General features: G+C 64.5%; 75 protein-coding genes and 1 pseudogene. 35 read left to right on the top strand and 41 right to left on the bottom strand.

What is annotated here, in order from left to right; genetic code table 11:
• The first annotated feature begins 147 nt into the window (after positions 1 to 147).
• Entirely contained in the window at positions 148 to 729 is a 582-nt protein-coding gene (locus tag GEV06_07015; protein ID MPZ17645.1) for a dihydrofolate reductase, read from the top strand.
• Between the two features lie 13 nt (positions 730 to 742).
• Here the strand turns inward: GEV06_07015 and GEV06_07010 are convergent, their stop codons facing one another.
• Together GEV06_07010 and GEV06_07005 are read right to left on the bottom strand one after the other, a co-directional pair.
• Positions 743 to 3,133, bottom strand: coding sequence for an FtsX-like permease family protein (locus GEV06_07010; protein ID MPZ17644.1), 2,391 nt, complete (start codon positions 3,131 to 3,133; stop codon positions 743 to 745).
• 331 nt (positions 3,134 to 3,464) lie between these two features.
• The gene (locus GEV06_07005) at positions 3,465 to 3,881 is read right to left on the bottom strand and encodes a hypothetical protein (protein MPZ17643.1); all 417 of its coding nucleotides are present in this window, start codon (positions 3,879 to 3,881) and stop codon (positions 3,465 to 3,467) included.
• Positions 3,882 to 4,310: 429 nt separating this feature from the next.
• Between GEV06_07005 and GEV06_07000 the strand changes: the two genes are divergently transcribed.
• Positions 4,311 to 4,649, top strand: a complete 339-nt coding sequence (locus GEV06_07000) for a DUF4440 domain-containing protein (protein ID MPZ17642.1) — start codon at positions 4,311 to 4,313, stop codon at positions 4,647 to 4,649.
• Between the two features lie 68 nt (positions 4,650 to 4,717).
• The gene (locus tag GEV06_06995) at positions 4,718 to 5,623 is read left to right on the top strand and encodes an SDR family NAD(P)-dependent oxidoreductase (protein MPZ17641.1); all 906 of its coding nucleotides are present in this window, start codon (positions 4,718 to 4,720) and stop codon (positions 5,621 to 5,623) included.
• Positions 5,624 to 6,011: 388 nt separating this feature from the next.
• Here GEV06_06995 and GEV06_06990 read toward each other — a convergent pair whose 3' ends face one another.
• Positions 6,012 to 6,962: a hypothetical protein gene (locus tag GEV06_06990; GenBank protein MPZ17640.1), complete on the bottom strand. Its 951-nt coding sequence runs from the start codon at positions 6,960 to 6,962 to the stop codon at positions 6,012 to 6,014.
• Positions 6,767 to 7,603: a hypothetical protein gene (locus GEV06_06985; protein MPZ17639.1), complete on the bottom strand. Its 837-nt coding sequence runs from the start codon at positions 7,601 to 7,603 to the stop codon at positions 6,767 to 6,769. The genes GEV06_06990 and GEV06_06985 overlap by 196 nt, the downstream gene beginning before the upstream one ends.
• Before the next feature lie 390 nt (positions 7,604 to 7,993).
• Here GEV06_06985 and GEV06_06980 point away from each other — a divergent pair, with 390 nt between their 5' ends.
• Both GEV06_06980 and GEV06_06975 read left to right on the top strand, forming a co-directional pair.
• On the top strand, positions 7,994 to 8,218 hold the full coding sequence (locus tag GEV06_06980) for a hypothetical protein (protein ID MPZ17638.1): 225 nt from the start codon (positions 7,994 to 7,996) through the stop codon (positions 8,216 to 8,218).
• Between the two features lie 77 nt (positions 8,219 to 8,295).
• Entirely contained in the window at positions 8,296 to 8,481 is a 186-nt protein-coding gene (locus GEV06_06975) for a hypothetical protein (GenBank protein MPZ17637.1), read from the top strand.
• A 513-nt stretch (positions 8,482 to 8,994) separates the two neighbouring features.
• Here the strand turns inward: GEV06_06975 and GEV06_06970 are convergent.
• Positions 8,995 to 9,936, bottom strand: a complete 942-nt coding sequence (locus tag GEV06_06970; GenBank protein MPZ17636.1) for a hypothetical protein — start codon at positions 9,934 to 9,936, stop codon at positions 8,995 to 8,997.
• 32 nt (positions 9,937 to 9,968) lie between these two features.
• Positions 9,969 to 11,990 carry a multicopper oxidase domain-containing protein gene (locus GEV06_06965; GenBank protein ID MPZ17635.1) on the bottom strand — a complete coding sequence of 674 codons (2,022 nt, stop codon included), beginning with the start codon at positions 11,988 to 11,990 and terminating at the stop codon, positions 9,969 to 9,971.
• Positions 11,991 to 12,578: 588 nt separating this feature from the next.
• Between GEV06_06965 and GEV06_06960 the strand changes: the two are divergent.
• From GEV06_06960 to GEV06_06940, 5 genes and pseudogenes are all read left to right on the top strand, one after another.
• Positions 12,579 to 13,462: pseudogene (locus GEV06_06960) on the top strand (tyrosine-type recombinase/integrase).
• A 120-nt stretch (positions 13,463 to 13,582) separates the two neighbouring features.
• A complete protein-coding gene (locus GEV06_06955; GenBank protein ID MPZ17634.1) occupies positions 13,583 to 14,497 on the top strand; it encodes a BON domain-containing protein in 915 nt (304 codons plus the stop codon).
• Positions 14,498 to 14,624: 127 nt separating this feature from the next.
• Complete coding sequence (locus GEV06_06950; protein ID MPZ17633.1) at positions 14,625 to 15,413, top strand: ABC transporter permease; 789 nt, start codon at positions 14,625 to 14,627, stop codon at positions 15,411 to 15,413.
• Positions 15,410 to 16,159 carry an ATP-binding cassette domain-containing protein gene (locus GEV06_06945; GenBank protein ID MPZ17632.1) on the top strand — a complete coding sequence of 250 codons (750 nt, stop codon included), beginning with the start codon at positions 15,410 to 15,412 and terminating at the stop codon, positions 16,157 to 16,159. Before GEV06_06950 ends, GEV06_06945 begins: the two co-directional genes overlap by 4 nt.
• Complete coding sequence (locus tag GEV06_06940) at positions 16,062 to 17,549, top strand: MCE family protein (GenBank protein ID MPZ17631.1); 1,488 nt, start codon at positions 16,062 to 16,064, stop codon at positions 17,547 to 17,549. The genes GEV06_06945 and GEV06_06940 overlap by 98 nt, the downstream gene beginning before the upstream one ends.
• 76 nt (positions 17,550 to 17,625) lie before the next feature.
• On the opposite strand, the gene GEV06_06935 is transcribed toward GEV06_06940, so the two are convergent.
• Together GEV06_06935 and GEV06_06930 are read right to left on the bottom strand one after the other, a co-directional pair.
• Entirely contained in the window at positions 17,626 to 18,789 is a 1,164-nt protein-coding gene (locus tag GEV06_06935) for a toxic anion resistance protein (GenBank protein MPZ17630.1), read from the bottom strand.
• Positions 18,786 to 19,664 carry a 5-bromo-4-chloroindolyl phosphate hydrolase gene (locus GEV06_06930; GenBank protein MPZ17629.1) on the bottom strand — a complete coding sequence of 293 codons (879 nt, stop codon included), beginning with the start codon at positions 19,662 to 19,664 and terminating at the stop codon, positions 18,786 to 18,788. The genes GEV06_06935 and GEV06_06930 overlap by 4 nt, the downstream gene beginning before the upstream one ends.
• A 508-nt stretch (positions 19,665 to 20,172) precedes the next feature.
• On the opposite strand from GEV06_06930, the gene GEV06_06925 reads away from it, so the two are divergent.
• Positions 20,173 to 20,709, top strand: coding sequence for a twin-arginine translocation signal domain-containing protein (locus GEV06_06925; protein MPZ17628.1), 537 nt, complete (start codon positions 20,173 to 20,175; stop codon positions 20,707 to 20,709).
• Here the strand turns inward: GEV06_06925 and GEV06_06920 are convergent.
• Both GEV06_06920 and GEV06_06915 read right to left on the bottom strand, forming a co-directional pair.
• Positions 20,630 to 23,170, bottom strand: coding sequence for an FtsX-like permease family protein (locus tag GEV06_06920; GenBank protein ID MPZ17627.1), 2,541 nt, complete (start codon positions 23,168 to 23,170; stop codon positions 20,630 to 20,632). The genes GEV06_06925 and GEV06_06920 overlap by 80 nt on opposite strands.
• A 189-nt stretch (positions 23,171 to 23,359) precedes the next feature.
• Positions 23,360 to 24,274 (bottom strand): TIM barrel protein, encoded by a 915-nt coding sequence (locus tag GEV06_06915; GenBank protein ID MPZ17626.1) that lies wholly within the window; start codon positions 24,272 to 24,274, stop codon positions 23,360 to 23,362.
• A gap of 211 nt (positions 24,275 to 24,485) precedes the next feature.
• Between GEV06_06915 and GEV06_06910 the strand changes: the two genes are divergently transcribed.
• From GEV06_06910 to GEV06_06900, 3 genes are all read left to right on the top strand, one after another.
• A complete protein-coding gene (locus tag GEV06_06910) occupies positions 24,486 to 25,190 on the top strand; it encodes a hypothetical protein (protein ID MPZ17625.1) in 705 nt (234 codons plus the stop codon).
• Between the two features lie 227 nt (positions 25,191 to 25,417).
• On the top strand, positions 25,418 to 27,691 hold the full coding sequence (locus GEV06_06905) for a glycosyltransferase (GenBank protein MPZ17624.1): 2,274 nt from the start codon (positions 25,418 to 25,420) through the stop codon (positions 27,689 to 27,691).
• On the top strand, positions 27,691 to 28,656 hold the full coding sequence (locus GEV06_06900; GenBank protein MPZ17623.1) for a glycosidase: 966 nt from the start codon (positions 27,691 to 27,693) through the stop codon (positions 28,654 to 28,656). Before GEV06_06905 ends, GEV06_06900 begins: the two co-directional genes overlap by 1 nt.
• Before the next feature lie 46 nt (positions 28,657 to 28,702).
• Here GEV06_06900 and GEV06_06895 read toward each other — a convergent pair whose 3' ends face one another.
• Positions 28,703 to 30,235: a radical SAM protein gene (locus tag GEV06_06895; protein ID MPZ17622.1), complete on the bottom strand. Its 1,533-nt coding sequence runs from the start codon at positions 30,233 to 30,235 to the stop codon at positions 28,703 to 28,705.
• Between the two features lie 274 nt (positions 30,236 to 30,509).
• On the opposite strand from GEV06_06895, the gene GEV06_06890 reads away from it, so the two are divergent.
• Positions 30,510 to 31,181, top strand: coding sequence for a cyclic nucleotide-binding domain-containing protein (locus GEV06_06890; protein MPZ17621.1), 672 nt, complete (start codon positions 30,510 to 30,512; stop codon positions 31,179 to 31,181).
• Between the two features lie 133 nt (positions 31,182 to 31,314).
• Here GEV06_06890 and GEV06_06885 read toward each other — a convergent pair whose 3' ends face one another.
• The 6 genes from GEV06_06885 to GEV06_06860 form a co-directional block, all read right to left on the bottom strand.
• Positions 31,315 to 32,196 carry a hypothetical protein gene (locus GEV06_06885; GenBank protein ID MPZ17620.1) on the bottom strand — a complete coding sequence of 294 codons (882 nt, stop codon included), beginning with the start codon at positions 32,194 to 32,196 and terminating at the stop codon, positions 31,315 to 31,317.
• Positions 32,197 to 32,198: 2 nt separating this feature from the next.
• A complete protein-coding gene (locus GEV06_06880; GenBank protein MPZ17619.1) occupies positions 32,199 to 34,916 on the bottom strand; it encodes an ATP-dependent helicase in 2,718 nt (905 codons plus the stop codon).
• 52 nt (positions 34,917 to 34,968) lie between these two features.
• Positions 34,969 to 35,904 carry an NAD(P)H-binding protein gene (locus GEV06_06875; protein ID MPZ17618.1) on the bottom strand — a complete coding sequence of 312 codons (936 nt, stop codon included), beginning with the start codon at positions 35,902 to 35,904 and terminating at the stop codon, positions 34,969 to 34,971.
• A 137-nt stretch (positions 35,905 to 36,041) separates the two neighbouring features.
• Positions 36,042 to 36,326 carry a hypothetical protein gene (locus tag GEV06_06870; protein ID MPZ17617.1) on the bottom strand — a complete coding sequence of 95 codons (285 nt, stop codon included), beginning with the start codon at positions 36,324 to 36,326 and terminating at the stop codon, positions 36,042 to 36,044.
• Between the two features lie 43 nt (positions 36,327 to 36,369).
• Positions 36,370 to 36,534, bottom strand: coding sequence for a DUF4287 domain-containing protein (locus tag GEV06_06865; protein MPZ17616.1), 165 nt, complete (start codon positions 36,532 to 36,534; stop codon positions 36,370 to 36,372).
• Between the two features lie 30 nt (positions 36,535 to 36,564).
• The gene (locus GEV06_06860) at positions 36,565 to 37,950 is read right to left on the bottom strand and encodes an FAD-containing oxidoreductase (GenBank protein ID MPZ17615.1); all 1,386 of its coding nucleotides are present in this window, start codon (positions 37,948 to 37,950) and stop codon (positions 36,565 to 36,567) included.
• A gap of 329 nt (positions 37,951 to 38,279) precedes the next feature.
• Between GEV06_06860 and GEV06_06855 the strand changes: the two genes are divergently transcribed.
• The gene (locus GEV06_06855; GenBank protein ID MPZ17614.1) at positions 38,280 to 38,804 is read left to right on the top strand and encodes a hypothetical protein; all 525 of its coding nucleotides are present in this window, start codon (positions 38,280 to 38,282) and stop codon (positions 38,802 to 38,804) included.
• A gap of 28 nt (positions 38,805 to 38,832) precedes the next feature.
• On the opposite strand, the gene GEV06_06850 is transcribed toward GEV06_06855, so the two are convergent.
• The 5 genes from GEV06_06850 to GEV06_06830 form a co-directional block, all read right to left on the bottom strand.
• A complete protein-coding gene (locus GEV06_06850) occupies positions 38,833 to 39,288 on the bottom strand; it encodes a VOC family protein (protein MPZ17613.1) in 456 nt (151 codons plus the stop codon).
• 88 nt (positions 39,289 to 39,376) lie between these two features.
• Entirely contained in the window at positions 39,377 to 40,156 is a 780-nt protein-coding gene (locus GEV06_06845; GenBank protein ID MPZ17612.1) for a response regulator, read from the bottom strand.
• Positions 40,157 to 40,179: 23 nt separating this feature from the next.
• Positions 40,180 to 41,235, bottom strand: a complete 1,056-nt coding sequence (locus GEV06_06840; GenBank protein ID MPZ17611.1) for a hypothetical protein — start codon at positions 41,233 to 41,235, stop codon at positions 40,180 to 40,182.
• 96 nt (positions 41,236 to 41,331) lie between these two features.
• Positions 41,332 to 42,219 (bottom strand): hypothetical protein, encoded by an 888-nt coding sequence (locus GEV06_06835; protein MPZ17610.1) that lies wholly within the window; start codon positions 42,217 to 42,219, stop codon positions 41,332 to 41,334.
• A 119-nt stretch (positions 42,220 to 42,338) separates the two neighbouring features.
• A complete protein-coding gene (locus GEV06_06830) occupies positions 42,339 to 43,673 on the bottom strand; it encodes a PQQ-binding-like beta-propeller repeat protein (protein ID MPZ17609.1) in 1,335 nt (444 codons plus the stop codon).
• Positions 43,674 to 43,927: 254 nt separating this feature from the next.
• Here GEV06_06830 and GEV06_06825 point away from each other — a divergent pair, with 254 nt between their 5' ends.
• Together GEV06_06825 and GEV06_06820 are read left to right on the top strand one after the other, a co-directional pair.
• Positions 43,928 to 44,224: a DNA mismatch repair protein MutS gene (locus GEV06_06825; protein ID MPZ17608.1), complete on the top strand. Its 297-nt coding sequence runs from the start codon at positions 43,928 to 43,930 to the stop codon at positions 44,222 to 44,224.
• Between the two features lie 122 nt (positions 44,225 to 44,346).
• Positions 44,347 to 45,552, top strand: coding sequence for a serine hydrolase (locus tag GEV06_06820; protein MPZ17607.1), 1,206 nt, complete (start codon positions 44,347 to 44,349; stop codon positions 45,550 to 45,552).
• Positions 45,553 to 45,588: 36 nt separating this feature from the next.
• Here GEV06_06820 and GEV06_06815 read toward each other — a convergent pair whose 3' ends face one another.
• From GEV06_06815 to GEV06_06790, 6 genes are all read right to left on the bottom strand, one after another.
• Positions 45,589 to 47,817 carry a prolyl oligopeptidase family serine peptidase gene (locus GEV06_06815; GenBank protein MPZ17606.1) on the bottom strand — a complete coding sequence of 743 codons (2,229 nt, stop codon included), beginning with the start codon at positions 47,815 to 47,817 and terminating at the stop codon, positions 45,589 to 45,591.
• A 49-nt stretch (positions 47,818 to 47,866) separates the two neighbouring features.
• A complete protein-coding gene (locus GEV06_06810; protein MPZ17605.1) occupies positions 47,867 to 48,400 on the bottom strand; it encodes a DUF4287 domain-containing protein in 534 nt (177 codons plus the stop codon).
• Positions 48,401 to 48,441: 41 nt separating this feature from the next.
• A complete protein-coding gene (locus GEV06_06805) occupies positions 48,442 to 51,225 on the bottom strand; it encodes an FtsX-like permease family protein (GenBank protein ID MPZ17604.1) in 2,784 nt (927 codons plus the stop codon).
• Positions 51,225 to 51,581 (bottom strand): PadR family transcriptional regulator, encoded by a 357-nt coding sequence (locus GEV06_06800; protein ID MPZ17603.1) that lies wholly within the window; start codon positions 51,579 to 51,581, stop codon positions 51,225 to 51,227. The genes GEV06_06805 and GEV06_06800 overlap by 1 nt, the downstream gene beginning before the upstream one ends.
• Before the next feature lie 308 nt (positions 51,582 to 51,889).
• Positions 51,890 to 54,577: an FtsX-like permease family protein gene (locus tag GEV06_06795; protein ID MPZ17602.1), complete on the bottom strand. Its 2,688-nt coding sequence runs from the start codon at positions 54,575 to 54,577 to the stop codon at positions 51,890 to 51,892.
• Positions 54,578 to 54,622: 45 nt separating this feature from the next.
• Entirely contained in the window at positions 54,623 to 54,952 is a 330-nt protein-coding gene (locus tag GEV06_06790) for a PadR family transcriptional regulator (GenBank protein ID MPZ17601.1), read from the bottom strand.
• A gap of 278 nt (positions 54,953 to 55,230) precedes the next feature.
• On the opposite strand from GEV06_06790, the gene GEV06_06785 reads away from it, so the two are divergent.
• Positions 55,231 to 55,629: a hypothetical protein gene (locus tag GEV06_06785; GenBank protein ID MPZ17600.1), complete on the top strand. Its 399-nt coding sequence runs from the start codon at positions 55,231 to 55,233 to the stop codon at positions 55,627 to 55,629.
• 11 nt (positions 55,630 to 55,640) lie between these two features.
• Entirely contained in the window at positions 55,641 to 56,888 is a 1,248-nt protein-coding gene (locus tag GEV06_06780) for an RNA polymerase sigma factor (protein ID MPZ17599.1), read from the top strand.
• A 9-nt stretch (positions 56,889 to 56,897) separates the two neighbouring features.
• On the opposite strand, the gene GEV06_06775 is transcribed toward GEV06_06780, so the two are convergent.
• Positions 56,898 to 58,970, bottom strand: a complete 2,073-nt coding sequence (locus GEV06_06775; protein ID MPZ17598.1) for a phosphodiesterase — start codon at positions 58,968 to 58,970, stop codon at positions 56,898 to 56,900.
• Between the two features lie 416 nt (positions 58,971 to 59,386).
• Between GEV06_06775 and GEV06_06770 the strand changes: the two genes are divergently transcribed.
• Both GEV06_06770 and GEV06_06765 read left to right on the top strand, forming a co-directional pair.
• Positions 59,387 to 59,836, top strand: coding sequence for a septal ring lytic transglycosylase RlpA family protein (locus GEV06_06770; GenBank protein MPZ17597.1), 450 nt, complete (start codon positions 59,387 to 59,389; stop codon positions 59,834 to 59,836).
• A 65-nt stretch (positions 59,837 to 59,901) separates the two neighbouring features.
• Complete coding sequence (locus GEV06_06765; protein ID MPZ17596.1) at positions 59,902 to 60,183, top strand: FtsX-like permease family protein; 282 nt, start codon at positions 59,902 to 59,904, stop codon at positions 60,181 to 60,183.
• Between the two features lie 21 nt (positions 60,184 to 60,204).
• On the opposite strand, the gene GEV06_06760 is transcribed toward GEV06_06765, so the two are convergent.
• The 4 genes from GEV06_06760 to GEV06_06745 all read right to left on the bottom strand — a co-directional run bounded on the left by GEV06_06760 (position 60,205) and on the right by GEV06_06745 (position 66,161).
• Positions 60,205 to 63,240, bottom strand: coding sequence for a TonB-dependent receptor plug domain-containing protein (locus GEV06_06760; GenBank protein ID MPZ17595.1), 3,036 nt, complete (start codon positions 63,238 to 63,240; stop codon positions 60,205 to 60,207).
• A gap of 86 nt (positions 63,241 to 63,326) precedes the next feature.
• Positions 63,327 to 63,758: a DUF4440 domain-containing protein gene (locus GEV06_06755; GenBank protein MPZ17594.1), complete on the bottom strand. Its 432-nt coding sequence runs from the start codon at positions 63,756 to 63,758 to the stop codon at positions 63,327 to 63,329.
• Between the two features lie 128 nt (positions 63,759 to 63,886).
• A complete protein-coding gene (locus GEV06_06750; protein ID MPZ17593.1) occupies positions 63,887 to 65,368 on the bottom strand; it encodes a helix-turn-helix domain-containing protein in 1,482 nt (493 codons plus the stop codon).
• A gap of 55 nt (positions 65,369 to 65,423) precedes the next feature.
• Positions 65,424 to 66,161 (bottom strand): methyltransferase domain-containing protein, encoded by a 738-nt coding sequence (locus GEV06_06745; protein ID MPZ17592.1) that lies wholly within the window; start codon positions 66,159 to 66,161, stop codon positions 65,424 to 65,426.
• 205 nt (positions 66,162 to 66,366) lie between these two features.
• Here GEV06_06745 and GEV06_06740 point away from each other — a divergent pair, with 205 nt between their 5' ends.
• Complete coding sequence (locus GEV06_06740) at positions 66,367 to 67,662, top strand: ankyrin repeat domain-containing protein (protein MPZ17591.1); 1,296 nt, start codon at positions 66,367 to 66,369, stop codon at positions 67,660 to 67,662.
• 8 nt (positions 67,663 to 67,670) lie between these two features.
• A complete protein-coding gene (locus GEV06_06735; protein MPZ17590.1) occupies positions 67,671 to 68,168 on the top strand; it encodes a bacteriocin-protection protein in 498 nt (165 codons plus the stop codon).
• On the opposite strand, the gene GEV06_06730 is transcribed toward GEV06_06735, so the two are convergent.
• Positions 68,087 to 68,488, bottom strand: a complete 402-nt coding sequence (locus GEV06_06730) for a cupin domain-containing protein (protein MPZ17589.1) — start codon at positions 68,486 to 68,488, stop codon at positions 68,087 to 68,089. The genes GEV06_06735 and GEV06_06730 overlap by 82 nt on opposite strands.
• A gap of 373 nt (positions 68,489 to 68,861) precedes the next feature.
• Between GEV06_06730 and GEV06_06725 the strand changes: the two genes are divergently transcribed.
• Together GEV06_06725 and GEV06_06720 are read left to right on the top strand one after the other, a co-directional pair.
• The gene (locus tag GEV06_06725; protein ID MPZ17588.1) at positions 68,862 to 71,738 is read left to right on the top strand and encodes a hypothetical protein; all 2,877 of its coding nucleotides are present in this window, start codon (positions 68,862 to 68,864) and stop codon (positions 71,736 to 71,738) included.
• Between the two features lie 11 nt (positions 71,739 to 71,749).
• Positions 71,750 to 75,076, top strand: a complete 3,327-nt coding sequence (locus GEV06_06720) for a S8 family serine peptidase (protein MPZ17587.1) — start codon at positions 71,750 to 71,752, stop codon at positions 75,074 to 75,076.
• Here GEV06_06720 and GEV06_06715 read toward each other — a convergent pair.
• The 4 genes from GEV06_06715 to GEV06_06700 all read right to left on the bottom strand — a co-directional run bounded on the left by GEV06_06715 (position 75,061) and on the right by GEV06_06700 (position 79,306).
• Positions 75,061 to 76,407, bottom strand: coding sequence for a hypothetical protein (locus GEV06_06715; protein MPZ17586.1), 1,347 nt, complete (start codon positions 76,405 to 76,407; stop codon positions 75,061 to 75,063). The genes GEV06_06720 and GEV06_06715 overlap by 16 nt on opposite strands.
• A 178-nt stretch (positions 76,408 to 76,585) precedes the next feature.
• A complete protein-coding gene (locus GEV06_06710; protein ID MPZ17585.1) occupies positions 76,586 to 78,481 on the bottom strand; it encodes a hypothetical protein in 1,896 nt (631 codons plus the stop codon).
• 19 nt (positions 78,482 to 78,500) lie between these two features.
• Positions 78,501 to 79,037: a lasso peptide biosynthesis B2 protein gene (locus tag GEV06_06705; protein ID MPZ17584.1), complete on the bottom strand. Its 537-nt coding sequence runs from the start codon at positions 79,035 to 79,037 to the stop codon at positions 78,501 to 78,503.
• Complete coding sequence (locus tag GEV06_06700; protein MPZ17583.1) at positions 78,902 to 79,306, bottom strand: PqqD family peptide modification chaperone; 405 nt, start codon at positions 79,304 to 79,306, stop codon at positions 78,902 to 78,904. Before GEV06_06700 ends, GEV06_06705 begins: the two co-directional genes overlap by 136 nt.
• A 335-nt stretch (positions 79,307 to 79,641) precedes the next feature.
• Here GEV06_06700 and GEV06_06695 point away from each other — a divergent pair, with 335 nt between their 5' ends.
• The 4 genes from GEV06_06695 (at position 79,642) to GEV06_06680 (ending at position 83,752) form a co-directional block, all read left to right on the top strand.
• Positions 79,642 to 80,049 carry a hypothetical protein gene (locus GEV06_06695; protein ID MPZ17582.1) on the top strand — a complete coding sequence of 136 codons (408 nt, stop codon included), beginning with the start codon at positions 79,642 to 79,644 and terminating at the stop codon, positions 80,047 to 80,049.
• Between the two features lie 105 nt (positions 80,050 to 80,154).
• On the top strand, positions 80,155 to 81,165 hold the full coding sequence (locus tag GEV06_06690; protein ID MPZ17581.1) for an AAA domain-containing protein: 1,011 nt from the start codon (positions 80,155 to 80,157) through the stop codon (positions 81,163 to 81,165).
• A gap of 279 nt (positions 81,166 to 81,444) precedes the next feature.
• Positions 81,445 to 82,782: a radical SAM protein gene (locus GEV06_06685; protein MPZ17580.1), complete on the top strand. Its 1,338-nt coding sequence runs from the start codon at positions 81,445 to 81,447 to the stop codon at positions 82,780 to 82,782.
• Positions 82,769 to 83,752, top strand: coding sequence for a glycosyltransferase (locus GEV06_06680; protein ID MPZ17579.1), 984 nt, complete (start codon positions 82,769 to 82,771; stop codon positions 83,750 to 83,752). The genes GEV06_06685 and GEV06_06680 overlap by 14 nt, the downstream gene beginning before the upstream one ends.
• Before the next feature lie 10 nt (positions 83,753 to 83,762).
• On the opposite strand, the gene GEV06_06675 is transcribed toward GEV06_06680, so the two are convergent.
• Complete coding sequence (locus GEV06_06675; protein MPZ17578.1) at positions 83,763 to 85,406, bottom strand: glycosyltransferase; 1,644 nt, start codon at positions 85,404 to 85,406, stop codon at positions 83,763 to 83,765.
• A gap of 323 nt (positions 85,407 to 85,729) precedes the next feature.
• Between GEV06_06675 and GEV06_06670 the strand changes: the two genes are divergently transcribed.
• Positions 85,730 to 86,173, top strand: coding sequence for a hypothetical protein (locus GEV06_06670; protein MPZ17577.1), 444 nt, complete (start codon positions 85,730 to 85,732; stop codon positions 86,171 to 86,173).
• A 361-nt stretch (positions 86,174 to 86,534) separates the two neighbouring features.
• Here GEV06_06670 and GEV06_06665 read toward each other — a convergent pair whose 3' ends face one another.
• Positions 86,535 to 87,197, bottom strand: coding sequence for a sigma-70 family RNA polymerase sigma factor (locus GEV06_06665; protein MPZ17576.1), 663 nt, complete (start codon positions 87,195 to 87,197; stop codon positions 86,535 to 86,537).
• A gap of 271 nt (positions 87,198 to 87,468) precedes the next feature.
• Here GEV06_06665 and GEV06_06660 point away from each other — a divergent pair, with 271 nt between their 5' ends.
• Positions 87,469 to 87,831, top strand: coding sequence for a helix-turn-helix domain-containing protein (locus GEV06_06660; protein MPZ17575.1), 363 nt, complete (start codon positions 87,469 to 87,471; stop codon positions 87,829 to 87,831).
• 206 nt (positions 87,832 to 88,037) lie between these two features.
• On the opposite strand, the gene GEV06_06655 is transcribed toward GEV06_06660, so the two are convergent.
• Entirely contained in the window at positions 88,038 to 88,427 is a 390-nt protein-coding gene (locus GEV06_06655) for a helix-turn-helix domain-containing protein (GenBank protein MPZ17574.1), read from the bottom strand.
• Between GEV06_06655 and GEV06_06650 the strand changes: the two genes are divergently transcribed.
• From GEV06_06650 to GEV06_06640, 3 genes are all read left to right on the top strand, one after another.
• Positions 88,406 to 89,149 carry a sigma-70 family RNA polymerase sigma factor gene (locus GEV06_06650; protein ID MPZ17573.1) on the top strand — a complete coding sequence of 248 codons (744 nt, stop codon included), beginning with the start codon at positions 88,406 to 88,408 and terminating at the stop codon, positions 89,147 to 89,149. The two genes, GEV06_06655 and GEV06_06650, sit on opposite strands and share 22 nt — an antisense overlap.
• Positions 89,085 to 91,883, top strand: coding sequence for a protein kinase (locus GEV06_06645; protein ID MPZ17572.1), 2,799 nt, complete (start codon positions 89,085 to 89,087; stop codon positions 91,881 to 91,883). The genes GEV06_06650 and GEV06_06645 overlap by 65 nt, the downstream gene beginning before the upstream one ends.
• 587 nt (positions 91,884 to 92,470) lie before the next feature.
• On the top strand, positions 92,471 to 92,858 hold a 388-nt coding region (locus GEV06_06640), incomplete at its 3' end, for a hypothetical protein (protein MPZ17571.1).

The raw sequence follows: 92,858 nt of genomic DNA, 5'->3' as shown, positions 1-92,858 counted from the left end.
CTCTGAGCCGGCGAGAATCCGCCTGGCCGAGAGTAGTCAAGGGCGTGGACACCGCGCTATCTTATGGAGCGCACGCGCTTTCCGCATCGCGAGCGGTCAAGACGGAAGAAAATTAGCGTCGATTCGATCTGCATCTGAAGGGGTTGTATGCGAAAACTGATTGTCTCTGAATTCATGTCGTTGGACGGTGTCATACAGGCGCCGGGTGGAAAAGACGAGGATCGGGATGGCGGGTTCGAGCACGGCGGCTGGACCATGCCCTACTGGCACGACGCCATCGGCGAGGCCTTCGGTGCGCTGATGCAGGATGCCGACGCATTCCTTCTCGGTCGGCGGACCTACGTGGTTCACGCCGAGGCGTTCGAACCGATGCCGCCAGGTGATCTGTTCGGGGACATGATGAACGCTCCCAAGAAGTACGTCGTGTCGCGGACGCTCGAGAAGCCGATCTGGCGGGATACGACGATCATCCGCGACAACGTGATCGAGCGGGTGCGCGCGCTGAAGGCGGAACCGGGCGGGAACATTCTGACGGACGGCAGCAGTCAACTCGTGCACGCGCTGCTCGCGCACGACCTGGTCGACGAGCTGCACCTGCTGCTGTACCCGCTGACATTGGGAAGCGGCAAGCGAGTGCTGCCAAATGGCGTCCACTCGACGTTTCACTTGACGTCCGCAACGCCCTACCCGAGCGGCGTGGTGGGGCTCCACTACGCACGCCAGCGATAAGGCGTTCAGGCTGTCACATATTCGCTGCTGGTGGTGATCGAGCGGAGCTGTGTGCGTATGCCGGCGCTGCCGCGCCCTGTTGATCGGCAGCATACAGGTCCGAGCGTAAGGCAACGATCGGATCGATGCGACGCACCTGCTCGCGCAGGATGGCCATCACGGGGCGAGGATCGTCCTCCACGCGGGCATAGACATTCACAGCGCTCGTCTGGCTGATACGAGAGTCCATGGCAACGACTACCTGACGCGGGATGCTGCCCCGCACATCCTCGTACCTCGCATTACCAAAGACGCCTATGATCTCTCGATCCGGCGGACTATCGCTGCCTTCGGCCATGAAACGGCCAACCGGACTGGCACCGCCGAAGTACTCATCGACCAGCGCCTCGTTGACCAGGCAAAGCCGTCGTGAGCTGCCCCAATCGTCCCAGGCGAGATCGCGGCCAGCCCTAATGGGAATGCCCAGCGCCTCGAAATATCCGGGCGTGACGGCGTTGAAGTAGCTCCACGTGCCCTCCTTTGTCTCGACGCCGGGAATGGTGATGCTGTTGTCCCAGCGTCCGCCCGTGAGGAGCTGTGCCCTGTTAGCGCCAGCGGCCTTGACTCCTGGCACCGTGCGGAGACCCTCGATCAGGGACTGCAAGACCTGCAGCTTGCGCGCATCGTCGTACACGGTCGCCGGGCGCACGGAGAACGTCACGACGCTCTCGGTATCGAAGCCGAGCTCCACGTTCTGCAGCTTCTGGAGCGTCTGCGTAAACAGGCCCGCACCAATCAAGAGCAGGCACGAGAGGCCGACCTGCACCGCGACGAACAGCTTGCGCAACCGCACGTGACCGTGGCCGCCGGCGACGGCCCCCGCCTCTTCCTTCAAAGTGGCTCCCGGCGAAATACGGGAGCCTCGCAGAGCGGGCACGAGCCCAAACAGCAACGCAGTGAGCAGGGTGATCCCGGCGGAAAACAGCAGGATGCGCGAGTCCGGTGTCGTGGAGAGGGAGAGATTTCCGGGGTCGTATGGGAGGAAATGCACAAGACCCCGAGTCATCCAGATGCTCAGAAGCACCCCCGCTACGCCTCCGCCCAGCGCGAGAAGCAAGCTTTCCACGAAGAACTGCTGGGTGAGCTGCCCCCTGCTTGCCCCGAGCGCGCCTCGAATCGCCACCTCTCTCTGCCGTGCGGCGGCACGCGCGAGCAAGAGACCTGCGACGTTGGCGCACGCGATGAGGAGCACCACCCCAACCAGCCACTGCAGAAGGATCAGCGGCTGCTCAAAGTTAGAGCGGAGGAAAGACTGGCCGCCGCCGGCGGGAACCAGCGTGAAGGTTTGCCGCAGGAAGGGTTCCCGCTCCCCGGGGTTCTGTTGGAAGAACGGCCCCTGGAGCTCCTCCTCCTGGCGCTGCCGATACAGCACGCGCATGGCCGCTTCCGCCCGCTCCATCGTGACGCCCGGCTTGAGACGCCCGAACAGATACAACCAGGCGGACCGTTCGTTATCGAGCTGGTCCCAGGTCGCGCTCCAGTCCGGCGTGATCGTCGGCCTCATCATGACCGGCGCCCACATCTGCGTCGGGACCACGGCATCGGTGCCTTCAAAACCGGGCGCGGTGACGCCGACGACGGTGAACGGCGAGCCGTTCAGCCTGATCGTGGAGCCAACGATGCCACGGTTGCCTGCAAACCGGTTTTGCCAAAGGTTGTATTGCAGAACGACGACAGGATGGCCATTGCGCACCTTGTCGTCCGCGGGGGTCAGAAGCCGTCCCAGACGTGGCTGCACACCGAGCACCTGAAAGAAGTTCCCTGCGACGAGCCCAATGCGGACCTGCTCGTTGCGGTCTTCCCCGAGAAGGCTGGCGCTCTGGAGAACCTGCCCGGTAAGACCCGAGAAGACGGTGTTTTGGTCGCGCAAAGCAAGGTACGTGGGATGAGAAAACGTGTGGAGGCCGTCGCCCTCATTTCCGCCGAAACGCCCGCCCTCGACTCGAAGCTGGACGAGCTCGCGCGGGTTCTTCACCGGCAGCAGCCGCAGCACGATCTGGTCGACCAGCGTGAAGATCGCCGTGTTGGCGCCGATGCCCAAGGCCAGCGACAGGAGCGCCACCGCCGTGAAGCTTCGGCTCTTCAGGAGGGAACGCCCTGCAAAGCGACTGTCCCGCCAAAGCTGCTCGACGACTTGTGTGTGTCTCATATCCCGGCACTCCTCCTTGCGTCGCTCCACGCCGCCAAAGGCGCGCAGCACAACGGTGCGCGCCTGTTCGGGCGTCAGCCCTTTCGCGATCTGCTCGGCAATCTGCTGCTCGATGTGATCCTGGAGCTCCTCGTCCAGCTCGTGATCGAGCTGCCGGCGGCGGAACAGCGCACGAAGTCGGAGCGGCACGGTGTAGATCCAACGCTCCAGACGCATCGCTCAGCTCTCCTGCGGTTCCACTAGCGGGCCTAACGTGTACGTAGAGAGGGGTCTAAAGACCGCGCGCTACGGCCTGCGCTGCGAGTGACATCGGGCGGTTCAATCTCGTGCCTCTATCTCGGTTACCGAGGACACCATACCACTGCTGATCTCGGTAAGCAAGGGAAGGCGACGGCAGGTATTCCTGGACCAGGCTGGAACTGGATTCTCAGCGACCTAAAGACGGTCCTCGAAACCGGCGCCGCGATGGGCGCGTGACGGCCTTGGCGGCGAGTCGTACGCGCACCGCATCGTTTCGGTGACGCGGAATGCTTGCCCAGCTCGAGGCCTAGATTTTGAAAAGCTTCTCGAACTCCGACCGGGCGTCTGACCCGCCGGTCGAACCCGTCTGGCGCTCGACGCGCACACGCGGCTCGAAGAAGGTGCAACTGTTGGGCGCATCCTTGGGTGTGATGCGTGCCGGGATCGGCTGCATGCACTCGAAGCGGCTCCCCGGATCGAAGAACGCACACTGAACACAGGCGTGCAAGCCGCAGCCGCAACTGCACCGTGCATCCTGTGCCACTGGTGGCTCGATCGTCCGCCCACAGCCCGTGCACGTGATCGTCTCCGTGAAGCCTGGGAAGCTCGGCGCCCGCGGCTCGCGTAGATGGCGCGGCACCTGTGGCCGCTCGACCTTCTTCGCTGGCTGCTCCGACCGATCGTCGTCTCTGTAGCCGCGGTGTCGATACTTGCGCTCACTCATGTCCGCGCTTGCCTTTCCTTCTGGTCTTCAAGCTCATCGACAAGCTGGCGTGCGGCAATTCCCTGCCGCTAATCGAGGGCGCTACGGCCTACAATATACGCCCCCTCCTCGAGTGTTGCGAGGGTCGGCGACCGAGGTGCACAACCGTGACCCGCGGACGCTACCGCATGACCATGGCATGCGCGATTCAGGACAGGCGGTGGAAGCTGATCGAGGGATCGGGGTCCGGCGGATTTGCCGATCCACAGGCGGACCCCGCTGGCGGCGGCCGATCCGAAAAGCCGCGAGTCCAACGCGAACGATCCGGACGTCTGGGACCGTCCCGAGGGCCAGCTCTAAGATCAGGTCAAGCAGGCGGCCATTGCGATCTCACCGCAGCTCGGGTACCTCGGCGGTCCAATCGGAGAGCGGGTGACTTAACATGAGACCATGAGCGACGTTGAATCGATGCTCTGGCAGCGCGAGCACGGCTTCTGGATGGGTGACGCCGAATATTACCGCCGTAATCTCTCGGAAGACGTGTTGATGGTATTCCCTGGCATGGTGTTGGACAGGGCCGCCTCGATCGAAGCGATCGCCGCCGCGCCGCGTTGGACGACGGTCATCTTCGAGGATCAACGGTCTGTTGTCCTGTCAGGCGAGGTTGTGGTGCTTCACTACCGCGCAACGGCGCGGCGCGAGGAGTTCCCTTATCACGCGTTGGCCACCAGCGTTTACGTCAAGCGGGATGACACCTGGCGGCTGGCCGTTCACCAACAAACGCCCTGAACGAGCTCCTCACTCCGACCGCAGCAAGAGCGCATGAACGCCGCACGAGCATCCGCAGGGAGCATCCAATGACGTTGAGAGGGAAAGTCGCGCTGGTCGCTGGCGCCACACGCGGCGCCGGGCGCGGCATCGCCGTCGAGCTCGGTGCCGCCGGCGCCACCGTGTACTGCACGGGGCGCACAACACGCACGACTCGATCCGAAATGAACCGGCCGGAGACCATCGAAGAGACGGCCGCGCTCGTTGACGAAGCCGGTGGCCGTGGCATCGCCGTCCGCGTTGATCACCTCGTGCCAGACGAGGTGCGAACGCTGGTGGATCGCATCAGGCGCGAGCAGGGCGCGCTGCACATCCTCGTGAACGACATCTTCGGCACCACGAAGATCGAGTGGAGCACGCCGATCTGGGAAGCGGACCTGGAGCATGGATTGCGCTCGCTGCGATTGGCCGTCGAGACGCATGCAATCACCAGCCACTTTGCACTCCCTCTGCTCATCACACACCCGGGCGGGCTGGTGGTCGAGGTCAACGACGGAACGGCGGAGTACAACGAGCGGACGTATCGGAACTCGTTCTTCTACGACCTGCCGAAGGCAGCGGTCCTCCGGATGGCGTTTGCGCTCGGCCACGAGCTCAAGCCGCGCGGCGCGACGGCGGTCTCGCTCACGCCAGGGTGGCTGCGGTCCGAGGCGATGCTGGACGCGTTCGGCGTCACGGAGGCGAACTGGCGCGACGCCACCAAGTTCCAGCCGCATTTCGCCATCTCGGAGAGTCCGGCCTTCGTCGGCCGCGCGGTCGCGGCGCTCGCGCAGGACCCGGATGTCGCACGCTGGAACGGCAAATCGCTCTCCAGCGGACAGCTCGCGAAGGTCTACGGCTTCACCGACCGCGACGGCAGTCAGCCTGACGCCTGGCGATACATGGTCGACGTCCAGGATCCGGGCAAGCCGGCCGACGTCACGGGATATCGCTAGATGTTGCCTACGATATGCTGCTCGCAGGTCTGGCACGAGGTGGTGGCGCAGCGCCGGTTACCTCCACTGCCAGTGGGCTCCGCCGGTCGCCGGGTTAGAGTGGGAAGATCGGACTATTCTTCCCGCTGACTCACCGAGCCAATAGCGATGGATTGGAGCGCTGGCCCCGTTGATCGAACGTCGTCCTCCCAGACGAAGATCGCCCTCTTCCGATCACTCTTCCGCGGACGCGACGATGTGTACCCGCGCAGATTCGAGAGCCGAAGGACGGGCAGGTCCGGGTATGCGCCAGCTTGCGCGAACGAATGGGTTCGGGGCATCTGCGAGAAGCCGCGCATCAAGTGCGCCGAGTGTCCCCACCAGCGATTCCTTCCTGTAACCGACGAGGTCATCCGTTCGCACCTGTCCGGCTACGACGACACGGGGCAAAGCTTTGTCGCGGGCGTCTATCCGCTGCTCCGGGACGAGACCTGCTTCCTCCTGGCGGTCGACTTCGACAAGGCCGGGTGGCAAGAGGATGCGGCAGCCTTCCTCGAAGCGTGCCGACGCATGAGCCTCCCAGCCGCGCTCGAACGATCACGCTGCCGTTGCCGGCCCACGTGGTGCCGTAGGCCTGCAGGATCTCCTCCTTCGTGTTCATGTAGCGCCCGGTGAAGCGCCAGTTGGCGGTGGGCTGGAAGTCCATGCGGAGCAGGTCCTCGCGCCGCGGTGCCTCGTTGGGGACCTGGCTCGTGTAGTTGAGGCCGTTGCCGCCCGAGAAGTTGGACTCCGGGTAGATGTCGAGGATCGCCAGGCCCGGGTCCCAGACACGGTCCGCTGGAATCCGCCCCAGCACGCCTCCATCGCGAAAACAGCCGCTCGTGTCCGACGGGCTGCACGGGAGCCCCGTCGTGGAATCGCGGATGTAGGGGAACGGGTTGCCGCTGGCGTCGACGCTCTGGGAGAAGTCGCCCTGGCGCTCGAGCGCCGTCGGCACGCGCGCCTGCCGATCATCCACCGGATCCGTCCGGCGCTGGTGCTCCTGGCTGAAGAAGAAGAACAGCTGCCGCTTGTCCGTGTTGAAGGCGCCCGGGATGAAGACAGGGCCGCCGATCGTGTAGCCGCCGTCGTTGCGCGAGGTCTCGGGCTTCTCGATCTCCGGCGTTACGCGCTTGTTCGTCCAGGTGTTCGCGTTCCAGTCAGACCGCCGGCCATACCAGTAGCCGGAGCCGTGGAACTGCTGCGTGCCGCTCTTGGTGACCACCTGGATCTGGCCGCCGATCGCGCGGCCGTACTCGGCCTGATAGGCGTTGGTGAGGACCTTGAACTCCTCGACGGCGTCGATGTTGGTGGTCGCCATGTTGCCGCCGTTGTTGCCGGTGTCGATGTTGGCGATGCCGTCAATCGTGACGTTGTTCGAGTTCGGCCGCGCGCGTTGACCGTGAACCCGTCGGCGGCACCGATCTCATTGCCGCCCATGCCCTGCTGGACCGCACCCGGGACGAGCGTCACGAAGTTGAAGAGGGCGCGCCCGTTGTTCGCAATGTTCTTGAGCGCCTCGCTCTCCAGCGCGAACGACCGCTCGCCGCTCGAGGCCTGAACCTCGGTCACGCGGCTGGTGACCAGGACCTGCTCGGTCATGTCGCCGACATCCAGCGTCAGGATGCCGGTCGAGAACTTGTCGTTTGCATTCACGACGACGTTGGCCCGCTCGAGCGTCTTGAAGCCCTCCAGGCTGGCCTGGAGCGTATAGGTGTCCGGACGCACGACCGGCAACACGAACCGACCTTCGGCGTCGGTCACGGCGGTGAACGTCTGCCCTTGTGTGAGGCTCGTCAGCATCACCGTTGCCCCCGGCAGGACGCCGCCCTGCGAGTCCTGCACAGTGCCGGACACGGAAGCGCTGGTGGTTTGAGCTGTCAGAGATATGGCGTGAGCCGAGAAAACGAGGCCCACAACAGCCAAGGCGATGGCTGAACGGAGCCCACCGTGGAAAGACATGGAGCCCCCCTCCTCGTCAAGCAAATGGTTCGAATGTCGAACTAATAGAGTCCTTATACGCGCGGATCGACTTGCATGTCAACACTCACATTCACCGCATGTTCGGTCCAGAGCCCGCGCGCGGGAACGTTAGTGGGGCTAGGTTCCATGGGAAAACGATCCTGCGCATCCATGATCATTCGACACGAGCCTGTCCAACCCGAACTCGCGAGCGTGCCTGTGGGGGCGTCTCTAACCTTTCGTTAGAGCTTTCGGTGCAAGAGACAAACCAACCGGAGCGTTCGGTCAACCTGCTCGCCGACGTTGCATAAGTCAAACCCAATTACCAGGCCCAATTACCAAGCCGGCAACGGAACGACGAGTGGCACGCTGGCAGGCTGGGAGGTTCATATGCGACGCGCTCTGACCGTAGGGCTCTGCCTGCTTCTCGCGTCGGCGGCGTTCGCCCAGGAAGAAGCGTCCCTTGCCCTCCAAACGATGAAGCGGGCGCGCGTGCCCGGCGGCGTGCTGGAATATGAGATCCGTGGCGATGGAGAGCCCGTGCTGCTGGTTCACGGCAGCCACATCGCGGACGCGTTCCTTCCACTCATGGATCAACCCGCCCTGGCGCGCTAGACAAATGGCAGCTCGCCGCCAATGCCAAGCAGATCTCCCAACCGATCCTTTACGTGCTCGGAAGCGAGAGCCACGCGATGTTCGAAGAAGGCAGGGACCTGGTTCGCTCATGGTTTCCAGAAAGCGAGGACCAGCTCGTACGAGGCGTCACGCATTCCTTGCAGATGCAGAAGCCGGCATCGATCGCGGCGGCGATCGCCGACTTCCTGCGTCGGCACCCGATTGCGGACCGTCGGACGGGGGTCGCGGACCAGCGGCGATAACTTACTCAGGCATCATTTGGGCGCAGCCTTGCATTGCCCGACGCTGAGCCCAGAGCTCACTTGAGTTGTCACTCGCAGCCACGACCGTGGCACTCGAGATGGCAGTGACAATTTATGCCGTGGGAGAAATTCTTTGCCAACATGTTCTACTACTGTGTAACACGTCACCGGACGGCACACAAAAGTGCCGAGGACCGAGCTGGCCTCTCGAGCGCGTCCTCCCTCGCGGCCCAAGCTCACACGCGCGCTGTGCGTGCCCGCTTCGAGAAGGCGTGGGCGCGGGCGGACATCGTGCTGACCTCATCGCGCGTACTGCCTGCGGAGGGCTGGTAATCCCTCCGACGCGTCGACCGCGTGCCGAGAGGGGAGGAGAAGCTTGGCTCTCGAGCTCCGCGGAGATGTGTTGAACGGGTCCGCCATTGCGCAATCGACCCCGGGCAATCGCGCCGGCAACGCGCTGACGCATTGCGCCGAGTTGAGGCGATACGAATGACCATGCCTTCGGCCACGTTTTCAGACATAGGTATATCCCAGAGCCGTGATGTCTCGCGTGTCGACCTCGGTCTCGGTCCACGGATCCATGGTCGCCGCGGCGCCGGCCAGCGTGGGATTCTGGCCGGGATTGGCCGCCTGCCATGCGGCCCAGATGCGATCGATCTCCGCGTGGTGCATCCAGAACACCGGGTCGGCCGGCGCGGTCGGGATGATTCCCATGGACCCGCCCACCCAGACATGCCCCGAGTTGTGCACGCCCTCGACCGCCTGCGCGAACGTGTTGAAGGTGCCATTGGCCATCGCCGCCGCCACGGCCGCCACATTCGGCAGGAGCGCGCCGCCAATATTTCGGCTGACGGTGTGAGGCCCGCCGATCAGGTTCACGGTCGGCGTGAACCCGAGGAGCCATGATGGAAACGCCTGTTCCTCGCTCGATTTCCAGTACGGGATGCACACGGTCGGATCGACCGTCATGAGCAGTTCCTCCATCCGCAGGAGGTAGATCCGGTGCCACGGCAGGAAGCGTGGGTTTGAGTGCATCTGATGGATCGCGTTCGAGTGGATGTCAACGAGCGGACCGAGCGCGCTGATGGCGTTGACCTGCGTGAACGCATTGAGGAACCGACTCTGTTCGTCCGCGGTCAGCCTGCGGTGATCTTTACGCACGCACAGCTCGTCGTCGTGGTCGTCGCAGGTAGTCGGCGGCTTGTAGTCCTCCTTGCGCGGCTTGAAGCACGTGTGCTCGAAGGGATGCGGCACGTAGCGCGGCGGCCTTTTCGACGCGTAGTTCCCGTAGATGCGTGAATCGGGATAGCGAGGGTTGTCCGGAGGCTCGTGTCCGTAGTCGAGCGCGCGCTGGTAATCCGGGTCGTAGTACGGTGGATCGTGCGGCCTGTGGCCGTGGGGCTCGTGGCCCTGGATCCCCTTCGTTTCTTTCTTGCCTCTTTTTTCCTTGGCCATGGGCTCTGCTCCTTCGGCTTTTTCGATCGGCCTTACGGGTTGACCTGGATCGTGCCGGTCATGTTGGTGTGGATGTTGCACTGGTACGTCATCGTGCCAGCAGTATTGAAGGTTATCGGAGCCGACGTGGCTCCTGAAGAGATGTTGCCGGTGTCGAAGTTGGGGCCAGGGCCGCCGGTCTTGCTCGCGGTGTGGGTCGCGCCGTCGTTGTTCTTCCAGGTGACGGTGTCGCCGACATTGATGTTCATGACCTTGGGCACGAAGCCGTCGTTGCCGGCGTTCTCGATGCTGACCTGATGGGTCGTGCCGCCGTTTTCGGGCGGCTCTTCGTGCCCGCCTCCCTCATCATGCCCGCACGGTACGCCTCTGGGCAGAGTGGACGCGAATTCACCGCCCTTGACGATCAGCAGAGACCCCATCATGCCGCTCATCATGTGCGAGAGCACGTGGCAGTGCATGTGCCACTCGCCGACCGGGTCATCAGGCGACGGCCCTCCGGCGCGCATGAAGCTTCCAGACTTGCCGTCGATAGTGAAGACGAACGAGTTGGCCGCGCCGAAGATGCGGGTGTCCTCAAACTGCGTGACGGCCTGTACCTGCGCGCTGCCCTGGATCGCGCCCGGCGTATTTCCCTGCGGCCCCGGCAGGATCCACCGGTGCCCGTGGATGTGAAATGTGTGGACGTCGCTCCCCATACCCACGACGCCGAACCTCATCCGCGTGTCGCGGCCGGCGATCATCGTCGGCGTGTTGCCCATGAACGTGCGGCCGTTGATGATCATTCCCGGCACGCCATCGAGGGTGTGGAAAAGCTGAAGATACAGGCCCTTGGACGGAGGCGTGTCATACCGCCGCAGGCAAAGCCTCGTGAGCACCGCGAGCTCGTCATCGAGCTCGAACAGGAGGTCACCACGCTGGATCAAGCGCTCCAAGACGGGCCTCGTGCCCCCGGTGTCATCCTTGAGTGGCTTCTTCCCGGCCGCGGGCCCGCGTTGGGAAGCGGCAGGCAAGGCTGCGTGCGCGTGGCCAGGAACATCGCCATGGCGTAGACCCAACCCTTCGAGATCGTGCGGGAGGATGTGGAAGTCCCCGGGAAATGGGAAGCATCTCACGTTAACGGGGCTGCCGTTTGGCGATCCGTCGGGCAGGAATGCCGGGTCCAGCTTGCTCGGATCGTTTGGATCACCCGCGCGAATATCAACTTCTTGCTCCGTATCGGCTGGGTTGTGGATGACGATGATGCCAATGGCGCCCAGCTCGACGTTCTCCATGTCGCAGATCGAGTGGTCATGATAGAGCCAGACGTTGGAAGTGGAGGGCCAGCCGATCGTGTTCCAGCGGTAGACAAACGTCCCGCCGGGCGGCACGCGGTCGCCTTTCTTCAAGGTCCCCGAAAACCCCGGCACCTTGGACCAGGCGAGGGATTCATCCACCAGTATTCCAGTGACCGGTTGAGTGCTATCCGGTGGGGAGAGCGGGTAGGCCCCGTCCGAAGTGGCCTTGAAGACAAACCCGTGCGGGTGAAGGCTGTGAACCCGCTTCTCGATGTCGATCGGCTCCTGGGTGGGAACGGGCAAACAGATTTTGCCGATGAAGGGCAAGTCGAAGCAGACTTGTTTCGTCACGAGGTGCGTCCGCATGTCCAGGTTGCGGAAGTGGACGATCACCGAGTCGCCTACGTTGCACTCGATGACGGGACCCGGAATGGTGCCCATCGTGCCGTTGTCCGTGGGGTCCAGCTCGTTCAGGTCCCAGGGGTTTACCTTGCGATCGGCGGGCACGGTCCAGGCATCGCTCTCGTCGGGCTGCGTGGGGGGGTTGTAACGACGGAGAATGAGTGCGTCTTTAACCTTCCCGTCGCTGTCCCGGAGGGGGTTGTACATCTTGCGCGTTGTCGTCACTCCCGTCCCGGGCGACGTGAGGGTCACGTCTACGGGGTCCTTGTCCGTAACCTCCTTCATGTCCTGCCCGGTGATCCGGTCGATGTTGTGGGGCGACGCGTCCCACGGACGATTTTCCAGTTGAATCCAGTACTCGATGGTTGCCATCGCCATCTCCTTTCAGCAAAGCGGTTCTCGGGCACCAGCGGGTTGCGCTGGGGTTGCAGGGGAGGAGACGCGCGGGCGCCATGGATAGAGAACGCCCACCCGTTGGCCTTCGCGGCGGCAGCGATAGCGAGGAGGTTGGTGGATGCATCGTCACCCGCGGTGAACGGGAGCCCCGTTCTTGGACGCAGGCCTTCCCGGGATCTGACTGGCACAACCGGGCACGTCAATCAGGATTCGTTGTCAGCCGGGGCCGGGACCGATGCGTTTCTCATTCCTTACAAGAATCAACGACGAGAACGTGTGCACCGAACTTCGCACTTCCCCTTCGAGGAGGTAGCCCGACTTGTTCTGCGTCGAATTAGAAAGGCGCGACGGGGAGGACAAATACAGCGGACAGCGACCAGGGGCTGGCGTTGTCGACGAACGACGATAGGCGGTATTGGACTAAACCGTGGTCGCGGTAACGAAGACTAGCGCGACGTTCCACGCATCTGGCCCACATCTGGGCTCCCCGTCGATTTGATCTGCGGTCCTCGATACGCTGTCCTGCACGCGCGCCTGGAATGGACCAGGCCGTGTGCAGAGGAGCGTCGTATGACCCCGCTTCGGCAACGCATGCTCGAGGATATGCAGATCCGGAATCTGTCCCCGCATACGCAACGCGCGTATATCGAAAGCATCGCCCGGTTCGCGCGGCACTTCGGTCGGTCCCCGGCCGCGTTGGGACCCGAGGAGATTCGCACCTACCAGGTGTACCTGATCCGCGAGCGCCGGCTCGCGCCCAGTTCCCTCGAGATCGCGGTCTGCGCCCTCCGGTTTCTCTACAAGATCACGCTCAAGCGGCCCTGGTCCTATCACGACGTGATCCCTGCCCCGAAAAGCCGCGGCCCCTCCCGGTCGTGCTCAGCCCCGACGAAGTCGTTCGCTTTCTCGCGTGCGTCACGGCGCCCCAGCACCGCACGATCCTGACCACCTGCTATGCCGCCGGTCTGCGCATCTCGGAAGCCCTCCACCTCCGCCCCACCGATATCGACAGTCGCCGGATGGTGATCCGGGTCGAGCAAGGGAAAGGCCGGCGCGATCGCTACGTGATGCTCTCCCCGACACTGCTCGAGCTGTTGCGGGCGTGGGGGCCGCTGCGCCGCCGGCCGACGCCCTGGCTGTGTCCGAGCCCCCGGCCCGCCCACCCGATCCGGCGCGGCGCCGTGCGGGAGGCCTGCCAGCGCGCGCGCCGGCGGTCGGGGATTCCCAAACCCATCGCGCCCCATGCCCTGAGACATGCCTTCGCCTGCCACCTCCTCGAAGCCGGGACCGACGTCCGGACGATTCAACTCCTGCTCGGGCATCGCCCCCTCGCGACGACCGCCCGCTATTTGTGCATCGCCACCACGAAGGTCTGTGCGACGGCGAGTCCCCTCGACCTGCTGCCGCGTCCCCCCTCCCCGCCGTCGGGGCCCCCCGCGCCCGTGTCTTCCTGACGGGGGCCCCGTGGATCGCCAGCGACTGGAGGTGGCGGACATCTTCCGCTGCTACGGGACGGCGTATCGGGCGCGGCTGGGCGTGGCACTGGTAGGCAGGAGGGGTCCAGCCGGCATAGCATGGTGTCCATGACGGAGGGGTCGGTGCACGTCAGTGTCCGCGCCCTGGCCGGTGTGGCGCTTCTGCTCATGGTGGGCTGCGCCGCGACCATCGCGCCGGCGGTCAACGATACGCATCTCACGCTGCGGGTACAGACAGCCCTCATCAATGATCCCGAGATTGGGACGCTGCCGATTGAGGTGCGTGCTGCGAACGGCCTCGTCGCCCTGACCGGGCGCGTCCGATCGGAGTCGGACCGCGAGCGCGCCGTGCGCGTGGCGCGCGGCGTCGACGGCGTCCGCGATGTGAGGGCGACCCTGAGGATTGCTGACATCCCGCCAGATGAGGTTCCGCGGCCTCCACCGGAGCCACCGGAGCCGCGAGACGAGCCACGCGATGGGCTCTGGCGTCTGATCGGGCTGGGCTTCTCGGTGACCGGCACGCGCCCGGAACCGGCGCGTCTGGGCGATGGACTGAGCGTGGGTCCGCTCCTGCGCTTGCCGAATCGGCGTGGCTTGGGTCCGACGATCGGCTTCAGTTGGACTGAGCTCGAGATCGACGCCGGGCCGGAGGGTCTGCCGGGGCTTGCTCACCTGCGCATGCGGCCGGTCATGATCGGCCTCGAATACGGCCAGCCGGTCGGGCGCCTGGCGCTCTCGGCGTCGCTCGTCGGCGGGTGGTCGTTCAACAGCGTGCGCGTCGATCGCAACGCGGCCGGCCCGTTGCGTGCGATCGAAGCGGAGAGCGGGTTCGCGTGGCGCCCCGGTGCCTCGCTGTGGTACGACGTCACCGCGCGCATGGGGGTCAACCTCTTCGTCGGCGGTCTCTTCGCGAATCCGCGTGTGACGTTTGCCAGCGACGAAGAACTGCGCACCATGCGCCTGCGGACCAACGCCGCAATCGTCAGCGTCGGGCTGGCCTGGTGGCTGTTCTAGGTAGGGCCGCCTCGCCGAAGCGGCCGTGACGGCGCGCTCGGCGAGCGCGCCCTACCATCTCGAGCCCCGAACTTGACACCATGCGTCAAGTCTCGGGTTCTCACAGGTTCTCGCTCGGACACGGTTCATGCCGCAGCGCATCCTCACGGCTATTGTCTCGTTGCTGGCGCAGGTCGGCGAAGGCGTCGTGTTCGCCGTTCGTGCGATTCGGGAATGCGTCCGCCCGCCGTTCGAGCTCGGCGAGATCGGGCGGCAGATCTACGAGCTGGGCTGGCGCTCGGCACCACTCATTGGGGCGTCGGGCCTGGCCGTCGGCACTGTGCTCTCGATGCACACGCGGGCGTCGCTCGAGCGCTTCGGCGCCGAGGCCCTGATGCCCTCGGCGCTCGCGCTGGCGCTCGTGCGCGAGACCGGGCCGTTGACCGCGGGGCTGCTGCTCTCGGGCCGGGTCGGCGCCGGCATCGGCGCCGAGCTGGGCGCCATGAAGGTCACCGAGCAGATCGATGCGCTGGAGGCCACGGCCGTCGACTCGTTCCGCTTTCTGGTCGTGACGCGCGTCATCGCCTGCGTCATTGCGTTCCCCATCCTGACGACCCTGATGAACTTCATGGGTATCCTCGGCGGATTCATTGCGGAGCACTTCGTCAGCGGCATGTCGTTTGTCCTCTATTTCCGAAGCTCGTTCCAATACATCGAGTTCTCCGACTACATCCCCGCGACGGTCAAGACCATGGTCTTCGGCTTCATCGTCGCGACGAGCGCGTCGTACCTCGGGGTCAACACGACGAGCGGCACCGAGGGGGTTGGCCGCGCGGCGACGCGCAGCGTTGTCGTGGCGTCGGTCCTGCTGATCGTCGTCAACGTGCTGCTCGTGCGTCTGATTGAGTTTCTGTTCCCAGGGGGGGCAGGGTTTTGAGCGCCACGGTGCCGGCGGTTCGGCTCGACCGCGTGTCGAAGGCCTTTGGCAGCTTTCGTGTGCTGCAGGAGCTATCGCTGGAGGTGCCGGCGGGCCACTGTGCCGCGATCGTCGGACGCAGCGGCACCGGCAAGAGCGTGACGCTCAAGCACATCGTCGGGCTGATCAAGCCGGACAGCGGCCGGGTCTTCGTCGAAGAGGAGGAGGTCAGCAGGCTGGAGACCCGCGACCTCGCGCGCGCCCGCAAGCGTATCGGCTTCTTGTTCCAGAATGCGGCGCTGTTCGACTCGATCACCGTTGGCGAGAACGTGATGTTCCCGCTGCGCCGGCACACCGACTTGCCCGAGGGGGAAATGCGCACACGCGCGCGGACCAAGCTCGCGCAGGTCGGCCTCGAGCGCGATTTCGACAAGATGCCCGCCGAGCTGTCGGGCGGCATGCGCAAGCGGGCGGGCCTCGCGCGGGCCATGGCCCTCGATCCGCCGATCCTCCTGGTCGACGAGCCGAGCGCCGGTCTGGATCCGATCACGTCCGACGAGATCGACCGGCTCCTGCTCAGCCTCAAGCAGGAGATGGGCACGACCATCGTGCTCGTGACGCATCACATGATGAGCGCGCGCATGCTCGGCGACGAGCTGATCTTCATCGATGGCGGACGCGTCCTCGCGCGCGGCACGGCGGAGGCGCTGGAGCGAAGCGCGCACGCAATGGTTCGGAAGTTCCTGGAGACACAAGGAGGAGGATAGCGCCATGAGTCGGTCGCGGTTGTCGGTCATCGGAGCGTTCGTGGTCGGTGGCGCGCTGCTGTTCGCAGTGGGCCTCTTCATGATCGGCGACCGCCGCCTGCTCTTCACCGACCAGATCCACATCGCCACGGAGTTCTCGCGGGTGCGCGGGGTGGCGGTCGGCACCCAGGTGCGTGTGGCCGGCCTGGACGCGGGCGAGGTCGTCGCGCTCACGGTGCCGCCGGGGCCAGGACAGCGTTTCCGGGTCACGCTGCGCATCCGCGAAGATCTGCAGCATCTGGTCCGGACCGATTCGGTCGTGTCGATCCTGACCGACGGCCTGATCGGCGCCGTCTACCTGGACGTGGGCGGCGGCACGGAGGAGGCGCCTGTCGCTCAACCCGGCAGCGCGATCGCCGGCCGCGACGCGATCGAGTTCGCCGATTTGATCGAGGAGGGCCGCGACACGTTTCGCACCGTGACCACGGAGGTCTTGGACCTCAAAGAGGACCTCTCGGTCGGCGTCAAGACTCTCACCGAGACGACGCGGTCGGCAAACGACCTCATCGAGACCGTCAGCGGCGACGTCAAGCGAATGACGTCGGCGGGCGCCGACACGACGGTCGCCATCGAGGGCTTGACCAACGATGTTCGGCGCGTGGTAGCAAACCTTGAGGCCGGCCGCGGCACGATGGGCAGGCTGCTGACGGATGACACCCTGTACACACGGATCGACCAGATCGCCGCGCATACGCAGGAATCCACCCGGAGCATGCAACGGACCGCCGGAGAGATCGAGCAAGCCGTCCGCAGTTTCCGCGCCGAAGACGGCCCGGCTGATCGCCTGCGCGCTGACACGGAGGAGATTCTCGGGCACGTGAGCGAGACGACGGAGCGGCTCGCCCAGAGCGCGGAGGCGCTCCAGCATCACTGGCTATTTCGCGGCTTCTTCACGCGGCGCGGCTTCTACGACCTGCGCGACGTGTCTGTGGACGAGTACCGCCGCGGCGCGCTCGAAACCGACGACCGGATCGCCCTGCGGCTCTGGATCGACGCGGCCGGCCTCTTTGACGTCGAGAACGGACGCGAGGTGCTCTCCACGGCCGGCCGCCAACGACTGGCCTCGGCCATGGGGTCTCTTCTTCGCTATCCGCGCGACAGCACGCTCATCGTCGAGGGCTACGCGCTCGAAGGGGCGCCCGACGTCCGCTTCCTGCGGTCCGAAACGCGTGCCGAGATCGTGCGGGATTACCTGCAGCGCCGCTACCGCCGTCCCGCTGCCCTGACAGGCCTCATGCCGATGGGTAACGAGGCGGACAACAGCCCGCGCGGCAACGGGCAATGGGACGGCGTGGCGCTCGCGATCTTCGTCCGCGGCAGCGCCGTGGCGGCCTCGCACGACGAGCCATGAGAGACAACCTTTGGGTCAGGATCAAGTCGAAGACTCACTCCCTTCCAAGGTAGGCGGTCACCAAACGACGCCCATATCAGGATGCAGCGCCCTTGTGGGCATCGGCTGGCGACCGCTGGACACGGTTACGTGCCGAGATGAGAGCCTGCTTGAGCTCCGTTTCGCACGTGATGAGCTGCTTCTCCGCTTCCGCGCGCTGGCGCTTCCCCTCATCGGCAATGCGAAGCGTGTCATCGATCGTGGCAATGAGCGCATCGTTGGCCCGCTTCACCGCATCGACGTCCACAACACCGCGCTCGGCCTGCGTGCGGATCGTCTCCGTAGAGCTGCGGAGTGCGTCGGCGTTGGCGGTGAGCAGCTCGTTGGTCAGATCCGTTGCCTTCTTGAGCGTCTCGCCAGCCTCCGTCGACCGGGCGATGGTGAGCGCCATCGCGAGCTGCTGCCGCCAGAGCGGAATGGTGTTGGCCATCGTCGAGGCGATCTTGCCGACAAGGGCCTTGTCGTTCTGCTGCACCAGGCGAATCGAGGGCAGGCTCTGGAGCGTCACCTGCCGCGTGAGCTTCAGATCGTGCACGCGCCGCTCGAGATCGTCGCGCTTGGCGCGCAGGTCGCGAAGCTCTTGCGCCTTCAGCACGTCGCCGCTCGTCTCCGCCTCCTTCGCCAACGCCGGCAGCGTCTCCCGATCGAGTCGCCGCAGCTGCTCCTCACCCGCCGCGATATACACGGCAAGCTTCTCGAAATAGTCGATTGTTCTGTCGTACAGGCGGTCGAGCATCGCAACGTCCTTCATCAGCGCGCTCGTCTCCGCGTCGAGGCGGTTGCTGATTGCATCGACCTGCGTACGCACCTGCCCGTACCGCAGCAGCATTCTCTCGACAGGCTTCGAGCCGCCGAAGAAGCGCGCGAAGAGCCCGCGCTTCTTCTTCGGGTCGAGCTCCTCGATCGGCAGGCCGCGCAGCGTCCTCACCATCTCGTTCAGCGCCTGACCGGCCGGACCGGTGTCCTTGTGGCGAACACCCTCGAGCATCTCGTCCGCCACCGAGGTGACTTCATCCTGCGCCGCGGTGCCGAAGAAGAGGATGGAGTTGCTGTCGCCGAGCTCGAGCTCCCCCATCGCCCGCTCGATCTCTACCCTTCGCTCAGGAGCCGCGGCGTCGTACGGCACCACCTCCGTCGACGGCACAGGTGAGGTCGGCGCCAATGAGGTCGACGACGGTGATGTGGTGTTGGCTTCCGTCATGATAGGTCTCCGGAATGGAGTTGACGCGCAACAACGCGCTCACGTTCAGGCAGCTCCCGCTTGAGGCGCGCGTTCAACACTTCGATCTCCACGTCGAGCGACAGCATGTCATGCTCGAGGAGCTTTCTGTGCTGGCTCGCAAAGGTATTCTCCATGTCGATCAGAAGCTGCCGGAAGCTCTGCTCGAGCGGTCGATTTCGAAGCTGCCGATGGGTGCGCGCGTATTCCTGCGTCACGCGCTGCGCGCTGTCCAGGTAGATATTGAGGAAACGACGCGCTCGGACGGCCTCCCTCGGATCTTGCTCGATCTCGACGAGGATGGTGCGACCGATGGCCGTGATGCGCAACAGTCGGTCGGTGAACTCAGGTACCGCAATCGCCCGGGCCGCCGTCTCGATCCCGCGAAGCCGGCCGTACGCCTTCTTGAGCTGCAGCGTCACTACGGCGCGATCGACGCCCTCAACGACGGCCACTTCAATACGACGGGGCCTGAGATCAGCGCCGTAGAACGCAACGTAGCCGAGCCCTCCGAGCACTGCGAAGACGAGGCTGCCCGGCACACCATGGCCACCAGCGGTAGCGGCGAGGAACGCACCGACCGCCGTGGCCACGGCGCTCACGAGCTTCAGGGGAATGGCCGGCGGATCGGGTCGCTCGCCCAGAAAATAGCGCGCCTCCGCCACGAGCGCCCGCCATGAGAGCGTGCCCGCCCCCCAAAAGCAGGCCAACGCGCCTCCGGTGGAGGCCAACGTCCCCACATCTCCGGCGATGAGGGCTGCCAACACCGCGAACACGAGCGGCAGGGGCAGGAGAAAGAGGGCAGCAGCCTTGCCGACCGGCACCCACGCGCGTGCGCGCTTGATGAGCCCATTCACTGGACTGCTACACCGCTCCTTCGGAGAATTCCGTGCTCATTGTATGGCCCCGCTGCGTGCCAGAGGTCCAGGCTGCCTCTCACGACGAGCGCATCACAGACCGTCACTCTCGACCGCGCTCGAAGGTCGGTACGGGATTCACAGTGTCGACAGGCGGAAACAGCGCCTGACAACCGGGCACGGCAATCGCCAGCGTCAGCAGCAGGAGTCCTAGCAGGCGCAACGGCAGTCTGGCCATAATCACAACGACGTGGCGACAAGGGTTGGGGTTCCAGCCATCGAGCCACTGACATGTTCAGCCAGCCGCGGCAGGCTATCGAACGAACGACGAAGCACTTCCGCCAAACTACCACGGAATGTCCGGCCCGATCCACGGTAGAACTTTGAGAACCGGACCCTTGATGCATTTTGGAGGCAGGTTTCGGAGCTCGCAAAGGAGTCGAAGGGCGTGGGGGCACGGCCCGCAAGAACAGCAAGCTGGTGGAGATCGACGACAGGAGGAGTTGGAATGAAGCTCAGTAGACGATCATTTCTGAAATCGAGCGCCGGCGCGGGGATTGGCTTCGGCTTGTCACTTGGCCCAGAACGAGCAAGTGCCATCGAGCCAAAGAATGCGACGCGCATTCAGTTGATTCGACACGCAACCGCTATCATCCACTACGCTGGCAGAGTCCTCATGGTGGATCCGATGCTTGGTGATCCAGGAGTCATGCCGCCCATTGATCGTTCTCCGAATCCCCGCCCCAACCCCTTGGTTCCACTTCCTCTTGCTGCCGAGAAAGCGTTGACCGGTATCGAAGCCATATTGGTGACGCATACGCACCCGGACCACTGGGATGCGGCCGCGACCGAGCTGGTTCCGAAGGACGCGACTCTTTTCATCCAGCCACCCGACTCAGCGAAGTTTGCAGAATTGGGGTTCTCCGACGCGCAGAAGATAGACGAGTCGGTTTCGTGGAAAGGGATCACAATCTCCCGCACTGGCGGCCAGCATGGCCGCGGCGAAACGGGACGGCGGATGGCGCCAGTTTCCGGCTACGTCTGAGGGCCTCGGCGGGATCAATGCCGGCCGCGCGCCACGCGGGGATCAGGCATGCAACGTAGGCCACCACGACGAGCAGAATGGGCGCCACAGAAAAGGCGATGGCGTCGAGCGGTGCTACGCCGAACAGCACGCTGGCCATCGCGCGCGTCGCGAAGGCGGCGACCGCCGCGCCAACCGCTAGGCCGATCACCGTCACCGTGAGTCCTTCGCGCAGAACCATTTGCACGAGATCGCCGCGCGTGGCGCCGAGCGCCGCACGCACGCCGATCTCGCGGCGTCGCTGTGCGACGTTGTATGAGAGAACACCGTAGAGGCCGGTCGTGGCAAGCGCCAGGGCCAGCAGTGCAAACGCTCCGAGGACGAGCGTCGTGAAGCGTGGCTCAGCAACCGAGGCAGAAATCTTGGAGGCCAGCGGCCCCATCTGATTGAGCGACGCGCTGGGCTCCAGTTGCTGCACGATTCCTCGCAGGAGCGGCACCACCGTCGTGGGATCGCCCTCTGTCTTCACGACGAAGGTCGCGTTACCCATTTTCATCCGTGTACCGTGTGCCGTGTAAATCCGAGACTGTGGTTCCGCATCGAGGTCCGCGGGTAGCACGTCTGCCACGACGCCCACCACCTCGACGATCGTGCCATCGTCATCGAGCAGCCCCGTGAACCGCCGCCCGGTTGGGGGCTTACCGTCGGCGAAGTAGGTCTTGGCGAAGGTTTCGTTCACCAGCATGGAGCGGGTAGCCGAGGTCGTGTCTGCTTCACGAAAGAATCGGCCTTCCTCGAGCCGCATGCCGAGGGCTTCGGCATACCCCGGCGTGATGACGGCATGGTACGCTTGCGCCAACAGCGGACGCCCATCGGGCGTGGTCATCCCAGGCAAGTGGAAGCCGGTGCTATGGATCATGTTGCCAAAGGGCGCCATGCTGCCGGCCCCGGCGGCGCGCACACCAGGGATCGCACGCAGACGGTCTAGGACGGAGACGGCTAACCGAGAGTTTCGCTCCGCGGCTTCCTCCTTCCTGTCGGGAGGGCTCGTCACGATCAAATCTGCGGTCAGCACGTTTGCCGGATCGTAACCGGCATCCACCTGGACGATCTTGACGAAGCTTCGCGCGAGCAGGGTCGCTCCAACGAGCAGTACGACGGCAAGTGCGGCCTCGACGACGAGTAGCGCCCGGCGTGCGCGTGTGTCCGGCGCACTTACGCTCCTGCTGCCGCCGGACTGGATCGCTCCGACAAGATCAATTCGCGAGCTTCTGAAGGCAGGCATGGCGCCGGCAATCACACCGACACAGATGGCCGCCAGCGCCGCGACGACGAGAAACTTCTGGTCTACCCGGATGTCCTCGAGGCGGGGGAAGTCCGACGGCGCCAGGACGGGCACCAGGGCAGTCATGGCCCATCCGACAAACATCCCCAGCCCGCCACCAATGAGCGAGATGACGAGACTCTCGGTCAGGAGTTGCCGCACGAGTCGCCACCGCTCTGCGCCCAATGCCGCGCGCACGGCGAGCTCGCGTGCCCGATCGGTGCTTCGTGAGAGAAACAGGTTGGCGACATTGGCACACGCAATCAACAACACCAGTCCTACACCACCCGCCAGCACGACCAGCGCCGGCCGGATGCCCGTCGTCATCTGATCAACCATCGAGCGGACGTGTACTTCAACTGGTCCACCTCTACCGAAGAGCAGGTCAGCCGCTAAGGGCCGTTCGAGGCTTCGCGCGAGGGACGTGCCCTCGACCTCGACCTGCGTAGTGGTCACACCAGCCCTGAGCCGCCCGATGGCCTCGACGATGTCAAAAGTGTTGGCGGGCCCACGTGGTACCTCCAACGGTGTGTAGAACGCAACCGCGCGGCGGTCCTCTGAAGGGCGCTGCGGTTCGGGTCCAGGGAAGGCAAAACCAGGAAGAGCAATCCCGATGATGCGGTGATCCTCACCATCGATCGTCAGTAGTTTGCCAATGGCTGAATCATCGCCGAAGCGCACGCGCCACGTCGCATGCGTGAGGACGACGACCGGTGCAGCGCCCTTCTCGGCGTCCTCGTCGTTGAAGAAGCGGCCGCTTGCCGGAGCTACCCTGAGCACCCTGAACAGCGATGGCGTGACGCTTGCCCCGCGAAGCCGCTCGGTCGCCCCAGCGTTCGCAACGGTGTAAGTGCTCACGTCGAAGGCGCCGATACTTTGGAGGGTTGCCGATGAACGCGACCACGTGTGGTAGGTCAGATTGCTCAGGAGCGGTAAGTCAACCGGGGCCCGACCTCCGGGATGTACCTCCCACAGCCGCACCAACCGATCAGCTTCCGGGTACGGCAGCGGTCGCAGCAGAACACCGTAAATCACGGAGAAGACCGCCGCGGTGCCGCCGACACCCAAGGCGATCGTGATGAGCACTGCCGCCGCGAAGCCCCGGTGTCCCGACAGCAACCGAAAGGCCTGCCTGATATCCCGAGCGAGCGCACTCATGACTACCCCGTTACACCCCTCAGGCGAGCTGAGCCTCTGTGCGACGTTGCCGACACTCGCGATACCAGCCTTCTCGGTTAACGGCCTGACGCCGGCTCGCCAGGTTCCCTCAATAATCGTTCGGTCTCTGCAATGAGGTCCGGGAGGCGGGCCACGGCTGGTGTTGCTTTCCGATTCGGTACGTGACGGTCAGCCGACCGAAGCGTCCGTCTTGAGCGGGGGCTCTACGATTCCTTCGAGCTGCCGAAGCATGCCGCGGAAGTACTTCAGCACGCGCACACCATCACAGGACGTCTCGCCCAACTCCGCAAGGCAGTAACCGTCGAAGTCGCTCTCCTGGAGCAGCTCGACCAACCGGCGCCAGGGATATTCCTCCAGGTAGAGATCCCGCATGTGGACCTGACCGATCTTGTGCTGCACGAGGCGGAAGTTTGCCTCCAACCCCTCGTCTAGCAGGTCCGTCTGGTTCGAGTTCCAGCAAATCCACACGTTGGGATGATCCCCCGCGTAGTCGAGAATCTTCTTGATGTTCGGCACGCGGGACGTTTCTTCGCCATGCACCTCGACCTGAATGCGAACGCCCTGCTCCCGGGCCGTGTCGCCACAGGTCGCGAGCGCCTTGCCAATCTGCTCGAGTGTCTGCTCTTCCGGAACGTCGGAACGCAAGCCGTTCGGGCGCACCTTGATGCTGGGACAGCCGACATCGTGCGCAAGTGCGAGCCATGCGCGCGTTTCCTCGATGTTCTTTTGGACGATGGCCGCATCCTCGGCGTGATACTCGCACGCCGTGCCGAGGCCGGCCAGCGTCACCGGCGAATCCTCGAAGCGCTTGCGCACCTCGGCGCGCTCGGCAGGAGCGAGCGACAGCTCCACGCCATGTTTGTGCGTGGTTCTCAGCTCGACGCCATCCATGCCGACCTCCGCCAGATTCGTGATGATGGTCGGTAAGTCCCAATCCTTCGCGATGTTGTAGGTGACGGCCCCGACTTTGAGCGCCCGCGTTGGCTTGGCGCCTTGCGCGGCGGCGGCGTGCCGAGGCTCGAGGAGGGCCGTGGCCGGCAGCGCCAGCGCGGTCGTTACAAGGAAGTTGCGCCGAGTCGACATGGCGTCGATGCTAGCACGAGCTCGCTGCCGACCGGATCTGCACGGGGAGCGCCGCGCAGCCTGCCGTCGATCAGCCATCCGAAATCGAGGCCCGAGCGGCTACAATAGCTAAACCCATCGACGCACCCCGCGCCCGAACCCTTTCGTCCGCCGGGGTGGCCGCCTCGGTTCCATGGCCATCACTTCGCGGTTTCTCTGGAGGGAAGACACCATGCGTTTTATGTGCGGTTCCGCATTCGTCGTATTCACTGCCGGCATGCTCATGGCTCCGGACGTCGGCGCGCAGGAGGAGACCGCTCGTGCGGTCGCCGACGGCGGCATCTCCGTGCCCGGATGGACCGGCAAGATCGACGCCAAGGAAGAAGGTTCGGGGCAAACGCTCGACAACGCGAAGCTCGCGCAGGCCGGTGATGCGCTGGAGGTCATGACGGGGCCCGCCGTGACGTACTGGAATCCAGCCAACACGGCGAGCGGCAACTACACGGTGAAGGCGACATTCAACGAGCCGAAGTACATGAGCCTCAACGACCACCCCCATCCGTACGGCATCGTCATTGCCGGTAACGACATGGGAACCGAACAGCAGAGCTATCTGTACTGCGCCGCGTACGGGAACGGCAACTTCATCGTACGCGGATTCGGCCCCGAGCCGTTTCAGATGAATGGCAAGCGGGGTGAATCGAACCCGGTTGTGAACACGGCCGAAGGCCCTGGCTCACCGGTGACACAGGAGATCGCGGTGTCGGTGAACGACGACCGCGTCGAGTGCGCGATCAACGGCACGGTCGTCGCGGGCTACGACAAGGCCGAGCTCGTGACCGAGGGCAAGCTGAAGTCCACTGACGGCCTCTACGGGATCCGGTTCGCGCACAACACCGAAGCCACGGTCACAGGCCTCGAGATAACAGCGAACTAGCGAGTCGCCGTGATTCGGAAGGGATGTCGGGGCGCGGCGGCTGCAATACCGCCTGCCCCGCATCTCCCACGCAGATTGGCCGCACCCTGTTCAAGACTAAACATCCATCATTGATTCGCTCGCCTACAATTGTACGGTTCGAGCAGCCACTTGCGGTTTGACAGACAGCGAGTTCACACGCCGCCTAGCCGACGCCATCACTCGATACCGCAGAGCATCTAGAAGACATGAAACGATTTGCCATCCTCGGCAACCACTTGCCCCGCCAGTGCGGCATCGCCACATTCACGACACACCTGGCGGAGGCGTTGGCGATGGAGCTGCCAGAGGTGGATCGGTTCGTGCTCGCGATGAACGATGCCGGCCGGCGGCACGTCTATCCGTCCCGCGTCCGGTTCGAGATCGCGGAGGGCGACCTCGGCTCGTATCGGCGCGCAGCGGACTTCCTGAACGTCAATCAAGTCGATGTGCTCTCGGTCCAGCACGAGTATGGGATATTCGGGGGCAAGGCGGGCGCGCACCTCGTCGCCATGTTGCGGGAGCTCCGCATGCCGATCGTGACGACGCTCCATACGGTTCTGTCGCAACCGAGCCCGGCGCAGCGCGCAGTGATCGACGAGCTGGCGCGCCTGTCACAGCGCCTCATCGTCATGAGCGAATCCGGCGCGGAGCTGCTCCGGCGGGTCCACGGCATTTCCGATGATCAGATCGATCTGATTCCCCATGGGATTGCGCACGTAACAGCCGACCCCCACAGCAAGGACCGCCTTGGCGTCAACGGCAAAACCGTGATTCTGACCTTCGGGCTGCTCTCCCGCGACAAAGGCATCGAATATGTCGTCGATGCGTTGCCGGCGATCCTCGCGGCCCATCCGGACACGGTCTACATCATTCTCGGCGCCACGCACCCGCACGTCATCGAGCAGGAGGGGGAGGCCTATCGTCTGATGCTCGAGACGCGAGGCCGACAGCTGGGCGTGGCCGCGAGCATGATCTTCCACAACCGGTTCGTGAGCCAGGAGGAGCTGACCGAGTTCCTGTCGGCCACGGACATTTACATCACGCCATACCTTCAGCCGGAGCAGATCACATCGGGCACGTTGGCCTATGCCGTTGGCGCGGGGAAGGCCGTCATCTCAACGCCTTACATCTACGCTCGCGAGCTTCTCGATGAGGGGCGTGGCGTCCTCGTCCCGTGGAGGGATTCACACGCGATCGCGGAGGAAGTCATCGGCCTGGTCAGCGACCATGACCGGCGCCGGACGATGTGCGCGCGAGCGGCTGCACATGGCGTCGGGATGACGTGGCCGGCGGTCGCCGGCCGCTACGTCGAGAGCTTCGCACGGGCGCAAACGGAGCACATGCACCGGCGTCGGACTGCATTCCGCGCGCAGACACTCGCCAGCCGACCTGCTGGCCTGCCCGAGATCAGCCTGAGACACGTGCAGGCGATGACCGACGACACGGGAATGCTCCAGCACGCCACCTTCAACATCCCGCGATACGAGGACGGGTACTGTCTGGACGACAACGCGCGAGCGCTGCTGCTCATGGCACTTCTCGAGGAGGCAGGCAGCGACGACCCCACGGTGGTCCGTGCGCTCGCGTCACGCTACCTCGCCTTCGTCAGCCACGCATTCGACCGGACATCCGGCCGCTTCAGGAACTTTCTCTCGTACGCGCGGCAGTGGCACGAGCCGTACGGATCGCAGGACAGCCATGGGCGAGCTCTATGGGCGCTCGGCACCGTCGTGGGCCGTGCCGGCGATCCGGGCAGACACAGTCTCGCAGGCGATCTGTTCCACCTGGCGATGCCGGCGGTGACCACATTCACGAGCCCACGGGCCTGGGCCTATGCGCTCCTCGGTATCGACGAGTACCTCCGAGCGTTCCAGGGCGACAGCAGCGTCGAAGCGCTGCGTGTCACGCTCGCGGAGCGTCTACTCGACCTGTTTCAACGGACCAGCCGACCGGACTGGCCGTGGTTCGAGGATTCCGTCACGTACTGCAACGGTCGCCTGTCGCAGGCGCTCATCATCTCCGGTGACCGAATGCATCGAGCGGACATGACCGAGGCTGGGATGCGCTCCCTTGACTGGCTGGTGGACGTGCAATCGTCCGCGGACAAGCAGTTTGCCGCGATTGGATCCAACGGATTCTATGAGCGAGGCTCGCCCCCCGCGGCGTTCGACCAGCAGCCCGTCGAGGCGTGCGCGACGGCATCTGCGTGTCTCGACGCTTACCGCGTCAGTAACGACAACCGCTGGGCGGCACACGCGCGGTCGGCGTTCGACTGGTTTCTCGGGGAGAACCATCTGCACCACTGGCTCTTCGATCCATCGACAGGTGGCTGTCGCGATGGGCTGCACGTCGATCGGCCCAATCAGAACCAGGGCGCCGAAGCAACGCTCTCCTTCCTGCTCACATTGCACGAAATGCGGACCGTCGAGGCACTGGACGTGCACGAGGTCGATGTGCGAGACCGTCAGCCAACATCATGATGCCGCCGCAACGCTACGAAACACTCTTCCATCGACACGAGCGGAATCCGATTCTCACGGCGGCCGACTGGCCGTACCCGGCACACACGGTGTTCAACGCCGGGGCGACGCGACTTCGAGACGGCACGACACTTCTCCTCTGCAGGGTGGAGGATCGACGCGGCCACTCGCATCTGTGCGCCGCCCGATCCAGCAACGGCGTCGACGGCTGGACGGTCGATGCCGAGCCCACGCTCTCGGCGGACCCGGACAGGCATCCAGAAGAAGTGTGGGGCATCGAAGACCCCCGCATCACCTTCGTCGAGGAGCTCGGCCGGTACGTCGTGGCGTATACCGCGTTCAGTCAAGGCGGGCCGGGCGTAGCGCTGGCACTCACCGAGGACTTCCGGCACTTCGAGCGTCTTGGTCTCGTCATGCAGCCAGACGACAAGGACGCAGCGCTGCTGCCGCGCCGCATCAACGGCAGCTTCGCCTTGCTCCATCGACCGTTGACCGACACCGGCGCACACGTCTGGATCTCCTTCTCACCGGACCTTCGCAATTGGGGCAGACACACGCTCGTGCTGCCGGCGCGCCGCGGATCCTGGTGGGACGCCAACCGCGTCGGTCTGTCGCCGCCCCTCATCGAGACGTCGCGCGGGTGGCTCCTGCTCTATCACGGCGTCCGACGGACAGGTGCAGGGTGCTTGTATCGCCTCGGGGTTGCGCTGTTGGACCTGGATACTGCGGAGCACTGCCTCCTACGCGGCGATTCCTGGATCTTTGGCCCCGAGGAGCCGTACGAGCGCGAAGGCGACGTTGGCTATGTCACCTTCCCATGCGGCTACACCCTGGGTGCAGATGGCGATGCCATCAACCTGTACTACGGTGCGGCTGACTCGAGCGTGGCCCTGGCAACCGGGAGCGTCGCTCAGCTCCTCCATTGGCTCGATCGACACGGCGCACCGGGTTCTCAAGGATTCTAGCGGCCGCCTCGCCGAACGCGCCGTGTTCGCCAGCCCGAAACTTGACTTATTGTCGGCTATCTCCTGAGCGCGCTACCGATAGCGTTTGTTGATCGGAGAGAGGCGCCGTCACGAACAAGCGGCGGCATGACCTCGCCAGCCATCGTGCCCATCGCGCGGAGCGGATCGTGCGCGCGCTATCGGTTGCGATACCGGTGTTTGCGTACATCTGCCGGTACAGCTTCGAAATCAGCACGAACGCAAGCCTCGACCGAAGCGACCGGAGAAAGCGCGCGCGCCGCCAAATCACGGGAAGGGAGTAGAAGCGGTCCCAGGTCTCCTGCGTGCCCCGACGGATCTCGTCCGCGGACATCCCCGGGTGGGGCAGATACACCTTCGGCCGCTGGTCGGGCGGCACGAGCCAATAGCGCGTCAGCGGCACGCCATCGATCTCCGGCGCTTCTGATCCGAGCTCTTTTTCCCATCTGGCGAAGTCCACCGTGCCCGGGAACGGCGTCAGCATGACGAACTGCGCGAAGCTGAGATCGGCTTGTTGCGCGAGATCCGCCGTGGCTCGAAAGGTCTCAGGTGTGTCGGTCGGCAGCCCGAAGATGAACGAGCCAAGCAGGTGAATGCCGTGCTGGCGAAAGGCCTGCAAGCGGGTCACGAGCGCGTCGCCGGCGTCATTGAAATTCTTGAAGACGGCCTTGAGCCCTTCGGCAGTCACCGATTCGACGCCGACGAGCGCGCCACGGATGTGCGCCTTGCGCATCGCGTCCAGGAACTCCGGATCCTCGGCCGCTTCCATGGTGATCTGAGTATAGAACTTGAGATCGTCCGGCAGCCGGGCGAGCTCGGCCATCAGCTCGAACCGCTCGGCGCGAAGAGCGCTGAGCTCGTCCAAGCGGTGACGGTCGCTGCGCCGTCCCGCCTGTCGCAGATCCTCGAGCGTCACGGGATAGAAGTTGTCGTCGGCGAGTAAAATGAACCGGAACCCAAGTCGGCGCAGCTCCATCACTTCCTGGGCCACTGCGCTCGCCACTCGCTGCCGAGGTTGCTGGCCGTCTGTTCTCCACACCGAGCAGAACGAACAGTGCTTCGGACAGCCGCGCACCGTCTGGACCGACCCCCACATATAGCGATCGCGCGGCAGAAGGTCCCATCGCGCAGCCCGGAACGTCGCGCCGTCGACCCGCCCACCTTCATATACGGGCTTGACCCGGCCTGCGGCGCAATCCTCGAGCACCTCGGCCCAGATCATGTCGCCGTCGCCTCGCACGACACCATGCGCACCACCGCGCTGATGCGCTTCATCGGGAAACAAGGTGGCATGGATCCCGCCAAACACGACGTACGCGCCGCGCTCACGCGCGAGGCGTCCAAGCTCATAGCCGCGGAAGGCGTTGCTCGTGTGAATGCCAATGCCGACCACATCGCCGGGCCGCAGCACAGCCGGGTCGAGCTGTTCCAATGTCTCGTCGATGACGATGGGATCGCCGTGGGCGGAAGGTGTGGCGGCCGCCAGCACATACAGCCAGCGAGGCGTGATCACAGCGGTGCCGAACGACACATCACTCGGGTTGATCAGGTACACAGCCATGTGCAATATTCTGCCGATATCACTGTTACCGTCCCATTACGGATCTCCCATCACTGGCAAATGCAACTTGAATTCCAGCATTGGCGGGCGCCTTGGGTGGGAGCCCTAAAACGCTGACTGCCGCCATTTCAGGCAGTCAAGCAGGTTTTCAGCGCGCCCGCTGTTCTAAACTGCACATCTTGAGGGCCAGCTCTGCACTTCACCTGTACGAGCCGCCGCACGACAGCCGTTCCCTGTGGCTCCTGGCGTTCGGTCGTGGGATGATCTAGTTCAGATGCCGCGAAAACCGCCTCCCGCCAGCGTGACAGCCGCCTTGGTCGATGTGAAGGCGTTCCTCAAGTCGGCCGGCGTGTCCTCCCGCATCGTTCGGTTTGCGACCGGCGCCGGCGTGTTCGTCCAGGGTGCACAGGCGAACACCCTCTTTTACATCCAGGATGGCGGCGTGAAGCTGTCGGTGTTGTCCTCGGCGGGAAAGGAGGCCGTCGTCGCCATGCTCGGGCCCGGCGACTTCTTCGGTGAGGGGTGCCTGGCGGGGCAGCCGCTGCGCATGGGAAGCGCCACGGCCGTCGTGCCGACGGCTGTCCTCCGGATCCATAAACGCGACATGCTTCGGATGCTGCACGACCACTCCGAGTTCTCCGACCGATTCATCGCCCACATGCTGGCGCGCAACATTCGAATCGAAGAGGACCTCGTCGATCAGCTCTTCAACTCGAGCGAGAAGCGGCTCGCCCGCACGCTGCTGCTCCTCGCACGATACGGGAGGGAAGAGACGACCCAGCGGGCGCTGCCCAAGCTGTCACAGGAGACTCTCGCCGAGATGGTGGGAACGACGCGGTCGCGTGTGAACTTCTTCATGAACAAGTTCCGCAAGCTCGGCCTCATCGAGTACAACGGGAAGCTCAAGGTGAACGGCTCCCTACTGAGTATCGTTCTTCACGACTGAGCCAGCATTTCAGCGGCTCGAACGCGCGCCGCATGTGACCCGAGCTGTGCAATAGAAGACAGCGCATCTCACGTGATAGCTCTACACTCGGATCATGCAGCTCGAACCAGCACCACATCAATCTGCCGCCGAGTCATCCCGACCCACGCGATCGTGACGCGCGAAGGGGCGAACGTGTTGCGCGTTTCGGAACCGTCTGCCCAATCGGCTTCGTGGAAGCGCCCACCGCCGGCTTCGCGCCTGCAGCGGCTCCTGCCCGCACCGTCCGTTTCCGGCGAACAGGTGACGCCTCCGCGGGCTCGGATTGAGCTATGTCGATGCCGAAGATCTCTGCTAGATCACCGGCCTCGAGGACCTTCGCCGCCGCTGGTCTCTTGCTGCTGGGTTGCAAGCCGGTGCCCGCCTTGGCGATGAGATCCTGCTGGTCCACACCCCTGAGCAGGAACAGCAGCTCAGGCCGTTCGTCGAGCCGCGCGCCGATGCCGTACAGCACCGCCGCGACGTGCTTGCACATCCGTGCCCAGTCTGGGCAACTGCAACGAAACGAGATCTCTCTCGGCGCCGGGAAGAGCCCCTTCTTCGGCTCACAGATCCGAGCCATGACGCTGGTGGACAACCGTCCCTGGAGCAGCTCGACGACCGAGTCGATGGCGCCCGTGCAGTCGCGGCAGATGCCGCGCCACTGCAGCTTCGGCAGCGCGGCCACGCCTATCCGAACCCGATAGAGGTCGGATCCGCTGACCAGTGAAGTCACATCGCCCGGCGAGATCTGCAGATCGATGACGGAACCGTTGCGGACGTACGTCCGCCCGCGTGGCAGCCGGTTCTGGAAATCACTGTAGCGCTCCAGATTCTCGCACCACGCCTTGCCCCAGAACGTGCTCGTGATCTTTCGGCCATCGATGAGGACCGGTGCGGCCTCGTGCCCCTTCTGTTTGAGCCCCGCCAACACCCGCGCCGCTCGACGGCGGCGCGTGGCGACAGGCACATAGGGTCTCCAGCCGTCGTAGTCCATCGTCATTCCTGCGATGCGGCGTGTAGATCGAGTGTCACGAGCTTCAGCAGCGCCTCGTCATCCATCTCGGTAAGCAGCACGTCGGCGCCGCCCTCGAGCAGATCCTGGGAGAGCTGCCGCTTCGACTCGATCAACTCGTCGATCTTCTCCTCAACCGTTCCGCGGCACAAGAACTTGTGCACGAGCACGTTCTTGGTCTGCCCGATGCGGAACGCGCGGTCGGTTGCCTGGTTCTCGACAGCCGGATTCCACCAGCGGTCGAAGTGAACGACGTGCGACGCCGCCGTGAGATTGAGGCCCGAGCCGCCGGCCTTGAGCGACAAGACGAAGAAGGGCACGCGCTCGTCCTCCTGAAACTGCTGGACGAGCGCCTGGCGCTTCTTCACGCTGGTCTCGCCGTGCAGCACGAGCCCGGGCCGGCCGAATACCGAGCCGAGAAAGGCCGCCAAGGGAGCGGTGACCTCGCGGAACTGGGTGAAGACGAGCACCTTCTCCTGCTTTGCGACGATGACTTCGGCGATCTCACGTAAGCGTGACAGCTTTCCGCTATCAGCCTCTGCCCACCGACCGTCGCCCAACCAGTGCGATGGATGATTGCAGATCTGCTTGAAGCGCATGAGAAACGCGAGCACCACGCCCCTGCGCTTGATTCCGTCGGCCGCGGCGAGCTCCCTGGCCAGCTCTGTCACGCTTCGCTGATACAGGGCGGCCTGCGCGCGGCTGAGCGAGCAGAACGCCTTCACTTCGGTCTTGTCCGGCAGGTCGGCAATGATCGACCTGTCCGTCTTGAGTCGCCGGAGGACGTACGGTCGGACGAGATCACGCAGCGGCCCATAGCTGCTCTGCGACCCTGCGGCAAGGCGTTTGGTGAACCGGCCGAACTCCTTGCTGGTGCCCAGCAAGCCGGGGTTGATGAAGTCGAAGATGGACCAGACGTCCCCGACCCGATTCTCCACGGGCGTGCCCGTGAGCGCGATCCGCGCCCGCGCGTCGAGCTGCTTGACCGTTCGCGTCTGCCTTGCGCCAGGACTTTTGATGGCCTGGGCTTCATCGAGCACGGCCAGCTCCCAAGGGATCTCGAGGAGCGCGGGCGTACGGACGAGTGTGCCGTAGCTCGTGATCACGAGATCGACATCCGCCAGCCGGCCCGAGTCGAGCGTTCGCAGATCGGCGCTCGGTAGCACCGACGGGTGTGCGACGAGCGTCCGCAGGGAGGGCGTGAACCGAGCCGCTTCCGACTCCCAGTTGGCGAGGAGCGACGCCGGCGCGACGATCAGGCTCGCTCGCCGGCGGCGCGCGCCGCGATCCGGCGAGCCGTCCTGACTGCGCAGCACCAACAACAGCGCCAACACCTGCATCGTCTTTCCCAGCCCCATGTCGTCGGCGAGACAGGCGCCGAGGCCGAGCCCCGACAACAGGTGCAGCCAGCGCACGCCGGCCTGTTGATATGGACGCAGCTCGGTCTTCAGCGCGTCTCCCGGGTCGACGCGTGCGAGCCCGTCCGGCCGGCGCAGTCCCTCGAGCGTCGTTGCCAGCCAGGGACCGGCGGCGACACGGGACCAGTCTGGAGCGGCAGCATCCAGCCGCTCGTCGCCGGAGAACCTCGCGCCGGCGACGAGGCGCATCGCTTCCGCAAACCCGAGACCTCTCTCTTCGGCAACCTTTTCGACCGCGCGGAGCTCATCGAGCATGCGGCCAAGCGTGGCGCGATCCACCTGGACCCAGCGGCCGCGGACGAGGTGCAAGCCATCGGAGCCTGCGAGCAGTTGCTCGACCTCCACCGGAGTCAGCGATTCGCCGTCGAGCGTCACCTCCATGCGAAAGTCGAGAAGCGCCTCCGTGCCCAGACCAGAGGGCGGTTTGCTGCCGACGACGGCGCTCACGCGAGGATGGGGAGGGCGATTCGCGCGCCACGTGCTGGGCACGCGCACGATGACGCCTGCTGCCTCGAGACGCGGGAGGTCGGTGAGCAGCTGATAGGCATCGGCAGGTGTCCATCGCAGCGGGTGAAAGATCTCGCCCGCGTCGACCATCGACTTCAGCCAAGCGCACTGCTCTGCCGCCCGTTGCACGGGTAAGAGCAACGAGAGCAACCGAGATCGGTTTGCCGCACCCGCGTACTCGGTGAGCGCGCGGCCGAGCGGGAGGTGTTGTGCTTTCGCGTGCGCCGAGAGCTGCGCGGTGTACGTCGCGAGAAACGCGAACGGCGCCTCCTCGTCGCGGCGGTTCTCGGCGAGATTGAAGTGTACGCGGCCAACCAGGTGCCACGCGGGGCTCTTGCGCCGCAGAAAGTCCTGGAGCGAGGTTTTCGATTCGGCGAGCTCTATCCGGAACGCCGCCCCCAGCTGGTTCCAGAGCGCTTCCAGCACGGGCCCCGTCAGGTATTCCGCGCCCATCATCGGCGGCGCGGCCACGGCCAGCATCTCGAGCTCGTCCTGTGGCGGAGGTGGAATTGGCGTGTGGCTGCGACTCTTCCCGAGATCCTGCTGCCCGCACACGGCGCTCACGTATCGTCCCGCGAGCTCGCACCAGTAGCCGAACAGGCCGGGCAGGGCTGTTCCCACCTCCCCTGCTCCGAGCTGCAGCAGTCCATGGCCGGAACCGCGCGCAAATGCCTCCTGGAGCCGATCCAACACGTCGCCCGGCAGCGGCGGCGCATCGTCTACCGGCTCGAGCAAAAGGTGGCCGAGAGGGGTCAAGATCGGTGCGATCGACGTCATGGAGCCGTCACGCGAGGGAAACGCGCCGAAGCAAATGACTGTTGCGACCGGCTCACATCGCTCCGAGGGTTGCGGTGATGCCAGCCGAATAAGCGGTCTTGTGGACGCCGGGCAGAAGATCCCGTAACCGGTCGTCGTTCATGATGACCGGAGTCTTCAGCAGATAGTTCATCTCGACAAGCTCGCGCATCATGGGGTTGAAAACGCCGGCCACTCGCAGCATCCAGTTGTTTACCACGAAGAGCTTCGGCTGGCGGCCGGCCTGCGCGAAAATCTCCTCGGCGAAGGCACGGATCGTGATCACACCCAAACCGCCGAAGTGCCACACGCTGCCCCAGGCGCGCGGCTCCCGCACGAGCTTCGTCACCACCGGCCCGACATCCGGAACGAAGACGAACTCGTGCGGCGTGTCGATGGGACCCAAGAGCGGGGCACGTCCGCCTTCCTTCGCGGCGCGGAAGGCGCTCCCCATGAGACTCTTGTCGACGTTCGGACCGTAGAAGTCCGGCAACCTGAGCACTGCACCGCGAAGCCTGCCAGCGGCATCCGCGGCCAAGAGCAAATCCTCTTGCTCCTTGCGCATCTTGCCCTTGAACGTGTGCGGCTCACGCGGATGGTCTTCGCGCACCCGCTCCGCACGAGGGCGACCATACGGATAGACGGTCCCAATCAAGAGTATGTGAGCCACGCCCACGGCGATCGCCGCGTCGATCGTCTTCTTCATGAGGATCGGGTGCAGTCGGAATTCCCAGTAAGGTACGCCCACGGCGTAGACGATCGTGTCGATTCCAGCAGCGGCCTCCTTGATGGAGGCCTCATCTTCTGGATTCCAGGTTGCGATCTCCGCCAGAGCATCGGTGCCGAACGCCCCTTCGAGCGCGGACCGTGAGCGTCCCACGACCCTGTACGGCGTTCCGTCCACGCGGAGAGCGTCGACCATGCTTCGTCCAATCGCTCCGGTGGCTCCAAACAGTGCAAGCGTTGCCATGGCCCCTACTTTATCGCGGGTGTTAACGCCGGCACAGATATCGGGGCGTTCTCGCGCATGTATGAGACCGGTTCTCGGACGCGGGATCTCCCTGGGCCACGCCCACCCAGCCACGCCCACACTGATGCCCTAACGCGTTACTTCTTGTTCTTGCCCGCCGCGTAGACGGCGAAGAAGCCGCCCTGCGGATCCTGGCACTGGGCGATCTGGTCCCCGCCGGGGACGTCCATCGGTCCATTGAGGACCTTGCCGCCCTTGCTCTTGACTCGCTCCATTGTCGCGGCGATCTCGTCGACGGTGACGTAATGCAGCCAGTGCGGCGGCATGTTCATCGCTTTGGCCATGTTCGACATGCCGCCCTTGGTGATCTTGTCGGGGTCGTTGAACATGAAGTAGATGCCCATCCCGGCACCCATGTCCATCGAGTCGGTGTGCTGCCAGCCCTGTGCTCACGTTCCTACCCGTTTACAGTGAGCTTCTGGGCCACCACCTGCTGACGTCGTGCTCGCCCATGAGCCAGTCGGCGATCTCTCGGTACTGACGGCCCGCAGCACGCCACGCGTCGAGCAGGGCAAACCACTCGTCCCGATCTCGCCCGGTCGCGCGCCGCACGGCGTCGCTTCTTGCCATGACAACCTCCTCACTGACGAGTCGTGCGTGTCAACGGCGCGCGGGCTCTGGTTGCATGTCGCGAAGCAGCGTCGGAATGAGCTCGGAGACAGTCGGATGAATCGGTACTGCACGCTGAAGCACATCGTACGGCACGCGCGCATTGATGATATCGAGCACGCCGTGGATCGCTTCATCCCCCCCGGTACCGAGGATAGCCGCACCAAGAATGCTCCTGGTCTCTGCGTCGACGACGACCTTCATGAAGCCCTGCGTCTCACCCTTCTCGATGGCCCGGCCGACACGGCTCATCGGCCGCTTGCCGATCAGGAGCGGACGGCCGCTCGCCCGCGCCTGGGCCTCTGTGACCCCGACACGCCCCAGGGGTGGATCGATGTACAGGGCATACGCCGGCACGCGCGCTCGCAGCTCGCGGCGTGCGCCGTCCAGCAAATTGGCGGCGACAATCTCGAAATCGTTGTACGCAGTGTGCGTGAAGGCACCGCGACCGTTGCAGTCGCCGAGCGCCCAGATCCCGGGGACGCTGGTGGCCAAGCTCTCGTCAACGGTGATGTAGCCGCGAGCGTCGGTGGTGACCCCTGCTCTGTCCAGCCCTAGATCGTCGGTGTTCGGAAGGCGGCCGACCGCCAGCAGCACGTGTGTTCCGATCGCTTCGGGCGACCCGTGGGTGCAGTCGACGGAGACCGCGATACCCTGATCGCGCGGCGCAAGGCCGATGCACGTGGCCTCCGTGCGGATCGCGATGCCCTCGGCTTCCAGGATGTCTCCGACTGCCAGGGAGACATCCTCGTCTTCGCGGGCTATCAATCGTGGCGCCTTCTCCACGACGGTCACCTCCGCGCCGAACCGCCTGTACATCTGCGCGAACTCGAGGCCGACGTAGCTGCCTCCGACGACCACCAGGTGCCGAGGCACATGGTCCAACATCAGGATTGAGGTGTTGGTCAGGTATGGCACCTCACCAACGCCTGGCATGTCGGGCACGACGGCACGTCCGCCGACATTGATGAAGATGCGTGGAGCGGTCAGCCGTTGCTCGCCCACACGAACGGTGTTCGGCGACTCGAAGTGCGCATGACCTTCGAGCACCGTGCAGCCAGACATCCCACGCAGCCACTTCTCAACGCCGCCGCGCGCCTTCGCCGACACGGCGTCGGCGCGGGACTTGACCTTGGCCATGTCGATCTGCGGGTCGCCGGACAGGACGACGCCATAGTCTGCGGCTCGTCGGGCGAGATGTGCCGCGTAGGCGCTTGCCACGAGGGTCTTGGTCGGCATGCAGCCGGTGTTGACGCACGTGCCGCCGAAGAGCTTGCGCTCGACGAGTGCGACCGTCATGCCGGCGCCAGTCAGCCGGCCCGCGAGCGGCGGACCGGCCTGGCCCGCACCGATAATGATGGCGTCGAAGCTCGTCACGGCAGCCCCACCATGATCAACAACATAGTTCGCATGAGTGATTCATATCATCGGCCGGCGGGACCGCTCCACTGGTCCGATGCGCCATCTCAGCGGCGGGCCTCGAGACGCCGTGAGCACGAGTCCATCCGCCTGGGGCATTTTACCCTCAGAGTCGAGTAAGGAAACGCCATGCTGCTGCAGATCATGCTGGCGTTCGGCACCGTTCTGATTCTCCCGATCTATCTCATCGTTTCGCTCTGGAACACGACCTTCTAAGTGGTCCGGAGCACAAAGTTCAATCTCAGGCCATCCAAGGAATCGGCGCGGGTCCGTCGCTACAATTGGGTATGGCCGGTCGGGAGTGCTACCACTGCAAGCAGTGGGTCGAGGAAGGCGAGGCGCACGATTGCTGGACGACCACCGAAGCGGCGCTCACGGCGGATCTGTCGGAGGACCTGCAGGATGCCTGGGAGCGGCTGCGCGAGACCGCCGCCTCTTTTGGAGAGCAGCGGATCTACGCCTCGCACAAATCGATCATGTTCTCGCGCAAGTCCTGCTACTTCTTCGTACGCCCGAAGAAAAGCTTCCTCGAGGTCTGCGTGTTCCTGGGCCGTGCGCTGAAGGCTCCGCAAGTCCGGCGCATCGATCGCGCCTCGAAGTCCAAGCTCGTTCACATCATTCGGATCCGCCACCGAGACGAGGTAGAGGCGCCAATCACAGACTGGCTGCAGGAAGCGTACGAGCTGTCGAACGTGCTGGCCACGAATGCCGACACGAAGCGCGCCGCCACGAAGCCGAAGCTTCGCCCGAAGAAAAAGAGAAGCGCGAAGGCCGCGCAGAGACCCACCACGCGAAAGGTAAAGCGGCGGTAACCGCGGAGGCGGCCCGCCGCCCGAGTGATTATGCCTCGTGGTACGCCTGCTGCAACCGCTTCAGATCGAGCTTGTCCATCTGGAGCATGGCGTTCATGACCCGCTGGGATTTCGCCGCATCCTGATCCCCCAGCATCACGCCGAGCTCGTTCGGAATGATCTGCCACGACAGTCCGAACTTGTCCTTCAGCCAGCCGCATCGACTGGGCGCGCCGCCATCGGCGGTGAGCTTCGTCCAGAGCTCGTCTATTTCCTCCTGGGTCTCGCAACCCACGAAGAACGAGATCGCCTCGGTGAACTTGAAGTGCGGACCGGCGTTGAGGGCCATGAACTTCTGGCCCTCGAGCTCGAACTGCACGGACATCACCTTCCCGTCCGCCCGATTGACCGAGATGACCTTCGAGCGCTCGAAAATCGAGGCGTAGAAGCTCATGGCCTCTTCGGCCTTGGTGTCGAACCAGAGAAATGGCGTGATTGTCGGCATCATTCTCTCCTTCGATGTGTTGTGGCGGGGTGTTTCCCCGCGTTTCGTGAGTAAGTCGGAGCCGAGCGCCGATTCTCGACATCTCCGATCAGTCCCGCCCATCGTCCAGCCCCAACGCTCGACGAAGCCGGACACGATAGCTTCGCCCAGACGTCAGCCGGACGCCGGTCTTGAGCCGCAAGACGTACTGTCCCGACGCCAGCGGCTCGATGTCCGCAATCAAGTTCAGCCGCACCATCCGTGATCGATGGATGCGCACGAAGACACGCGGATCCAGTCGGCCTTCGAGGGCGCTCATCGTCTCGCGCACCAGGTATGTCGTACCGCCGACATGCAGCTCCGCGTAGTTCGCCTGCGCCGTGATGAAGTCCACCTCGTTTACCGGCACGAAGCGGATGCGCGGTCCGGCGGGCACCGCCAGGCGGTCGGCGTACGGTCCGGGCAAGGCTTCCTGATGCGGGTGTGCCAGCGCGCCGGACAGCTCCAGCCGGCGCCGCTCGGCGAGCTGCGCGCGTGCACGATCGAGGGAGGCACGGAGGCGCTCCGCGCTGATGGGCTTGAGCAGGTAGTCGAATGCCTGTGCGTCGAACGCACGCACGGCGTGCTCCGAATACGCCGTGACGAGGATCGGGAGGGGACGCAGATCGGACGGCATCCGCTGCAGAACCGAGAAGCCGTCGCCCTCCGGCATCTGGATGTCGAGCAACAAGATATGCGGCGCTTCCCGGCAGATGGCTTGTACCGCCTCCGCGCTCGTGCGGCACTCGCCAACAATCGTCACGTCTGGCTCCGCTTCGAGGAGCCGCTTGAGCCGCGCACGCGCGAGCGGCTCATCGTCCACGATCAGCGTCCGAAGGACGGAATGCAGGGCCGATGATGGGGACATGACAATCATCCAGATAGCGGCAGCGTCACGCGCGCGACGGTGCCGCCGTCCGGCGCCGTCGTGAGCGTCAGACGGTCGCCGGGCCCGTAGAGGCACTCCAGCCGCGCCCGCGTGTTCGTCAGTCCGATGCCGGGAGGGACCGCCACCAGGCCAGAGGCGCGTCCGGCATCCCGCACTTCCAGGATGAGGTGCCCATCCGCCGAAGTCGCCGAGATACGGACCGAGCTCCGCCCGGCGCTCGGCGCCACGGCATGCTTGATTGCGTTCTCGACGATGGGCTGCAGGATCAGATGCGGCACACGGGCATCGAGCGTGGTTTCGTCGATGTCCCAGCGCAGGCGCAGGCGCTCGCCGAGCCGCGCCTGCTCGATCTCCAGATAGTGGCGCAGCACGTCGAGCTCCTCGCGCAAGCTGACATCGGTGCTGTGCGTCGTGTCGAGGCTGTGCCGAAGCACGTCGCTCAGGCGCATCAGCAGTCGATCGGCCGCCTGCGGGTCCTGGTGCACCAGCTCCGCAATCGAATTGAGGGAGTTGAAGAGGAAGTGCGGATTGAGCTGCGCGGCGAGCGCGGCCAAGCGCGCCTGCGCGAGATGTCCGGCCAGCTCCTTCGCTTGGCGCTCGCGCTGCTGTGCGCGGTCGGCAAAGAGGAGCGCGTGCGCGACACCAACGATCATCCAGGTGAAGAGCACGTTGTTCGTGACGCTGGTGGTCAGTAGCTCGCCGAACGGCGGCGTGCCGTCCGGATACCAGCGCACCCAATCGTTCAGCAGGAGGACAGCCAGCGCGCGCACGACGACCACAACCACCACGCCAAGGCCGAGCACCGTCAATGACGACCCGCACCGGCCACGCTCGAACGGGTAGCGATAGACCAGCCAGAGGATGCCCAGCGTGATGGGAATCCACAGCCACGCGCTGGCCAGGCCCATCGTCAACGCATCGTCCCAAGGCAGCACGGCGCCCGCGTGATAACGCATCGTGCGGATCTCGGCCGCCGTGGCGAAACCGCTGAGCGTCCACCAGACCGTTACCGCGAGCCACAGCTGGGAGGAGCGCTTCACGCGCCCACGATAGCGCGGGGCCACGGCGCGCGCAATTGCCGCCGCGGCGTTGGTCCCTGTGTTTCCTTCGTTCGTCCCACCGGCGCATCGGACCGATCAACGCGGCACGCGCAGCGGCGTCACATAGAAGTCGCCAGTAGCACCGACTCGCACGAAGACCAGTTGGCGTCGCTCCCACAAGACCGTCGGGTGGAACTCGCTCGCGGCGGTATTGACGCACGCCCCCAGATTCTCGGCTCGGCCGAATCGGCCGTGGGCCAGCCGACTGACGTAGAGATCGACGTCGCCGAAGCTATCAGCGCGACCAGCGCTCGCGAACAAGAGCATCCGGCCGTCTGGCGAGATCTCCGGGTTGAACTCCCAGAAGTCCGTGTTCACCCCTGGTCCAATCTTCTCGGCGGGCCGGTAGCTGCCGTCGAAGCGGACCGAGCTGCGCCAGATATCCCATTGCCCCTCGCGGTCGCTCCCGAAGTATAGATTGCCCCAGAGATCCGCGCTGGGATAGAGCTCGTTGCCCGGGCTATTGACCGCGGGGCCCAGGTTCACTGGCGGGCTCCAACCGCGATTGGTCCGATGCACGACCCACAGGTCCGTCTCGGTGCGCTGTTCGCCCTCCACTGGACGATTGGATGAGAAGTACAGCCGCCGCCCGTCGAGGGTAATGAAGGGATCGATGTCGGTATGCGCGCCCGAGAACGGTGCCACCGTGGGTGGCGTCCATCCAGACGGGCGCCAGTGCGAGGTCACAATGGTGACCTTGACGTTCGAGCCTGGGGGATAGGATTCATCACTCACCGACCAATAAGCGGTCAGGCGAGAGGGTGAAAACGTCAGCCTCCACTCCCATTGGTGATCGGTCGAGAAGTGTCCTGGACCAAACTTGCGTACTGGGGGGCATTCGTTTGCCACGGCCTCCGGAAGAGGGCCGGAGGTACTCGCCAGCGCTACAACCAGGACGACGAGCATGAGACCTTTGTGTGTCACGGGGCAGCCTCCTTCGCGCGTACCGCGCGGTGCCCCACACGATCATGCTTGTCTTCTGGGTCCCCATATAGTTTGGGATGAATCGGCGAGATCGCGGGACTAACGTCACCTGACCCGTGTCAACCCATCGCCTGGCCGCTCACCGCCACCAGGCTGTCATCGGTTCGAAGGAAGAGCCAGCCGCCGGAGATTGCGGGAGAGGCGAGGAGCCGGCCGTCGATGGGGTTGCGCGCGAGCAGGTCGGGAGTGCGTCCGGCACGCATGACGATCGTTTCTCCCGTCTCGCTCACCAGGTAGATCTTGCCGTCGCCGGCCACGGGCGACGCCGTGAAGATCCCATCGATGCGCTCCTGCCAAACCCTCTCGCCAGTCTTCGCGTCGATGCAGGTGACGACACCGACGTCACCGGCCATGTAGAGGAGCCCATCGTAGTAGACCAGCGACGCGATGTACGGCGCACCCGTTGGGACGTTCCACAAGACGTGCGACGCCGCGATGTCGCCGCGCCCACCCGTTCGTATCGCCGCGTATGGCCCGCTCCGGTATCCACGACTCGCGTAGATGACATCGTCGTGATGGACTGGCGTGGGGATGGGAAAGCGGTTGGGCTCATCCATGTGCCACAACGCCTTCCCCGTGGATGGATCGTACGCCTCGATGCCCTGGCTGCTGTTCAACACCAGCTCGTCTCCGCTGGCGCTCTCAACCAAAAGCGGCGTGCTGTACGAGAGCACTTCGCTCTCCCGCTCGACGCGCCAGCGCGTCTCGCCGGTCCGGCGGTCGAGCGCCAGGAGGTACGAGGCAGGCTCGTGGTAACACGGCAGGATCACCAGATCCTTGTATACGATGGGCGAGCTTCCATGCCCCCAGGAGATCTGAAACGCGCCGTACTCCTCGGCAAGATTGCGCTGCCACGCCCTCTTGCCCGACATGTCGACGGCGACCATCTGGCCCGTGCCGAAGATGGCATACACTCGCTCGCCGTCGGTCACGGGGCTCGCGCTCGCGAGGTTGTGCTTTTCGTGAACACCCGGCAGCTCGCCCTCGGCCGGCAGCTCGAAGGTCCACAGCAGCCCTCCGTCGCCGCGTCTGAAAGCCTCGACGAGAAATAGCACCTTCGCGTCTCGGGTCTCCTCGTCGAGGCCGAGCGCGCGCTCGCCCGCATCCTGCGCCGTGCCGCCTTGGACGAGCGTTGGGTGATTCCCCTCACGAAGCGCGCCAGCGCCAACCTGCGATGTGATGAACACCCTGTCGCCCCACACGACCGGCGTCGAGATGCCTCGGACGCGAAGCGGCGCCGTCCATGCGATGCCGCTGGTCCCGTCCCAGCGCTCCGGGAGGTTGCGCTCCGTCGATACGGCGCTGCCCGATGGCCCTCGCCACTGTGGCCAATTCTCGGCATGAGTCTGCGCGGTTGCCGCGATCACCAGCAAGCAGAGCATGAGCACTCGCATGGGCGAAGCCTCCTTCGTCAAGTGAAGCGATGCGGAAAAGGAACCGGGTACCTTTTCGACGCCGAAAAGATACCCGGTTCCTTTTTCTCAGTTACGCTTCACTCATGCGGAACGTTACGCTCGAATATAGCCACATGTGGCCAGATGCCGCAAGCCAAGACAGGACGTAGTGGGAAGTCAGCGCCTTCCACGCTGGGGAGGTACCTGCTACGATCCGTCCAGCTTCTTTCTATCGAGGAGAAAGACGACGTCACATGGGCGACGACAGGCCTGATGAGATCGTCGAGGTTCCAATCGAGGGCGTTCTCGATCTGCACGCGTTTGCGCCAAGGGACGTGGTCGCCGTCGTCGACGACTATCTCGCAGCCGCGCGGGAGAAGGGGTTGCGCGAGGTACGCCTCATCCACGGTCGTGGCATCGGCGCGCAGCGAGCAGCGGTTCATCGGCTGCTGCGGTCGCTGCCGGCGATCGAGTTCTGGGATGCGCCGGAATCGCACCTGGGCGCGACCATCGTGCGCTTCAGAGATCCCGACGACGTCGGAAGCAGGTAAACCATCGCGCGGAGCGTCCCGTCCAAGGTAGGGCCGCCTCGCCGAGGCGGCCGTGATAGCGCGCTCGGCGAGGCGGTCATGACGGCGCGCTCTGCGAGCGCGCCCTACCATCGGGAGGATCGATGCCCCGACGATTCCGTACGCTCCATCTGCTCCTTGCACTGACCGCGCTCATCCTGCTCGGTTCATTCGGCCCGCAACGCGCCGGCGCACAGGAATCTGCCGAGGCGTTAGTCGCGCGTATCGAGGCGCCACAGTCCCCCAACCGGCAGGGCTTCGATCCGCTGACGCTCACCGAGTTGATGACCCGCTTCAACGTGCCTGGCGTGAGCATCGCTGTCATCAAGGACTTCGAGATTCACTGGGCCAAGGCCTACGGCGTCGCAGACGTGAAGACCAAGGCACCTGTCGACGCGCACACCTTGTTCCAGGCCGCGTCCATCAGCAAGCCGGTCAATGCCATGGCGGTGCTCAAGGCCGTGCAAGATGGCAAGGTGTCGCTCGACGTCGATATCAACACGATCCTGAAATCCTGGAAAGTGCCGTCGAGCGAGCACACACGGAAACAGCCGGTCACGCTGCGTGCGCTGCTCAGCCACACGTCCGGCTCGGGCGATGGCTTCGGCTTCCCGGGCTACCATCCGTCGGCGCGGCGGCCGAGCGTGGCTGAGATCCTGAACGGCGACCCACCATCGAACGTCGGTCCGGTGTTGTTCGAACGACCGCCGTTCACGTACTTCAAGTACTCCGGCGGCGGCATCACGATCGTGCAGTTGGCTCTCACGGAGCTGCTGGGCAAGCCGTACCCCGAGATCATGCAGGCAAGCGTGCTCGGCCCGGTCGGCATGCGCGACTCCACGTTCGAGCAGCCGCTCTCGCCGGAGCGGGATCGCAACGCCACGCGGGCGCACGATGGCGAGGGGCGTGCCATGGACGCCAAGTGGCACGTCTACCCGGAGCTAGCCGCGGCCGGGCTCTGGACGACGGCAACGGACCTCGCGCAATTCGCGATCGAGCTGCAGCGCGCGCTGCAGGGCGACGAGAACCGCGTGCTATCGCGAGCGGTCGCGCGCCAGATGGTCACCCCGGTGGGCGTCGGCCCGTTCGCTGTCGGCTTCAATATCGAGAAGCGCGGCGAAGGCTGGTACTTCTCGCACGGCGGCGGCAACTGGGGCTTCAGGTGCCAACTGATTGCCCATGCGGTCAAGGGCTACGGCGTCGCCATCATGACCAACAGTGACAGCGGCGGCGCGCTCCTTGGCGAGCTCGAAGCGCGCGTCGCCGCCGCATACAATTGGGATTCGCTCGACAAGCCGGTGCCGCGCTAACGCGGTTTCAGGTCACGTTGTGGAGCTATCCGTACGTCAAGGATGGGAACTTTTGACGCGCTGCTCCGGCGAGAGCGCCCTTTCGAAGAAATCCGTCATGCGCTCGTAGAGGTGGCGCTCTGCGGGTCCGCGGAAACCGTGCTTCTGCTTCGGGTAGAACGCCGATTCGAACGGGATGCCCGCGTCGGTCAGCTTCGCGACGAACGCCACGCTGTTGTTTGGATGGACGTTGTCGTCCGCCAGGCCGTGCACAATCAGCAGCCGATCACGGAGCTTGTCCGCCGCAGTCAGTGGTGAGGAATCCCGATAGCCCTCCGCATTGTCTGCCGGGTGATCCATGTAGCGCTCCATCCAGATCGTGTCGTAGAACGTGAGGTCCGCCACCGGCGCGCCCGCGACTGCGGCACGCCAGACACCGGGGGCATGGGTGAGTGAGTACAACGTGTTGAAGCCGCCCCCCGACCAGCCCCAGATGCCAATCCGCTTGGCATCGACAAACGGCAGCGACGAGAGATAGTCCACGCCTGCGCGCTGGGCTGCCAGCTCCACTTCCCCGAAGCGACGATGCAAGCGGTCTTCGCCTCGTTTGCCGAAGAAGGTCGAGCCGAGGTTGTCGACGCTGAAGACGACGTAGCCGCGCTGAGCCATGAGCTTCAGCCACAGGCTGCGCGGCGAGTCCTCCCAACGATCCACGACGACCTGCGATCCCGGACCGCCGTAGTGGTACATGATCACCGGGTATCGCTCGTTTGCCTTCTGGTCTGGAGGTCGGATCATCCGTGCTGGCAGCTTGCTGCCATTCGGCCCTGGGATGGTGAGCAGCTCCCACGCCGGCAGATCCTCCGGAGCAATGGTCGCGGCCTTTGACGGAAGCTCCACCACCACCTTGCCATCAGCGTTGCGGACGACACTCTCGCCCGGGCGATTCGCATCGCTCCAGCCGTGGATCCAGTAGCCGCTGCCGCCGGGCGCCACGTCGGCGACGTTCCAACCATCCGCCGTGGTCAGGGATTCAGCCTCGCCGCCCTCGAGTGAAGTGCGGTAGACCTCTCGCCGTGCCGCGCCCAGGGGAGGAGCGCCGAAGGCGGTGAAGATGATGTCACCGCTCTTTTCGTCAGCGCTTTCGAGGGAAGCAACCGCTCCCGGGACCCGAGTGAGCTGGCGGATGAGCGCGCCATCCGGCGAATAGAGGTAGAGCTGCTTCCAGCCGCTCCGCTCTGACGGCCAGACGATGCGGCCGTCGTCAAGGATCTCGTAGTCATCCGACAGGTTCACCCAAGTCCGCTGCTCCTCGGTGATTAGCGTCTTGCAACGCCCATCCTCAGGGTCGCATTGCAGCAGCTCGAGTCGTGTCTGGTCGCGGTTCAGACGCTGGACGTAGACAGCCGATCCGTCCTCCGCCCAGTCGACCCGGGCGAGGTAGATGTCGGAGCGGGATCCCGTCTGGAGCCAGGTGGTGGCACCGCCCGCCAGGCGCAGCACGCCGACCTGCACAGTTGGATTCTTGGTGCCGGCAGTGGGATAGCGCTGCCAGGTCACGTCTGGGTATGGGGCTACCTGGTTGGCCAGCGGATAACGCCCCACGTCGGAGTCGTCGAATCGGTAGTAGGCAATACTGCCGCCTTCCGGGCTCCACCAGTAGCCCCGACCCTCACGCCCCCAGAGCTCTTCCCAGTAGACCCAGTCGGGTATGCCGTTCCGAATACGATCACCGTCGCCGTCATCGGTCAGCACACGCTCCGTGCCGCTCTCGAGATCGAGCAAGACGAGATCGAAGTCGCGTACGACGGCGACTTGCGTGCCATCCGGCGAGAAGCGGGGGTCGCTCTCGCGCTCGGCCGTCTCGGTGAGACGCCGTGCCGTGCCGGCTGCCACGTCGATCAGGTAGAGGTCGGTCTCGAGCTGCGCCAGGAGCGCCTGCCCGTCCGGTGCCCACTGGTAACCGGCCTCGCTGATCTGGGTAGGATCCGCATCACGCTCGGCCCAGGAGAAATCACCGAGGCCAAAGACCGAGCGGGCTTTGCCGGACTCGACGTCCAGCACCCAGATGGCCGAGCTGTCCCCCTCCTCCCAGACGTACGCCAACTGCGTTCCGTCTGGAGACCAGACCGGCCGTGACGCGCTCGTGGCTGCTGCTGCACCGTCGAAAATCGCGTCGAGGGTGAAGGTTGGTGGAGCGGGCTGTTCTTGCTGACGCGCCGTCCCACGAGGTGTTGCGACAAGAATGACGAATAGACAAACAGTGGCGGTGACGCCTCGAATCATCGGGCCTCCTACTGCCGCAGTAGTCTAACCCGGCACCCGTTGGCCCGCGTCACGACTCGAGGAACGACTTGAGCTCGGACAGTCGCTGCTTCCACAAGGCCTTGGTCGTTTCGGCCTCGTCTACATTGGCGAGCCGCGCATGCGCCATCGCGACCGTCGATTTGGAGCGACCCTTGCCGGCGAAGTCGACGTTCACCCTCGTCGGCCCGCCCTCCCAGTCGAAGCGCGCCGAGCGGTTCAGCTGCGAGGTTCGCAGCGACATTCTCCCCTCGGTGAGCCACTTCTTCCGCAGGCGTGTATCGACGAATGCGTCGAAGAGCCGCTCGACCGGCACCGCGACCGTCTTGCTGGTGCTGACCTCGAACGTGCCGTTGGGGCGCACGCCGTGAGGGCGGACCCCGCGCGCCTCCTGGTACTCGACAATGAGCTTCTGCGCCCACCACCGGCTGACGTCGTGCTTGCCCGTGAGCCAGTCGGCGGTCTCTCGGTACGGACGGCGCGCGGCAGGCCACTCGTCGAGCAGTGCGAACCACTCGTCCCGCCCTCGCCCGGTTGCGCGCCGGACCGCGTCGCTCCTTGCCACGACACCCTCCTCATGCGGAAGCAGGGCTTCCCGCGCCGAGCTCATTCGTGCCGCAACGCGCGGATGGGATTGATGCGCGCCGCGCGCAGCGCGGGAATCAGACCCGCCGCGGCGGCGACGACGGTCAGCCCCAGCACCGCGACGCCGATCGCCATCGGATCCGTTGGCGCGACGCCGTACAACTCGCTCTGCACGTACCGACTCAGCCACCAGACCGCCGGCAGCGCAACGCCCACGCCAATCGCAACCAGCATCATCGCTTCGCGCATGATCAGCCAAGCGGCGCGCGTCGCTCGTGCGCCGCGCGCCATGCGGATCCCAATCTCCCGAGTGCGTCGCGTTACACTGTATGCCATCACGCCGTACAACCCCACCACGGCGAGCAGCGTCGCCGACAGGCCGAAGACAGTCGACAGCCCTGTCACCAGCCGCTGGTTCACCAACGAGCGCTTGAGGTCATTGTCCACGGTGCGCATGGCCAGCGGTGGCACGTTCGGATCGATTTCCTGCATCACGCGGCGCATCGCCGCGAGCATCGATCCCGGATCCTGCGCCGTGCGTACGTAGAACCAGGCGGTGCGTGGGTGACGGCTCTCGAGGAATGGAAAGTACAGTTGCCCCTGCCGCTCTTCGGCTGGGCTCGCGTACGTGGAGTCCTTGACGACGCCGACGATTTCAATCGGCGTCGGCGTACCAGGATCTGCGCCGAACCCGATGTGGCGGCCAATCGGATTGCCCTGAATGTATTGCTTGACGAACGACTCGCTGGCAATGACGACGCGGTACTCCTCTTGCTCGGCCGTCTCGCCAGCGGGCTCGGCGACACGAAAGTCCCCTTCGTTGAAGTCTCGGCCCATGAGCAGCGGGATGCCCATGGCCTCGAAATATCCGGGGCTGACGGCGTTGCAGCGGGAGCCGATGCCTTGGTCCTCCGTGGCTTGGTAGCCTTCCACGGCAATGCTGCTGCCCCACCAGCCGTTTCGGAGGAGCGCGACTTGCGCGAAACCGGCGGCGCTCACACCCGGGGTGGCGCGCACCTTCGCGAGCAGCTCTATCGCATAATGTTTGACGCGCGTGTCCTCATAGCCGGCCAGTCTCGGGTTGGCGCCAAACGTCAAGAGCCGACCCGTCTCGAATCCGAGGTCGAGCGTCATCAGCCCGTTCAAGCTGCGAATGAAGAGCCCCGCGCCGATGAGCAACAAGAGAGACAACGCGACCTGTGAGGCAACGAGAGCTTTCCGCAAGCGGACGTGTCCCCCACCCAGCACGCTGCCTGCCTGATCCTTCAGCGTCGGCGCGAGCGCCGGCGTCGTGGCTTGGAACGCCGGAACGAGACCGAAGAGCAGGCCGGTCAGCACCGTCACCGTGCCTGTGAAGCTCAGGACGCGCAGGTCTGGGCTCGCCTTGATGAGCGTGACGCTCTCCGGATTCACGAAGAATCCAATCGCCAGCTGCACGCCGACAGTCGCCAGCAACAGACCGGCCAACCCACCCGCGATGGCGAGCATCAGGCTCTCGACGAGCAACTGGCGGACAATGCACCCACGCGTCGCGCCCAGCGAGAGGCGAATGGCGACTTCGCGCTGCCGCGAGGCGCCGCGCGCGAGCAGCAAGTTGGCAACGTTGGCGCAGGCGATCAGCAGCACGCCACACACGATAGCCATCAGAATCCAGAGCGGCCGCTGCATCTCGCGGCGCACGGGCGTATGGCCTCCCGGCGACAAGGTCACCGCGATGTGGTTGTCGTTCACGAACCGCCGCTTGGTCGTATCCGTTGCCCGCGCGAACCGCTCGTCGTTCACCTCGGTCTGGAGAATGGAACGATAGAACGGCGCGAGGCTGGCCCTCGCCTGCTCCGGCGTCACGCCACGCTTCAGCCGCGCAAAGACGTTCAACCAGCGCAGCCCGCGATCCTCGAGACGAGACGGCCCAACGTCTGCAAACATCTCGGCCGTCATCGTCACCGGAACGAACACTTGCGTCCCGGCGGCGATGTTCATGCCATTGAAGCCCGGCTCGACCACGCCGATGATCGTCATCGGGTGGTTGCTGATGGTGAGCGTGCGCCCGACGATATACGGGTCGGCGCCGAAGCGTCGCTGCCAATAGGCATGGCTGATGACGACGACGGCGTGGCCGCCGGGCACGCGGTCGTCATCGGGACCAATCACTCGTCCGCGGATCGCTCCGACGCCGAGCGTCGAGAAGTAGGTGCCGGTAACCAGCTCACCCGGCGTCATCTCCGCCCGCTCGCCGGCGCTCACTGCCGCATTAAACGGACACAGACCGAAGATGCCGGAGAACACCTGGTTGTGATTCCGAAAGTCGAGGTACAGAGGATAGGAGAGCTCGCGCCCGCTGCCCATCGTGCTGCCGTAGTAGTACCCCTCGCCGTGGACACGAACGATCCGGTCGGGGGCGTCCACCGGCAGCTTTCGCAGCAGCACCTGGTCGAGCAGCGTGAACACGGCGGTGTTCGCGCCAATGCCCAGCGCGATCGAGAGCACGGCCACCGCCGTGACGATAGGTGCCTTGCGCAGCGTACGCACCGCATACTGGAGGTCGCGACCCCATCCTGTCCAGGCGTGGCGCCGTTCGATGGTCCGCTCGCGCGACTGCCCCAACGCCTGACACAGGCGCCCCATTTCTGCCACCTCGCCGAACTGGCGCAGCGCCTCGGCGCGCGCCGCTTCTGGAGTCAGACCGCTGTCGATGAGGTCTCGGGTCTTTTCGTCGAGATGGAACCGCAGCTCTTCGTCGACGTCGCTCGCCACGTCGGCACCAAAGAAGCGCGCGTACCGTCGCCATGCGGGCTTCTCCCCCATCACACCCTCCTCAGCCCAGGGCCGGTCGTGGCCGACAGGATGCGGGAGACCGCGAGCGTATAGCGCTTCCAGGTGGCCGACTCCTGCCTGAGATGACGCCGGCCTTCCGCCGTGAGCGTGTAATACTTCGCGCGCCGGTTGTTCTCGCTCACGCGCCACTCGGCTCGGACCCAGCCCTTCGCCTCCATCCGGTAGAGCGCCGGATAGAGCGCACCCTCCTCGACGAGGAGCTCCTCCCTGGTCTGATCGCGAATCCACTGCGACACGGCATAGCCATGTTGGGGTCCCCACGACAAGGCTCTGAGGATCAGCACGTCGAGTGTGCCGCGGACAACGTCGAGACTGGATTTCTTCATTGATTCTTACCTTAAGGTTCTTAAGGTAAGAATATCACACGCCCTGTCTGTCAGGAGACATCGGCGCTCATGTCACATCCCACAACTGGTAGAGCGATAATCCCTTCGATGGCAACAGCATCTTTCCTGCGACCGATGCTCGCGCGGTCGCCGGCACCCGTGAAGCCGTGCCTCGAGCGGACGGGCGCAGTGCTGACGAGTGTGGTCGAAGGCGCGTTCGACTCGGCCTCCCGGATGCGCGGTTTCCTGGATGAGCAGGGGGGTACGCCCTGCGCCGCTTGACGATCGCATCGCTTCGATAAGCGCGGCTAATCGCGCCGGAGCGCCACGACGGGATCGATTCGTGCGGCACGCCGAGCGGGGAGATAACAGGCCATCGCTGCGGTCAAGATCAGCGCGGCGGAGACGGTGCCAAGCGCGACAGGATCCAGCGGGGCGACCCCGAACAGGAAGCTTCGAATCGCCGTGGCCGCGGTCCACGCGAGCACCAGGCCGACCAGGAGACCGGCAACAACAGGGCGGAGACCTTGCGCCAGGACCGACCTCAAGAGATCTGATCGCTGCGCTCCCAAGGCGAGACGCACACCGATCTCCTGGGTTTGACGCGCGACCGCGTAGCTCGTGACACCGTACACACCAACCAGCGCGAGACCGAGCGCAAGCAGGGCGAAGAGTAGCACCAGAGCCGTCTGGAACCGGCGCGGCGCCACCGACTCGGACACGATCTCACGCATGGTCCTCATCGTCTCGACCGGGATGCTGTTATCGCGCTTCCATATCTGCGCGCGGACGGCGGCCGCGAGTGTTTCCGGTTCTTGGGTGGTGCGAATCACCACTGTCATTGCAGCCATCCGAGCACGCGTATACGGCACGTAGAGCGCTGGTACGGGATCGCGATCGAGGGCAGCCGCTCGAACGTCGCCAACGACGCCGACGATCGTGGTGGGATCGTCGGTGACCTCACCTATCTTGATGCGACGGCCGACGACGCTCGAGAGCTGAGTGTCCGGCCAGAGATGCGTTGCGAGCCTCTCGCTCACGACGACATTAGACGCCGGCTCCTCCGCTTCGAGAAATCGGCCGGCCGCGAGCGGAATGCCCATCGCCGCGAAGTATCCCGGCGTTACGGCGCGGTATGGCGCAACCGGCCGATCGAGCCGGACTTTGGTGTCAGCTTCCAAGAAGATCGGTGTGGTATTGCCTTCGGACTCCGACGTCAATGGCAGGATGCTGATCGCCCCTGCCGACGCCACGCCGGGCAGCCCCCGTACGTTGTCGAGCAGATCTCGATAGAAGGCAACGCGCTGACTCCCTTGGTATCGCTCCCCTGATAGCGCGAGATCGACCGAGAGCACGCGCTCGACCTCGAATCCCTTGTCCACACGCATGAGATTCACGAAGCCGCGAAGCAGCAGCCCTGCGACCACGAGGAGCGCCGTGCACAGTGCAACCTCGGACGTGACGAGCGCTCGCCGGACGTCGCCGGATCCTTTGCCCGTCGTCATGCCGCGACCGCCATCCTTCAGGTTGCCGTGGAGATGACCACGAGCTATCTCGGTCGCAGGCACGAGACCAACGGCCAGCCCCGCTCCAAGAACGATGGTCATGGCGAAGAGGAACACGGGACCGTTGAGCCACATGGCTTGGCCAGCCGGAAAATCGGATGGGCCAAGCGCGATCAGCACGCGCGTGCCCCAGGCCGCAACGGGAATGCCGGCTGCACCGCCCAGCACTGCCACAACCACGCTTTCAGTGATCAACTGTCGAACGAGCCGGCTCCGAGGCGCCCCCAACGCCGCGCGCGTCGCCAATTCTCGTGAGCGGCTGTTCAGACGGGCGAGGAGCAGGTTCACGAGATTGACGCAGCCGATGACGAGCAGCAATCCAACGGCGCCCATCAGCATCACGAGGCTCTGATGCACGCTGCCAAAATAGACGTCGCGCAGCGGTGTGATCAGCGTGCGAAGCTCCACCTCGTCAAAGGCCGACAACTTTGCGCGCATTCGCTCCACGATGCTCTGCGCAATCACATCGAGATTCGCCTGAGCAACCTGAGGTGGCGTTCCAGGCTTCAGGCGCCCCACCACTCCCCAACTGAAATTGTTCAACTCCTCCAGGCTCAGCTCATACTGATTGAACGCCGCGGGCTTCCACACATCGATGCGCGGGCCGAGCTCGACGTGGCTGTGAAGCTGCTTCCCGGTCGGAAATAGGAATCCAGCCGGCATAACGCCGATGACGATGTGTGGCTGTCCGTCGAGCGAGAGCGTGCGGTTGATGATGCTCGGATCCGCTCCAAAGCGCCTGCGCCAGAGATCGTGGCTGATGACGACGACCCGCTCGTGCCCCTCCACATCCTCCTCGCGCAGAAACGTACGTCCGAGCTGCGGCTGCACCCCGAGCAGTGGAAACAGGTTCGCCGAGACGCGCGCGCCGTACAATCGCTCCGGCTCGCCTCGACCTGTCAGGGTGAAGTTTCGCTCGCGAATTGCCGCCATGTCGGCGAAAACGCGATTCGACCGGCGGAATTCTTCGAAGTCCACAGGGCGGATGGCCAGGCTCGGGAACCTCGATTGGAGCTGCGGGACGTACACCGAGATCGCAACGAGCTCGTCGGGATTCGTATACGGCAGCGGCTTGAAAAGCGCCGCGTAGACGACACTGAAGATTGCCGTGTTCGCGCCAATGCCCAAGGCCAGCGTGCAAACCGCCGCGAACGCAAAGCTCGGGCTCTTGCGCAGGCCGCGAAGCGCGAACCGGACGTCCTGCGCGAGCGAATCGAGCCACGGGAGCAGCTTGATATCGCGGCTCTCCTCGCGCAGGCGCAGCGGGCGGCCGAGCTGCCGGAGCGCGAGTGCCTCCGCCGCCTTCCGCGGCAGGCCGTCGCGCATGAGCGCTTCGGTCCGCTCCTCGACGTGAAACTGAAGCTCCTCGTCCAGCTCGGGATCCACCCGCGATGTCCGAAACACGTTGACGACCCGCGAGATCCAGGACATGGCGAACCTCTTTCAACGCATGCCGAACGTCAGATGGCAGGACTCCTACGCATGCTTCAGGATGTGGCCCACGGCGCTGGTGACGGCTTGCCAGCGGACTTCTTCCGCTGCGAGCTGCCGGCGCCCGCGCGGTGTAATCTCATAAAGGCGCGCGCGGCGGTTCCGCTCGGTGACGCGCCATCGGGCCTTGACCCATCCCGCCTCTTCCATGCGGTGGAGCGCCGGGTACAGCGAACCCTCCTCCACGCGTAGGACATCAGAAGACATGCCTTCGACGTGCGTCGTGATCGCATAGCCGTGCAGCGGCCCGCGCCGAGCGAGAATCTTCAGCACCAGCAGAGGGAGCGTGCCATGGAGCGAGTCGTATCGAGGCATATGTAGATAACTTAGTGAACGACTCAATCATATCCACAAGGTGGGTCATGTCAACCCTGGACGATATCCCGCGCTGCACGCCCGACCTAAAGGTCGGGCGTGCGCGGCAGAGCAAATGTAGAATTGTCCGGCCATGGGCATTCGGGATGTCGAGAACACGCGGCGTGCTCCGACTTACCCATGAAGCCCGCCGAAGCGGGGGCAGCCGCGAAGACGGGCGTGTCTCGCCGAAGCGGCGCAGCCGCGGAGGCGGACGAACATTGAGAGGAGCAAACGACATGAAGTTCATGCTGATGATGCACGCCCCGCGTGGCGAGGGAGACTGGGCCGTTTCCAAGTGGCCCGCCGAGGATCTCGAGGCCCACATTGCCTTCATGCGGCGCTTGAACAAGGAGCTCACGGATGCGGGCGAGCTCGCGGGCGCCGAAGGGCTGGCCGGGCCGGCGCAGGCCAAGATTGTGCGCGCCGGCAAAGGAGGTGCGCCCGAAGTGACCGATGGCCCCTTCCCGGAAGCCAAAGAGTTCCTAGCCGGCTACTGGATCGTCGACTGCGAGAGCGAGGAGCGTGCCTACCACATCGCGGCTCGTGCGTCGGCGGCGCCAGGACCAGGCGGTACGCCATTGAAGATCCCAATCGAGGTGCGCGAGGTGATGAGCGCACCGGCTGCTGAAATGTGACGGCCGCTTCCTTGAACTTGACCGGCGAGAACCTGCTGCGCGAGCTTGCGCCGCAGGTTCTCGGCGCCGTGATCAGGCGCTTCGGCGACTTCTCCGCCGCGGAGGACGCTGTTCAGGAGGCGCTCCTCGCGGCGGCCATGCAATGGCCCGAGGAGGGGGTGCCCGACAACCCGCGCGGCTGGCTGATCCATGTCGCCGCCCGGCGTATGACCGATCACATCCGCGCCGAGCTCGCCCGCCGGCGCCGCGAAACCATCGTCATGATGCAGGCGCCGCCCGATCAGCAGGTGTCGCCCGCACCAGACAGTGGAGTAGCAACGGACCAAGACGACACGCTCATCCTGTTATTCATGTGCTGCCACCCGGCGCTCACGCGTCCTTCGGCAATTGCGCTCACGCTGCGGGCAGCCGGCGGTCTCACGACCGCAGAGATCGGCAACGCGTTTCTGGTGCCAGAGGCCACGATGGCGCAGCGGATCAGCCGTGCCAAGCAGCGCATCAAGTCCTCCGGCGTGCCGTTTCGCATGCCCAGCGACCGAGAGCGCGCGGAACGGCTCAGCGCCGTGCTGCACGTCCTCTACTTGATCTTCAACGAAGGCTACGCGAGCAGCATCGGCCCGAATCTGCAGCGCAGCGACCTCGCCAACGAAGCCATTCGCCTCACGCGAGCCGTTCACAACCTCCTGCCAGACGAAGGGGAGGTGGCAGGACTGCTGGCGCTGATGCTGCTCACCGATGCCAGGCGCGCGGCGCGGACCGATCCGGACGGCGCCTTGATCCCGCTGGACCAACAGGATCGAACGCTGTGGGATCGGAACGCGATCTCGGAAGGCATTGAGCTCATCAGCGCCACGCTCTCCAAGGGATCGATTGGCGCGTATCAGCTCCAGGCTGCGATTGCGGCCGTCCACGATGAAGCGGCGCGAGCCGAGGACACCGACTGGCCGCAGATCCTTGCGTTGTATGGCTTGCTCAAACGCATGTCCGACAACCCGATGGTGGCGCTCAATCACGCTATCGCCGCGGCCATGGTGCACGGCCCGCCGGCTGGCTTGGAGCTGTTGAAGGCGCTCGACACCGATGGTCGCTTGGCCGGCCACTATCGCCTCGACGCCGTTCGGGCCCATCTGCTCGAGATGGCTGGAGACCGCGAGGCGGCCATTGCGCATTACCGGGGGGCGGCGCAAGAGACGAAGAGCATTCCGGAGCGCGACTATCTCATGACGAAAGCCGCCCGACTCGCCGCTAGCCCCCCTTGACCCCTACGCCTAGACTGCCAGCCCCGGATCGCCCTCGACGACGCGCTGCTCGAGGCGAGGCCGTTCTCCGCTTCGCCAAAGCGCGACGCGGTGTGCCACGCGATAACGGACCGGCCCGCCGTCCACGCCGGAGCTGCGCTCCAACGGCCGTGGGATGCACACGAACTCGCATTCCATCGAGTCAGCGGCGAGCCGCACGTCCGCGTACCCGTGACCGCCCATGTCGACAAACGCCACGTGCGGTGACAGGTCGGCGTTCGACGCGCGACGTGCGCGCTCGAGGTCCCCGGTCCGCTGATACTCGAGGCATGCGCCGACGCCGTGGTGCAGCAGGAGGTTCACGGCAGGCTGCACCTTCCCGTCAACCTCTGCTAGGTACAGTGGCCGCAGCGGATGGTCCTTTGGAAAGCGGTGCTCGAAGGCTTCCACGAGGCCGGCCGCTGAGACCGAACCGGTGATGAACGCTACCCCGACCGGCTCGAACGCCGAGGGCGGGAGTCCTGCGGCGGCCAGGCCCGCCCAGAAGCTGTGCCGGTCGCCCGAGACCGTGACGAAGCCTGTGATATCCGCGTCGCGCACGGCGTCGTAGATCTCGGCACGCTCCGTGTAGGCGGTGCCCCAATCGCCCCCGCCACCGAAGCAGGCGTACCCAGCGCCCGGCCACGGGGCGGCCAGCCCCACAGGTAGGTTCTGCGGGTCGGCGCGCCAATCGAGTGTGCCGAGCGAGTTGCCCCACACCTTCCAGGTGGCGCCCGATGCGCGCAGGCGCTGCAGGAACCACGCCTTCTGCTTCGCGCCCAGGATCGTTTGTGGCGACTCATCCTTCCGGAAGTTGGGCACCTCCTGGCCGTTGTCGCGAATGGTGTCCGGTGGGCGGCCCCCTGCATACGTCCGTCCGGCGTCGAGGATCTCCAGAACTTCCTGGGGATACAACTCCGGGAAGTCGTCGTTGGAGAGCGGCGGCGCTTCCGGCCGGCTGCTGGGCTCCTGCCCGCGATAGCTGTGCTGATCGGTGAGGAGCAGCTCGAGGTGCCGCCCCCAGCGCACCGTACGAGAGGCGGTAAGGCTCCCAATCGCGGCAAGGTTGTTGGGCTCCCGCCCCAGGCCTTCATCATCGAAGCTCTCGATCGGCGCGTCCTCGACCGGCGGCGGATCGAAGCGCTCGAGCGACGGCCCGCCCGCATGCCTCACACGCGCGGGCTGATACTCGAACCACGCTTGGTTGGCAGCCACCTTGCGCGTCTGCGCCGGGCGCACCTTGTCGTCGAAGCGTTGGAACGACTGCCATCCGAGCCAGGAGAATTCGTGGTTGTCCCAGATGGCAACGAACGGCCAGCGCGCCCGCGCGTCCTGCAGATCCGGATCCTGGAGATACGCGCGATAGAGGGCACGGTAGTCGGCCAACGTCGCAGGAATCCGAAAGGTCAATATCTGCTCGCCGTCCGGGAAGCGAACGACATCGCGCAATCGCCGATCATAGCGGCGTGCCTCCGGTTGATCTTCTGGGTACTGCACGACCTCGTAGATGAAATCGCCTAGATGCAGCACGAACCCCAGTTGGTCCTCCGGCGCGGCGCGCTCGTCCTCGAAGATCATCCGCCGGTAGGCGTTCTGCGCGCCCTCGCAGACGTTCTGACAACTCACAAAGGCGAAGCGCACGGGACGCGAGTCATCGTCGGCCGCCGCGGTCCGCGTCCGCCCGATTCGGCTACCGTTCCCCTCCTCGTCCGAGAATCGATACCAGTATGTGCGGCCGGGATGCAGGCCACCGACCAGCACGCGGCAGGTATGATCGGCAACGGCAAGGGCACGGGTTGCTGCTGTCGTGATGACGCGGTCGAAGGCAGGATCCTCGGCAACCTGCACTGTCAGCGAGACGGCTGGCGTGGATCCGGCCGCGGATACGCGCGTCCACAGCAGCGCGCTCGTCGTGCCAGGATCGCCAGAGGCGACGCCCTGTGCGAACAACTCACGTCGCTCGACCCACCGCGCACGCGAGCAGCCGGGCGGGCCTGCCCAGGCGATTGTCGCTCCCATGGCTGCCGCAGCCCGGATGAATTCCCTTCGCGTCTGATGAGCCATGCATTTATCTCCCGTCCGCACCGGTAGGGCGCGTTCGCCGAACGCGCCGTCACGAACGCCTCGGCGAGGCGTCCCTACCCCGCCTGCGCGCGCCATCGCGACACGTTCCGTATCCACAATGGTAGGGCGCGCTCGCCGAGCGCGCCGTCACGGACTCTCGGCGGGGCGTCCCTACCCAGGAATTCTGTGCTATTCCAGCCCGTCCGTGCGGCCGCGCCCAATCAACGTTTCGATTCATGGATTCGTCCAAGCTCGGTGACGCATGTCATATCGTCATGGCTCAGCTCACCTTGGGTCGGCTTGGAGCTTTCACAAAAAGATGACTCTTTGGCACAAGCTTTGCCCGATAGAGGTCGAAGCCTGCCGACTGCCCCCAATTGGGAACACCCGGGGGCTTGATGGACGAGGACGGAGCCATGCGATCCAGCCCATTCATTGCCGTGCGGTCGGTCGTCATCGTCATCTTGGTTGCCGCAGCGTGCGTCCTCGCGGCCTGCGCGACACGCACTGCGAAGGTCGGTCCGGCGGGCCCCGCCGTTGAGCGACAAAGCGGTATCGCCTCGTTCTACGCCAAGGATTTCCATGGCCGAACGACAGCAAGTGGCGCGCGATTCAACATGCATGCGATGACGGCGGCACATCCTGCGTACGCATTCGGGACGAAGTTGCGCGTCACGAATCTCACGAACGGCCGGAGCACTGTCGTAACAGTCAACGATCGCGGGCCGGCGGCCTGGACCAGATCTCGCGGTGTGATTATCGATCTCTCCTATGGAGCTGCGAAGAAGCTCGGCTTTGTGCGTAAGGGTCTTCAACGCGTGGCGCTGGAGGTGATCTCTTGGGGCGACGGAGGCCGGCGGCAGTAAGCACTTGACCGGCGTTGGGATCTCCGTCGTCGTCGCGTACACCGTGACACAGCGCACGAAGGAGATTGGCATCCCGCATCGCGCTCGGCGCCACTGGCGGAAACGTCTTGCGTCTCGTCATGCGGGAAGGCGTCCTGCTCACAGTCGCGGGCCTGGCGCTGGGGCTTGTCGGTGCAACGATGCTCACCGGCGTCCTGCGACATCTGCTGGTTGCGATCAGCCCCTTGGATCCGGTGAGCTTCGCAGGCGCCTTCCTGGTTCTGGCGGCGGTTGCGCTTGGCGCCTCGGCCGCCCCTGCCTGGCGCGCAGCACGGGTCGATCCCCTCATCGCGCTGCGCCGCGAGTAGCCGCCGTCGGCGCCGGCCCCTTCAGAACAGCAGCTTCACCGCAACGCGAATCGATCGCGGTGCTTCGAACGCGCCGTCCATGAGGAACCGCGCGTCGCGCACCAGTTGTTGATCTTCGATCAATTGCTGCGTGTTGACGCCGTTGTAGAAGTCAATCTCGCTGACACCAACGGCTTGGCCGGATGCGAGCTCGGTTGGGAAGCGGTTGGTCGCCGTCTTCTCATCGAAGAGGTTCTGCACGTCCATCATCAATTGCAGGCGGTTCCGCGCACCCAGCCGCAGCTCGTGCTGGAGCAACAGATTGGTCTGCGTGAACATTGGCGTCCTCCCGTCACTGTTCCTCCCGCGATAGGGCACAGGGTAGAAGCTGCTGCCGATGAAGGCAGCCTCCCTCGTGGTCGGAATACCGCTCGCAACGTATTGGTTGACCCCGACGCCAGTGCCAAACGGGAACGTGTAGATGAACTGCGTCTTGAACTGGTGCGGCCGGTCCGTGGCGAGGACGCCGAGCACCGGCTGGCCGTCCTCACCAAAGCTCATGATTGGATAGTCGAACAGGCGGCCCACATTCGGGCTCAGGCGGCCATCCTCGTCCGACTGCGAGAGCCCCGAGTAGTTGCCGTACAGCCGGCTCCACAGATAGCTGACCCTCACGCCCCAGTTGTTCGCCAGCCGACGGTTCAACGCGAGCTCGACGCTGTCATAGTCGCGCACGGCTTTCGGAAGCTGCTTGCGGAGATCGGTCCCAGCAACGAAGAAATACCGGCCCTGGCCGACGCCAGGGTTGCCGATCGTGTAGATCTCATTCGAGCTGGCGTCGAGCGTGCCGATGTCTTCCACCGCCACGTCGATCTGTTTGTGCACATAGCGCACCGTTGCCGACACGCCGGAGAACAGCTCGTGCTCGAGGCCCGCTACGGCCTCCTGCATCTTCATCGGCTTCAAGTCGGCATCGACGGTCTGGTCGGCCGGATCGTTCGACGGATGCCGGCGATCGATGGGGCCCTTGAGCAGCGTGCCCGGGCAATTCGGGATGCACCCATCACCAATCAGGTCCGGCCAGTTCGGCATGTCGAGTGTGAAGACGTAGTCGAGCCAGTGCTCGCCGCCGAAGCTGCCGCGCGGCAGCTCGTACTTCATGATGTCGTAGAAGATCCCCCAACTTCCGTAGACCTTCGTGCGGCCGTCACCGCGGAGGTCCCACGCAAAGCCGGCGCGCGGCGCGATCTTCTCGCCGAAGCCGAAGCTGATCCCGGAGAACTCGTTGAACGACGGTAGATCCTCCTTCTCGGTGCGCAGGCCGAGGTTGAGCGTGAGGCGGTTGTTGATCGTCCAGGCATCCTGGACGAAGAGGCCGATGCTGTTGCTCTCGACGTTCCCAGCGCGCAGGAAGCCGAGGTTGGGGTCGACACCGTTGCTCCGCACGCCGTAGTAGCCGAACTCGCCGCGCTGCGCGAATCCGTTGCCCTGGTACGCCTGATCCCAGAACAGGCTCACGCGGTTGCCGGTCTCGCCGAAGAACACGTCGTTGCCGATGCGGTTCACTTGAGCTCCACCCTTGAAGGCATGCTCCCCGGCGAGGTTCGCGTACCAGGTAGCATCAGCCTGGAAGTCCAGGCGATTCAAGTTGTCTCGCGTGGTCTCGGTGTTGGTCGGCAGGCTCCGGAACCCAGCGGGCCGCTGCAGGTCCGTCGCGACGCCCGCCATCCCGAGGTTGGTGGTCGATCCGAAGAGATACAGCGGCCCCTGCGGAATGTTCTCGTCCGTCCGATCTTCGAAGAAATACCCGACGCGAGCCGAGAGCAGGAGCCGAGGGCTGGCCACGTAGTCGGCGCTGCCGGAGTAGGCGTAGTTGGGAAACGTCGACTTGATGTCGTAGAGCGTGCCGGTTGGATCCGTGCCGTCGATGGCCGGAAGCAGGCCGTCACGGACGGCGCTGCTCGAGTTGAAGGACCCGCGCAGCCGAAGCTGGCTGGCAATCTGCGCGGTTACGTTGCCGCTTGCATGGTGATCGCGGATACGCCTGGCGCGCGTGACGTCTGATTGGTCCGCCGCGAGCGTCACGGTGCGATCGATCGTCAGCAGGGAGGGCTGATACCCACCGAAGAACCAGAGGCTGTCCTTGGCGAGTGGGCCGCCAATGGTGAAGCCCGGCTCCCATCGCGACGAGGTGTCCGCGGGGTAGTTGATATGCTCCGCGTTCGACGTGTCGCTCGGGTTCAGACGCAGTGTCGTGGTGCGCACGGCAGAGACGTTCCCGGTGGGATCGGTCGCGCCCGCAGTGCTTCCCGGAAAGTACGAGCCGGTGGTGAGACCCGATCCGCTGTAGTAGAAGCCCGCATCCCCGTGGAACTGGTTCGTCCCGCTCTTCGTGATCACATTGACGACACCGCCGGTAGCGCCGCCGTATTCGGCCTGGTATCCAGACGACTTCACCTGAACTTCGTCGATGAAGTCAACAACCAGCATCTTGCCCGAGGTGCCGTTGCGTACGTTGGTCGTCTCCGTGCCGTCGATGACGTAGCGATTCTCCCCCGCGCTCGCGCCGTCGATCGACAGGCCACCGAGCTTCATCTCGTCGTTGGCACCGGGAGCCTGTGTCACGAGCGTGGTGAAGTCTCGCCCTTTCGGCAAGCGCTCGATGTACTCATCACGGATGTTCGCCGACCGGGCGCTCTGACGCACGTCGATGAGCGGCACCTCGCTGGTCACCTGCACCTGCTCGGTCACGCCTTGCAGCACGAGGGCAAGGTCGGCGCGCAGAATCTGGCCCAGCGACAGGTTGATGCCAGAGACTCTCTGCGGGGCGAACCCATCGAGCGTCGCCGTCACGTCATAGGCGCCAGGACGCAGTACTGGGAAGCGATAGACGCCTGAGTCATTGGTCACGGTCGAGACCACGACGCCCGCGGCGCTCCGGGCCTCGACGGTCGCACCTGGTAGCACCGCACCCGAGGTATCGGTGACCGTTCCCTCGATGGATGCCCGTTGCTCTTGGGCAAACGCCGGAACAGCGAAGGTGAGCGTCATCAGCAAGACAACAGCACTTCTGCGCATCGGAACACCCCTCCCTCCAATGACAAGGCGCCGGTCCCTCCGCCGGCCACCCGCAACATTCAGCCGCTAGCCCGTGCTGGCCGCGCTCACTTGGTGGCGGCCACGCGCGTGATCTGTGCCGAGACCGCGAGCCAGCGGCCATCGCGTCGTGCCCAGACGTCCGTGTAGCGGGACTCTCCCGGCTCGCCATCCTCGGTCGTGTACGAGGTCCGCGCGTGAACGATCGCGACGTCGCCCATGAGGCGCACGTTGACGTCGTGGACCTCGAGATTCGAAGCCTTCATCGGCTTGGCGATCTCTTCCAGGAAATGCCTTCGATCGATCTGCGATCCGTCGCCCAGTGTGCAGAGAAAGTCGTCTGCCAGGATCTCCTCGAACCGCTTCACGTCAGAGCTCCGGACGGCCTGCACATAGTCTTCATTGAGCGTCGTCAGCGCGGCGATGTCGGATGCCTCGTCAGGGCGCGGCTGTGTCTGGTCACCCACCTGCCCGGCGTCACTGTAAGAGACGCCGGGCATTGACAGGACGCCGAACAAGAGCGTTGAGACCACGACCAGGTTGATGACTTCACGACGAGCGGTGCGATCCTGCATGCGGATGACACTACGCTCGTCGCGTGGGCTGTACTCGCCGCTTTCGGACGTGATCACCTCCGCGCATGCGGACCGGGATGGTCGGCTGCGCGCCAGAGATGCAGCGCCGCGTAACCGCGCCAGGGCCGCCACGCCTCGGCACGTGCTTCGAGTCCGCGGGTGGTCAGCGGCATGCCATTGGGAGCGGCCCTGCGACGAAGCAGGGGATCTGCAGACGGAAACGCGTCTGGCTCGCCGAGTGCGCGGAGCGCGACATACTGCGCCATCGAGGCATCGAACCCGCACAGCGATCGCAGCGCGGCACCCACCCCCTCGACGGGGCCGTCGAGGTCGAGCGCGCCTTCAGAGACGACGCGCGCGAGCACGCGCAGGGTGTTGATCCGTGTGGCCGAGAGACCAAGCCCTTCGAGGTCGGCGGCGGCGAGGGCACCCGTTGATGGGAACAGGTGCGTCAACCCGTCGCATCCATCTGCAATCGGGCGCCCGCAGCGCGCCACCACGCGCGCTGCCCGTGTCCGCGCTGCCGCAACGCTCTGGTGCTCGCCGAGCGCAGCACGCACCGCGCATTCGAAGGGATCCCAGGCACCGGGAATACGGAGCCCTGGGCTGCGCTCGACCAGCGAAGCAAGCAGTGGATCCGGAGCCAGGGCGTTGGCAATCCGCGCCGAGTCGGCGGCAAGGTCGAACGCGCGACGCACGGCCGAGGAAAGCTGGAACAGCGCCGCCGGCACGGCGCCCCTGACGCGGAGCTCCAGCGCATCCTCGTTGTCTAGAGCCCGCACGCACACGACGGCGTGTCCAGCCTCCGAAGCGACCGTGCGGGCGTAGCCGCGTGAGTCGACGCGCTCGACTCCGGGCACCGCGCGCGCGGCGAGATAGTCGCGCACCTGAATCCAGTCGTACGGCGGGCGGAACGCCAGCCTCAGAACCACTTCGTCTCGGTCGTCGGTGGCGAGCCCGCCGCGCCGGCCTCCCCGGAGCTCGCGCGGTGCGCGCCCGTAGGTCCCCTGAAAGGCGGCGTTGAAGCGCCGCAGGCTTCGGAAGCCTGCCGCCAGCGCAATCTCCGTGATCGGCAGATCGGTCTCGTCGAGGAGGCGCTTGGCGAAGTGGAGCCGGCGCGTCTGCGCAAATGTGATGGGCGACGCGCCCACGTGCTGCAAGAACAGACGATGGAGGTGACGCGACCCGATCCCCACGCGCGCCGCGAGCTCGTCCACCGAGTCGTGATCCAAGGCGCCATCGTCGATCAGCCGCAGCGCTCGGCGCACAACGGCTGATGTGCCGAGCCACGCCGGCGTGCCGGGCGCGGCTTCGGGACGACAGCGTAGGCAGGGACGAAAACCGGCGGCGGCTGCCGCGGCGGCTGTGGCGTAATAGCGTATGTGTGCCGGCTTCGGACTTCGAACGGGACAGATTGGCCTGCAGTAGATGCCGGTCGAGGTCACCGCGATGAAGAACTTCCCGTCGAAGCGCGGGTCGCGGCTCAGGCGCGCGCGGTCCAGGGACGCGCGGTCGAAGCCTGGGAGGTCGTGCATCGGGGAGACGATACGCCCTGAGCTGGCTCCCTGACTAGCCGCTTTCAGACATGGATCAGCGGCCCGGCTTCTTCGCCACGAACACTTCGTGTGAGCCAGGCTCCAGGTCCGAATGCTCGAACGGCACGGCGCGCGGCTCGAACCCCGCCGCCGACAGCAGGCGGAGCCAGTCTGCTCGGGCGAACAGACCTTCGACGTGCCGGTCGTGCTCGACGCGCATCTCGCCGTTCGGCGTGCGCAGCAGGTAAGCGTAGTCGACAACGTACGTGGTGTCGGCTGGGTCCGGATCCCACGTCCATTCGAGGTACCGAAGGCCACCTGTCTGGCTGTCGTGACCGCCGTGGTCGGTCGAAGAGCGAAAGTTCTCCCGGATGAAGTCGGGTGCAAACAGCGCAGCACCTCCTGGCCTGCAGTGGAGAAACGTCGTCTCGATTGCCATCCGCAGGTCGGATTCCTTCGTCATGTAGCAGACGGCGTCGTGGACGAAGACGGCATCGAACTGACGGCCCAGCCTCGCCGTCCGCATGTCGCCGTCGACGTGCTCGCACTCCGGGTTCAGCCCGCGGCTGACCGCCCGCATCCCGGCTGACGGCTCGACGAGCACCAGCTCGAAGCGCGTCTTCAGATGCGAGGCATTGTTGCCGCCACCACTGCCCAGCTCGAGAACGGTCTTGGGCGGCCGCTCGCACGCCGCCGCGAGCGCGTCGCCGTAGAACGTCGCTTCCTCTGCGTACTCGTCCGGCGAGGAAAGAAGCGGCCACCACGAGGCGAGCTCGTCGTACATCTTTGGCATTTCCGCATGGACGCTCGGATGGCGCAAAAGGTTCCTGTTTCCCATTCGACTCGTCTGACGGCCCACCTTCGGCGAGCCGTCAGCCTCGCTCATGGCAAGCCGCAGACGAGTCGAATGCCCTGAGCGAGCGAAGCGAGTCGAAGGGCCGTCTCCGTTTCCCTTCCCCTAGAAGCGTACCATCTGGTATCGTGGCGGTGAGCGAGATATGGGCGCGACCGGACCCGAGTTCACGAAGGTCGTCGACGAAGCGAAGAAGGCATTCGAAGCGGATGACGCAGATCGTGTCCGCGCGATTGTCGAGCGCCATCCCGATCTCAAGGCACTCATCAACGAGCCCATCGGGCCATTCGATTCGCCTGCGATTACCAACGTCCGCAGCCGCGAGATGTTAGACGTGCTGCTGGATGCGGGCGCTGACATCAACGCCAGGACCCGTTGGTGGGCGGGCGGCTTTGGGCTCCTCGACTGCGCAGATCCCGAGCTCGCAGCGTATGCCATCGAGCGTGGCGCGGCAGTGGATCCGCACGCGGCCGCGCGGCTCGGCATGATGGACAGACTACGGGAGCTCATCGCGCAAGATCCCGGCTCGGTCCATGCGCGCGGCGGGGATGGCCAGACGCCGCTGCACTTCGTCAGCAGGGTCGACATTGCAGAATACCTGCTCGATCACGGTGCCGAGATCGATGCGCGCGACGTGGATCATGAATCGACGCCCGCGCAGTATATGGTCGGCGATCGGCAAGACGTGGCTCGCTATCTGGTCTCGCGCGGCTGCAAGACCGACATCCTCATGGGAGTCGCGCTCGGCGATCTGGATCTCGTGCGGCGGCATCTCGATGCCGATCCGGATGGCATCCGGATGCGGGTGAGCGACGAGTGCTTCCCGATGGTCGACAAGAAGGCTGGCGGCACCATCTACCAGTGGACGCTTGGCTTCCATGTCTCGGTGCACGGCGTCGCCAGGAAGTTCGGTCACCAGGACATTCTGCAAGTCCTGCTCGACCACAGCCCGGCAGATGTTCGGCTCATCGACGCCTGCTGGCGTGGCGATGAAGCGGCGGTGCACGCGATCCGAGCCGAGCAGCCCGACATCATCGGTCGTCTATCCGAAGCGGACCACCGCCAGGTGGCGCACGCCGCGCGCAACAACGAGATTTCGGTCGTCCGGCTCATGCTGGAGTGTGGCTGGCCGCCGGACGCCAGAGGTCAGCACCAGGCGACGCCGCTCCACTGGGCCGCGTTTCACGGCAACCCGGACATGGCGCGTGACGTTCTGCGCTTCGATCCACCGCTGGAGCTGACCGACGCCGACTTCAGCGGAACGCCGCTGCGCTGGGCCATCTACGGTTCCGAGAACGGCTGGTACGCGAAGACGGGCGACTACGGCGCAACGGTCGATGCGCTGATTCGAGCCGGCGCGACGCTCCCTGGGGCCATTGAAGGCAGCGACGCCGTTCGAGACGCGCTTCGCCGCCACGGGTTGAGTGAGCGCTCGAGCTGACACCATCGATGAAGCCCAGGTTCTTTCGACGACAGTCCGATTTCCGGCGCTGGCTCGAGGCCAATCACGAGAAGGCGCGGGAGCTCTGGGTGGGCTACTACAAGACCGGCTCGGGCAAGCCAAGCCTTACCTGGCCCCAGTCGGTCGACGAGGCACTCTGCTTCGGCTGGATCGACGCCGTCCGCAAGAGCATCGACGAGGTCAGCTATACGATCCGCTTCACGCCGCGCAAGCCCGCGAGTGTCTGGAGCGCGATCAATATCAAACGAGCCGAGGAGCTTGGCGGACAGGGGCTCATGCAGCCGGCTGGTTTGCGGGCGTTCGAGGCGCGCAAAGAGAACAGATCCGGGATCTACTCGTACGAGAACAGACCTCGCACCATGGCGGCCTGTTTGGGACGACACCGCCGGCGCCGCCGACGTGGCTACTTAATCTCCACCTCGATCACACGGACCGGGTTGCTGCCTGTATTGATGGGCTCGTGCGTCACATTGGCTTCGCGATAACCGACGCCGCCGGCTTCGAGCTCCACGGTCTCGGTCTCCTCATTCGGCGACCGGAACATGAGCGTCCCGCCCTCGATGATGACACCGACGTGCGGCAAGTCGTGGGTGTGCATGCCGGGGTTCTCGTCGCCAGGATAAAAAGTCGCGTCCTTCACGCGCACGCGGTCGTTCTCCAGCACGATGCGGCTGGTGTTCTTCTGGCCGGTCGTGCCGGCTTGGGCGCGCACCTCATTGGGCAGCGCCTGAACGGCGAGCCACGCGCCGCAGGTCAGCGCCGTGCCCGTTAGGATTCCTGCACAAAAGCTCACACGTCGATTCATCTGATTCACTCCGGGTGAAAATGGTTACCTGTCGGCTGCGACCAAGGCCGACACAATCATAACCACCTCGTCCTGATTCACTCAAACCGCATGACAGTTCACCAGGCGTGCCACCGGCTGCGGCAAGACGTCCTACCCGCGACCTGTGCCGCCAGCGGCGCCCGCGTTCTGGGTACATGCAGGCCTCGGCGAGTGCATCGTCGAGTAAGCAACATCACCTATAAGTGATGTTGCTACGACTCTGTGATGTACGTGTGGCACAGGCACTTTGGAAGCCTGGTCACGTTCTGCTTCGGCTTTGAACGTCACCGCGCATTCTGACCTATCCCCTGCGTAGCATCTTTGTCTCGACCCGGAAGAGGAGTACCTACAGATGTACCGCATTTCCAGCCTGTTGTTCCTTGCGCTTCTCTCCGCGTCGTCCGTGCATGCTCAGACGACGGCGAACGGGAGCGTTCGAGGTGTCGTGGCGGATGAACAGGGTGCGGTGCTCCCCGGTGTCTCCATCGTTGCAACGAGCGAGACTGTTCCTGGCATCCACGCGGCGACAACGCATAGTGACGGCTCATACCGCCTCCTGGACCTTCCACCAGGCGACTACGTCATTGTCGCAACGCTCCCGAGCTTCGAGTCGCCTGAATCTCGCGTCACCGTGCGGGCCGGCGGCAATCGAGACCTCAATATCGTGATGACGATCGGTTCCATCGACGAGACGGTCGAGGTCACGCAAGAGACTCCCCTCCTCGAAACACAGAACGCAGGGCAGTCGGTTCAGATCAGCGGGAGGCTGCTTCGCTCGATGCCACTGTCAGAACGCCGGGAGTGGTTTGGCGCGCTAACCTTGGCGCCCGGCGTGACGACCGCCGAATGGGCGAACAACGAGAAGTTCTTCTACGTTCATGGCGCCGCCGCCAACACCAACGTCATACAGATCGATGGCGCAGACGTGGCTCCAGCCCTTCTCTCCGGCGTCGGCTACATAGGATTGAATACGGACCTGATCGACGACATTCAAGTCAAGACTGCCGGCGTGGATGCGTCGTCTCCCTTGGGCGTGGGCGGTGTCATCAACATTGCGACGGCCAGCGGCACGAACGAGCTCCGCGGCACGACAAGCGCGTTTCTCCAGCCACGCGCCTGGAACGCCTCCAACACGCCCGGGGGCACGAGCAGCACGGTAGATCAGCGCCACGTGGACTTGTCGCTCGGCGGACCGGTTGTGAGAGATCGCCTGTGGGCGTTCGGGGCTTATCGCTACGTCGACGTCGAGAATGGGATCAGCCGCACCTCAACGGAGCTCGAGGCGCTGCGCGCGTTGGTTCCCGGGTTTGCGCCGTTCGACGGCACAAACGAGGCGCATTTCTGGTTCACCAAGCTCAATGGCCAATTATCCAACGCGCATCGACTGGAGGGGTTCTATCAACGAGACGTCAATCCGGTCACGTCCGCGACCGCCGTGGTCGAGCACCCAACTACTGAGGCGGCGGGCGGCAATGGAGCCTCCGTCCGGTTGTCATCGATCTGGTCAGACCGGCTGACGACCCGCTTTGGCGCGAGCTACAACGACAAGCGCAACGACGACAGAGACCCTGGAATTGACGAACCGTTGCGACGCGTCTTTCAGGACACGATTCCGTCGGGTGGCCGCCTCGTCGGCAATGGCCGGCTCGCCAATTTGGACTCGCCCGTGACGGCCTGGAACGAACAACCCAATTCCAAGCTCACCTTGTCGTTCGATGCCACCCTCTTCGCCAGTCATCTACTCGGATCTCACGAGCTCCAGGTCGGCGCTTACGCGCAGCCGCGTATCGAGGTCGGTCTTCGTACCTTCTATGTCAACGACGGGTTCGTCTTCGAAGAAGCCGTGCTTCGCGAGCCGAGCGTCCTGGACGGCACGGTTCAACCATTTCATCGCCAGATTGTCGATGGCACCGAGCTGACCAACTCTCGGCGGGAAGGTGAAGACCTCGCCGTCTACGTCCAGGACGCCTGGCGCCCCATCGTCAACCTCACGATCAACGCTGGCATCCGAATCGATCGCATCGCGTGGACAGATCGTCTCTTCGATGTCACGACGCAGCGCACGACCGAGATTGGCCCCCGTCTTGGCGTCAACTACGCGCTGACCAGGAACGGGCGCAACGTGGTCCGGGCGCATTGGGTACGAGTTCACGACCACCCTTCCCAAACGCGCATATCCGCTGGGACGTCGGCATTGGGCCGGCGCGACCTGTACGACCTCGATCTCGATGGGACGTTCGAAACCGTCTATGAGACGCCAGCCACCCTCGCTGTACGCCCGGACAGGACGATCGATCGGAATCTCCACCAACCGTTCATTCACGAATGGGGAACGGGTTATGAGACGCAACTTGGTGGCAACGTCACGGCCCGAGTGGACGTCGTGCGCCGCCGGTTCCGCGATCGGCTCACCTTCGTGGAGACGAATGCTCAGTACCGGGACAACAGCTTTGTCGGATACGAGGACGAAGCGTTCAACGAGCTCTACCTGGCAACGAACAACCAATGGAACTCGCCTGTTTACAGCTCGTTCGAGGTCGCGCTGACAAAGCGCACGGCCCGCCTCGAAGGGATCGCGAGCTACGTCCGGCAGTGGCGGCACATAGCCGGCACCTGGCAGCCGAACGACCCCGCTGCGTTCATCCAGCCACAGGCGTTTGCCAACGACAAGGGCATCGGCAGCCCAACCGGCTCCACCGGCACGCCATCGACCGACGCGAACAGCCTCTCCGATGGGCACATGAGCCAGCGCGGCACCGGCAGCGCGCAGTGGCAGAACCACATCGTGAGGGTCGGCGTTACCTACACTGGACCGTGGCAGCTTCTCCTTGCCAGTACCTATGCGTTCCAGTCAGGCGCGTGGTCCGGACCCATCATCTCGAGCCTCGACTCACCGGACCCCGCATTCGGGCCGGAGACCGTCACGCTTTCGAATGGCCGCGTCGTCGCCAATCCGCTTGCGACAACGCTCCGCTTTGCGTTTCCGACGCGGGGCGAGGGCCAGTTGCGGACACCGACACTCCACACGTGGAACGTGCGCATCGGTCGCCGATTCTTGTGGCGTGCGCTCACGCTCGATGCGGGCCTGGACGTCTTCAACGTCACCAATAACGGCGCCGACTTGAGCTTCGAGAGTGGGGCGACCGAGACGTTCAATCCGCTCTTTGGCTCGACGACGTTCAGGCAACTCCCACGCTCGGCCCAGCTCGTCCTCCGGCTCTCATACTGAAGCGATCACATATGTCTCTACGCATCAGGCGGTCTTCAATCAATAACACACAGCGACACCGGGTCGCAGAGGCCGCGCGCAGTCTCGCGGCTCGGGCCACGCGCCACCAGCCTATCGTGTGCGCGGCAACTGTATCTTGCCTCTTGGTGGGGCTTACGGTCGTGTCCGTGATTGCCCTGATTGCACCCACCGAGGCGGAAACACAACGGATGTCTTTTCACAACCGCTTACTGCTGAACCGCGCTGCGGTCAGCGGACTCCGGGCATTGGAGGTCATGCTTCTCGTCACGGACAACGGGCTCACAGCAACATCCGCGCGAGTGGAGCGCCTTGGCGGACGAGTACAACGCGCGGATGAGGACATCCGTTACGTGCGCGCGGAGGTGCCTATCGAGAAGCTCACCGACCTGGTCGCGGACGACCGCATAGAAGCGTACCAAATATCCTCGATGTCCAAGGCGAGTTGGTATCGCGACGGACCGCCGCAAGAAAACGCCGAGCTATTTCGCGAATACGAAAGAGTTATACCGAACGTGCGGCGGAAGCCGGTTGAGGGCCGCGAGTTACCCTTCCTTTCAGCGACGCGAGCGCGTGAGAGCGGCTATACGGCCGACGAGGATGTCGGCTTGACGGAGTGGTTCCAGAAGCACCCGACATACGATGGCCGCGGGGTCACGATTGCAATCCTCGAAAGCGCTCTCCCGGAGTTTCGCCATCCAACGCTCCACAGCGCCAAGACGCTCGATGGACGTGAGATCCCAAAGCTCGCCGGTATTCTCAGTGCGATCGGCCCAGACCAAGGGGATACCACGCGCGTCGAGCTCTCCACAGAGGTCCACGCCACACACGCGTGGCAGAAAATAGGAGACCGGACGTACGCCGTGCCTCGACCCGGCCGCTACAGGTTTGGTCTCTTCCGCCTGCCGGCTGCGGTCAATCTCATTCATGAGTATGGCGTCCTTCGGGAGGAGGCCAGCGGTGATATCTGGGTTGACGCGAACGGAAACGCAGATTTTAGAGACGAGACGCCGGTCACGGACGCCAACGAGGAGCTCGATGTCCGCGCCCTGAAGCTGACGCACCCCGAACCAGTTGATCTGAGCTTCGTCGTGGCGGCAGGGCGCGCACCTCACACGGTGCACATCTATACGTCACGGGGTGGCCATCAGGCCATGACGCTCAGCGTCGCCGCCGGCAGCAAGACCGAGGATGGCTTGGCGTATGGCGTCGCGCCAGGCGCGCGAGTGTTGCTGGTCCGGAGGTCCTCCACGTTCTCTGGGCTGCACACGCTCCTGGAAAGCTACCTGGACACCATCAAACGACCGGACGTCGACCTCATTGGCACGGCAGCGGGCATCGTCATGGTGCCGGACACGGCGGCCGACTTCACGGGCCTCTTCTTTCGACGGATGGTTGCCGTCCATGGAAAGCCGATTTTCAACAGTGCTGGTAACATGCAGCTCTGGCTCAACAGCGTGGCGTCACTTGGTGACGTCTTCTCAGTTGGCGGCTCGATCGGGCCGCAGACGTTCGCGGCTCTCTATGGGGGCGGTACTCTGGGTGGTCTTATGCTCCATCCGGTCGGCGCGTCTGGGCCGTCACTCGATGGCGCTCTCAAGCCGGATTTCCTCGCGCCCGTACACCGCATCGCCGCGGATGTGTGGAACGACAGCGTGGCCCTTCAGATCCCGAAGAACGCACCAACAGCGAAGTTCCCGCCAGGTTACCAGATCAGTTGCTGCACGTCTGCCAGCGGTCCCTACGCCGCCGGAGTGGCGGCGCTCCTCCTGAGCGCGGCCAAACAGGAGCATGTCAGTTACACGGTTCCGACCCTCGGCCGTGCGTTGCGCGTCGGCGCACGGTTTCTCGCTGGATGGCCGTCACATCAGCAAGGTAACGGCGTTCTCGACGTGAACGCCGCCTGGCGGGAGCTCAAGCGTCCCATCGAGATACCACGGATTCAAGCCACTGCAAAGATTGTGCATCCCTTGGCACCGTACGCGGCGCATGGACACAAAGGCGTAGGCATCTTCGAGCGTGAGGGTTGGAGCGCCGGCATGAGAGGTCGGCGCACCATTCACTTTCAACGTCAATCAGGCGCTGACAGCGCGGTCACGTATCGCTTGAGTTGGACCGGCAATGATGGCACGTTTTCGACACAACGCTCCCTCACGCTGCCGCTGAACCAGACGACCTCTCTGCCGGTGGCCATCGCCCTCGCGTCCACAGGCGCCCACAGCGCGATTCTCAATCTGCACGATCCGGCCACCGATGCCATCGTTTTCAGGACGCAAGCCACGCTAGTAGCAACCGAGCGCTTCGACGCGCCTGACGCCACGCTCCGCTTGAGCGGGTCGGCCCCGTTGATGCGCACGAACACACACTATCTGACAGTACCGGAAGGTGTGGCCACGCTGAGCATCGAGCTGAAAGTGGTCAGTGGCTCCGTCCGGGCAAGCATCGTGCCGAGCCACGGTTTGTATCCCAACTACTATGGTCACGCGTACCCACTGGGCGGACGCACGTTCCCGAAAGGCACGTATCACCTTGCCATGCCCAACCCTGCGGCTGGCACCTGGACGATCAGTGTGAGCAATACCAGTGCGCGGACCGAAGACAATCCAGAGCTCGTGTCGACGGACGAGGCAGAGTACGCCCTCACCGCGCGGCTCCTGAGAACATCGCTCAGGCCAGCCTCCGCCGGTCATGGCGTGCTCGAGATCGACGTCGAGAACCGCGGTGGCCAGCTCACAGAGCCAGTCCTCGAAACGTCGGTCGGTACGCTCAAGCGTCACCATGGGGAGCTTCTTCCGGCGGGGCTACCGAACCAGTTCGAGATCGACGTTCCGGAAGGTGCTGCAACCCTCGCCCTGCATCTCCGCGGCGTGGATACCGAACCGGACCCTCTGGAGCTGTATTTGTACGACTGCTCGTCCGGAGAGTGTTTTTCTGACAATTTCACGCTGCCAGCCGCGAAGGAGCAGAGACTCGTGGTCAGACGGCCCCGGGCGGGACGCTGGATCGCTGCTGTCAATACGGCGCCGTTTCCAACGAAGACCGGTAAATTTGTGTTGGACGAGATCATCACGACGAAGGCGCAGCGCCACGCGTCCTCGCGAAGCGGCCCACGCCAGCCAGGCGCGAAGTGGACCGAAACCGTAAAGCTCCCTTCGGCGCCGTCGGCCGAGCCGGGGCATGTGCGCGTGCTGCTCTGTGAGCTGATCGACGGTGCCATGGAGCGTGATGAGGCACGACACCCGTGGGAGAATCGAAAGCGCATTCCCAAGCTGAGGGACCGCCCGTCGGCGGTTGGAACGATGGTCTATCGCTTCGATTGATCCCAGCGTTCAGAGTGCTCGGCACTGAACGTCTCCACGAGTCGCTGCGCTGTTCGCTCTTTGGCAAGATCGAGCACGCCGTAGATTTCGCCACGTTCCGTCTTTCTCACGACGCGGGTCCATCCCAGATATGCCTCGAGAAGAGCCGAGACGGCCTCGAAGGCTGGCCAGCGACCAGCCATCTGACACGGGGACGACCAGGCGCGCTCATACACGGAATAGAGCGCATTGCGCAACATAGAGTGAGCGGAGCGACTTCGCTGCGCTCGTGCCAGTCGCCGCACCAAGATCGATACCGCGAGCGGCGACGGGCCGATGTGCGCCTCGTCCAGGTCGATGAATCGGACGGCGTCATCGGTCACGACAATGTTGCTCGGATGTAGATCGGCCGGGACGAGGCTGTGCACGACGTTGGCCGCTCCCACCTCCTCGCAGGCGCGCGTGATCGCAGTGAAATGGGTACCTATAGCTTCTTCCTGATATGAATGACGTAGGATTTCCCTTCCCCAAGCAGAAAGCCTACCAAGATCGACGTTAGGCATCGCCAGACCGTTTTCGCGGCTCAAATAGTCGGCGAGCCGCTGTTGCAAGTGTGCACAGGCTGCGCCAGAACGTGCCGCACGGTCTCGCGTAACGCTTCGCGCGAGCGAAGGGCCAGGGCACTCCTCGGTGACCCACCACACCGACCCATTGCTTCTCTGTTCCAGTGCCAGCGTACGGGGGAACGCGCCCGGTGCGAGCTCCGACAGAGCTCGCGTAATGCTTGCTTCCGACGCCCGATCCGAAGAGAAGCCCTTAAAGTACACTCGACCGCGCGGCGTCGAAACGCCCAGCACGACCTCGTACGGCGTGGCTCGGTATGACACCACATGCGATGCGTCAGACGCGCCCACGGCGCTGCAAGTCCAGGTCTTCACCTCCTCGAACCAGGTTGGCTTTCCGAACGGGCCAGGCACGCAGGGGAGCTCCCCGCTGCACATCGCCTGCGAAACCGCCCACCGCTGGTATTCGAGCAGGGAGTCTGGAGACCTCAGCGACTCAATCGGTGTCCAGGACATTGCCGGGGCCACGGCTCGCAGTGCGGACACGTGTGCAACGGCCAGCCAATCGACGGCATCCGCCTCAAGCGACAGGCGTCCGAGCCATTGCCCGATCAGCACGCCGGCCAGGCCACGATCCGCCAGCCACTGAGACACCAGCGGCCCGGATCGCGCCCACTCCGAGCAGCAGGCGATTGGCAACGCCCATCGCGCCTTGTGCCACGACGCGAGCGCGGCACGACGGTCGGGATCGATAGCGAGCAGGTGCAGCATCTGTCGCATGCGTTGCAAGGGCCCTCGCCCTCGGCTGCGCACACCGAAGGCGAGGGTAGGTCGAGAGAACACTCAGTCGTCGAGACCGAGTGCGATGCCAGGCTCTGGCCGAGAGACCTGGGAGCTGCCGTTGTCGTCCTCTCCGGGCTCGCGGGTCCCCAGCACCACGAGTGGTGCCGGACCGAGCATGATGAGCTCAGGCGCTTCGTATCGCATTGGTTATCACCTCCTTTCGTTTTGGCATTGCGGCGGGCCCCCGCCGATCTCGTGATGTCAGCCACTGTTCCAAGCGCAACACCCGTCGTACGTCCACCCCTGTGCGGCCGCCGCCGTGAACGAGCATGTGAATCATCGCCTCGAGCTTCTGAGGGTCAATCCAACCGCGCCGAACCACTTCGAGGCGCTCGACCGGCAACATCGAGGCGGCAAGCGGGCGAGCGGCGCGCGTGGCTGCTGGGGCGTAGTGGCCCTTCGACGTGCGCCGCAGGATCCTCTCTGGGACCAAGCCTTCGAACGCACGACGCATGAGGGACCGCGTCTCGCCAGGCGCGCTCAGCTCTTCACCGGGAATGGCCAGGATGTACTCGACAAGCGGCCGATGGACGAATGGGTATGTGTGGATCACGCCTGGCGGAAGGATGGGAATGTTCAAGCGCCCCGTCAACGAATACGCGAGCACCGACGAAGCAAGGCGGCACTTGGACGGCGTCACTCTCGAGAATGCGCTGGCAACCGACGTATCTCCCCGTACCAGAAGCTGGAATCGCGGCGTGACGAGGTCGAGACCTGCCTGCTGCGACTCATTCAGATGCCCCTGAGTGGTTTTCGTGAGCCCCGCGTGCCAATACGCAACGGCGAGACCCCAGGCGATCTCAACGAACGGCTTCTGGGTCGCGCGACACCACCGCCGCATCTTGGCCAGCGCGGTAATCACGCTGCCCTGCTCGAAGTCGTCCAGCACGGCCAGGCTGTTATCTGGCAGACAACCCATGACCGTGTCGCCCACACGTCCAGAGAGGATTGCTCGCCCTCCTCGTCGAGTCACATGCCGCACCATTGCCAGCCCCACGCCGCGGGCGGCAAAGGGCGACACCCAGTCCCATTCGGAGTCAACCAGATCCTGATGGTCCTCCACGCCAATGACTTCACTAGGAACGCCGACGCGAGCTTCCACCTCCGCGATGAACCGTCTCTCGTCGCCTTCCGGTGACTTCAGCGTGACATGCGACAGCGGTTGAATGGCACTCGCCGTCACGCGCCCGGCTTTGATGAGCGCGTCCGCGATGCAGACCACAGACGACGAATCCAGGCCGCCGCTCAGCTCCGCCCATACCGTGCCTTCAGCCCGCAGGCGCGACCCGACGGCCTCGATCCATAGCGCCCGAAGATGCTCTTCGTACTGCCCCTTGTCGCGGTAGCGGGTGAGGCCTGGCTGCAGGTGCCAGAAGCGCTGCCTTGTCTCCGCACCTTCCGGCGAGAACGACACGCAGGTTGCCGTCGGCACTCCGCGAATGCCTTGGTAAGGGGTCACGTCGGTCGAGAACTGAAGGGCCATGAATCGTGCGACGAAGGCTTCGTCCAGCGCGTCCGCTCGATCGGCACGTATCGCCAGCTCGCCGAGGCTGCTGGACCACATGATCGCCTGGGAATCGGCGAGGTAATAGAGCGGCCTGACTCCCATGTAGTCGCGCGCCAAATGAAGCGTCCGCTGCCTGCTGTCCCATATCACGAGGCTCCAATCGCCAATGAGCAAGCGCAAACCTTCCACGCCCCACCGTTCGAATGTCGACAGCGCAATCGCGTCGTCACTTGCATCGTTCCCGAGCCTTCCGCTGAGCCGCAGCAGCAGATCGTCGCGGTTGTCGAGCCGGCCGTCCCAGGTCATGACGAGCCCGGACGATGAGCGTGCAGGTTGTTGCGCCGACCGCTCGCCCGCCCAGACGTCGAATGCGCCATGCACCATCACCAGGCCCGGCTCGGCATGCACCGAGACACCATCGGGCGTCATCGGCTGGAGCGCAGCAACCAGCGATGAGCATTCGTTCTCGGTTGGGCGCCGATCGAAGAAGAGAGATCCCGCCAACGCTGCCATGACTCACCGCTTCCAGGAATCAGAGACGTTCCAACACCGCAAAGAACTTCTTGTATTGCGGCCGGTCGTTGACGACCAGGCCATCTACTTCCACCCAGGCGTGCGACTCGAATGGAATCGGCCGATATCCGATGACCAGCTCCGCGGCAAAGCCATGCCGCCGGAGCAGCCAGGTCGCAACTGCCGAGCGCTGTAAGCAGGCCGCACGCTTCACGTACCAGACGCAGGCTTCATCGATCGCCCAAACCAGGTCGTCGATGCCAGGACCATCACCCTCGCGGCGGCGCGCCCGATAGCGACGCAGCGACTCGTGTAGGCGAGCGAACCCAGCCAGCCGCGCAACGTCGAACGCGACGAGACCGAGCCATGCGTGGCCGGTCAGTATGGCGAGCCGGTGGGCCTGGCGCACGGCGCGCCGCGTCACCTCGTCACCTCCTCGGTCGCCAGACCCAGCTTCACGAGCGCCGAGACGAATGCTGTCACGTCGTGATGCACGCGCTCGAGAGGAACGTCGCATTCCTCGACCAGTTGGTGCGCGATCTCGAGAGGCGTCCATTGCTGTTCGAGCAGCCGCCAGATCCGTGCGCCAACCGGATTCGACGTCAAGAGGAGACCACCATGCACGTCCAGGAGCACAAGGCCATCTCCGGAAATCGACGCTCGCACGGCCGGCGATACGGATACGCGATCCTCGTTCATGCCAGTCACTCCCGCTGGCAGGAGGCAACACGCGTGCCATCGCTCGGTGCCGAGTCCGACCAATGAATTCGAGATCAGGAAGCGCTGGACAGCACCCGCACTCGGTGCGCGCGCATGCGCGCGCATGCGCGCACCATGACCAGGCCCATCATGGTAGGGCCGCCTCGCCGAGGCGGCCGTTATCGCGCCGAGGAAGCGAGGATATCAAAAGTTGGCACGACCTTTTCCCTTGTCTTCGCCCCTGGCGCGCGCTACGCTCTCGTCGTCCGCTGTTCCTTCTACTCGCCGCGATCGCCGCCCGTCCGGCATCTTCGTGCTCAGACCGCCGGGGGCAAACACGACAGGCGCTCGGCGACCCACTGGCCCAACAGCGGGCATCCGTACAAAAAGAACGGCCCGGCCGCGCGGGCGATACGCACGACCAGGCCTCACCCGTCAACCAATGAGGGTCAGGGGGTCGCATGCGTCATCGTCTTTCACGTTCCCGCGCCCTGGCGGACTGGCATCCGACGCTGCACCGGGTCGTTCGCGCCGCCGAGCTCGAGTGTCCTCGCGGCCACGCGGAGGCGCTGTCCGAGCTCATCGCGCTCGCCATGCGCCAAGTGCCCTCACGCGGCATCTTCGATCCGGGTGCGCGCAGCGAGCCCGAGCTCTTCGCGGCCATCGAGTCTGTTGCACGTGCGCATCTCGAGTTCGGCGATGCGCGCGCCGCGTGGCGCAAGGCCTTGAAGGCGGCCGGCTTGACCTTGGAGCAACGAGACGACATCGAGACCGCGGCCGGACAGGTGCAGGCCGCCTCCGACACCGCGTACTACTACGCCGGTCTCTCCTTCGGTCTCGTGTTCGTGTACCTGAGCCGCGGGCCGTAGGTCTCACGAGGCGGTGGCCCGGGCGATCTGTGGTGCCGAAGAAGAAAATCACATCGCCAGCTGAACCGTAGTGTGCGTTTTCGGCGGATCCGGCGTTCTGCACTCATGGCCGGGGGGTGCCCCTCGGCGGAGATGCACATGCCGGACGATCCCTTTCCGGAAGTGGATGGTGGCTCGGCGGAGATCTGCGCGCTGAAGCAACACATGCAGCGTGTTGCGCGCGATGCGGACGTCACCGTCCTGATTGTCGGCGAGTCAGGCACGGGAAAGGAGCGCGTCGCACACGGCATTCATCGCGCTTCGCCGCGCCACCGAGCTCGCTTCGTGGTGGTCAACTGCGCCGGCCTCTCCCCGACCTTGGTCGAGGATGAGCTCTTTGGCCATGTGCGAGGTGCGTTCACCGGTGCGCTCGACGACCAGCCCGGACCGTTCGAGCGGGCCAACGGTGGGACCGTGTTCCTGGACGAGGTCGGCGACTTGATACCCGACCTTCAGATGAAGCTCCTGCGGGCACTCCAGCAGCGCACGGTGCAGCGAGTGGGCGGCCGACACGAGATCCCCTTCGACGTTCGCGTGATTGCGGCGACACACGTCGACCTCACGCGGGCGAAGGCGCGTGGGCGGTTCCGGGAGGATCTGTACTACCGGCTCAAGGTGTATGAGCTGCGCGTGCCGCCCCTGCGCCGGCGCGGCGCGAGTGATCTGTGGAAGTTGGTTGAAGCGATTCTCAAGCGCTTTGCTGAGCGCAAGAGCCGTTCGGTTCCGGCGCTCGAGCCGGGAGTCTTCGAGCTCTTCGTCCGCTACCACTGGCCAGGCAACGTCCGGGAGTTGGAGAACACGCTCGAGCGCATGATCGTCGCTGCCGGAGGCGAGGTGCTGCTGGCGCGCGAGCACCTCCCGGAGGACTTCGGCGCGACAGGGGGCGCGCCGCATCGGCTGCCCGGGCATTCCACCACGGTCCTCGACCGCCCCCCTTCCTCTGCTGAAGTTCAAGCGGCTCTGGAACGGAACGGCTTCAGACGGGGAGCTGCCGCTGCCGAGCTCGGTCTCTCTCGACATCAGCTCTATCGCCTTCTCAAACGCCGCGACACCGGCGCGATCCTCGTGCGCCGATAGGTGCGACCGCTAGTGGCGTGTCAGCAAGGGCATCACCGATCGCAGCACATCAATCAGCCGGACACAATCACACACTTGTGCCAAGACGTGCACGGCAGGTGCCATTGAGTATGCGCCACGCCTGATCATCGGTACACGACGCACCTCTATTGCGGCATCACCTCTTCGAGAGTTGTCACCGCGCGAACGTAGAGACGTCCGCTGAACCGGCCCGTCGCGCGAATCCGCACTTCGAACCGGCGCGTGGGAATCGTGTCTCACTGTCGCCAGGGCGTTCCGATGCTTCCAGCCAGCAATCTCCTCCTCTTGAGTTGCCGAAGCCCATTTCTCGACGATGCGAAAGTGTATCCGCCGCTGGCAAACTTCTACCTGAAGAGTTATGTGGAGCGCTATCTGCCAGACACACGGGTCATCGTCGGCGATGACGATTACGACGTCGAACACCTCGCGTGGGTGCGCGATTACGACGCGGTGGGTATCAGCATCATGACGCCCCAGCGACACGAGGCACTTCGACTGGCGGCAGCCATCAAAGCGGCGTCGCCTAGAACCACCGTCATTGCGGGCGGCCCGCACGTGAAGCACTACTGGCAGGATCTGGCAAGAGAGCCGGTCTTCGACTTTCTGGTTCCGCTCGATGGCGAGAAGGCGCTCGTGGCCATTCTCGCCGGCCAAGCCAGCAGCCGCACCCTCTCGAGCGTGCTCACGCGAGAGGAGATCGCCACTCAACCGAGACCTGATCGAACCAGCGACAACGCCATCCAGATCCTGCGGCGTTATCGGTATCTGCTCTGCGGGCGCCCGGCGACCACGCTCATGACGGCGCGCGGCTGCCCCGAGCGATGCACCTTCTGCGAGGAGGCGCTGACGGCGGTCAGATGGTCGAGCCTGGACAGCATTGGGCACCAGTTGGACGATATTCGTGCCGCCGGCTGGCGTGCGGTCTACATCTTCGACGATCTCTTCGCCATCTCGCTCCCGAAGATCCAGCCCATTTGCCAGCAGCTCTCGAAGCGCGAGCTCTGGTATCGCTGCAACGCCCAGGCGCGATACTTCACCAAGTGGGGCGAGGACATGGCGCAGCTCCTTGCCAACACGGGCTGCGTGGAGGTCGCCTTCGGCGCCGAGTCTGGCAGTCAACGCATCCTCGACAACGTGCAGAAGCGTTGCACGGTTGAGCAGAACTACCAGACGGTGCGGTATGCAAAGAAATATGGCATCCAGGTCAAGGCTTTCATCCTGCTGGGCCTTCCAGGCGAGAATGCGGGCACGCTTGCCGAAACGGAAGCCTTCATCAGGGACTCTGGCATCGACGATTTCCAGTGTGCCGTCTACATGCCGTTCCGGGGAACCGCCATCCGCCAGGCGCTCGATCATGGAACTGCGATCGACTTGCAGCTCCGTCCGGCCGGCTCCGATGGTGAGATCACCGGCGCCTATGGGATAAAGGGTGGCCAGACCGCGTACGAAGTGAGAACGTGCGCGCTATCGGCCGAAGATCTGCGGCAGCACAGAGACCATCTCGTTTCCCGCTATCGCCCACGCAGCCATCGATCGAGCTGGCAAAACGAGGACTGCTTCTTCGACGAGGCCATCTCTCCCTATGCCGACGTGTAAGGTATTCTGCCATTGCTACAGCCATCAGCATCAGGTTGGGGGTCAGAAGGATACCTACAAGCATGTCGATGCGCTGAACGACCTCGGATACGAGGCGTACATCGTTCATGATCGGCCAGGGTTCAGGCTCACCTGGTTCGACAATGCTACGCGTGTCATCGACTGGCGAACGGCCGCGCGCCTGATGAATTGTGAGCGCGATTATGTCGTGTTGCCCGAGGATCTCGGCGCGCGGATCCTAGAGTACCGAGGGCGAAAGATCATCTTCAACAAGAGCCTCTGGCGCGGGTTTTCAAGCCTCGAGAACTGCCAGGACAGAGATCCATACAGGCACCCGGACGTTCTGGCCGTTCTCGCGATGTCCGAACACAATGCACGGCACCTGCGATTGGCGTACCCCCAGGTCGCTGTGATCAGAGTTGTCCCACATATTGACACGGCCGTCTTCGGCTTCAAGCCATGGGTGGGGCGTCGACGACAGATTGCTTTCGTTCCGAAGTGTCGCCAGTCAGTTGAAGCCCTGCGCCGTATCGTCGCGTCCCGTGCCGCGGTAGGTCTCAATGAAGCATCGGATGTGAGCTGGCTGCCGCTCACGAACATGGGCGAAGGAGCGCTGGCACAGACGCTTCAGGAATCGCTCGTCGTGGTCTTCTTCAGCGCCGAGGAGGGCCTGGGACGTGTTGCGCTAGAAGCCATGGCGTGTGGGTGCGTTGTGGTCGGCTTTCGCAACGGCAGCCTTCAGGAGATTCTTCCGTCTGCGGCGCTTTTCGAGTGGGGAGACCTGGCCGGGGTTACCCAGCTGATCGAGGATGCCGTGAGCAGGCGTCCGGAAGCACCACGGCGCTTCGAAGAGCTGGCTCGGCTGGGACAGGAGCGGGCCAGGCCATATGCGCCGCACGCACATCGGGCGAGCGTTGAAGCTGCCTGGAGAGCCATCCTTCGCTTGGAGACCTTGGCCGCACGTCCCTAGCGGACGGTCGTTACGGCCGTGCCGTCGTTGATGCGTAAGGCGACCGGGTCGAACATGCTCGAGGACCGCCATTTCGCAGGGCGCCGTACTTGAGTAGGCGCATCACCGCCATTCGCAGCTCGTCCCGCGCCTTGCCTGTTGTTCGCTCCAGCTCCACGATGCTGAGGCCCGGCCGCCTGCAGACATGCGACAGGACCTCCAGTAGTCCAGCGTGTGCGGTGTCTCTCCATCGACGTGCCAGCGCGACGCGGCTCGGGATGAGGTCGTCTCCCGGGCAGTACAGCGGCGAGGCATCGTCCAGCATCGCGCTCGCGTAGTGTTCGAAGACGTCATGAAATCGCAAGCTTGGGCGCAGGCGATCGCCACACCGCAGCCGTTTCGCGCCGGCCTCCAGCTCCGTCCAGAGCGCCTCATAGGCACCAATGACGCCTCGCCAGCTGAACTCGGCGAGCACGCGTCGTCGTCCCTCACGGCCCATCCGCGACCGAAGCTCCGCATCGTCCACGAGCTGCGTAACGTAATGCTTCCACGAATCGAAGTCCACGTAGGTGACCGCGGCCATCTCGGCGTTCCGCTGCCATGATCCTGCGATATCGATACCCTCGTCTCCTCGATCCGCCCGTCCGATCATGGTGGGTACGAGAAAGCCTGTCCTGCCATGTACGACAATGTCTCGGTAGCCGCTCCAGTCTGACGCAACCACCGGAAGCCCCGCCAGCATGGCCTCCAGAAGGCTGAGGCCAAACGTCTCTTGTACGTTGTCGACGGGGGATACAAAGATGTCGGCGTGGCGTAGCAGCTTCCACTTTTTCTCGTGGTTCGCGTTTGGCACGACCGTGAGCACTTCGGACAGCCCCAGTTCAGCACCGATCGCACGGAGCACAGGGGCGCACTGCCGCGCTCGGTCGTCGCCAGCTATCGTCAGTCGAACAGACCTCTGCCGAGCCACATCCCCCAACGCCAGCAACATCGGCACGAGGTCCGCTTTGTTCGTATCGGACAGGCGGCCCACGTAGAGCAGCGAGATCGGCCGCGCTTCTTGATCTCCACTGGCTCTTCCAGGTTCTTCGCACAACCGAGGCTCGATACCGAGAGGGATGATTGGAGTACGAAATGGGATGCGCTCCGCACCGCGAAGCGCCGTGGGAAGCGCCTCGACAATCTTCTCCACGGCTGACCGGCCTGCCACGCTCGTACAGACCAACGCATCCGCTTCATGGAGCAGTTGCATCATCCGGCTGCTGAGCCAGCTTGCAAGTTTGATCGGTTGAATGGCGTGAATTACGCCGGTGATCGGTGACGCATGGGCGTCCACCTGCGCGCGGACACAGGCGAGCGTCCACAGATACGGATCGGGCGCCATCAACACAAGCTGCCGACGCCGCAGCACATCTCGCAATTCGTCACCGTCGATCCATCGCAGCCGTTTGGCGTGTGGCCTTGCCCAGGCTGGGATGTGGGCGACAGGATCCGTCGAGCCGGACAATCGTGGAAGATACAGCTCCTCACGATTGCTGTGCTCGATCACCGCGCGCAGAAAGCTCGCGTTAAAGACGCTCGCGCCGTCGATGCACAGGAGCGACGTTGGATCTCTGGCGAGCTCCTCTTCGACATCCAGCAGCCGGCCATGGAAGAACAGCGCTCTTGGCGGCATTCACCCTCGCTCCTGCTCGTTGTAGCCCTCGATGCGAACGTTACTCGCGACTGACTCTTCACGCATTACTGATCACTCCGATCACTCTGTCGGGCTAGTGTGGCACACACGCGCGCCGGTGCGTCTGGATCGCTGCTAACGCTGGAGCACACGCGTGCCAGACACGGCACGAATACCACCGATACGTGAGACTCACGAATCTGGGTACAACTCGCGCCTCCGTGCGGCATTCCATCTTAAGAGCCGCTCACTGGCGTGAGCAGCCGCACACCCTGCCAGTGCGACAGGGATGGTATGTCGTTTCAAACTCTGGAGGTAGCGCAATGAGAAAATCGTCAGACTTTGCGTTCGATGAGTGTGTCACGGAGTTGAGAGCCGCGTGTCGGTTGCCGATCGACGAAAGCGCTCTCGAAACGGTGCTCGGCTCGCTTCGGTACAACTTCGAGCGACATCTAGACCATCCCACGGGTGGGAAGCGATGGGCTGACCACGGCCAGCGTGTTCGCGACAGCGCTCGTCATCTGGGTGCCTTTGCGAACTTCTTCGCCAACCATGTGGGCGCAACGGTCGTGGGCCTGGACGAATTGACCAGTGCATTCAAGGTCATCCGCGCGGACTGCACGATTCAATCAAGCGCTAGTCCGCTCGCCTCTGAGTTTTGCTGTTCACCTCCCGAGAGTTGTAACGAGGCACCACTCGACACTGGACCGGCAGAAGACTTCCTCGCGGCTCTGGCACCGAGACCACGCCTCGCTCGCGTTGGGTGAAGGTGGCCGACAGTAGGCCGCCATTCCGCCTTTGCTGGATATGGAACACACTGACGGCCGTAGCGTGCGGAACGCCGTGCTAGGCTCCGGCCCGCGCGCTACGGCTGGCACGATCCGCGCCGCGGGGATGTCATCGAAGATCGCCCCTGTTTCGGGTATTCTCGTTGGTGATCGCGTGTACGCCCCCCGACGTTTGCATCGTGTTCGTGCCAGCCAGCCGCCCGCTCTCGCCCCGGTCGCATCAGGGTAATTAGACAAGAGCGTGGGCTCTTAGCACATCGAGCGTTCCCGTACTCATGCTCGCGGCCGCCCGGCATCCGGCAGTGAGGCACGTGCCGGACCACCCGCTTCGATCCCCTGCTCAAATACCACGACGCCTGCGTGGCAATCCTCCGCGCGAAACGGCAACCGTCACCCGACTTCCCCGCCGGCTCCTGACCGCCCGCTCCTCCCTATCCGGCAGCGCCGCTACCACCGCCCATGCTCGCAAACGCGCCAGCCCGCGATAGTAATAGTGGCGCGCGCACCCCAACGATACACGCAGCCGCTCCGCGACATCACGCAGGCTCAGCTCCTCCAGACACGCGAGCTCCAGCGTCGCTCGCTGCCGCTCGGGCAACTGGGCCAGGCCTGCCCGAATCACCCATCGACGTTCCTGTCGAGTCAGGTCGAGTGGACGCCGTTGTGTCAGCGCCTCCACCTCATCGAGCGGCTGACTCCCATACGCCGCGCGTCGTCGAAGGGCCTCCTTGCGTCGCAAGCCTCGATGATAGGCGTACTGAAGGAGCCACCCTTTCAGGGATCCCCGTGACGGATCGTACAAGTGTGACCGTCGATAAACCTCGAGGAACACTTCTTGGGTTACATCCTCTGCCTCTCCGGCATCCCGCAGAATATCGAACGTCACCCGCTGGACCATGCGACCATAGCGACGAAATAGTGCTGCAAGCGCATCGCCGTTCGTCGAATGCATGGTAGCCATCAGCTCGGCGTCCGATCTGGTGCCGGCTGCGTTCCTGCTCATGATGAGAACCTCTAATCGTTAGTAATGGCTATCGTGATTATTACAGCCTCTAATACCTTCGATGGTAGGTTTCCGCCCACACTGGTGATGCGGTACACAACCGCGTGTGCCAAGACGGAAATCATCTAGTCAGCAGAAGCCGAGACCAGGACCGGACTCGACGGTCCCGCAGCAATCCACTACCGGGCGGCGATCAACCGGTGCTCGGAAGGCGGCTGCTGCGAAGAAATCACCGGCGGCAAAGAAGTCGCGTGCGAAGAAACGCCGTCCGCTGCCTGCGCTCATCCGGCCGCTCGGACCGCAGGCGCGTCGCCTACGCCTCGAGCGCAAGCTGTCGCAGGAAGGTCTCGCCGCGCGCGCGGACCTGAACTACAAGTACATCGGGCGCGTCGAGCTCTCGAAGGCCGAGCCCGGCGCTGAAGTGCTGGTGCGTCTGGCGCGCGGCCTCGGAGTGTCCGTTGGCGAGCTGTTCGACACGATCACGCCAATGGACTCGATGGCTTATCGCTTGTCCCCTGCCGACGTTGAAGCGATCGCGGCGGCGCTGAAGACTCTGACCGGCATCTTCGATCGGATCCTTGCGCATCAGCCGCCTCCCCTTCCACGCCGCGCTCCACGACGATCGCGCCGCTGAGTCGAAGACAATGCAGATCGTTGCTCCAGACGATGACTTCTATGAATGGTGACGATGACATCGATAGATGGTATTGTCAAGGCGTTGGGCAGTCTATCGACGGTCAGGCACATGGCGGATGCAAAACGCACGTCGCGCTCGTCACCGATCGACAATACTGACGGATGATGTTGCGCTGCGCTCGCTCTAGGACAAGCGGGGCGGGTTTACTTGGTGGGTCGCGTGACGCTCACTCTTCGGCCGATGGTGGGCCGATCCTGTGTCTCCCGCATGCGTCGACCTCCTCCGCGCTTGATGCGCCGGACGACTTGCATGATGTCCTCTAAGTCGTGCTGTGTGGCGATGTGGGTGTGCTCGCCCGGCGCCAGGCCCGGCGCCGGTACGACCAGCTCCGCGACATCTACCGAGAGCTTGTCCGCGATCATCGTCAGGATATCGATGGTCACGTTGGCCTTACCGCGCTCGACCAGCCCCATGTGCACGGGCGTGTTCCCCACTTGTTCGGCAAGTTGCTCCTGGCTCAGACCGCGAAAGTTGCGCAACTGCCTTATTCTCTCGCCAACGCGCAACCGAACTGCTCGCAGCTTCTCTTGCATTCCTGCCCGAACTATTGGGCAAGAGGTGCGCGGGCACCACAATCTATATTTATAGTGTTAGCTCATACAACAAACTATATTTAGTGGCCCTCTGCCCTGCCGTTGGGGACACTGAGCATACTCTCGTGGTGCTCCAGAGGTCCTCGACAGCCGACGCCGCCGCACAGCCCGTCAGTGAAGAGTCTTGGCGCCTGTCCACACGCGCCTGTCTCGGCGACTCGAGTGCCTTCGGCCGCCTTCTGACTCGTTGTGTCCCGCGACTACGCCTGTGGGCACATGGACGGCTGCCGCGATGGGCGCGGACTCTGGCGGATACGTCGGATCTCATCCAGGATGTTCTTCTCCGCACCATTCGTCGGCGCGGAGCATTCCAGCTTCGGGGTCAGCGCGCCCTCGGAGCGTACCTGCTCAGGGCTGTCCAGAACCGCATCCGCGACGAGCATCGTCTCTTTGCGAGGCGTGGCACGCATGAGGTGTCCCGTGAGCTTGCAGATCCCGTCCCCTCGCCCGTCGAACAGACGATGGCGAACGAGCGGTGGGTATGTTATCGCAGAGCTCTGGCGCGCCTGGCGCCGAGGGACCGTGAGCTAATCGTCGCCCACGTGGAGCTCGGCTACAGCCACGCGCAGCTCGGTTGCATGATCGGTCGGTCCCGAAATGCCGCGAGAATGGCTCTTCAACGCGCGGTTCGCCGGTTGGCGGAGCAGATGGGCGAACGCTGAGCCGCGCCGACTCCTGGTGCAGGCCACCGAGGCCTTCATCGATAGAGCACTCATCGATTGGGCCACTCTGCTCGGACGCGCCCGCGGCGACCGGGACCGCGCGATTGTTCAGAACCTCTGTTTCCTCGACAGCATTCGCGAAGCAGCGGGCCGCGCTCGCAGCACCAATGCTCGGCAGGCGTCGGGCCGGCGTGAGGCAAGGCCGGCACCCGAGCGCCGGTCACCAACGTCGCTGCTCGTTCGTCTGGTCGTGGTGCTCGCAACGACTCAGGTAATCTGCAGCTTGGTCGTTCTGGCGACGGCGCTCGCGAGCGGTGAGTCGATCTCGAACCGGGCGCCCCAGGTCGTCCTGACGCTGGGCTTCGCAGCAGCGAGTCTATTCCTCGGGACGGTCACGTCGCGGGACCCGCGCAGCCTCTACTTACTCGCGTTCTTCGTATGCGCCGCAAGCGCGTTCGCTCGCGGCGCGTTGACGGGCCTCCGCGAGGGCTGGGCCGAGTCGATCGATCCGGTAACCCAAGGGCTCTTTCCCGAAACCTTCATACCCGGCTGCATGTGGCTCTTCGCCCTGGACTTTCCCCGGGTGCGGCGATTCACTGTGTTCGACATGCTCACCCGCCATGGTGCAGCCGCTACGTGTTTCCTCGGTAGCTTGGTCTTTGGAATCAATGTGGTTGCTGCGTATCACCCTGTCGACCAGGGTCTGCTCGTCTACCTCTTGCGCGACCACCCCAGTAACGCGTTCTGGCATCTGTTAGCGGCAACGCTTGTTCCCGCCGTGGCTGTGGTTCTGGTGCGCTCCCATCGCGCTCCTCCATCGGAGCGCCGCAAGGTGGCGCGCTTTGCCTGTGCGATCACTGCGGGCACGACGCCATTCCTTCTATTTGGCGTCGCGCCAATCGTGTGGCCAGGCGTTGGTGCGTGGCTGCTAGTCGTGAGCCCTTTTCAGCGCATCTGGCTCGTTCGTCTAGTCATTACCGCACTCGCGGTCACACCAATCCTGGCCACTGCCGCGGTAATCGTCGATCGCCCCCTCGAGCTTCAATCAATCCTCCGCCGCGCGTGGCGCTATGCGCTGGCACGGAGCGCATTGACAGCGCTCGTCGCTGCGCCGTTCGTCGTGCTCTTCCTGGCGCTGTATGGGCTGCGAGATGTCGTGATCGCCGATCTCTTCGCCGACTCACGGGCCTGGCTGCTGCTCTCGTGCGCCGCTGTCGGCTGCCTCCTCCTCTTCGCGCGCTCGACGCTGCTCGAGACCGTCGATCGGCGCTTCTCCCGCCGTGCCGCAGACCATCGTGAGCTGCTCGCCCGAAGCCTGGAACGCGTGCGCAACGCACGCGGCCAGCGGGAGATTATGGTGACCGTGAAGAGAGAGCTGTGCAAGAGCATCGGCGCAGCCGCGGTCCACCTACTCGTGCCCAAAGGCGGCGACGCCTTCGCCGAACCTTTCGGCGGGAACACACAGCTACCTCGCGACGCCGCTATAGTCGCCATGCTCCAGAAGTCGACGACGCCGCTCGATCTCTCGGGCGGTGGCCCACTTTTCGCGCTGCTCCCGAAAGAGGAACGTGATTGGGTGGCGGCCAACGACGTTGAGCTCGCCGCTGCTCTCACCCGCCGCGATGGCACCGTGGCTGCAATTGCGTTGGTCGGTCACAGGGTGGGCGGCCTTCCATTCGATGAGCGTGATCGTTGGTTCGTGACCACCCTCACGACCGCAGCCGCCGCGGTGTGGGATTCAGCTCGCAGCACCAGTCGCGCGGGCGAGGCCGCGGGCCATGCCAGCGGCCGGGGTGAGGCAGCCCTCGAGTGCCCGCGCTGTGGGGTGGTCGTTGACACCGGACCGCTGCCGTGCTCTTGCCGAGTCGACGCGAGTCTTGCCTCCCTGCCTCGCCGTCTCCGCGGGAAGTTCATCGTCCAGCGACGGCTCGGCGCAGGCGGCATGGGCGTCGTCTACCTGGCGCGGGACACGACCCTCGATCGCGAAGTGGCGCTGAAAACTCTGCCAGAGCTCGGCGAGGGCGGTGTGTCGCACCTCCGTGAGGAAGCGCGCGCGATGGCCACCCTCAACCACGCCTCGCTCGCAACAATCTATGATTTGGAGATCTGGCGGCACACGCCAGTGCTCGTGGTCGAGTATCTGCCCAACGGAACGCTGGCCCATAGGCTGACAGGTGGTCCGCTGTCACCGGCCAGCGCCGTCCGCGTCGGCCTCACCTTGACGCGGGCTCTGACGTACGTTCATTCCAAAGGTCTGCTTCATCGCGATCTCAAGCCAAGCAATATCGGGTTCGCAGCGACCGGCGCGCCCAAGCTCCTCGACTTCGGCCTCGCTACCCTGATTCCGCCCTCGACGGACGTGGATCGCCAACGTGGCGCCAGCGCCCCGATCGCGGCCAGGGCCCCGTTTGCTGGCACACCCGCGTATCTGCCTCCAGAGGCGTACGAAGGGGCACCTCCGACGACCGCATTCGATCTCTGGGCCCTCTCAGTGGTCATGCTCGAAGCAATGACTGGCGTGAATCCCTTTGCGACTGCCGATCGAGTCCGGCTGTCCCATCGCGGCAGAAACAGTCATTCTGCCGATCTCTCCGCATACCTGAGTGACCTGCCCCCCGCCCTGGGTCCCTTCTTCGAGCGCGCCCTCGCCCGCCGGCCAGAGTCGCGCTTTCACACAAGCTCGGAGATGCACTCCGCGCTCGAAGCTGCCGCCAGCTCTCCGTCATTCAGCTAGGTCGCCTGGACAGCTCATGCCTCTCCGTCGACGCACATTACTCGTACGCCCAGATGCTCACCTCCTTCCGCGCCCTTCGCCGCCATCTCACCCGGCGCCTGCGTTGATTGATCCTGGTGTCGATGGAATATATCTGGTTACTCCAGAGTCTACGTTTAGATCTGTCGACGCTGACAACAGTCATCGTCTAGTTATGACCGATCCATGAACTTAATGAAATAAACGTGTCGCCGCACAAGTCTATAGAGAGATCACACAGGATCGAGAGTTACAAGTGCACCGCGACGACTACTGGGGCACGGCCAGTGCGAACCACGGATTTCGCGTCGCCCTGCCATCGTTTTGCCACATTTCGACTCTTGGCGTGCGAGACACGGCAGTTAGTGTCCAACATCGAGAATCTCTCGAACCGAGATCGTCCTCCGCCGAAGGCGACTCTATCTCCGTGAGGAGACACCTGGCGCTCATACCCACCAAGCAAGCCGCTAGGCCGCTGCACCGGCACAGGCACGTCTCTTGCTGCATGCAACGCCCAAGCAAGACGTCGTCACGAACGACGATGATCGTCCGATCGGTTAGCTGTTCTCATGTGTCGGTTCCTCGAGCTTCAGGCCAGCCTCTCTTCTGTCGTGGCAATAGTGCTTCTCGTCGGCTCCACGGCGCACGGTCAAACCGTCGCCAGAGCTGAAGGCACCGTCACAATTTGCGGTCAAGAGGTGAAGCCGCCGGCCAACCTGCCGCCGCCAGGCTCACCGCCGGTCTTCTGGTTGATCGTCCCCTGCTTCGAGGCGCAAGGGGGGCAGCCGGTAGTCGAGGCGCAGACCTACGTGTACTACATCCAGAGCCTCGCGAAGATCAGCCGGCCCTCGCAGAACCAGTGGACGCCCTGGAGTGAACAGCTCGAGCAGAGCCTCATTGCCGACTTCCAGCGTCTCTGGGGAACCAACTTTCTCGACAACCTGGCAGTCGACGTCC

Origin of the sequence: Luteitalea sp., from assembly GCA_009377605.1 — a bacterium.
Classification (GTDB): domain Bacteria; phylum Acidobacteriota; class Vicinamibacteria; order Vicinamibacterales; family Vicinamibacteraceae; genus WHTT01.
Note: the sequence above shows the minus strand (reverse complement) of the source record. Positions and strands in the feature narration are given on the sequence as shown.

What these genes read in the sequence shown, in the direction of transcription:
- GEV06_07015 (MPZ17645.1), top strand. Translation starts at nt 148, where the DNA reads ATGCGAAAACTGATTGTCTCTGAATTCATGTCGTTGGACGGTGTCATA.
- GEV06_07010 (MPZ17644.1), bottom strand. Translation starts at nt 3,133, where the DNA reads ATGCGTCTGGAGCGTTGGATCTACACCGTGCCGCTCCGACTTCGTGCG.
- GEV06_07005 (MPZ17643.1), bottom strand. Translation starts at nt 3,881, where the DNA reads ATGAGTGAGCGCAAGTATCGACACCGCGGCTACAGAGACGACGATCGG.
- GEV06_07000 (MPZ17642.1), top strand. Translation starts at nt 4,311, where the DNA reads ATGAGCGACGTTGAATCGATGCTCTGGCAGCGCGAGCACGGCTTCTGG.
- GEV06_06995 (MPZ17641.1), top strand. Translation starts at nt 4,718, where the DNA reads ATGACGTTGAGAGGGAAAGTCGCGCTGGTCGCTGGCGCCACACGCGGC.
- GEV06_06990 (MPZ17640.1), bottom strand. Translation starts at nt 6,962, where the DNA reads ATGGCGACCACCAACATCGACGCCGTCGAGGAGTTCAAGGTCCTCACC.
- GEV06_06985 (MPZ17639.1), bottom strand. Translation starts at nt 7,603, where the DNA reads ATGTCTTTCCACGGTGGGCTCCGTTCAGCCATCGCCTTGGCTGTTGTG.
- GEV06_06980 (MPZ17638.1), top strand. Translation starts at nt 7,994, where the DNA reads ATGCGACGCGCTCTGACCGTAGGGCTCTGCCTGCTTCTCGCGTCGGCG.
- GEV06_06975 (MPZ17637.1), top strand. Translation starts at nt 8,296, where the DNA reads ATGTTCGAAGAAGGCAGGGACCTGGTTCGCTCATGGTTTCCAGAAAGC.
- GEV06_06970 (MPZ17636.1), bottom strand. Translation starts at nt 9,936, where the DNA reads ATGGCCAAGGAAAAAAGAGGCAAGAAAGAAACGAAGGGGATCCAGGGC.
- GEV06_06965 (MPZ17635.1), bottom strand. Translation starts at nt 11,990, where the DNA reads ATGGCGATGGCAACCATCGAGTACTGGATTCAACTGGAAAATCGTCCG.
- GEV06_06955 (MPZ17634.1), top strand. Translation starts at nt 13,583, where the DNA reads ATGGTGTCCATGACGGAGGGGTCGGTGCACGTCAGTGTCCGCGCCCTG.
- GEV06_06950 (MPZ17633.1), top strand. Translation starts at nt 14,625, where the DNA reads ATGCCGCAGCGCATCCTCACGGCTATTGTCTCGTTGCTGGCGCAGGTC.
- GEV06_06940 (MPZ17631.1), top strand. Translation starts at nt 16,062, where the DNA reads ATGGCGGACGCGTCCTCGCGCGCGGCACGGCGGAGGCGCTGGAGCGAA.
- GEV06_06935 (MPZ17630.1), bottom strand. Translation starts at nt 18,789, where the DNA reads ATGACGGAAGCCAACACCACATCACCGTCGTCGACCTCATTGGCGCCG.
- GEV06_06925 (MPZ17628.1), top strand. Translation starts at nt 20,173, where the DNA reads ATGAAGCTCAGTAGACGATCATTTCTGAAATCGAGCGCCGGCGCGGGG.
- GEV06_06920 (MPZ17627.1), bottom strand. Translation starts at nt 23,170, where the DNA reads ATGAGTGCGCTCGCTCGGGATATCAGGCAGGCCTTTCGGTTGCTGTCG.
- GEV06_06915 (MPZ17626.1), bottom strand. Translation starts at nt 24,274, where the DNA reads ATGTCGACTCGGCGCAACTTCCTTGTAACGACCGCGCTGGCGCTGCCG.
- GEV06_06910 (MPZ17625.1), top strand. Translation starts at nt 24,486, where the DNA reads ATGCGTTTTATGTGCGGTTCCGCATTCGTCGTATTCACTGCCGGCATG.
- GEV06_06905 (MPZ17624.1), top strand. Translation starts at nt 25,418, where the DNA reads ATGAAACGATTTGCCATCCTCGGCAACCACTTGCCCCGCCAGTGCGGC.
- GEV06_06900 (MPZ17623.1), top strand. Translation starts at nt 27,691, where the DNA reads ATGCCGCCGCAACGCTACGAAACACTCTTCCATCGACACGAGCGGAAT.
- GEV06_06895 (MPZ17622.1), bottom strand. Translation starts at nt 30,235, where the DNA reads ATGGCTGTGTACCTGATCAACCCGAGTGATGTGTCGTTCGGCACCGCT.
- GEV06_06890 (MPZ17621.1), top strand. Translation starts at nt 30,510, where the DNA reads ATGCCGCGAAAACCGCCTCCCGCCAGCGTGACAGCCGCCTTGGTCGAT.
- GEV06_06885 (MPZ17620.1), bottom strand. Translation starts at nt 32,196, where the DNA reads ATGGACTACGACGGCTGGAGACCCTATGTGCCTGTCGCCACGCGCCGC.
- GEV06_06880 (MPZ17619.1), bottom strand. Translation starts at nt 34,916, where the DNA reads ATGACGTCGATCGCACCGATCTTGACCCCTCTCGGCCACCTTTTGCTC.
- GEV06_06875 (MPZ17618.1), bottom strand. Translation starts at nt 35,904, where the DNA reads ATGGCAACGCTTGCACTGTTTGGAGCCACCGGAGCGATTGGACGAAGC.
- GEV06_06870 (MPZ17617.1), bottom strand. Translation starts at nt 36,326, where the DNA reads ATGGACATGGGTGCCGGGATGGGCATCTACTTCATGTTCAACGACCCC.
- GEV06_06865 (MPZ17616.1), bottom strand. Translation starts at nt 36,534, where the DNA reads ATGGCAAGAAGCGACGCCGTGCGGCGCGCGACCGGGCGAGATCGGGAC.
- GEV06_06855 (MPZ17614.1), top strand. Translation starts at nt 38,280, where the DNA reads ATGGCCGGTCGGGAGTGCTACCACTGCAAGCAGTGGGTCGAGGAAGGC.
- GEV06_06850 (MPZ17613.1), bottom strand. Translation starts at nt 39,288, where the DNA reads ATGCCGACAATCACGCCATTTCTCTGGTTCGACACCAAGGCCGAAGAG.
- GEV06_06830 (MPZ17609.1), bottom strand. Translation starts at nt 43,673, where the DNA reads ATGCGAGTGCTCATGCTCTGCTTGCTGGTGATCGCGGCAACCGCGCAG.
- GEV06_06825 (MPZ17608.1), top strand. Translation starts at nt 43,928, where the DNA reads ATGGGCGACGACAGGCCTGATGAGATCGTCGAGGTTCCAATCGAGGGC.
- GEV06_06820 (MPZ17607.1), top strand. Translation starts at nt 44,347, where the DNA reads ATGCCCCGACGATTCCGTACGCTCCATCTGCTCCTTGCACTGACCGCG.
- GEV06_06815 (MPZ17606.1), bottom strand. Translation starts at nt 47,817, where the DNA reads ATGATTCGAGGCGTCACCGCCACTGTTTGTCTATTCGTCATTCTTGTC.
- GEV06_06805 (MPZ17604.1), bottom strand. Translation starts at nt 51,225, where the DNA reads ATGGGGGAGAAGCCCGCATGGCGACGGTACGCGCGCTTCTTTGGTGCC.
- GEV06_06800 (MPZ17603.1), bottom strand. Translation starts at nt 51,581, where the DNA reads ATGAAGAAATCCAGTCTCGACGTTGTCCGCGGCACACTCGACGTGCTG.
- GEV06_06795 (MPZ17602.1), bottom strand. Translation starts at nt 54,577, where the DNA reads ATGTCCTGGATCTCGCGGGTCGTCAACGTGTTTCGGACATCGCGGGTG.
- GEV06_06790 (MPZ17601.1), bottom strand. Translation starts at nt 54,952, where the DNA reads ATGCCTCGATACGACTCGCTCCATGGCACGCTCCCTCTGCTGGTGCTG.
- GEV06_06785 (MPZ17600.1), top strand. Translation starts at nt 55,231, where the DNA reads ATGAAGTTCATGCTGATGATGCACGCCCCGCGTGGCGAGGGAGACTGG.
- GEV06_06775 (MPZ17598.1), bottom strand. Translation starts at nt 58,970, where the DNA reads ATGGCTCATCAGACGCGAAGGGAATTCATCCGGGCTGCGGCAGCCATG.
- GEV06_06770 (MPZ17597.1), top strand. Translation starts at nt 59,387, where the DNA reads ATGCGATCCAGCCCATTCATTGCCGTGCGGTCGGTCGTCATCGTCATC.
- GEV06_06760 (MPZ17595.1), bottom strand. Translation starts at nt 63,240, where the DNA reads ATGCGCAGAAGTGCTGTTGTCTTGCTGATGACGCTCACCTTCGCTGTT.
- GEV06_06755 (MPZ17594.1), bottom strand. Translation starts at nt 63,758, where the DNA reads ATGCCCGGCGTCTCTTACAGTGACGCCGGGCAGGTGGGTGACCAGACA.
- GEV06_06750 (MPZ17593.1), bottom strand. Translation starts at nt 65,368, where the DNA reads ATGCACGACCTCCCAGGCTTCGACCGCGCGTCCCTGGACCGCGCGCGC.
- GEV06_06745 (MPZ17592.1), bottom strand. Translation starts at nt 66,161, where the DNA reads ATGCCAAAGATGTACGACGAGCTCGCCTCGTGGTGGCCGCTTCTTTCC.
- GEV06_06740 (MPZ17591.1), top strand. Translation starts at nt 66,367, where the DNA reads ATGGGCGCGACCGGACCCGAGTTCACGAAGGTCGTCGACGAAGCGAAG.
- GEV06_06735 (MPZ17590.1), top strand. Translation starts at nt 67,671, where the DNA reads ATGAAGCCCAGGTTCTTTCGACGACAGTCCGATTTCCGGCGCTGGCTC.
- GEV06_06730 (MPZ17589.1), bottom strand. Translation starts at nt 68,488, where the DNA reads ATGAATCGACGTGTGAGCTTTTGTGCAGGAATCCTAACGGGCACGGCG.
- GEV06_06725 (MPZ17588.1), top strand. Translation starts at nt 68,862, where the DNA reads ATGTACCGCATTTCCAGCCTGTTGTTCCTTGCGCTTCTCTCCGCGTCG.
- GEV06_06720 (MPZ17587.1), top strand. Translation starts at nt 71,750, where the DNA reads ATGTCTCTACGCATCAGGCGGTCTTCAATCAATAACACACAGCGACAC.
- GEV06_06710 (MPZ17585.1), bottom strand. Translation starts at nt 78,481, where the DNA reads ATGGCAGCGTTGGCGGGATCTCTCTTCTTCGATCGGCGCCCAACCGAG.
- GEV06_06705 (MPZ17584.1), bottom strand. Translation starts at nt 79,037, where the DNA reads ATGGACGCCTCTCGAGATCGCGCACCAACTGGTCGAGGAATGCGACGT.
- GEV06_06700 (MPZ17583.1), bottom strand. Translation starts at nt 79,306, where the DNA reads ATGCGCGCGCATGCGCGCGCACCGAGTGCGGGTGCTGTCCAGCGCTTC.
- GEV06_06695 (MPZ17582.1), top strand. Translation starts at nt 79,642, where the DNA reads ATGCGTCATCGTCTTTCACGTTCCCGCGCCCTGGCGGACTGGCATCCG.
- GEV06_06690 (MPZ17581.1), top strand. Translation starts at nt 80,155, where the DNA reads ATGGCCGGGGGGTGCCCCTCGGCGGAGATGCACATGCCGGACGATCCC.
- GEV06_06685 (MPZ17580.1), top strand. Translation starts at nt 81,445, where the DNA reads ATGCTTCCAGCCAGCAATCTCCTCCTCTTGAGTTGCCGAAGCCCATTT.
- GEV06_06680 (MPZ17579.1), top strand. Translation starts at nt 82,769, where the DNA reads ATGCCGACGTGTAAGGTATTCTGCCATTGCTACAGCCATCAGCATCAG.
- GEV06_06675 (MPZ17578.1), bottom strand. Translation starts at nt 85,406, where the DNA reads ATGCCGCCAAGAGCGCTGTTCTTCCATGGCCGGCTGCTGGATGTCGAA.
- GEV06_06670 (MPZ17577.1), top strand. Translation starts at nt 85,730, where the DNA reads ATGAGAAAATCGTCAGACTTTGCGTTCGATGAGTGTGTCACGGAGTTG.
- GEV06_06665 (MPZ17576.1), bottom strand. Translation starts at nt 87,197, where the DNA reads ATGAGCAGGAACGCAGCCGGCACCAGATCGGACGCCGAGCTGATGGCT.
- GEV06_06655 (MPZ17574.1), bottom strand. Translation starts at nt 88,427, where the DNA reads ATGCAAGAGAAGCTGCGAGCAGTTCGGTTGCGCGTTGGCGAGAGAATA.
- GEV06_06645 (MPZ17572.1), top strand. Translation starts at nt 89,085, where the DNA reads ATGCCGCGAGAATGGCTCTTCAACGCGCGGTTCGCCGGTTGGCGGAGC.